104 protein-coding genes, 1 tRNA gene, 1 pseudogene and 1 riboswitch (1 of these 107 running past the window's edge) are annotated in these 112,154 nt (G+C 73.7%); of the genes and pseudogenes, 53 read left to right on the forward strand and 53 right to left on the reverse strand.

Translation table 11 applies throughout. From position 1 onward, the window contains the following. Positions 1-127: 127 nt before the first annotated feature. The 6 genes from cmk (at position 128) to ACZDWJ_RS03920 (ending at position 5,785) form a co-directional block, all read left to right on the forward strand. A complete protein-coding gene (gene cmk, locus ACZDWJ_RS03895) occupies positions 128-838 on the forward strand; it encodes a (d)CMP kinase (protein ID WP_463519608.1) in 711 nt (236 codons plus the stop codon). Next, positions 835-1,593: a lysophospholipid acyltransferase family protein gene (locus tag ACZDWJ_RS03900; protein WP_463519610.1), complete on the forward strand. Its 759-nt coding sequence runs from the start codon at positions 835-837 to the stop codon at positions 1,591-1,593. Before cmk ends, ACZDWJ_RS03900 begins: the two co-directional genes overlap by 4 nt. After that, positions 1,590-2,966, forward strand: coding sequence for a ribosome biogenesis GTPase Der (gene der / locus ACZDWJ_RS03905; protein ID WP_463519611.1), 1,377 nt, complete (start codon positions 1,590-1,592; stop codon positions 2,964-2,966). The genes ACZDWJ_RS03900 and der overlap by 4 nt, the downstream gene beginning before the upstream one ends. 267 nt (positions 2,967-3,233) lie before the next feature. After that, entirely contained in the window at positions 3,234-4,085 is an 852-nt protein-coding gene (locus ACZDWJ_RS03910; RefSeq protein ID WP_463519612.1) for a hypothetical protein, read from the forward strand. Positions 4,086-4,170: 85 nt separating this feature from the next. Further along, positions 4,171-4,244, forward strand: a tRNA-Pro gene (locus ACZDWJ_RS03915). Positions 4,245-4,477: 233 nt separating this feature from the next. Continuing rightward, on the forward strand, positions 4,478-5,785 hold the full coding sequence (locus tag ACZDWJ_RS03920) for a tyrosine-type recombinase/integrase (protein ID WP_463519613.1): 1,308 nt from the start codon (positions 4,478-4,480) through the stop codon (positions 5,783-5,785). Positions 5,786-5,949: 164 nt separating this feature from the next. Here the strand turns inward: ACZDWJ_RS03920 and ACZDWJ_RS03925 are convergent, their stop codons facing one another. After that, positions 5,950-6,699 carry a hypothetical protein gene (locus ACZDWJ_RS03925; protein WP_463519614.1) on the reverse strand — a complete coding sequence of 250 codons (750 nt, stop codon included), beginning with the start codon at positions 6,697-6,699 and terminating at the stop codon, positions 5,950-5,952. Between the two features lie 106 nt (positions 6,700-6,805). After that, positions 6,806-11,686, reverse strand: a complete 4,881-nt coding sequence (locus tag ACZDWJ_RS03930) for a DEAD/DEAH box helicase (protein ID WP_463519615.1) — start codon at positions 11,684-11,686, stop codon at positions 6,806-6,808. A gap of 143 nt (positions 11,687-11,829) precedes the next feature. Here ACZDWJ_RS03930 and ACZDWJ_RS03935 point away from each other — a divergent pair, with 143 nt between their 5' ends. Further along, on the forward strand, positions 11,830-12,246 hold the full coding sequence (locus tag ACZDWJ_RS03935; protein ID WP_463519616.1) for a hypothetical protein: 417 nt from the start codon (positions 11,830-11,832) through the stop codon (positions 12,244-12,246). 857 nt (positions 12,247-13,103) lie between these two features. Here ACZDWJ_RS03935 and ACZDWJ_RS03940 read toward each other — a convergent pair. Then, positions 13,104-13,331 carry an excisionase family DNA-binding protein gene (locus ACZDWJ_RS03940; RefSeq protein ID WP_463519617.1) on the reverse strand — a complete coding sequence of 76 codons (228 nt, stop codon included), beginning with the start codon at positions 13,329-13,331 and terminating at the stop codon, positions 13,104-13,106. A 1,278-nt stretch (positions 13,332-14,609) separates the two neighbouring features. Between ACZDWJ_RS03940 and ACZDWJ_RS03945 the strand changes: the two genes are divergently transcribed. Next, positions 14,610-14,855 carry a hypothetical protein gene (locus ACZDWJ_RS03945; protein WP_463519618.1) on the forward strand — a complete coding sequence of 82 codons (246 nt, stop codon included), beginning with the start codon at positions 14,610-14,612 and terminating at the stop codon, positions 14,853-14,855. Positions 14,856-14,923: 68 nt separating this feature from the next. Here ACZDWJ_RS03945 and ACZDWJ_RS03950 read toward each other — a convergent pair whose 3' ends face one another. The 6 genes and pseudogenes from ACZDWJ_RS03950 to ACZDWJ_RS03975 form a co-directional block, all read right to left on the reverse strand. Beyond that, the gene (locus ACZDWJ_RS03950) at positions 14,924-16,930 is read right to left on the reverse strand and encodes a copper-translocating P-type ATPase (RefSeq protein WP_463519811.1); all 2,007 of its coding nucleotides are present in this window, start codon (positions 16,928-16,930) and stop codon (positions 14,924-14,926) included. A 54-nt stretch (positions 16,931-16,984) separates the two neighbouring features. After that, a pseudogene (locus tag ACZDWJ_RS03955) lies at positions 16,985-17,110 on the reverse strand (heavy metal-binding domain-containing protein); the annotation flags it as partial. A 71-nt stretch (positions 17,111-17,181) separates the two neighbouring features. Next, the gene (locus tag ACZDWJ_RS03960) at positions 17,182-17,697 is read right to left on the reverse strand and encodes a DUF305 domain-containing protein (RefSeq protein ID WP_463519619.1); all 516 of its coding nucleotides are present in this window, start codon (positions 17,695-17,697) and stop codon (positions 17,182-17,184) included. A gap of 116 nt (positions 17,698-17,813) precedes the next feature. Next, positions 17,814-18,449, reverse strand: coding sequence for a DUF305 domain-containing protein (locus ACZDWJ_RS03965; RefSeq protein ID WP_463519620.1), 636 nt, complete (start codon positions 18,447-18,449; stop codon positions 17,814-17,816). A 124-nt stretch (positions 18,450-18,573) separates the two neighbouring features. Beyond that, on the reverse strand, positions 18,574-19,782 hold the full coding sequence (locus ACZDWJ_RS03970) for a HAMP domain-containing sensor histidine kinase (protein ID WP_463519621.1): 1,209 nt from the start codon (positions 19,780-19,782) through the stop codon (positions 18,574-18,576). Next, positions 19,779-20,486, reverse strand: coding sequence for a response regulator transcription factor (locus ACZDWJ_RS03975; protein ID WP_463519622.1), 708 nt, complete (start codon positions 20,484-20,486; stop codon positions 19,779-19,781). The genes ACZDWJ_RS03970 and ACZDWJ_RS03975 overlap by 4 nt, the downstream gene beginning before the upstream one ends. Positions 20,487-20,608: 122 nt before the next feature. Between ACZDWJ_RS03975 and ACZDWJ_RS03980 the strand changes: the two genes are divergently transcribed. The 4 genes from ACZDWJ_RS03980 (at position 20,609) to tatA (ending at position 23,811) form a co-directional block, all read left to right on the forward strand. Further along, positions 20,609-20,746: a hypothetical protein gene (locus ACZDWJ_RS03980; protein WP_463519623.1), complete on the forward strand. Its 138-nt coding sequence runs from the start codon at positions 20,609-20,611 to the stop codon at positions 20,744-20,746. Between the two features lie 20 nt (positions 20,747-20,766). Then, complete coding sequence (locus ACZDWJ_RS03985) at positions 20,767-22,272, forward strand: multicopper oxidase family protein (protein ID WP_463519812.1); 1,506 nt, start codon at positions 20,767-20,769, stop codon at positions 22,270-22,272. A 572-nt stretch (positions 22,273-22,844) separates the two neighbouring features. Continuing rightward, entirely contained in the window at positions 22,845-23,384 is a 540-nt protein-coding gene (locus ACZDWJ_RS03990) for a hypothetical protein (RefSeq protein WP_463519624.1), read from the forward strand. A gap of 181 nt (positions 23,385-23,565) precedes the next feature. Then, a complete protein-coding gene (tatA, locus tag ACZDWJ_RS03995; RefSeq protein WP_463519625.1) occupies positions 23,566-23,811 on the forward strand; it encodes a twin-arginine translocase TatA/TatE family subunit in 246 nt (81 codons plus the stop codon). 7 nt (positions 23,812-23,818) lie between these two features. Here the strand turns inward: tatA and ACZDWJ_RS04000 are convergent, their stop codons facing one another. The 6 genes from ACZDWJ_RS04000 to ACZDWJ_RS04025 all read right to left on the reverse strand — a co-directional run bounded on the left by ACZDWJ_RS04000 (position 23,819) and on the right by ACZDWJ_RS04025 (position 29,055). Beyond that, a complete protein-coding gene (locus ACZDWJ_RS04000) occupies positions 23,819-24,295 on the reverse strand; it encodes a hypothetical protein (protein WP_463519626.1) in 477 nt (158 codons plus the stop codon). 311 nt (positions 24,296-24,606) lie between these two features. Beyond that, the gene (locus tag ACZDWJ_RS04005; RefSeq protein ID WP_463519627.1) at positions 24,607-25,080 is read right to left on the reverse strand and encodes a DUF4188 domain-containing protein; all 474 of its coding nucleotides are present in this window, start codon (positions 25,078-25,080) and stop codon (positions 24,607-24,609) included. Between the two features lie 47 nt (positions 25,081-25,127). Beyond that, positions 25,128-25,670, reverse strand: a complete 543-nt coding sequence (locus tag ACZDWJ_RS04010; RefSeq protein ID WP_463519628.1) for a hypothetical protein — start codon at positions 25,668-25,670, stop codon at positions 25,128-25,130. A 114-nt stretch (positions 25,671-25,784) separates the two neighbouring features. Further along, on the reverse strand, positions 25,785-26,900 hold the full coding sequence (locus ACZDWJ_RS04015) for an SGNH hydrolase domain-containing protein (protein WP_463519629.1): 1,116 nt from the start codon (positions 26,898-26,900) through the stop codon (positions 25,785-25,787). Positions 26,901-26,968: 68 nt separating this feature from the next. After that, positions 26,969-28,378: an ATP-binding protein gene (locus ACZDWJ_RS04020; protein ID WP_463519630.1), complete on the reverse strand. Its 1,410-nt coding sequence runs from the start codon at positions 28,376-28,378 to the stop codon at positions 26,969-26,971. Further along, complete coding sequence (locus tag ACZDWJ_RS04025) at positions 28,375-29,055, reverse strand: response regulator transcription factor (RefSeq protein ID WP_463519631.1); 681 nt, start codon at positions 29,053-29,055, stop codon at positions 28,375-28,377. The genes ACZDWJ_RS04020 and ACZDWJ_RS04025 overlap by 4 nt, the downstream gene beginning before the upstream one ends. Positions 29,056-29,164: 109 nt before the next feature. Between ACZDWJ_RS04025 and ACZDWJ_RS04030 the strand changes: the two genes are divergently transcribed. Genes ACZDWJ_RS04030 through ACZDWJ_RS04040 form a run of 3 tightly spaced genes read left to right on the forward strand, consistent with a single transcriptional unit; the run spans position 29,165 to position 31,451 of the window. Beyond that, positions 29,165-29,809, forward strand: a complete 645-nt coding sequence (locus ACZDWJ_RS04030; RefSeq protein WP_463519632.1) for a DUF4956 domain-containing protein — start codon at positions 29,165-29,167, stop codon at positions 29,807-29,809. Further along, on the forward strand, positions 29,806-30,603 hold the full coding sequence (locus ACZDWJ_RS04035; protein WP_463519633.1) for a VTC domain-containing protein: 798 nt from the start codon (positions 29,806-29,808) through the stop codon (positions 30,601-30,603). The genes ACZDWJ_RS04030 and ACZDWJ_RS04035 overlap by 4 nt, the downstream gene beginning before the upstream one ends. After that, positions 30,600-31,451 carry a phosphatase PAP2 family protein gene (locus ACZDWJ_RS04040; RefSeq protein WP_463519634.1) on the forward strand — a complete coding sequence of 284 codons (852 nt, stop codon included), beginning with the start codon at positions 30,600-30,602 and terminating at the stop codon, positions 31,449-31,451. The genes ACZDWJ_RS04035 and ACZDWJ_RS04040 overlap by 4 nt, the downstream gene beginning before the upstream one ends. A 71-nt stretch (positions 31,452-31,522) precedes the next feature. Here ACZDWJ_RS04040 and ACZDWJ_RS04045 read toward each other — a convergent pair whose 3' ends face one another. Next, positions 31,523-32,803: a COG4705 family protein gene (locus tag ACZDWJ_RS04045; RefSeq protein ID WP_463519635.1), complete on the reverse strand. Its 1,281-nt coding sequence runs from the start codon at positions 32,801-32,803 to the stop codon at positions 31,523-31,525. After that, positions 32,800-33,417, reverse strand: a complete 618-nt coding sequence (locus ACZDWJ_RS04050) for a phosphatase PAP2 family protein (protein WP_463519636.1) — start codon at positions 33,415-33,417, stop codon at positions 32,800-32,802. Before ACZDWJ_RS04050 ends, ACZDWJ_RS04045 begins: the two co-directional genes overlap by 4 nt. Before the next feature lie 99 nt (positions 33,418-33,516). On the opposite strand from ACZDWJ_RS04050, the gene ACZDWJ_RS04055 reads away from it, so the two are divergent. Both ACZDWJ_RS04055 and ACZDWJ_RS04060 read left to right on the forward strand, forming a co-directional pair. Further along, on the forward strand, positions 33,517-34,191 hold the full coding sequence (locus ACZDWJ_RS04055) for a response regulator transcription factor (protein ID WP_463519637.1): 675 nt from the start codon (positions 33,517-33,519) through the stop codon (positions 34,189-34,191). Next, positions 34,188-35,546 carry a HAMP domain-containing sensor histidine kinase gene (locus tag ACZDWJ_RS04060; RefSeq protein ID WP_463519638.1) on the forward strand — a complete coding sequence of 453 codons (1,359 nt, stop codon included), beginning with the start codon at positions 34,188-34,190 and terminating at the stop codon, positions 35,544-35,546. Before ACZDWJ_RS04055 ends, ACZDWJ_RS04060 begins: the two co-directional genes overlap by 4 nt. Positions 35,547-35,567: 21 nt before the next feature. Here ACZDWJ_RS04060 and ACZDWJ_RS04065 read toward each other — a convergent pair whose 3' ends face one another. After that, on the reverse strand, positions 35,568-36,656 hold the full coding sequence (locus tag ACZDWJ_RS04065; protein ID WP_463519639.1) for a glycosyltransferase family 4 protein: 1,089 nt from the start codon (positions 36,654-36,656) through the stop codon (positions 35,568-35,570). After that, the gene (locus ACZDWJ_RS04070) at positions 36,653-37,768 is read right to left on the reverse strand and encodes a lysylphosphatidylglycerol synthase transmembrane domain-containing protein (RefSeq protein WP_463519640.1); all 1,116 of its coding nucleotides are present in this window, start codon (positions 37,766-37,768) and stop codon (positions 36,653-36,655) included. Before ACZDWJ_RS04070 ends, ACZDWJ_RS04065 begins: the two co-directional genes overlap by 4 nt. A 124-nt stretch (positions 37,769-37,892) precedes the next feature. Between ACZDWJ_RS04070 and ACZDWJ_RS04075 the strand changes: the two genes are divergently transcribed. Then, positions 37,893-38,654: a PIG-L deacetylase family protein gene (locus ACZDWJ_RS04075; protein WP_463519641.1), complete on the forward strand. Its 762-nt coding sequence runs from the start codon at positions 37,893-37,895 to the stop codon at positions 38,652-38,654. A 39-nt stretch (positions 38,655-38,693) separates the two neighbouring features. Here the strand turns inward: ACZDWJ_RS04075 and ACZDWJ_RS04080 are convergent, their stop codons facing one another. The 10 genes from ACZDWJ_RS04080 to ACZDWJ_RS04125 form a co-directional block, all read right to left on the reverse strand. Then, the gene (locus ACZDWJ_RS04080; protein ID WP_463519642.1) at positions 38,694-40,220 is read right to left on the reverse strand and encodes a hypothetical protein; all 1,527 of its coding nucleotides are present in this window, start codon (positions 40,218-40,220) and stop codon (positions 38,694-38,696) included. Beyond that, positions 40,217-41,014, reverse strand: a complete 798-nt coding sequence (locus tag ACZDWJ_RS04085; protein ID WP_463519643.1) for a polyprenol monophosphomannose synthase — start codon at positions 41,012-41,014, stop codon at positions 40,217-40,219. Before ACZDWJ_RS04085 ends, ACZDWJ_RS04080 begins: the two co-directional genes overlap by 4 nt. Positions 41,015-41,065: 51 nt before the next feature. Further along, positions 41,066-41,659 carry a 2TM domain-containing protein gene (locus tag ACZDWJ_RS04090; RefSeq protein ID WP_463519644.1) on the reverse strand — a complete coding sequence of 198 codons (594 nt, stop codon included), beginning with the start codon at positions 41,657-41,659 and terminating at the stop codon, positions 41,066-41,068. A gap of 89 nt (positions 41,660-41,748) precedes the next feature. Beyond that, the gene (locus ACZDWJ_RS04095; RefSeq protein ID WP_463519645.1) at positions 41,749-41,937 is read right to left on the reverse strand and encodes a hypothetical protein; all 189 of its coding nucleotides are present in this window, start codon (positions 41,935-41,937) and stop codon (positions 41,749-41,751) included. A gap of 22 nt (positions 41,938-41,959) precedes the next feature. Continuing rightward, positions 41,960-42,790 carry an HAD family hydrolase gene (locus ACZDWJ_RS04100; RefSeq protein ID WP_463519646.1) on the reverse strand — a complete coding sequence of 277 codons (831 nt, stop codon included), beginning with the start codon at positions 42,788-42,790 and terminating at the stop codon, positions 41,960-41,962. A 67-nt stretch (positions 42,791-42,857) separates the two neighbouring features. Continuing rightward, positions 42,858-44,528 (reverse strand): sensor histidine kinase, encoded by a 1,671-nt coding sequence (locus ACZDWJ_RS04105; RefSeq protein ID WP_463519647.1) that lies wholly within the window; start codon positions 44,526-44,528, stop codon positions 42,858-42,860. Continuing rightward, a complete protein-coding gene (locus ACZDWJ_RS04110) occupies positions 44,525-45,241 on the reverse strand; it encodes a response regulator (protein WP_463519648.1) in 717 nt (238 codons plus the stop codon). The genes ACZDWJ_RS04105 and ACZDWJ_RS04110 overlap by 4 nt, the downstream gene beginning before the upstream one ends. Before the next feature lie 74 nt (positions 45,242-45,315). Further along, positions 45,316-45,912, reverse strand: coding sequence for a NifU family protein (locus ACZDWJ_RS04115; protein ID WP_463519649.1), 597 nt, complete (start codon positions 45,910-45,912; stop codon positions 45,316-45,318). Next, positions 45,909-47,819, reverse strand: a complete 1,911-nt coding sequence (gene feoB, locus ACZDWJ_RS04120; RefSeq protein WP_463519813.1) for a ferrous iron transporter B — start codon at positions 47,817-47,819, stop codon at positions 45,909-45,911. Before feoB ends, ACZDWJ_RS04115 begins: the two co-directional genes overlap by 4 nt. Positions 47,820-47,854: 35 nt before the next feature. After that, positions 47,855-48,166, reverse strand: coding sequence for a FeoA family protein (locus ACZDWJ_RS04125; RefSeq protein WP_463519650.1), 312 nt, complete (start codon positions 48,164-48,166; stop codon positions 47,855-47,857). 193 nt (positions 48,167-48,359) lie between these two features. Here ACZDWJ_RS04125 and ACZDWJ_RS04130 point away from each other — a divergent pair, with 193 nt between their 5' ends. Continuing rightward, positions 48,360-48,875: a maltokinase N-terminal cap-like domain-containing protein gene (locus ACZDWJ_RS04130; protein WP_463519651.1), complete on the forward strand. Its 516-nt coding sequence runs from the start codon at positions 48,360-48,362 to the stop codon at positions 48,873-48,875. A gap of 34 nt (positions 48,876-48,909) precedes the next feature. On the opposite strand, the gene ACZDWJ_RS04135 is transcribed toward ACZDWJ_RS04130, so the two are convergent. Both ACZDWJ_RS04135 and ACZDWJ_RS04140 read right to left on the reverse strand, forming a co-directional pair. Next, entirely contained in the window at positions 48,910-50,640 is a 1,731-nt protein-coding gene (locus tag ACZDWJ_RS04135) for a phosphatidylglycerol lysyltransferase domain-containing protein (RefSeq protein WP_463519652.1), read from the reverse strand. A 114-nt stretch (positions 50,641-50,754) separates the two neighbouring features. Then, positions 50,755-51,141 carry a VOC family protein gene (locus ACZDWJ_RS04140; protein WP_463519653.1) on the reverse strand — a complete coding sequence of 129 codons (387 nt, stop codon included), beginning with the start codon at positions 51,139-51,141 and terminating at the stop codon, positions 50,755-50,757. Positions 51,142-51,291: 150 nt separating this feature from the next. Between ACZDWJ_RS04140 and ACZDWJ_RS04145 the strand changes: the two genes are divergently transcribed. After that, complete coding sequence (locus tag ACZDWJ_RS04145; RefSeq protein WP_463519654.1) at positions 51,292-51,912, forward strand: hypothetical protein; 621 nt, start codon at positions 51,292-51,294, stop codon at positions 51,910-51,912. Positions 51,913-51,954: 42 nt separating this feature from the next. Here ACZDWJ_RS04145 and ACZDWJ_RS04150 read toward each other — a convergent pair whose 3' ends face one another. After that, positions 51,955-52,308: an SdpI family protein gene (locus ACZDWJ_RS04150; protein ID WP_463519655.1), complete on the reverse strand. Its 354-nt coding sequence runs from the start codon at positions 52,306-52,308 to the stop codon at positions 51,955-51,957. Between the two features lie 62 nt (positions 52,309-52,370). Between ACZDWJ_RS04150 and ACZDWJ_RS04155 the strand changes: the two genes are divergently transcribed. Beyond that, positions 52,371-53,612, forward strand: a complete 1,242-nt coding sequence (locus tag ACZDWJ_RS04155; protein ID WP_463519656.1) for an NADH:flavin oxidoreductase/NADH oxidase family protein — start codon at positions 52,371-52,373, stop codon at positions 53,610-53,612. Between the two features lie 86 nt (positions 53,613-53,698). On the opposite strand, the gene ACZDWJ_RS04160 is transcribed toward ACZDWJ_RS04155, so the two are convergent. The 4 genes from ACZDWJ_RS04160 to ACZDWJ_RS04175 all read right to left on the reverse strand — a co-directional run bounded on the left by ACZDWJ_RS04160 (position 53,699) and on the right by ACZDWJ_RS04175 (position 59,522). Then, positions 53,699-55,414 (reverse strand): phospholipase C, encoded by a 1,716-nt coding sequence (locus tag ACZDWJ_RS04160; RefSeq protein ID WP_463519657.1) that lies wholly within the window; start codon positions 55,412-55,414, stop codon positions 53,699-53,701. A 113-nt stretch (positions 55,415-55,527) separates the two neighbouring features. Further along, positions 55,528-56,775 carry an iron uptake transporter deferrochelatase/peroxidase subunit gene (gene efeB, locus ACZDWJ_RS04165; protein ID WP_463519658.1) on the reverse strand — a complete coding sequence of 416 codons (1,248 nt, stop codon included), beginning with the start codon at positions 56,773-56,775 and terminating at the stop codon, positions 55,528-55,530. Next, a complete protein-coding gene (locus ACZDWJ_RS04170) occupies positions 56,772-58,055 on the reverse strand; it encodes a hypothetical protein (protein WP_463519659.1) in 1,284 nt (427 codons plus the stop codon). Before ACZDWJ_RS04170 ends, efeB begins: the two co-directional genes overlap by 4 nt. Positions 58,056-58,178: 123 nt before the next feature. After that, a complete protein-coding gene (locus ACZDWJ_RS04175) occupies positions 58,179-59,522 on the reverse strand; it encodes a sensor histidine kinase (protein ID WP_463519660.1) in 1,344 nt (447 codons plus the stop codon). A gap of 78 nt (positions 59,523-59,600) precedes the next feature. Here ACZDWJ_RS04175 and ACZDWJ_RS04180 point away from each other — a divergent pair, with 78 nt between their 5' ends. From ACZDWJ_RS04180 to ACZDWJ_RS04200, 5 genes are all read left to right on the forward strand, one after another. After that, the gene (locus tag ACZDWJ_RS04180; protein ID WP_463519661.1) at positions 59,601-60,272 is read left to right on the forward strand and encodes a response regulator transcription factor; all 672 of its coding nucleotides are present in this window, start codon (positions 59,601-59,603) and stop codon (positions 60,270-60,272) included. 62 nt (positions 60,273-60,334) lie between these two features. Then, positions 60,335-61,141, forward strand: coding sequence for a COG4705 family protein (locus ACZDWJ_RS04185; RefSeq protein ID WP_463519662.1), 807 nt, complete (start codon positions 60,335-60,337; stop codon positions 61,139-61,141). A gap of 139 nt (positions 61,142-61,280) precedes the next feature. Beyond that, positions 61,281-62,789 carry a DUF3375 domain-containing protein gene (locus tag ACZDWJ_RS04190; protein ID WP_463519663.1) on the forward strand — a complete coding sequence of 503 codons (1,509 nt, stop codon included), beginning with the start codon at positions 61,281-61,283 and terminating at the stop codon, positions 62,787-62,789. Beyond that, complete coding sequence (locus ACZDWJ_RS04195) at positions 62,779-63,615, forward strand: DUF4194 domain-containing protein (protein ID WP_463519664.1); 837 nt, start codon at positions 62,779-62,781, stop codon at positions 63,613-63,615. Before ACZDWJ_RS04190 ends, ACZDWJ_RS04195 begins: the two co-directional genes overlap by 11 nt. 1 nt (position 63,616) lies before the next feature. Next, entirely contained in the window at positions 63,617-67,105 is a 3,489-nt protein-coding gene (locus tag ACZDWJ_RS04200) for an ATP-binding protein (protein WP_463519665.1), read from the forward strand. A gap of 36 nt (positions 67,106-67,141) precedes the next feature. Here the strand turns inward: ACZDWJ_RS04200 and ACZDWJ_RS04205 are convergent, their stop codons facing one another. Beyond that, complete coding sequence (locus ACZDWJ_RS04205) at positions 67,142-67,924, reverse strand: nitroreductase family protein (RefSeq protein ID WP_463519666.1); 783 nt, start codon at positions 67,922-67,924, stop codon at positions 67,142-67,144. Positions 67,925-67,968: 44 nt separating this feature from the next. Then, a complete protein-coding gene (locus ACZDWJ_RS04210) occupies positions 67,969-68,424 on the reverse strand; it encodes a PaaI family thioesterase (protein WP_463519667.1) in 456 nt (151 codons plus the stop codon). A gap of 64 nt (positions 68,425-68,488) precedes the next feature. Between ACZDWJ_RS04210 and ACZDWJ_RS04215 the strand changes: the two genes are divergently transcribed. After that, positions 68,489-68,974, forward strand: a complete 486-nt coding sequence (locus tag ACZDWJ_RS04215) for a winged helix-turn-helix transcriptional regulator (protein WP_463519668.1) — start codon at positions 68,489-68,491, stop codon at positions 68,972-68,974. A 10-nt stretch (positions 68,975-68,984) separates the two neighbouring features. Here ACZDWJ_RS04215 and ACZDWJ_RS04220 read toward each other — a convergent pair whose 3' ends face one another. Then, positions 68,985-69,740 (reverse strand): methyltransferase domain-containing protein, encoded by a 756-nt coding sequence (locus ACZDWJ_RS04220; protein ID WP_463519669.1) that lies wholly within the window; start codon positions 69,738-69,740, stop codon positions 68,985-68,987. A gap of 104 nt (positions 69,741-69,844) precedes the next feature. On the opposite strand from ACZDWJ_RS04220, the gene ACZDWJ_RS04225 reads away from it, so the two are divergent. The 3 genes from ACZDWJ_RS04225 (at position 69,845) to ACZDWJ_RS04235 (ending at position 72,414) form a co-directional block, all read left to right on the forward strand. Further along, on the forward strand, positions 69,845-71,233 hold the full coding sequence (locus ACZDWJ_RS04225; RefSeq protein WP_463519814.1) for a T3SS (YopN, CesT) and YbjN peptide-binding chaperone 1: 1,389 nt from the start codon (positions 69,845-69,847) through the stop codon (positions 71,231-71,233). A gap of 47 nt (positions 71,234-71,280) precedes the next feature. Beyond that, positions 71,281-71,979 carry a dienelactone hydrolase family protein gene (locus ACZDWJ_RS04230; protein ID WP_463519670.1) on the forward strand — a complete coding sequence of 233 codons (699 nt, stop codon included), beginning with the start codon at positions 71,281-71,283 and terminating at the stop codon, positions 71,977-71,979. Positions 71,980-72,099: 120 nt separating this feature from the next. Beyond that, positions 72,100-72,414: a hypothetical protein gene (locus tag ACZDWJ_RS04235; protein ID WP_463519671.1), complete on the forward strand. Its 315-nt coding sequence runs from the start codon at positions 72,100-72,102 to the stop codon at positions 72,412-72,414. A 97-nt stretch (positions 72,415-72,511) separates the two neighbouring features. On the opposite strand, the gene ACZDWJ_RS04240 is transcribed toward ACZDWJ_RS04235, so the two are convergent. After that, a complete protein-coding gene (locus ACZDWJ_RS04240; protein WP_463519672.1) occupies positions 72,512-73,657 on the reverse strand; it encodes a CDP-glycerol glycerophosphotransferase family protein in 1,146 nt (381 codons plus the stop codon). A gap of 145 nt (positions 73,658-73,802) precedes the next feature. Between ACZDWJ_RS04240 and ACZDWJ_RS04245 the strand changes: the two genes are divergently transcribed. The 3 genes from ACZDWJ_RS04245 to ACZDWJ_RS04255 all read left to right on the forward strand — a co-directional run bounded on the left by ACZDWJ_RS04245 (position 73,803) and on the right by ACZDWJ_RS04255 (position 74,985). Next, on the forward strand, positions 73,803-74,474 hold the full coding sequence (locus ACZDWJ_RS04245; RefSeq protein ID WP_463519673.1) for an HAD family hydrolase: 672 nt from the start codon (positions 73,803-73,805) through the stop codon (positions 74,472-74,474). 48 nt (positions 74,475-74,522) lie between these two features. Further along, a complete protein-coding gene (locus tag ACZDWJ_RS04250; RefSeq protein WP_463519674.1) occupies positions 74,523-74,729 on the forward strand; it encodes a hypothetical protein in 207 nt (68 codons plus the stop codon). Between the two features lie 64 nt (positions 74,730-74,793). Next, positions 74,794-74,985 (forward strand): hypothetical protein, encoded by a 192-nt coding sequence (locus ACZDWJ_RS04255; RefSeq protein WP_463519675.1) that lies wholly within the window; start codon positions 74,794-74,796, stop codon positions 74,983-74,985. A gap of 29 nt (positions 74,986-75,014) precedes the next feature. Here the strand turns inward: ACZDWJ_RS04255 and ACZDWJ_RS04260 are convergent, their stop codons facing one another. Further along, the gene (locus tag ACZDWJ_RS04260) at positions 75,015-75,611 is read right to left on the reverse strand and encodes a TetR/AcrR family transcriptional regulator (protein WP_463519676.1); all 597 of its coding nucleotides are present in this window, start codon (positions 75,609-75,611) and stop codon (positions 75,015-75,017) included. Between the two features lie 75 nt (positions 75,612-75,686). On the opposite strand from ACZDWJ_RS04260, the gene ACZDWJ_RS04265 reads away from it, so the two are divergent. The 15 genes from ACZDWJ_RS04265 (at position 75,687) to gcvP (ending at position 89,864) form a co-directional block, all read left to right on the forward strand. Beyond that, a complete protein-coding gene (locus tag ACZDWJ_RS04265) occupies positions 75,687-76,712 on the forward strand; it encodes an NADP-dependent oxidoreductase (RefSeq protein ID WP_463519677.1) in 1,026 nt (341 codons plus the stop codon). Positions 76,713-76,840: 128 nt separating this feature from the next. Next, positions 76,841-77,566, forward strand: coding sequence for an enoyl-CoA hydratase (locus ACZDWJ_RS04270; RefSeq protein WP_463519678.1), 726 nt, complete (start codon positions 76,841-76,843; stop codon positions 77,564-77,566). A 123-nt stretch (positions 77,567-77,689) separates the two neighbouring features. After that, positions 77,690-78,154 carry a hypothetical protein gene (locus ACZDWJ_RS04275; RefSeq protein WP_463519679.1) on the forward strand — a complete coding sequence of 155 codons (465 nt, stop codon included), beginning with the start codon at positions 77,690-77,692 and terminating at the stop codon, positions 78,152-78,154. 257 nt (positions 78,155-78,411) lie between these two features. Then, positions 78,412-79,827, forward strand: a complete 1,416-nt coding sequence (locus ACZDWJ_RS04280) for a hemolysin family protein (protein WP_463519680.1) — start codon at positions 78,412-78,414, stop codon at positions 79,825-79,827. Then, positions 79,824-80,876: a hemolysin family protein gene (locus tag ACZDWJ_RS04285; protein WP_463519681.1), complete on the forward strand. Its 1,053-nt coding sequence runs from the start codon at positions 79,824-79,826 to the stop codon at positions 80,874-80,876. The genes ACZDWJ_RS04280 and ACZDWJ_RS04285 overlap by 4 nt, the downstream gene beginning before the upstream one ends. Then, positions 80,857-81,531 (forward strand): CDP-alcohol phosphatidyltransferase family protein, encoded by a 675-nt coding sequence (locus ACZDWJ_RS04290; RefSeq protein ID WP_463519682.1) that lies wholly within the window; start codon positions 80,857-80,859, stop codon positions 81,529-81,531. Before ACZDWJ_RS04285 ends, ACZDWJ_RS04290 begins: the two co-directional genes overlap by 20 nt. A 1-nt stretch (position 81,532) precedes the next feature. Beyond that, on the forward strand, positions 81,533-82,468 hold the full coding sequence (locus ACZDWJ_RS04295; RefSeq protein WP_463519683.1) for a DUF881 domain-containing protein: 936 nt from the start codon (positions 81,533-81,535) through the stop codon (positions 82,466-82,468). Beyond that, positions 82,465-82,797 (forward strand): small basic family protein, encoded by a 333-nt coding sequence (locus ACZDWJ_RS04300; protein WP_224127391.1) that lies wholly within the window; start codon positions 82,465-82,467, stop codon positions 82,795-82,797. The genes ACZDWJ_RS04295 and ACZDWJ_RS04300 overlap by 4 nt, the downstream gene beginning before the upstream one ends. Then, the gene (locus tag ACZDWJ_RS04305; protein ID WP_463519684.1) at positions 82,790-83,590 is read left to right on the forward strand and encodes a DUF881 domain-containing protein; all 801 of its coding nucleotides are present in this window, start codon (positions 82,790-82,792) and stop codon (positions 83,588-83,590) included. The genes ACZDWJ_RS04300 and ACZDWJ_RS04305 overlap by 8 nt, the downstream gene beginning before the upstream one ends. Positions 83,591-83,657: 67 nt before the next feature. Beyond that, positions 83,658-84,044, forward strand: a complete 387-nt coding sequence (gene gcvH / locus ACZDWJ_RS04310; protein ID WP_463519685.1) for a glycine cleavage system protein GcvH — start codon at positions 83,658-83,660, stop codon at positions 84,042-84,044. Positions 84,045-84,169: 125 nt separating this feature from the next. After that, positions 84,170-84,694, forward strand: coding sequence for an FHA domain-containing protein (locus ACZDWJ_RS04315; protein WP_463519686.1), 525 nt, complete (start codon positions 84,170-84,172; stop codon positions 84,692-84,694). Positions 84,695-84,704: 10 nt separating this feature from the next. Continuing rightward, the gene (gene ftsR, locus ACZDWJ_RS04320; RefSeq protein ID WP_463519687.1) at positions 84,705-85,451 is read left to right on the forward strand and encodes a transcriptional regulator FtsR; all 747 of its coding nucleotides are present in this window, start codon (positions 84,705-84,707) and stop codon (positions 85,449-85,451) included. 34 nt (positions 85,452-85,485) lie between these two features. After that, positions 85,486-85,965 carry a bifunctional nuclease family protein gene (locus tag ACZDWJ_RS04325; protein ID WP_463519688.1) on the forward strand — a complete coding sequence of 160 codons (480 nt, stop codon included), beginning with the start codon at positions 85,486-85,488 and terminating at the stop codon, positions 85,963-85,965. Positions 85,966-86,139: 174 nt separating this feature from the next. Next, positions 86,140-86,739 carry a MerR family transcriptional regulator gene (locus tag ACZDWJ_RS04330; RefSeq protein ID WP_463519689.1) on the forward strand — a complete coding sequence of 200 codons (600 nt, stop codon included), beginning with the start codon at positions 86,140-86,142 and terminating at the stop codon, positions 86,737-86,739. A gap of 102 nt (positions 86,740-86,841) precedes the next feature. Beyond that, positions 86,842-86,932: riboswitch (glycine riboswitch) on the forward strand. 73 nt (positions 86,933-87,005) lie between these two features. Then, positions 87,006-89,864, forward strand: coding sequence for an aminomethyl-transferring glycine dehydrogenase (gene gcvP / locus ACZDWJ_RS04335; RefSeq protein WP_463519690.1), 2,859 nt, complete (start codon positions 87,006-87,008; stop codon positions 89,862-89,864). A gap of 40 nt (positions 89,865-89,904) precedes the next feature. On the opposite strand, the gene ACZDWJ_RS04340 is transcribed toward gcvP, so the two are convergent. From ACZDWJ_RS04340 to pepN, 6 genes are all read right to left on the reverse strand, one after another. Beyond that, the gene (locus tag ACZDWJ_RS04340) at positions 89,905-91,305 is read right to left on the reverse strand and encodes a metallopeptidase TldD-related protein (RefSeq protein ID WP_463519691.1); all 1,401 of its coding nucleotides are present in this window, start codon (positions 91,303-91,305) and stop codon (positions 89,905-89,907) included. After that, complete coding sequence (locus ACZDWJ_RS04345; RefSeq protein WP_463519692.1) at positions 91,305-92,831, reverse strand: TldD/PmbA family protein; 1,527 nt, start codon at positions 92,829-92,831, stop codon at positions 91,305-91,307. Before ACZDWJ_RS04345 ends, ACZDWJ_RS04340 begins: the two co-directional genes overlap by 1 nt. A 73-nt stretch (positions 92,832-92,904) precedes the next feature. Next, positions 92,905-95,943, reverse strand: a complete 3,039-nt coding sequence (locus tag ACZDWJ_RS04350; protein ID WP_463519693.1) for an AAA family ATPase — start codon at positions 95,941-95,943, stop codon at positions 92,905-92,907. Beyond that, entirely contained in the window at positions 95,943-97,127 is a 1,185-nt protein-coding gene (locus ACZDWJ_RS04355; RefSeq protein WP_463519694.1) for an exonuclease SbcCD subunit D, read from the reverse strand. Before ACZDWJ_RS04355 ends, ACZDWJ_RS04350 begins: the two co-directional genes overlap by 1 nt. 89 nt (positions 97,128-97,216) lie before the next feature. Next, positions 97,217-98,077, reverse strand: coding sequence for a formate dehydrogenase accessory sulfurtransferase FdhD (locus ACZDWJ_RS04360; RefSeq protein WP_463519695.1), 861 nt, complete (start codon positions 98,075-98,077; stop codon positions 97,217-97,219). Next, the gene (gene pepN / locus ACZDWJ_RS04365) at positions 98,074-100,533 is read right to left on the reverse strand and encodes an aminopeptidase N (RefSeq protein ID WP_463519696.1); all 2,460 of its coding nucleotides are present in this window, start codon (positions 100,531-100,533) and stop codon (positions 98,074-98,076) included. Before pepN ends, ACZDWJ_RS04360 begins: the two co-directional genes overlap by 4 nt. Positions 100,534-100,615: 82 nt before the next feature. On the opposite strand from pepN, the gene ACZDWJ_RS04370 reads away from it, so the two are divergent. Next, positions 100,616-101,068 (forward strand): OsmC family protein, encoded by a 453-nt coding sequence (locus ACZDWJ_RS04370; RefSeq protein ID WP_463519697.1) that lies wholly within the window; start codon positions 100,616-100,618, stop codon positions 101,066-101,068. A gap of 44 nt (positions 101,069-101,112) precedes the next feature. Continuing rightward, positions 101,113-101,967 carry an SDR family NAD(P)-dependent oxidoreductase gene (locus ACZDWJ_RS04375; protein WP_463519815.1) on the forward strand — a complete coding sequence of 285 codons (855 nt, stop codon included), beginning with the start codon at positions 101,113-101,115 and terminating at the stop codon, positions 101,965-101,967. On the opposite strand, the gene ACZDWJ_RS04380 is transcribed toward ACZDWJ_RS04375, so the two are convergent. The 5 genes from ACZDWJ_RS04380 to ACZDWJ_RS04400 form a co-directional block, all read right to left on the reverse strand. Beyond that, the gene (locus ACZDWJ_RS04380; RefSeq protein WP_463519698.1) at positions 101,954-102,667 is read right to left on the reverse strand and encodes a peptidylprolyl isomerase; all 714 of its coding nucleotides are present in this window, start codon (positions 102,665-102,667) and stop codon (positions 101,954-101,956) included. The genes ACZDWJ_RS04375 and ACZDWJ_RS04380 overlap by 14 nt on opposite strands. 76 nt (positions 102,668-102,743) lie before the next feature. Then, positions 102,744-103,826, reverse strand: a complete 1,083-nt coding sequence (locus tag ACZDWJ_RS04385; RefSeq protein WP_463519699.1) for an alanine racemase — start codon at positions 103,824-103,826, stop codon at positions 102,744-102,746. A 108-nt stretch (positions 103,827-103,934) separates the two neighbouring features. Further along, complete coding sequence (locus tag ACZDWJ_RS04390) at positions 103,935-104,519, reverse strand: hypothetical protein (protein WP_463519700.1); 585 nt, start codon at positions 104,517-104,519, stop codon at positions 103,935-103,937. 111 nt (positions 104,520-104,630) lie between these two features. Next, the gene (glpK, locus tag ACZDWJ_RS04395; protein WP_463519701.1) at positions 104,631-106,142 is read right to left on the reverse strand and encodes a glycerol kinase GlpK; all 1,512 of its coding nucleotides are present in this window, start codon (positions 106,140-106,142) and stop codon (positions 104,631-104,633) included. Next, positions 106,139-106,894, reverse strand: coding sequence for an IclR family transcriptional regulator (locus ACZDWJ_RS04400; RefSeq protein ID WP_463519702.1), 756 nt, complete (start codon positions 106,892-106,894; stop codon positions 106,139-106,141). The genes glpK (ACZDWJ_RS04395) and ACZDWJ_RS04400 overlap by 4 nt, the downstream gene beginning before the upstream one ends. Before the next feature lie 124 nt (positions 106,895-107,018). On the opposite strand from ACZDWJ_RS04400, the gene ACZDWJ_RS04405 reads away from it, so the two are divergent. From ACZDWJ_RS04405 to ACZDWJ_RS04415, 3 genes are all read left to right on the forward strand, one after another. After that, complete coding sequence (locus ACZDWJ_RS04405) at positions 107,019-107,924, forward strand: MIP/aquaporin family protein (RefSeq protein ID WP_463519703.1); 906 nt, start codon at positions 107,019-107,021, stop codon at positions 107,922-107,924. A 44-nt stretch (positions 107,925-107,968) separates the two neighbouring features. Further along, the gene (glpK, locus tag ACZDWJ_RS04410; protein WP_463519704.1) at positions 107,969-109,480 is read left to right on the forward strand and encodes a glycerol kinase GlpK; all 1,512 of its coding nucleotides are present in this window, start codon (positions 107,969-107,971) and stop codon (positions 109,478-109,480) included. 150 nt (positions 109,481-109,630) lie between these two features. Further along, positions 109,631-111,364: a glycerol-3-phosphate dehydrogenase/oxidase gene (locus ACZDWJ_RS04415; protein WP_463519705.1), complete on the forward strand. Its 1,734-nt coding sequence runs from the start codon at positions 109,631-109,633 to the stop codon at positions 111,362-111,364. 64 nt (positions 111,365-111,428) lie between these two features. Here the strand turns inward: ACZDWJ_RS04415 and ACZDWJ_RS04420 are convergent, their stop codons facing one another. Further along, positions 111,429-112,154, reverse strand: the 3' portion of a protein-coding gene (locus ACZDWJ_RS04420; protein ID WP_463519706.1) for a competence/damage-inducible protein A. The gene runs 552 nt beyond the window's last position; only the last 726 of its 1,278 coding nucleotides appear in the window; its start codon lies beyond the right edge, outside the window; its stop codon occupies positions 111,429-111,431.

Consider the following 112,154-nt stretch of genomic DNA (forward strand, 5'->3'; position numbering starts at 1 on the left):
CAGGAGGGGGCTCATCGCAGGGCTCCTCAGCGCTGGTAGGTGGTCGGGAGGTCGACCAGCGCGCCGAGCACCTGCTCGGCTCTCTCGAATCCCGCGGGTGGGTCACGCACCGGTAGGCTGCCGCCCCGTGACGACCACCGGACCCCACGCCCACCGCGGCCTGCTCCTCGCCGTCGACGGCACCTCGGGCTCCGGCAAGTCCAGCACCTGCCGCGGCGTCGCCGACCGGCTCGGCCTGGCCTACCTCGACACCGGCGCGCAGTTCCGCGCGATGACCTGGTGGATGCTCGAGCAGGGCGTCGACGTGCACGACGCCGACGCCGTCGCCGCCCGCGCCGCCGAGCCCATCCTGACCTCCGGCACCGACCCCCTCGCCCCGACGATCCACGTCGACGGCGTCGACGTGGGCGTCGAGATCCGCAGCCAGCGCGTCACCGACGCCGTCTCGCCGGTCTCCACCGTGCCGGCCGTGCGCGCGCGCCTGCTGGAGCTGCAGCGCCAGATCATCGCCGAGGCCCGCGAGGGCGCCGGCATCGTCGTCGAGGGGCGTGACATCGGCAGCGTCGTCGCCCCCGAGGCGCCGGTGAAGCTCTACCTCACCGCCGATCCCGCGGCTCGGGCCGTGCGTCGCGCCGCCGAGCAGGGCGTCCAGGACGCCGCCGCCGTCGCCGCCACCCAGGCCTCCCTGCTCGACCGGGACCGCATCGACTCCGGGCGCGCCACCGCCCCGCTGACCATGGCCGAGGGGGCGGTGCACCTCGACACGACGCCGTACACCCTCGCCGAGGTCATCGACCGCGTCGTGGCGCTCGCGGAGGCGGTCGAGGCGGACGCGTGAGCGCCGGCGCGCACGCCGCGCCGCCGCGCAGCGACGTCGTCGCGCACCCCCACCGCCACCTGCTGCACCCGCTGCGACCGATCTCGCGCTGGCTGGTGCGGCGGCGCTACGACGTCACCGTGCACGGAGCCGAGCAGTGCCCGTCCACGGGTCCGGTGGTGTTCGCGGCCAACCACATCGGCCTGATCGACGGGCCGCTGCTGGCGATCTTCGCGCCGCGTCCGGTGCACGCCCTCACCAAGGTCGAGATGTTCGCCGGCCGCACCGGCACCTTCCTGCGCCACGCCGGCCAGATCCCGCTCGACCGCTGGCACTGCGATCCCGCCGCGGTGAAGGCGTGCCTGCGGGTGCTGCGCGACGGCGGCGCCGTCGGCGTCTTCCCCGAGGGGCGGCGCGGCGACGGCGAGCTGCGCCGCTTCCACCGCGGCGCGGCGTACCTGGCGATGGTCACCGGCGCGCCCGTCGTGCCCGTGGTCCTGCTCGGCACCCGCGAGCCGGGCGCCGACTCCGACTCCCTCCCGCCCCGCGGTGCCCGCCTGGACGTCGTCATCGGGCCACCGCTGCGCCTGTCGGCCCAGCCCTGGCCCCGCACCCGGGAACAGGTGGGCGAGGCGACGGCGTTGCTGCAGAGCCACCTGCGCGCGCATCTCGACGCCGCGCTCACGCAGCTGGGTCGTGAGCTTCCCGGCCCGCTGCCCCCCGGCCAGACCGAACCCGATCCCGTCCCCGGGGTCACCGAGCAAGGAGCACCATGACCGAGCACGACCACGATCTCCCCGGCGTCCACGGCGCCGACCCCGAGACGACGGGTCCGGTGCCGGTGCTGGCCGTCGTCGGCCGCCCCAACGTCGGCAAGTCGACGCTGGTCAACCGGATCATCGGACGCCGCGAGGCGGTCGTCCAGGACATCCCCGGCGTCACCCGCGACCGCGTCTCCTACGACGCCAACTGGAACGGCCGCGCGTTCACCGTCGTCGACACCGGCGGCTGGGACCCCGACGCGCGGGGGCTCGCGCACTCGATCGCCGCGCAGGCCGAGGTGGCCGTGACGCTGGCCGACGCGGTGCTGTTCGTCGTCGACGCCACGGTCGGCATCACCGACTCCGACGAGGCCGTCGTCCGGATCCTGCGCAAGTCCGGCAAGCCGGTGATCCTCGCGGCCAACAAGGTCGACGACCAGCGCACCGAGGCCGAGGCCTACGGGCTGTGGAACCTCGGCCTGGGCGAGCCGTGGCCGGTCTCGGCGCTGCACGGCCGAGGCTCGGGCGACATGCTCGACGCCATCCTCGCCGCCCTGCCCGAGCCGCCGCCCGAGCGCCTGGGCGAGGAGGTCGGCGGGCCGCGTCGCATCGCGATCGTCGGCCGTCCGAACGTCGGCAAGTCCTCGCTGCTCAACCGGCTGGCGGGGGAGGAGCGGGTCGTCGTCGACAACGTCGCCGGCACCACCGTCGACCCCGTCGACGAGCTCATCGAGATGGGCGGCCAGGTGTGGCGCTTCATCGACACCGCCGGCATCCGCAAGCGCGTCAAGACCGCCTCGGGCCACGAGTACTACGCCTCGCTGCGCACCAGCACCGCGATCGATCGGGCCGAGGTCGCCGTGCTGGTCGTCGACGGCGGCCAGTCGGTCAGCGAGCAGGACATGCGGATCATCCAGATGATCCGCGAGTCGGGCCGTGCCATGGTCATCGCCTTCAACAAGTGGGACCTCGTCGACGAGGAGCGCCGCTACTACCTCGAGCGCGAGGTCGAGCGCGACCTCGTGCAGGTGCAGTGGGCGCCGCGGATCAACATCACCGCCCGCACCGGCTGGCACATCGACCGGCTGGTCCCCGCTATCACCCGAGCGCTGGAGGGCTGGGAGACCCGCATCTCCACCGGCGCGCTCAACGCCTTCCTCGGCCGTCTGGTCGCCGAGCACCCGCACCCGGTGCGCTCGGGCAAGCAGCCGAAGATCCTCTTCGGCACCCAGGCCTCCACCGCGCCGCCCACGTTCATCCTGTTCACCTCCGGCAAGCTCGACGCCGGCTACGAGCGGTTCATCGAGCGGCGCCTGCGCGAGGAGTTCGGCTTCGTCGGCACCCCGATCGTCCTCCAGCAGCGTCCGCGGGAGAAGCGCAAGCGCTGATCGGGGCTGGTTCGGATCGGCGGGGGCTGAAAGCTTCAGCGGCCGACTGCCGAAGCTTCAGCGGCTGACCGCCGAACCTCTCGGTGGGCGTTCGAAGGTTCGCACGCCCACCGAAAGGTTCCGTCGTCCCTGGGAGGTCCCGTGCGTGGAGTGGGTGCACTGCTGGTGACGGCCGCCGTGCTGACGGGGGCCGCGCACGACTCCGCCGCGTCGGCGCCGGCCCCTGCGGCCGAGCGGAGCGTCAGCGCCTCTGTCCGAGGCTCGACGGTGGGCGGCTGCACGGTGTTCCCCTCCACCAGCTGGTGGCACGCGCGGGTCGACCGGCTGCCGGTCGAGCGCCACAGCGCGTCATGGCTGGCGGCGATGTCGCCGACTCGGCGCCTGCACCCCGACCTCGGCGGCCCCTACGGCATCCCCGTGACGGTGGTGTCCGGCAGTCATCCGCGGGTGAGCGTGCGGTTCGGCTACGCCGACGAGAGCGATCGCGTGGGCTACCCGCTGGGCTCCGACACCCGCATCGAGGGCGGCGCGGCCTCCGACGGCGACCGGCACGCGATCGTCGTCGACAGGGACCGCTGCCGGCTCTACGAGACCTGGTCGACGCGGCGCACCGCCTCCGGCTGGACGGCGGGCTCCGGCGCGGTGTGGAGCCTGACGTCGAACCGCCTGCGTCCTGACGGCTGGACCTCCGCCGATGCCGCCGGACTGCCGATCCTCCCCGGCCTGCTGCGCTGGTCGGAGGTGCGCGACGGCACCATCGACCACGCGATCCGCTTCACCACCGACGTCACGGCACGGCGCCACCTCTGGCCCGCCCGTCACGACGCCGGCTCCACCGACAGCGCGGACGCACCGCCGATGGGTGCCCGGTTCCGCCTGCGCGCCGACTACGACGCCTCCGGGCTCGGCCTCTACGCCCGCCGCGTCGTGCGAGCCCTGAAGACCTACGGGCTGGTGCTGGCCGACAACGGCTCGCCGTGGTTCTTCCAGGGTGAGCAGAGCAGCGGATGGCCCGACGCCCTCGTCGAGCAGCTGAAGACGATCCCCGCCAGCGCCTTCGAGGCCGTGGACGCCTCGCGCCTGGAGCGGTGGCCGGACTCCGCAGCCGTGCGCCCCTGAGGATCCCGGCCCCGCGCGGTGGGCCGATTCCAGCCACCGGGTCGGTCTGTTGTAGTGTTCACGCGCTGCCCCTCGGGGCGGTGTTCGGGCTGTAGCGCAGCTTGGTAGCGCACTTGACTGGGGGTCAAGGGGTCGCAGGTTCAAATCCTGTCAGCCCGACCGAACGAACCGGGTCTGACCAGCGGGTTTCCGCAGGTCAGGCCCGGTTCTGCGTTGCAGGGCAGGTGCCTGGCTCCACCCCACGATCTCGAGAGCTTGGGGTGATCGTGGGGTGCACCCTCTTGCGCGTCTTCTGAGAGTGGTCATCACCGCATCACCACCACCTCTCATTGGGAGACCACGATGAACGAACACACCTCCATTCCGGCCCTCCGTTCGGCGGGAGACCTCTGATGGCCTGGGCCGAGCAGCGCGGTGAGCGCTGGTACGGGCGCTTCAACGGCCCCGACGGGCAGAAGTGCTACGCCGGGTCGTACGACACCCCTGAGGAGGCCAGGAGGGCCGCAGAGCGCGCCGAGGAGCACGCCGGCCAGGGCGGCTGGTTCGACCTCTCGGCGGGCAAGCTGACGCTGGCCCGCTACTGGGAGCACTGGCTGTCGAGCCGGCAGATCGAGCTCAACACCCGCCTCGGCTACGAGGTGCACTGGCGGACGAGCATCGAGCCCACCTTCGGCCAGCTCGAGCTCCGGGCCATCTCGCCGACCATGGTGCAGCGCTGGGTGACCGACCAGATCGCCGCCGGCGACAGCGCCGGGACGGTGCGGGCGCGCTTCAAGGTGCTCAGCGCCGTGCTCGCCGCGCGCCGGGGCTCCTCGGCGACGCGCGACCAGCTCATCGTCGCCAACCCCTGCGCCGGCATCGAGCTGCCGCGGGCTCGGGTGCGCGACATCGACGTCTACACGCCCGAGGAGTACCGGCGCCTGCGCACCGGCTTCGACGACTACCACCGGCTCTTGGCCGACCTCGCCGTCGAGACCGGCATGCGGTGGGGCGAGCTCATGGGCCTGCTCGTCATGGACCTCGATCTCGAGCGCTCGGTGGTGACGGTGGCTCGGACCATCGTCGAGGCCTCGAGGAAGGGCAGCGGCGAGCCCACGCCCTTCACGCGCAAGGACGTGCCGAAGAGCGGCAAGGTCCGCCACCTGGCGCTCCGCGAGTCGACGACCCAGGCTCTCGCCCAGCACATCGCCGTCCAGGGGCTCCAGCGCGGTGACCGGCTCTTCTGCCGGCGCGACACCCTCGGTGCCCACATCCGTACCGTCGAGTGGCCTGAGGGGCAGCCCATCAGCCGCAACCACCACTCCCGCTACGTGTGGGTGCCGGCTCATGTGGTCTCTGGCGTGCGGCCTCGCCGCTTCCACGACCTGAGGGGCTCCAACCTCTCCTGGATGGTGGCCGGTGGCGCCGACCTGGCGGTCGTCCAGGCCCGTGCCGGCCACGCGAGCATCGAGACGACCCAGCGTTACCTCAAGGCCGTAAACGTCGACACCGAGGCTCTCGGTGCGCTCGACAGGGTCGAACGGGGCGCTGGCCTGAGCAAGTCGGATGAGTCTGGTGAGCGCGCACGTGAGGACGCGGCCGCGACCGCGGCTCTGATCATCGAGGCTCAGCGCCTGGCAAAGGAGCACCGCAAGGCTGCGAAGAAGCGGAAGGCAGCGAGGAAGCGCAGCGCTGGGCCGGAGGAGCAGGAGTCGGCCTGAGCTCCGCCAACGGGGAGCAGCCGTCGCGAGGAGGCGAGGGCTGCTCCCTCGGCGGCGTTGTGGAGACGGCGTGGCAAGACGACCAGGTGATCTGTCGGCGCAGGACTGGCGTCCTGAAGGGCTCTCTGGGGGGTCTGCCCGCTCCGGCGCCTGCGCGGTGTCGTCTACGTCCAGAGCTCGCGGTCGTGGAGAGCCCGGTGAGCCTGCTCGACTGCCGGTAGTGGCCACCAAGGGCTCCTCGCGCCAGCTATCCCGGCGCCTGACGGCCCGAGGACGCCATCTGCGTCTAGCTTCTTGAACGTCTCGATGTCGACACCCAGGAGCTCGCAGGCGACGTCCCACTCAACGACGCGAGGAAGTTGCTCGATCCGGCTAGGGACGAGCTGTGCGGCTCCGGGGAAGGGCACCGCGATCTCGGGGATGACTGCTAGCAGCTCGGCGTCGTCGAGTGGGAGGGCCCGGTCACGACCGAAACCGCCGGCGACAGCGCCCAAACGCCCAAGATCACCCGGTGAGAGCTCGAACGTCATGACGGTCGGGACCTGCTGTCGACTTTGCTCCAAGACCCATGCGTGGCCAGCTAGGTCCAAGTTCCACGAGTAGATGGGAGCGCCTTCACCTCGGGTCCGAAGGCGCCAGCACGACCACAGCAGCTCCCACTCGGACTCGGGCGCTCGCTGCGCCCAGCTCGCGGCGGCGTCCTCCCAACGTGGCGTCAACGAGACGACCTCACCGCGACCCCTCTCAGTCACGAAGGGGCGCTTGTAGAGCTTGAGATCGGCCATGATCGCTTCAACGCTCAAGCCAAAGCGCTCGCCCATCTCCGACACCGCGTCTCGAGCCCTCAGTGGCCTGAAGCCCTCGGTCTGGATCTTCTCGGCCGCGAGGGCGGTCGTCGCATGGTGAAGCAGCATTGAGGTGGGGATGCTCTCTCGTTCTTGGGAATGGGACTTGGACTGGCGCTCGGGGCGAGCAGTGCCCCCAGCGGTGGGGCCCGTCGGTGGTCGGCGCCGTCCCGTGTCACTCGATGATGTCGAGCGGAGGCAGGGCGTCGACGATGCGCATGGTCTCGAGGCTGACGGTGACGACGCGTGCGAGCAGGTCGAGGATGTAGCGGGGGTCGCCGACCTCGCGAGACCAGTCGTTGGGGTCATTCACGATGCCCGAGGCCTTGTCGGTCTTCACGTAGTAGCGGTCGATGATCCACTCGATGGCCGACCGTGAGCCCAGTTGGTAGCGGTAGGCCTCCTCCGGGACGCCGGTGAGCGTGATGCGGTCGTTGTAGTGGATGACGGTGCGGTCGGCGCGCTCGCCCGCGGCCTTCTGTTCCGCGCTCGGCTTGCCGAAGCGCATCTTCTTGTCGCCGACCGCGTAGAAGGCGTAGGAGTCGCCGACAACTGGCGTCTCTAGACCACCGAGGTTGAAGCGCTCGACTGACTCGTAGTCGAGATGCAGTTCAGCCAACCGTCGTCCCGCTTCGACATAGGGGTTAAACGACCTGGCAAACGGCAGGCGGGGCAGCGCCTTCGTCAGGTCACCTGCGTACTGCTCGCGGTAGGCCGATGAATGAAGAAGTCCATAGCTGTAGAAGAAGATGTCATCCTTCGAGATCGTCTCATCTGGATACGCATTCTCGAATGCGGTTAGCGCCTGGTCAGTGATGTTGTCGCGTCTCCTCTGACCACCGAACGACGGCTGCGCGTCGTCGAAGTCAAGGACGTCGTCGTCAGGCGCGGTCTCGTAAGTCCATCGTGGAAAGACACGACTGGGGTCCATGAAGAGACCAAGGTTTGGGATGTCTCTGACCGCGAGTACCGAGAAGGGCGTTCGTCCCTGTGCAGTTGTCACCGCAAGCGCGACGTTGTCAGAGTCCGCTAGCGGAAACAGTTGCCGGTTCCGATACTGGACCTCGTTCAGCGCAGTCTCGAAGTAGAGGTGCTGCCGCGTGAACGGTCGGTAGAGCGATGTTCTCACCGACGACGGCGACGGCGCCGCAAGGCGACGGCCGCGTTCGAACCGCGCCTTCAGTGAGCGCGACCAGCTGATGGCCCGTGGGTTGTCGACAAAGGTCTCCCCGAGACTGGAGTTGAAGGTGTCGGTCAGAAGCTCGACGTTCGCCAGCAGCCGTTCGGCCGACCAGTTGCAGACCCAGGCGTCTCGGTTGGTGACGACACCGTAAGTCGCCATTCCGAAGATGTTGCTCGTCGACGAAGTGTCCTCGCCGATGGCTATAAACCTGGTGTACTCCTCCCGCCGCTGGCCGAACCAGTCGCCGTGTTCGTTGGGAACGATCTCCACAGTTGGGATCGCGTTGACAGCAGCGAAGTCTCTAACCCGCAACAACTTCTCTGCGGCGGTGAGGTAGTCGCCGATGTCGGTGTAGTGGATGGTGGCTGGCCCCGGCTTGTCAGGGTTTCGGACCAACACGGTGACGGCGACAGTCGCCCGACTGCCAGCGCCGAACACCTTGCCGCCCTCCTTGCGAGACTGTTCGCCGGCCGTGCGCTGGTTGCCGCGAAGGTTGAGGATGTGAATGCTGGTGAACTCATCTGCAAGGGTCTTGCGAAGCCCGTCAGCGGTGTTGGAGTCGATGAAGCCGCCGTTGGTCACGTAGGCGATGACACCTCGGTCCTGGATGCGCAGCGTGGCCCACTTGATGGCACGAACGTACGAGTCGTAGAGGGAGCGCAGGGAGGAAGCCGACGAGCGAGCTGAATATGTGCGTCGGATCTCCTCGTCCAGAGCCGGGTAGCGCTCGTTGGCGTTGTCGTCGTTGGCTGAGTCCTGGCCCACTGAGTAGGGCGGGTTGCCGACGATGACGGTGATGGGCAGCTTCTTGAGCGCCTCGAGCCGTGCGTTGTTCTCGGGGAAGACGTCGAGGTCGGGGCGGTCGTCGGGCTCCCAGGACTGGAAGGTGTCGGTGAGGATGAGGCCGGGGAACGGTGCCTGTTGCCCGGTGAGATCGGTGTAGGTCTGCTCGATGTTGACGCAGGCGATGTAGTACGCGAGCAGCAGGATCTCGTTGCCGTGCAGCTCGCTGGCGTACTTCCGCGCGAGGTCGTGAGGTTCGATGAGGCCCGACTGCAGGAGGCGGACGAGGAAGGTGCCAGTACCGGTGAAGCCGTCGAGGATGTGGACGCCCTCGTCGGTGAGGCCTTGGCCGAACTCCTCGCGAAGGACGGCGTCGGCGGAGCGCAGGATGAAGTCGACGATCTCGACCGGGGTGTAGACGATGCCGAGCTTGTCGACCGTCTTCTTGAACGCGGTGGAGAAGAACTTGTCGTAGAGCTCGACGATGATGCGCTGCTTGCCCTCGGCGTTGTCGACGCCCTCCACACGGCGGCGCACGGTGTCGTAGAACGACTGCAGGGTGGCGTTCTCGGCCTCGAGGTTGTGCTCGTCGAGGGAGGCGAGCATGAGCTCCATGGTCTTGGCCACGGGGTTGGTGGCGGTGAAATCGTAGGTGCCGTCCTCGCCGGCGAACAGGGCCTCGAAGATGGGGCGGGTGACGAGGTGCTGGGAGAGCATGTCGATGGCCTCGTCGACAGTGATGTTGTCGTTGAGGTTGCCGCGAAGCCCGGCGAGGAAGACCTCGAACTCCTTGGCCGCGTTCGACTCGGGGTCGGCGAGGAGGCCCCTGATGCGGGTGGTGTGGGCCGCGCCGATGTCGGCGACGTCCTTGGCCCAGGTCTCCCAGTAGCGGCGCTCGCCGACCTTCTGCACGATCTTGGCGTACATGGCGTCGCGGAACTGGTCGGTGGGGAACTCGAGCATCGCCTGGACGGTCTCGGAGCGGCGGCGCTCCTTCTCCCGGCGATCGTCGGCGCCGGTGCGGGCGGTGTCGCCGTCCTTGCCGGGACGCTCGACCTCCTCGCCGCCGCCGGTAACCGTGAAGATCTCGAGCTTGTCGGTCGGCTTCTTCTTGTTGAGGTCGATCTTGTTGACGAGGGCGTGGAAGCGGTCGTCGTGGGAGCGCAGAGCCTGGAGCACCTGCCACACGACCTTGAAGCGGTCGTTGTCGGCCAGGGCGGCCTCCGGGGTCGAGCCGGCAGGCACGACCACCGGCAGGATGATGTAGCCGAGCTCCTTGCCCTGTGCCCTGCGCATGACGCGGCCGACGGACTGGACGACGTCGACCTGGCTGCCACGGGGCGTCAGGAAGAGGACCGCGTCGAGCGCGGGCACGTCGACTCCCTCGGAGAGGCACTTGGCGTTGGTGAGGATGCGGCACACCCCATCGCCGGCGTCGGCTTTGAGCCAGGCGAGGTGGGCGTTGCGCTCGTGGATGCCCATCGTGCCGTCGACGTGCTGTGCCTCTACCCGCAGTGGCGTGCGCCCCTCGGGCAGGTCGATGAGGGCCCGCTCGACCAACGGCTCGAAGGCCGCGGCGGCCTGCTCCGAGGCCTTGATGTTCTGTGCGAAGGCCACCGCGGTGCGCATGGGAGCCACGGGAACGGACGTTGCGGAGGTGCCGGACGCTGCGTCGATGTCATCGCCGGCCCCACCGGTGACGATCTCGGTGGTGTGGCCCTGGGGTCCGAAGTTCTTCGCCAGGCCGTTCCAGCAGCCGATGAGCTTCGCGGCGTCGTCGAGCTTGAGCTCGCCACCAGCGCGGGCCATGGCCTGCTGGAAGTTCTCGGCAACGTAGGACTCATCGACGGCCAGGACGAGCACCTTGTAGTCGGTCAGGAGCTGGGCCTCGACGGCCTCGCCGAAGCCCAGCCGGTGGAGCTCGGGCCCGTAGACGGTCTCGTCACCCATGTCGGCGAGTACGGCGTCGGCCTCGGTGGCCTTCTTGCGGACCTCATCCCCGAAGACCCTCGGCGTCGCGGTCATGTAGAGGCGCTTCGCTGCGTGCAGCACGTCGCCGTCGTGCACGCGGACGAAGGTGGACTCGTCGCCGCCAGCGAGGGTCACGCCAGTGGTGCGGTGGGCCTCATCGCAGATGACGAGGTCGAAGTCACCCAGTCCCTGCTGCTGCGCCCGGGTGATGACGTCAATGGACTGGTAGGTGGAGAAGACGACGGTCATCCGCTCCTTGGCGTACTTGCCGACCTGCATGCGCGCCACCAGCGTGGCCGCGTCGGTGGTCGGAGGCTCGGTGAGGTCGATGGAGGCCATGTCGGCGTCGTCGGTGCGAACCTGCCGGCCGACCCGGGTGTCGGAGCAGACCGCGAAGGGGCGGATGTCGACCTCGGTGTTGGCCATCCACTCGCGCAGGGTCTGGGAGAGCAGCTGGATGGAGGGCACGAGGAACAGGACGCTGCCGCCCTCGCCGACGAGGTCCTCGGCGATCTTCAGGGCTGTGAACGTCTTGCCCGTGCCGCAGGCCATGATCAGCTTGCCGCGGTCGTGCTCGCTCAGCCCGGTTCGGACGTCCTCGAGCGCGTGGCGCTGATGGGGTCGCAAGGACTTCTTGCCGGTGGGCACGACGACCTCGGGGGTCTCCCAGCGGAAGGCGGCCCAGTCGATGGCGGCGTCGTCGAGATAGGCGATGTCGATGCGCTGGGCGACGCCGCGCAGTGTGTCCTCGGCGTTGCCCGACCAGCCGGCTGAGGTGTCGAAGACGAGCCGCTGAGTGAACTGCGAACGAGCCGAGGCCGAGATGAAGGAGTCGATGTCGGCCTTCGCCACGTGTTTGCCGGCGCCGTAGAACTTGCACTGGATGGCGGTCAGGCCGTCGTCGTCACGGTGCGAGGCGACGAGATCGATGCCTGTGTCAGGGCGCCCGTCGCGGTCGGGCCACTCCGACCAGAGCCACACCTCGTCGAAGCGCTGGACCCACTCGGGGTCGTTCTTCAGGTAGGCCTGGATGAGGCGCTCGAACTTGTCACCCTTGTCGCGCTCGTCCAGCGCGGTCTCGCGCAGCTCGGTCAGCACCTCGGAGATCGACGTCGTCACGGCCGCACCCTGCCACAGGTAAAGGCGCCCGTGGGAGGCAACCCTCCATCACTGCACCAGAGGTTGCAGGACGTCGCTGCCTGCTGGGTGCGGGCCTTCCGCGTCGGTCGCGAGCCGCCCGCGCGACCGTGAGAGGGTCCGGCATGCGCATCGTCACGTGGAACCTTGAGGGCAAGTGGTCCCAGGCGCACGCGGACGTGCTCTCCGCGCTCGACGGTGATCTGCTGCTGCTCACCGAGGTGCGTGACGACGTCGACGTCGCCGGCATGGAGCTGCTCCTCGGAGATTGCGAGATGGCGCCTGGTCGCCGGCTCGTCGCCGTCGCCGGGCGGAGCGCACCTCGGTGGCTCGACGACCCCCATGCCGCCTCCCTCCGCGCCGAGGTGGACGGCCTGCGGGTCTGCTGCACGGTGCTGCCTGCGCGAGGGTGGCGGCCAACCGACATCTACGGTCCAGGGTCGCTCAACGACATGACCGCGCCCAACTGGCCCGCGGTCGAGCGCGCTCGCCCTGACGTGTGGGGTGGTGACCTCAACCAGGCGCTGGCGGGCCGCGAGTGAGTCGGGACGAACCTCGGGCGCACCCGACTCCTCGAGACCGTCGCCGCGCTCGGGCTCCAAGTGCCGACGGCGGAGCTCGCCTCAGCGACGGCGGGAGCTGGCTCCATCGACCACATCGCGGTGCCGGCGACCTGGGAGGTCACCACCGCGGCCAGGGTGCCGGTGGAGCGACGCCTCTCAGACCACAGCGCCTACGTGGTCGAGGCTCGGCCCGTCGTCGCCCACCGCTAGAACGGACGTTGACAGACTCCGGACACCGGAGGGCATCGAAGACGCGCGGAGTGACTGGTGCCGGCAGTCTCCGGCCAGTCGTGTCTCCAACGGGCGTCCCGGCCGCTTTACGGCTCCAGGCCCGGGACTTATCGCGAGAGCGGGGCCGCCGTTGTGGAGGCACCTGCTCTCAGACGCTCGGGAGGAAAGGCGGGGGGTGGTCTCGTGACTGCGGCAGCAGTCTCGGAACGTGACGCCTGCCGGTGGAGACCGGCTCCCACGAGACGCGGTGCCACTGGGCAGGCGGGTCGTCCGGTGGTCCTCCCCGTCGTCGGCGTCACGGTGAAGACGCCACACGTAGCGTGCTCCGACTGCCAACGCGTGAGGGCCTGTCCCTGGGGGTGCGGGTCCAGGGAGGACTTCAGGAGGCTTAGCCGTCTCGCGAGCGTTACGGCTGGAACCTGCGGGCTCATGTGGCGCATGTAGCGGAGCAGGGCCACTGTGACCGCACGAGCCGGCCGCCCCATGGGCCGCGGCCGTGAGGGCTCGCCTGGACGTCGGCTCCAGGGTCCCCGCCCCCTCTGCAACGGACGTTCTAGGCCGGGCGGCCGGCCACACGCAGGCAGTGTGGGCTACTGCTGGCACGGTCAGTCGAAGGCGCTGGGCCGAGCCTGGTCGGGCTCAAGGAGGCCCACGACCTCGTCGAACTCCACACGCAGCGTGCGCCTACCGGCAAGGCGGTAAGTGGTCAGCTCGCCGCGTTCGATGATGCGCTGCAGGGTGCGCACGGAGACGCCGAGCGTCTCGGCGGCTCGAGCGAGGCTGATGTAGCAAGGCCGGCAAGCAACGGTTGTCATGTCAGGGACTTCGGCCATAAAGGGCGTTGGCGCTGGTTGTCGCGCGCGCCACCTCTGGATGAGCGGGGCACACCTCGCCCTACCCGGACGGAGGCGGCCCCGCGGGTCTGGAACTCGCGGGCGGGGTCTCCCACCCCGTAACTCGACTCGATCTCTGGGTATCCCGTCCTGCGCACACTTCGCGCCGACGATGTCGGAATCCTCGACCTTGCCAAGCAGTCTCCGAGCCAGCACTCTCTGCTGGACCTAGCCCGGGCACCGTCCTCCACCTCGCGGTCCGTTCAGGACCTCGGTCGGACGAGGGGCCGGTTGTCTCTCCGGCTTCAGTTCGACTCTGTCGGCGCGGGGCTCCTGACGCCGACGGGATGGAGGCTCGGATCCCGACCGTCGGGCGAGATCCCACTCTGCCCGACCACTTCGGACAGAGCCCCGCCAACGCGCGACTTCAGGTGTGGGCGCAGCGGGGTGCGTCGTCGACTGCGTGGTGCACGAGTGGGCCAGTTCGATGCGCTGCCCGGGCGTGTCAGGCGCCACGGAGGCTCCTGGGTGACCGCCGAGAACAGTTGGAAGGTCATCGTTTCCACCGGCAAAGCCTGCCCGGTGATGCCTTCCATCGACGTGCGTCTAGCGAGGGCGGCCAGCTGAGGCCGCCAGAGAGCGGTGGCGGGTAGTCGGCGCGGGGAGTCAGGATGGCGCGCATGGACATGGAACCCTCACCCGGGCCGGCTTGGCCCCCGAAGAGCTCCAGCGCGCCGCTGGCATTGCCGCCAAGGTCGCTAACGGCTCCACCGAGCTGCCAGCCGACCCCGAGCACGCCCGCGACGTCGTCGACCGGCTGAGTGCCGCTGCCGAGGCGGCGAGGGACGAGCCGGAGTCGGCGAGCCGGACGGCGAGGGACCGCTGGAAAGCGACTACTGGCCCGGCATCCTGCCGTTGAACCGCAAGGAGCGCTTCTACACCGGCACGGTCTTCCCCGCCATCGTCACCGGTCAGCTGTCAACCGCGCCAAGAAGGTGCTGGGACCGCGCTTCGTCACGAAGTACGGCACCAAGCAAGGGATGCTCGTCCTCAGCAAGCAGGTTCCGCTCGGAGTAGGCGGCTTGCTCGGAGGCACGGGCAACCACTTCTTTGCCCGGCTGACCATCCGCTCGGCGCGCAAGATTTTCGGTGCCCCTCCGGCTGCCTGGCGCGAGCTTGGCTCGTTGCCGACGGTGCCTGCTGAGGACTGAGCAGGCGGTCACGAGAAGACGAGTAGCCTCGCGGCAACTCGCACCGTCACCGCCGGGAGACTCCGCCATGATCGACCTTCACCGAGTCCGCGCCATCCTCGAGGAGGCCGGCGACGTCGTCGCCCAGCTCGACGGCGTCGAGCTCGACGAGACCAAGGCTCTCGAGAACAGCCAGAGCAAGTCCCTCGATAGGCAGCAGCGGGCGGCCATGTCGCAGTCGCTCAACCAGCTCGCCGACCGGCTGCAGCTCGCTAGTGCGCTCGTGCGGAACGAGTACTGGGTGGCTCGCGGGGCGAGCAACCCCCTGCAGTGACGTCGAGCGAGGGCGCTGGAACGGACGTTGCCAGCGGAGTCGCCTTTCCGGGTTCGAAGGCGCGCAGCTTATGCGGACCGCAGTCTCAGCGCGTTGGTGATGACGCTGACCGAGGACAGCGCCATGGCTGCGGCTGCGAGCATGGGCGAGAGCAGCCATCCGAACGCTGGGTAGAGCAGGCCGGCGGCGATGGGGATCCCGATCGCGTTGTAGCCGAAGGCGAGCCACAGGTTGGTGCGGATGTTGCTCATGACCGCGCTCGAGAGTCGGCGCGCGGTGACGATCCCGCGGAGGTCGCCGCGGAGGAGGGTCACACCGGCTGCCTCGATGGCGACGTCGGTGCCGGTGGACATCGCGAGGCCAACGTCCGCCTGAGCGAGCGCGGGGGCGTCGTTCGTGCCGTCGCCGGCGAAGGCCACGACCCTGCCTTCGGACTGGAGGCGACGCACGACCTCGGCCTTGGCGTCGGGGAGGACCTCGGCCTCGACCCGGTCGACGCCGAGGGTCGAGGCGATGGCGGCAGCGGTGACCCTGTTGTCGCCGGTGACCATCACGATCTCGATGCCGGCTCCGCGCAGGTCGGCGAGTGCTTCCGCGGTGGACTCCTTCACGCGGTCGGCGATGCCGATGGTGGCGACGAGTCGGCCGTCGATGGCCACGAAGACGGTCGTGGCGCCCTGTTGACGCAGTCGGTCGGCCTCGGTCGAGAGCGGGCTGCTGTCGACGCCGCGAGCGTCCAGCAGGCCAGCGGACCCCACTGCGACCTCGTGGCCATCGGCGGTGCCGCTCACCCCCTTGCCGGCGACGGCGTCGAAGTCGGCGAGGGGCGGCAGCGAGCCGCCGGCGTCGCGCTGCGCTGCCAGGATGGCTGCGGCGAGCGGGTGCTCGGAGTGCTGTTCGACCGCCGCTGCGAGGCGAAGCACGGAGGCCTCGGTCCACCGCTCGCGGCTTGGGGTCGCCTCACCGTCCTCGGGGGCGAGGACGACCGCGGTGACGGCGGGCCGCCCCTCGGTGAGGGTGCCGGTCTTGTCGACGGCCAGAGCGTCGACCTTGTCCAGGCGCTCGAGCGCCGCAGCGTCCTTGACCAGCACGCCCAGGCGTGCGCTCCGCCCGACGCCGACCATGACCGACATCGGCGTGGCGAGTCCGAGGGCGCAGGGACAGGCGATGATCAGGACGCTCACCGCGGCGACCAGTGCGTGCGCGAGGCGGGGCTGCGGTCCGACGGTGAGCCAGATCAGGAAGGCGGCCCCGGCGACGACGATGACCGTGGGCACGAAGACGGCCGAGACCTTGTCGACGAGCCGCTGGATGGGCGCCTGGGATCGCTGAGCCTCAGCCACCATCGACACGATGCGGGCCAGCATGGTGTCGCCCCCGACGGCGCGCGCCTCCATCAGCAGGCTTCCACCGGAGGTGAGGGTTCCCCCGACGAGGGTGTCGCCGGCGGTCTTGGTCGCCGGCATCGACTCGCCGGTCACCATCGACTCGTCGACGCTGGCTCGTCCCTCGAGCACGATGCCGTCGACCGGCACCTGCTCGCCCGGGCGCACGCGCAGGCGGTCGCCGGTGACGACGTCCTCGAGTGGGACGTCCCGCTCTTCACCGTCCCGGGTGACACGCCGTGCCGTGGCTGGAGTCAGGTCGAGCAGGGCCTTGATCGCCCCGGACGTGCGCTCGCGCGCCCGCAGCTCGAGGACCTGGCCGACCAGGACGAGCGCGGTGATGACGGCGGCCGCCTCGAAGTAGACGGGCACGGCGCCGTCCATGGTGCGCACCGATGCCGGGAACAGTCCTGGGGCGACGGTGGCGACGACGCTGAAGACCCAGGCCACGCCGGTGCCCATGGCGATGAGGGTGAACATGTTGAGCCGGCCCGTGCGCACCGAAGTCCACCCGCGGACGAAGAAGGGCCAGCCCGCCCACCACACCGCCGGCGTCGCGAACAGCAGCTGGACCCAGGCCGAGGTGCCTGCCGGCACCGCGTGCATGACGGTTTCGGACAGTTCGGCGCCCATTCCGAGCACGATGACGGGCAGCGCCAGGGCCGAGGCGAGCCAGAGGCGCCGGGTCATGTCCCGGAGCTCATGGCTGGAGCCTTCGTCTCTGCGGATGACGACCGGTTCGAGTGCCATGCCGCAGATCGGACAGGGCCCGGGACCGGGTTGACGGACCTCTGGGTGCATGGGGCACGTGTACGCGGCATCCGGCCCCTCGGGGCCGGAGTGATCGGCGAGCGGGTGAGTGCGGGCCATGAGTGCATGGTACCCCCGGGGGGTACCCCTGTCCTCGCCCGTCGAGTGGGTCTGACGGGAGGAGTCGGTCCTTAGCCGTCGATCTCCGCGAGGACTCGCAGCTCGTCCTCCAGCGCGACGAGCAGGCGCTCGGCCACAGCGACGGCCTTCGGGTCCCGACCGCGATCGGCCTCGACCCGAGCGAGCTCCTCGGTGCCGCGCAGGAGCGAGGTGGCCAGGTCGATCCAGTCGCGCTCGAACGGCACGCCGGTGAGCGCATCCAGGACAGCGAGATCGCCGGCCGACGGCATGCCGGGCAGGTCGCGTCCGACCTCGTGGGTCTGGTCACCTCCGTCGTCGGCGTGGGCGTGGTCGCGCACGGTGCTAGGGACGTCCTCGTCCCAGGCGTTGAGCCTCTCGACCAGCTCCTGCACCTGGAGGTTGCGGACGAGCTGCATGTCCTCGGCGGTCCTCTGCAGCTCTCCGGTCACCGAGCGGCTCGTCAAAAGGTCGACCAGGGCGAGGAGCTGCGCGTGCTGCTGGATGGCAGCCACGGCGAACCGGAGGTCCTGGCCGTTGAACCTCGTGCCGTCGGCAGCAGTCCTCACCTCCGAGCGTCGATCCGTGTCGGCGTCACCGCAGGCCGTCAGGATGACCGCTCCGGAGGCGAGGACGATGCTCGCGGCCAAGGTCGCTGCTCGGCCGCGAGCACCGGTCGACCGGCTCACTGGCCGAGGATCGCCTTCATCGTGGCGATCTCGCCCTGCTGCCCGGTGACGATCGAGTCGGCCAGCTCCTTGGCGGCGGGGAACTCGCCCTCCTTCTGTTCGGTCTGCGCCATCGCCACGGCGCCCTCGTGGTGCTGGACCATCATCGTCAGCCACAGCCGCTCGAAGTCGGCTGCGGAGGCGTCCTTCAGCTGCGTCATCTGGCCGGCGGTCATCATCCCGGGCATCGAGTCCATGCCGGACATGTCGGACATGTCATGGCTGGCCATGCCCGACATCGCGCCGTCGGGGACCTTCTTGCCCCAGTCCTTCAGCCACCCGGTCATCGTGGTGATCTCGGGCGCCTGCGCGTCCTTGATGGCCTTGACGACCGCTGCGGTCTTCGCGCTCAGGGCGCGGCCCGCGGTGAGGTCGACCATCTCCAGTGCCTGCTGGTGGTGCGGAATCATGTTCTGCGCGAAGGACACGTCGGCATCGTTGAAGCTCGCCCCGGCGTCCACCGAGGACGAGTCGCTCATGCTGCTGTGGTCCATGCCGGCCATCGAGCCGCCGTCGGAGTCGCCGCAGGCGGCCAGCGAGCCGAGCGCAAGCACGGCGACAGAGGTGGTGAGAGCTGCCTTGAGAGGGAGCACGGGTGGAGATCCTTCCGGTCGTGGAGCAGCGGTCGTAGGGCACGACGGCTGCGTAGCCGACGATGCCCAAGGCCTGAGGACGAGTCGTCAGGCTTCCATGAAGGTTCGATCAAGATGCCGGGCGTCAGGCCCTGGGGCGCACGGCTGCTCCGGCCGGCAGGGTGAGCGTGAAGGTCGATCCCGCGCCGAGCCCGGCGCTGGCCGCGCTCAGCGTCCCCCCGTGAGCCTCGGCGATGGCCTTGCTGATGGTCAGTCCGATGCCCGAGCCCTGCGCTGGCTCGGAGCGGGCCTGCTCGGCGCGAAAGAAGCGCTCGAAGACCTGCGGGAGGTGCTCGGCGGCGATGCCGTCACCCTGGTCGACGACCTGGATGACGAGCTCGGTCGTCCCGGCCGGACCCGACGCCAGCACGGCGCGGACGGTGACGGCGCAGCCGGGGTGGCTGTGGCGGCGCGCGTTCTCGAGGAGATTCGCCAGCACTTGGGCGATGCGCTCGTGATCGAGGTCGAGTGCTGCTGCACCCGCCTCGGGCGAGATCTCGAGGGTCAGCCCGAGACCGGCGGCCTCGTAAGCAAGCCGCTGCCCCGCGATGCTCGGGGGCAGGTGCTCCTGCGCCCGCCAGGGCTGCCGGTCGAGCACGAGGCGACCCTCCTCGGCCCGCGAGACCTGCGCAAGGTCCTCGGCCAGGCGGGTCAGGCGGGCGATCTGCAGGCGGACGACCGAGGCGGAGTCGGCGTCCCACTCGGCGACGCCGTCCTCCAACCCCTCGACCCAGGCGCCGAGGGTCGCGATCGGCGTCCGCAGCTCGTGGGCGAGGTCGGTGAGCAGCCGGCGTCGGGTGTCCTCGGTGTGCTCGATGCGCGATGCCATGGAGTTGAAGGCCTCGCCGAGTCCGTCCAGCTCCGGGCCGGCGCCACCCGTGCTCACCCGAGCGGCGTAGTCGCCGTGCTGCACGCGGTCCGCGGCCTCTGCCAGCGAGGCGAACGGCCCGCGGAGCCGCGAGGCGAGCAGCCAGGTCGCGGTGACCGCGCAGAGCGCCGCGATCGCGACGGCCACGCCGAGGGAGAGCAGGCTGGCGATGCGGTAGGCCTCGTCGATGTGGTGCATCTCGGGCCCCGTCGGCGTCGAGCCCGCCTGGAGGAGGTGGTGGTGGAACAGCGGCGGGCCGACCACCGCCGCCACGGCCGCGGCCGTCAGGAAGCCTGCCACCAGCACGGCCGTCTGGGCCAGGAGAAGCCGGCCCGGCAGGCTGCGGATCGAAGGAACGGCCCATCGGGAGTGCCGCCCGCTGCCGGCCTCGGGTGCACGGCGGGACGCGGGGTCCTTCGGGGTCATCGGGACGCCATCCGGTAGCCGACGCCTCGTACGGTCTCGACGAAGCGCGGTGCGGCCGGGTCGTCGTCGAGCTTGCGCCGCAGGTGCGCGACGTGGACGTCGACGACATGCTCGTCACCGACCCACGCCTCGTCCCACACCTCGTCGATGATCTGCCTTCGGCTGAAGGCCATCGTCGGTCGGCGGGTCAGTGCCGCCAGAATGTCGAACTCGGTGCGGGTCAGGTCGACGGGGCGGCCGTCCACCTCGACGCGCCGGCCGGTGACGTCGACCCGCAGGGCCCCGTGGCTGCGCACCTCGGGTTGCTCCGAGGCGTCCGGCGCGACGGCTGCGGCGGAGAGACGAGGACGCCGGAGCACCGCCTGCACGCGCGCCACCAGCTCTCGGGTGGAGAAGGGCTTGGTGATGTAGTCGTCCGCGCCGACCGCGAGTCCGACGATCTTGTCGGTCTCGTCGTCGCGGGCGGTGAGCATGAGGACGTAGCAGTCGGAGAAGGTCCTGATCTGCCGGCAGACCTCGACGCCGTCGAGCCCCGGCAGTCCCAAGTCCAGCACGACGACCTCGGGGTCCCACCGTCTGGCATGGTCGATCGCGTCCGGCCCGGTGTGGCTGACGCCGACCTCGAAGCCGGCGCGGACCAGGTAGGCCTCCACCATGCGCGCGAGGTCGGCCTCGTCCTCGACGATCAGCACCCGTGAGCTCATGCCACCAGTCTGCCCACCCGGACCGCCGACGCGTCGGACGCCACCGGACCTCGACCAGACCTTGATCGCTTCTTCATCGTCCAGCGCTGCTGGCCTCCATCGAGGAGCTCGACGCTGGACGCATGTGGATGAGCATGACGACCGGCCAGGACGGCTGGATCGCGATGATCGTGATGATGGTCCTGATGTGGGGCGGCATCGCCCTGATCCTGCGGGCGGCCCTGGGCTCCTCCAGCCGCCGGGACCGAGGTCCGCGGTGAGCAGCACCGAGCCGTCGGCCATGCCCGCGGCCAGCGCGGCGCTGACCCGCCGGACGATGTTCGGCGTAGGCGGTGTCCTCGTCGCAGGCGCCGTGGCAGGGTGCCGCGCGACCGCCTCGCCGTCGGGGGTGCCGGAGAGAGCAGCAGCCACGACCACGACGCCGCCGGCGGGGCGCTCCGTCGTGACGCGGTCGCTGCGGGCTCGCGTGACGAGCATCGACCTGGGTGGGCCTGTGGTGCGGACCTGGGCGTACGGCGACGAGCTCCCCGCCGGCGAGCTGCGACTCAGCGCCGGCGACGTCCTCGAGGCCACGCTGCGCAACGACCTTCCCGACCCGACCTCGGTGCACTGGCACGGCATCGCCTCTCGCAACGCCAGCGACGGCGTCCCAGGTCTGAGCCAGACGGCGGTCGCGCCCGGCGCCTCCCACACCTACCGGTTCCAGGTGCCGGATCCCGGAACCTACTTCTTCCACCCGCACGTCGGCGTCCAGCTCGACCGCGGCCTCTACGCACCGCTGATCGTCGACGACCCGGCCGAGCCGGGCGACTACGACCACGACTGGACGGTCGTCCTCGATGACTGGGTCGACGGCACCGGCCGGACGCCCGACGACGTCCTCGCCACCCTGATGAGGTCCTCCGGGATGTCGGGGATGTCGGGGATGTCGGGGATGTCGGAGATGTCCGGAATGTCCGGGATGTCCGGGATGAGCAGCTCAGGTGGATCGGGCCCCTTCGGTGACGCGGGCGACGTCGCCTACCCCCACTACCTCGTCAACGGCAGGGTCGCGAGCGCGCCCAGGGCGCTTTCCGGGCGGCCGGGTGACCGGGTGCGGCTCCGGCTCGTCAACGCGGGCTCGGACACGATCTTCCAGGTGGCGCTCGCCGACCACGACCTCACCGTCACGCACACCGACGGCTGGCCGGTGCGGCCCACCGGCGCGCGAAGCCTCTATCTCGGGATGGGCGAGCGCTATGACGTGCTCGTGACCCTGCGCGACGGCGTCTTCCCCCTCGTCGCGCGCGCGCTCGGCAAGAGCGGGGTGGGCCGACTCCTCATCCGCACCGGCGCGGGCACCGCACCGGGCGTGGGACACCTGCCCCGCGAGCTCTCGGGTCGCGGGCTGATCGGCGCCGAGCTCCGTCCGATGCCCTCGGCGCGCCTGGCACGAGGAGTCGCCAGCGGCGAGACCCTCGACATCGCTCTCCATGGTCAGATGCAGCCCTACCGCTGGGGCATCAACGAAGGGCCCTTCGGGCGCAACCAGGCTCTGGTGGTCAGGGGCGGCACCCGCGTCCGCGCGACGGTGCGCAACGCCACGATGATGGCTCACCCCTTCCACCTCCATGGCCACACCTTCGCCCTCGCCGACTCGGGTCTGCGCAAGGACACGCTGCTCCTGCGTCCCATGGAGACGCGCGTCATCGAGTTCGACGCCGACAACCCCGGACGCTGGATGGCGCACTGCCACAACGCCTACCACGCTGAGGCGGGGATGATGATCGAGATGCGCTACGCCTGAGCGCGCGTGTCGGCACAGCATGCACCTAGCTGTCGCCTCCCTCGGCGTGGCGGGAACGGACGTTGTCAGCAGAGTCGCCTTTCCGTCCTGCCATTCCCATCGCCATTGAGCGGTGCTCGCGCGACGAGGCGGGGGTGGCCCAGACCTTGGGGCCGACCTTGGGGCGGATCGTGGGGTGACTGAGAAGTCCGCACACGGCCTGAGCGGAGCGAGTACAGTCCGGCACCTCGCAGGTCAGCGAAGGCTAGGCGTGAAGGCCCCTCAGGGGTCCTCTGGGGGTCAAGGGGTCGCAGGTTCAAATCCTGTCAGCCCGACCGGACGAGAAGCCCCTCTGATCTGTGAGACCGCAGATCAGAGGGGCTTTCTGCTTCTCCTGGACCGCGCCGCACGTGACTCCTCGAGGCTGTCGAGGCGTCGCAACCTCGCCACGGAGCTGGTGGCGCATCTGCGGAGCAGGTCGAGAGGCGACTGGCGAGACCAACCTCGGGCGACAGCAGCTCTTCGTGTGGAAAGGTGACGGCATGAGAGCTCGGAGCACTCGCGGGGCGGCCATCGCCGCCGCCGCACTCACGATGACTGCTGCTGTCTCGTCGGCTGCCCGCGCGGACGTCGTGCGCCACGCCGACGCTCCGGGCGACGTGGTGGTCCAGCGCCATGACGGCACGGCCCCGGCCGTCGAGTCCGCCGTGCGCAACGGCGACCTCACGAACCTCACGGTCCGCTACGACGACGACCTGCTGCAGATCGCCGCGTCGACCCGGGCCTACCGCAGCGTGCTCGACGACTTCTGGATCGTCCGCGTCCTGACGTCCTCGGGGGACACGCTGGTGCTGCGCTACTACGTCGCGGACGCGGGGCCCCAGGTCCGGGTCTTCCGCAACGGCAACCAGCGCACCTGCCGCGGCACCTACGTCGGTCGCACCCGCGCGGGGCTGATCGTGCGGCTGCCACAGTCGTGCCTGGGCCCCTCCTACCGCGTCCGCGTCGGGCTGCTGCTGCACGCGACGCCGGACGCGGCCGTCGACGGACCCACCAGCGATGACGACGCGTTCCGCACCGGCCGGGTGTCGGGCACCCACACGAGGCTCGGGCCCTGGGTGGGCCGGGGATGATCTGACCGTCTGACCGTCTGGCCGTCAGCTGCTCTGGTGCCAGCAGGGAGGCCCGATGACGGTGCCCTCGTCCTCGCCACCCCGCGGCGGCCCGGTGCCCCCGGGGGCCCGTGGTCAGGTTCAGGACAGGCGAACGCGCCTAGCGTGAGCACCGACGGTTCGAGGACGAGGAGGTCCTGGCATGACGCCCTTGCTGATGATGCCGGAGGGAGCCGAGTGGCTCGTCATCCTGGCGATCGTGGTGCTGGTCTTCGGGGCGGCGAAGCTGCCCGATCTGGCGCGCAGCAGCGGCCAGGCGCTGCGCATCTTCAAGGCCGAGGCGAAGGCGCTGCGCGACGACGACGCCGCGCCCCCGCTGGCCGACCGCTCGGGCCCCGGTGGCGCCGGCGACTCCCGCGTCGTCGACTCCGGCACCCCGGGAGTCTGAGGGCGCGTCAGGCGGCCGAGATCGCGTAGGTGGCGACGGCCCCGTACGGGTCCTGCTCGGCGACGGTCAGCAGCACCGTGTAGGTGCCGTTGGAGTAGTTCGCGCCGTCGGGGCTCTTGACCCCGGCCTCGTAGCCGGCGGCCTCGAGGGCCTGCGTGGCGGCGTCGAAGCCCGCCGAGACCGAGTCGACCTCGATGACCAGGGAGAGGTCGCCGTCGGCGAGGGTGCCGCGCACCAGGTCGCAGACGGGCGTGCCGTCCACGAGCGGGATCGAGGCCGCGACGACGTCCTGCGGGATGCAGTCCTCGGAGCCTTGCTCGCCTCCGTCCGCGGACGCGGAGGAGCTGGAGCCGGCCGAGGCGTCCGCACTCGCGCCGGACGTCGAGGCGTCGGCCGCTGCGTCCTCGCCGTCCGAGGAGGAGCAGGCGGCGAGCGGGAGCACGGCGAGGAGTGCGAGGGAGGCCAGAGCGGGGCGGAGGTTCACGAGATCAGCCTTCGGTTCGGAGGACGGGCAGGCCGGTTGGACACCCGACCCCGTCAGGCTCTCGGAGCGATCTTGAAGAAGTCTTTCCGCCGCCGGCGCGGTGGATGTGACGCCTGTCGCCGACCGAACCACCGCCGGACGCCCCGGGCAGCATCGCGCCGAGGGGGCGCCGGTGGCAGCGTCAGGACGTCGGCCCCACGCCTCCCCGGGGCTCGGCACTCGGGTGGCCGACCTCCCTGTCGCGGCCCGAGGCGTGGCCCTCGCCGCCCGGCGGCTCGAGGGCCACGCCGTTCCGAGGTCGAGGGGACGCCTCAGGACTCCAGGCGGGCTCGTGCCGAGGTCCGGGCCTCCGAGAGGGGGAGCGGCTCCCCGGCCTGCTGCAGGCCCATGACCGGCATGTTCGCGTAGATCGCCTCGTAGGCCCCGGCGGCCACCTGGAAGGTCTCGTGCCAGATCCCGGCGCCTCGCTGGTCGGCCTCGGCGAGCCGGTTCCAGGCCCGCCACACCGGGGCGTGCCGGGCCTGCGGGTTGCGGGCGTAGTGCTCGAGCGCCTCGAAGGAGCGCCAGTACTGCACGATGACGCCGTCGCCGGGCGGCCCGTGGACGGCGTACCCGAGCAGGCCATGGGCCGGGTCGGTCTCGAGCTCGGCGAGCATGTGCACCATCTCCAGCAGGAGGTCGGTGACCTCGCCGCCGACGCCGGGATCGTGGACGCGCGCGCCGAGGAGGAAGACGACGAAGTCGCCGTCGAGGCGGGCCGTCCACCGGCCGGGCTGGGGCTCCATGACCGCAGCCTCGCAGCGTCAGCGATCCGCGTCCACGGGTCCGGGGGTCAGCTGCCCGGCACCTTCTCCGCATCCAGGTGCCATGCGCCGCCCTCCGTGACCAGCGTGTAGGTGACGGTCCGACCACCCTGGTCGTGGGCGACGACGGCCGTGGAGCCGTCGTTCGAGGTGACGTCGTAGGCCCCCGAGACCCCGTCGACGCCGTACTTCTTCGCCAGCTCGCCGGCGTAGCGGACCGTGTCGGCGCACGTCGAGCCCGCGGGGAGACCACCGAGGCTGACGGTCTGCTCGATGCTGTAGGCGGTGTAGCGCTTCGTCTGCAGCGGGCAGGCCGTGGCGCCGTCGCCGTCCTGGAAGGCCTGCAGGATCGTGCGGAGCGCCGCCACCGGGTCCCCGGCCTCCGCCACCGGGCTCGCGTCGGCCGACGAGGGAGTGGTAGGCGCCGCGGAGGACGCCGTCGGGCTCGGGTCCGGGTCGGACGCGGAGGCGGGGGAGTCGTCTCCGCAGCCGCTCAGGCCGGCCAGGAGGAGCAGACCGGCGGTGGTCGCGAGCAGGCGGGAGGGGGTCGAGTGCGCAGTGAGTCGGATCATGTCCGGCAGCCTCGGGCCTCAGCCTTGGAGAAGTCTTTCGGCCGAGGGGAGGTGCGGAGACCCGCGGACGCCGGGGCCGCAGCTCGCCGGCGCCGAGCTCAGCACCGCGGTGGGTCAGAGACCCGCCGCGCGCAGGGCGTCGCCGATCCGCGGGGCGAGGGAGTGGATGTAGGTGCGGGTGACGTGGGAGCCGTCGCGGTAGATGCCGACGTTGCCGATGACCGCCGGGCAGGTGCTCGAGGGGCACAGCCATGGCACGGGGTCGATCCACAGGAGCGGGGCGGTGCGGGCTCCGGCGACGGTGCGTCCGCGCATGGCGGGGGTCACGTCGAGCGCCTTCGCGGCGCGGACCGCCTCGACCTGGGCGGCGCGGCCGGAGTGCTGGACGCCGACGGTGCGCTCGAAGGAGCAGGCCGACAGGCGCGTCGGGTTCTTCGCGATGCAGCTCGGCTCGCGGATCATCCGGCCGTCACGGGTGGGCTGCGGGTTGTCGGAGATCACCGCGACCCGGTTGCCGGAGGCGATCCAGGTGGACCACAGCCGCTGGAGGCCCTTCACCATCGCCGCACGGCTCTGGGTGCCGCCGCCGTCGGGGAGGGCCGTGGTGGCGCTGCTGTCGGTGAGGATCAGGTCGACGGGCCGGCGCGCCAGCTCGGCGCTGACGCGGCGCACGTACGTGCGGCAGCTGGTGTACGCGCGGCCCTCGAGGGTGACGGTGGCGTCGACCGCCGAGCAGGCCGACTTGGTGTAGACGAGGATCCGCAGCCGACGCTGGGTGGCCAGGCGCTGCAGCGCCGGGGTCCACTGCCCGACCTTGGAGTCGCCCACCACCGCGATCGTCGCGCGTGCCCGGGACGCTGCGACCCCGTAGGCGCAGCCCGTCGGCGTGGAGGAGGTCTGACTGACCTGGCAGCCGTCGGCGTACAGGTCGGGCTTGTCCTCCAGCGCCGCCGAGCGAGCCGGGACGACGGTGGTGCTGCTCGTGGTGACGGCGTCGCGGGCCTGCTCGGGGTCGCGGCCCAGGGCGGCGCCGCCCGGGTGTCCCGCGGTGGCGCGGGCGTCGGCCGACGCGCTCGCGTCGGACTCCCGCAGGCCCGCCTCGGAGCCGCTCCTCGACCCGGCGTCGGAGCCGCCGCCGAGACCGCAGCCGGCCAGCAGGGCCAGGACCAGGCCGGCCGTCAGCACAGCGGCGGCCGGACGGGAGCGACGACTCAGGCGGGAGGGACGCATGCCCCGACGGTAGCCCGATCCCAGCCGGAGGCGGGGATCGGTCGGCCCCCAGGCACCTCGGCGGCGGCTCACGCGGGTCGGGGGAGGAGCACGGTGACGACCATGGCGTCGCCGTGGTCGCAGGGCGGCACGGGGCCGCGTCGGGCCACGGCGACCTGATGGACCCCGGCGCAGCACAGCCGCAGCTCTCCGTCGAGACGGCCGACGAGCTCGGCGACGATCGCGAGCCCGAGGCCGGATCCCGGACGCGAGCGGGCCTGCGGGGCTCGGTGGAAGCGCTCGGTGGCGCTGGCGAGCAGCTCGGCGGACATGCCGGGCCCGGCGTCCTCCACCCTCAGACGCACCAGAGGCCTCGGCCGGTGGTCCCCGTGCTCGTCGAGGGCCTCGACCGAGACCTGCACCGGCTCCGCGCCGTGCAGGCGTGCGTTGAGCAGCAGGTTCGCGAGGATCCGCTCGTGCACCTCCGGGGCGCCCGCCACCAGCAGCGGCGCCTCGCCGCCCGGCTGGACCGCCCGCGGCTCGAGCGCCCTGACCACCTCCAGGAGGTCGGTGGACCCGTCGGTCTGCGCCGTCGGCGAGAGCAGGTGCTCGGCCAGCGCGGTGAGGCGGGCGACGTCGGTGGTCAGCTCCTCGAGGACGGCCTCGTGCTCGGCGACGCTGCGGGTCCGGCGCCGGGCGAGCTGGAGCCGGGAGGTCAGCAGGGTCAGGGGCGTGCGGAGCTCGTGGCTGGCGTCCTGCACGAACCGTCGCTCCCGCGCGAGGGCCTCGTCGAGCGCCTCGAGCATCGCGTTGAGGGTGTGCCCCAGGCGCACGACCTCGTCGTCGCGGCGCTCGGGCACCTCGAGGCGACGCTCGGTGGCGCCCGCCGCGATCTCCCCGGCCCGGCGCCGGTACCGCTCGACGGGCGCGAGGGCGGCGCGCGCGAGCCGGTCGCCGACGACGCAGGACACGACCAGGCAGGCCAGCCCGGCCACCAGCAGCTGGACGAGCAGCTCGCGCAGCGCCTCGTCGCGGTGGTCGCGGCGCACCGCGACGACCAGCCAGCGGTCCCCGCCGAGGTCGGTCAGGCGCAGCCGCGCGGCGGCGGCGTCGGCGGGCAGCAGCGGTCCGACGTCGACCAGGCGCGTGCCGCCGTCGGGCAGCCGGCCGGCCTCGACCAGCGGCTCGGTGGGGGCGCCGGTGCCGGCGGCGAGCACGAGCCCGGTCCGGTCGAGCACCTGCCACGGCAGACCGGTGGCGTCGGCGGCCGTCGTCTCGGAGACCCGCCCCTGCGGTCCGACGAGCGGCGCCACGGCGGAGCTGGCGCGGGCCAGGTCGGCGTCGAGTCCGCGGTCGAGGGCGTACTCGACGCGCCAGTACACGAACCCGCCGGCCAGGGAGAGGACCAGCAGCATCGCCACGGCGAACCCGGCCACCAGCCGCACCCGCAGCGGCTGACGACGCAGCCGGTCGCCGACGCGGGCGCGGACGGCGCTCACCCGGTCTCCAGGCGGTAGCCGGCGCCGCGCACGGTGGTGATCGAGCGGGTGCCGAAGGGGCGGTCGACCTTGGCCCGGATCGTGGCGAGGTGGACGTCGATGACGTTGCTGCGCAGGTCGGTCTCCCCGTCCCAGACCTCCTCGAGGATCCGGTCGCGGCTGACCACGCGGCCCGCCTCCCGCGCGAGCAGGTGGAGGATGTCGAACTCGCGGGTCGAGAGCACCAGCTCGACGCCGTCGCGGTGCACCCGGCGGGCCGCCGGGTCGACGACCAGCCCGGCGGCCTCCAGGACGCCGTCGTCGTCGGTGGGGACGGTGCGCCGGTGCAGGGCGCGCAGCCGGGCGAGCAGCTCGTCGAGGTCGAAGGGCTTGGTGAGGTAGTCGTCGGCGCCGGCGTCGAGACCGCTGATGCGGTCGCGCACCTCCCCGCGGGCGGTGAGCATGAGCACCGGCACGGAGAGCCCGCAGGCGCGCAGGCGCGCGACCAGCGCTGCGCCGTCGAGGCCGGGCAGCATGCGGTCGAGCAGCACGACGTCGACGGAGGCGGGGGCGTCGAGGAGCCGGGCGAGCGCGGCGAGACCGTCGTGCTCGACCTGCACCGGCCAGCCGACCTCGCGCAGCGTGGCGGCCAGCAGCGCGGCCAGCCGGACGTCGTCCTCGACGACCAGGACCCTCATCGTCCACCTCCCGCGCGCACGCTAGCGCCGGCAACGTGAAGGGGACATGAACGCCCGAGCCGCCCGCCGTTCATGTTCCCTTCATCCTCGGTTTCCTAGCGTGCGGAGCATGATCGACTCCGCCCTGCTCGACGTCGTCGGCCGTCTCGGCCTCGACCTGCTCGTGCTCCTCGCCCTGCTCGGCCTGCGCCACCGCGGCCGGCCGCTCGCGCCCGAGATGACGCTCGTCCTGGCCGCCCTCAACGTGGGCCTGTTCGCCGCGATCGCCGTCATCGGGGTCGGCGACTTCCCCACCGGCGTCGGGTTCGGCCTCTTCGGCCTGCTCAGCCTCGTCCGCCTGCGCAGCGCCGCCTTCTCGCTCGCCGACGTCGCCTACACCTTCGCCGCGCTGGTGCTCGCGCTCGTCAACGCCCTGCCGGGGCGCGACGTGCCGATGGTGGTCCTGCTGGACCTGGTGATCCTGGCCGGCGTGTGGGTCACCGACGACGCGCGCCGTCGTCCTCCGACGCACCGCGTCCGCGTCCTGCTCGACCGGGCCGTGGCCGACGAGGGCGCCGCGCGGGCGCTGCTGGCCGAGCGGCTCACGGCCGTGCCGATCGCCGTGGTGATCGAGGACGTCGACATCGTGCGCGACACGACGCGGGTCAGCGTGCTGCTCCCCGGCGGCGCGGCCTGGTCGACGCCGTCGATGCCGCCCGAGGCGATCGATCCGGAGCTGGACGCGACCGTCCTGGACGCCCGGGGTCCCCGATGATCGCCCGCGCGCTGCACGCCCTCGAGCCGGTCGACCTGGCGAGCGTCGACGCCGCCGCCGCGCTGCAGGAGCGGGTCGACCGCAAGTACCTGGTGCCGATGCCCGACGCCGCCGCGCTCGTGGACGCCCTCGCCGGCGACCACCGGGTGCTCGAGATCGCCGGGAGGCGCTCGACCTCCTACCGCTCCCGCTACGTCGACACGCCCGACCTGCGGCTGTGCCGCGACCACCTCCAGGGGCGCCGACGCCGGTGGAAGGCCCGGACGCGTCACTACCGCGAGGACGGCCTGGTGCGCTTCGAGGTGAAGGTGCGCGGTAGCGCGGGGGAGACCCTCAAGCACGCGCTCGTCGTCGACGCGCTCCGCTCCGGTCGGCTCGGCGCGCAGGAGCGGGAGTTCCTCGCCGCGGTGCTGGGCTGCACCCCGACCGAGCTGCCCGTCCTGGCGGCGGTGCTCGACGTCGACTACCGCCGCTCCACGCTGGTGGACCTCGACGCCGGCCGACGCGTGACGATCGACCTCGACCTGCGCTCGCAGGCCGCGGCGCCCGGCGTCGCGACGCTGCTGGACGGCGAGGTGGTGCTCGACCCAGGCACCGTGATCGTCGAGACCAAGGGCGGCCGGCGGCCGGCGACGGCCGACCTGCTGCTGCGCGAGGCCGGTCACCGGCCGGTGGCGCTGAGCAAGTACGCCACCAGCGCCGCGCTCCTGGCGCCGACGCTGCCGGACAACCTGGTCCGCCCGCTCCTGCGTCACGGACTCCGGACGGTCCCGGCCGAGCGGAGGGCGTCGTGAGGAGGATCCCGAGGCGCTACCTCGTCGTCGTGCTGATCGCGGTGCTCGCCCTGGTCGGGGGAGCGGTGGGATCGTCCGCGCTCTCCGGGCCCGCCCACCTCTCGGCGAAGGACCGGATCGCCGCCGACCCGCCGCCCCCGCTCTACTCGGCCGCCGCGATCGCCCCGACCGCGGCGCTGATCGACCCGCAGCCCGCCCGGGCCCGCGCGCTGCTGCGCGCGTGGTGGGCCGCGCACGGGACCGCTCGCGACGACGCCGCCTTCGTCACCTGGGTCGAGCGGGTCTTCCCGGCGCCGCCCTCGGACGCCGCGCGACGCCGGGAGCTGGTCGGACTGACGCGGCTGCAGGCCGAGCGCACCCCCGCGGGCGTCGCCGCGGCCACCTGGCTGGAGGCCCACGGCAAGAAGGACCTGTGGAGGCTGGCCGCGCACGACCAGGCCGAGCTGCTCGACCCGACCGCCGCGACGACGCGGAAGGCCGACGAGAAGGCGCTGCTGCGTCTGAGCAAGACGCTCGCGGACGGCCTGGGCACCTCCTTCGGGGTCTCCGCGCCCTACGTCCTGCGTCCGAGCCTGCGGCCCGACCACGTCGTGCGTCCGGGCCAGAGGTGCCCGTGCAGCTACCCCTCCCGACACGCGGCCGCCGCCGCGGCGTCCCGGACGTTCCTCGGGACGCTGGACCCCGAACGTGACGGCGAGTACCGATGGTGGCAGCAGCAGATCGACTGGTCGCGGATCTACATGGCCGGGCACGTCCCGTCGGACGTCGCGGCCGGGACGCTGCTGGGCGACCTCGTGGGCGACTACTGGCTGGTGACGCGCGCCGGGGTCGCGCCGGGGCAGGTCTGATCCCGAGACGCAGGACCGCGGTCGCCGGCTGGAGGGGCCGACGACCGCGGACTCGTGACCCGGCTGCGGGCTCAGCCCAGGGTGGCCGACAGGTGTGTGAGGGCGGCGTCCTCGGTGGTCTTCGACGGCGAGCTGGCACGCACCGAGGCGAGGACGGGGTCGATCTCCTGGTCGACGTAGGTCCAGGCCTGGCAGTCGGCCTTCGTCAGGGCGTCCTGGCGGTCGTCCCAGGCGGTCTCCAGCGCCGTGGCGGCCTTGCCCGCCCCGGCGGCGTCGCCGCCGTCGACGGCCGTGCGGACGTGGCCGGTCAGGGCGGAGAGGCGCGTGAGGTCCGCAGCCGGGAAGTGCTCGACCAGCAGCCGGTGGGCGGCGGCGTCCGAGGCCGGCGCGGTCCCGCTGCTGCAGGCGGGCGTGTTGCCCTCCTCGGCGTCGAGGGCGTTGACGTGCGGGCGGCTGTCGGTCCACACGAGCAGGCCGGCGGTCGCGACGGCCATGACGAGCAGCGCGACGAGTCCGGTGCGCTCGCGTCGCGGACCGGCGGAGACGACCGCGGGCGCGGTCTCCGCGGTCTGCGAGTCGCCGTCGATGACGTCGACCTTCGTCACCGTGAGGTAGACGACGGTGGCGAGGATGGCGCCCAGGAAGACCAGGCTGGTGCCCAGGGTCCCGAGGCCCAGGCCCTGCTGGCTGCGCGGCGAGGCCAGGAAGTCGCCGATGTTGGCACCCAGGGGTCGGGTGAGGATGTAGGCCACCCAGAAGGTGAGCACCGGGTTGGCGCCGAAGCGCCACAGGGCCGCGGTGAGCGCGATGAGGGTGGCGGGCAGGAGGATCGAGACGCCCGGCCCCCAGCCGGTGAGGGTGAGCGTCCAGTCGCCCGTGGCGGTGCCGAGGGCGAAGGTGACCAGGACGGCCAGCCAGTAGAACGCCTCGCGGGGCAACGTGACGATGGAGTGGATGCTGAGCGTGCGCTCGCGGGCGTACCAGATGCCGAACACCACGGCGAGCAGCACGGAGAAGACGGTGCTGCTGATCCACAGCGGCACGGCGAGCTGGTCGGTGAGGATGTCGGTGTAGAGCGTTCCGGTGACGCTCACGACGACGACGGTCAGCCAGTAGATCCCCGGCACGTAGCGCGACGAGCGCAGCTGAGCGGTGAGCACGGCGACGAAGACCACCGTGAACAGGATCGTGGTGTTGGTGAGGCCGAAGCCGAGGGTCTCGTTGACGTAGTCGGCGAACGACTCGCCGACCGTGGTGCAGAGGATCTTGATGATCCAGAACCACAGGGTGACCTCGGGGACCTTGTTCAGCAGGCGGTGCGCGTCGGAGCGGCGCAGGGTCGTGGTGCTCATGACGGGGAGTGTTCGCGCTCGTCCTGACAGGACGCTGACACCGCGAGAGGCGCCAGACGGGCCGACGCCAGCGTCCAGCCCAGGCCGATCAGCAGACCCCCGACGACGTCACTGGTCCAGTGGTAGCCGAGGTAGAGCCGGGAGGCGCCGACGGCCAGGGCCAGCAGGGCGCAGACCAGCACGAGGGCGACGCGGCGGGCGCCGGCCAGGGTCGGCCCGAACACCAGGACCACGAGGGTCATCAGGACGGTGGTGGTGAGCGTGTGGCCCGAGGGGAAGGACCAGGCGTGGTCCACCGCGCCGCCGGGGATGCGCAGAGCGGCGCCGGGGCGAGGCCGGTGCACCGCGAGCTTGAGTCCGAACGTCTGCACGGCGGCGCCGCCCATGGCGAGCGCGACGAGGACGGCGTCCTGCCGGCGTCTGCGGACCCAGCTCCAGGCGAGCAGGAGGAGGGCGAGCGCGCCGACCGAGACCTCGCTGCCGACGGTGGTCAGCGCCCAGGCCAGCGGCGTGAGCGCGGAGGATCGGTGGTCGACGATCCAGTCGGCGATCCCCTGGTCGAGGGAGTGGGCGGGGACGTGGACCGGACTGGACGCGAGTGGGAGGGTCGGCACCACGACACCCTGGGCGGCGGTGCTGTCAGGAACCTGACAGGCGGCGCGCGATGTGATGGGGCCGCGGGCGGATCAGCCGCGGCGAGGAGGGGAGCGCAGGTGCGGGTGCTGGTGGTCGAGGACGAGACGCGCCTGGCGGCCGCCCTGCGCGCCGGACTCGAGGGCGAGGGCCACGCCGTCGATGTCGCCGCCGACGGCGCCGAGGCGCTGTGGTTCGCCGAGGAGCACGCCTACGACGTCATCGTGCTCGACGTGATGCTGCCGGTGCACGACGGGCTGGAGGTCTGCCGCCGGCTCCGAGCCCGCGAGGACTGGACCCCGGTGCTCATGCTCACCGCCCGTGACGCCGCCGCCGACATGATCGACGGCCTCGACGTCGGCGCGGACGACTACGTCACCAAGCCCTTCGCCTTCGACGTGCTGCTGGCCCGGCTGCGCTCCCTCGCGCGGCGTCGGGTCACCGAGCGTCCGGCGGTGCTGAGCGTCGGCGACCTCGAGCTCGATCCGGCGGCCCGGGAGGTACGACGCGGCGGCGTGCCGGTGGAGGTGACCGCGCGGGAGTTCGCGCTGCTCGAGCTGCTGCTGCGCAACCAGGGCCTGGTGCTCTCCAAGGCCCAGGTGCTCGGCGCGGTCTGGGGCTTCGACTTCGACGGCGACCCGAACGTCGTCGAGGTCTACGTCGGCCGGCTGCGGCGCAAGGTCGACCGGCCGTTCGGCACGGAGACGATCGAGACCGTGCGTGGTGCCGGCTACCGGCTGGGAGCTGCCCGGTGAGCCGACGTCCGGGTGGGCTCGCACGTCGGCTCTCCCGCCGGCTGCGGGTGCAGGTGACCGCCGCGGCCGCCGGCGTCACGCTGTTGGCGGCGCTGGCCGGCGCCGTGGTGTTCCTCGGCGCTCTGAACGAGAGCCTCGAGTCCTCGCTGCAGGAGGGCGCCGCCCAGCAGGCGTCGTCGGTCGCGGCGCGCCTGTCCGGCGGCGCCGACCCGGCGGCGGCGGTCGCCTCCGGCAAGGACGACGTCGTCGTGCAGGTCGTCGACGCGCGCGGCCGGATCCTCGCCACCGACCATCCCGAGGTGCGCCGGGCGCTGGCGCGCGGCGTCGGCGACCTCACGGGTGTGGACGTGCCCGCGCTCGGCGACAGCTTCTCGGTGGTCACCGTCGACGCCGGTCAGGGTCGGCTCGCCGTCGTCGGCGTCGCGGAGGAGGGCCTGCGCAGCGCGATGCGCACCGCGCTCGGCCTGCTGGTGCTCGGCGTGCCCCTGGCCGTCCTGCTGGTGTGCGGCGTGGTGTGGGTCGCCGTGGGCAGGGCGTTGCGGCCCGTCGAGCAGATGCGCTGCGAGGCCGCCGAGATCACCGCGGCCCACCTGCACCGGCGGCTGCCCGAGCCGGCCGGCGACGACGAGATCCCGCGGTTGGCGGCCACGCTCAACGCGATGCTCGAGCGCATCGACGAGGGGCAGCGTCGCCAGCGGCAGTTCGTCTCCGACGCCTCCCACGAGCTGCGCTCGCCGCTGGCCACCCTGCGCCAGGTCGCCGAGGTGGCTCGGCGCCACCCCGACGCCATCACCGTCGACGCGCTCGCCGAGGACGTCGGGGAGGTCGAGGCCCGCATGGAGGCGCTCGTCGCCGCCCTGCTCACACTGGCGCGCCTCGACGACGGGGGCCCGGCGCGCGCGCGTCCGGTCGATCTCGACGACGTCGTGCACCGCGAGGTCGACCGGCTGCGGGCGACCCCGACGGCGGTGCGGATCGACCGGTCCGCCGTCGGCGCCGGTCAGGTCGACGGCGACGAGGTGCTGCTCGGCCAGGTCGTCGCGAACCTGATGGCGAACGGCGCCCGCCACGCGCGGAGCCGGATCGTCGTCGCGTTGCAGGAGCGCGACGACGCGGTCGTGCTCACCGTCGACGACGACGGTCCCGGCATCCCCGTGGCGGACCGCAGCCGGATCCTCGACCGCTTCGTGCGGCTCGACGACGCCCGCGCCCGCGACGCAGGCGGCTCGGGCCTCGGGCTGGCGATCGTCGCCGACGTCGTCCGCGTGCACGGCGGGCAGGTGCGGGTGGACTCCTCGCCCGCGCTCGGCGGCGCACGGATGGTCGTCGAGCTGCCGGTCAGCGGCTCTCGCTGATCCGGCCGATCCGCAGCGACCTCAGCGCGCGGCGGCGGTGCGCCGCAGCAGGCGGGAGTAGAGGGCGTCGTGGTCGGCGAGGACGGTGGACCACTCCATGCCGGTCGGCGTCCGGGTGCTGCGCTCGCGGAGCCGGGCGGCCAGGGCGGGGTCGAGGGCGAGGCGGGCCAGGGCGGCGGTGATGCCCTCGACGTCGTCGACGAGCAGGCCCTGCTCTCCGTGGGCGAGGAACTCGCCGACCCCGCTGGCGGCCATGGCGACGATCGGGACGCCCGCGCACCGGGCCTCGAGCGCGGCGATGCCGAAGGACTCCAGGGTCGCTGCGGCCAGGAAGACGTCCGCGCGGCCCAGCAGCGCGGCGATCTCCGGACGCGGCAGCGGACCGAGCAGGCGCACCTGCTCCTCGAGACGACGCTGACGCACCGCGGCCAGCACCTGCGCCCGCTGCGGTCCGTCGCCGACGAAGGTGGCGCGCCACGGCAGGTCGGGGAGCCGGTCGCGCAGGGCGGCGAGGGCGTCGACGACCTCGAGCGGCCTCTTGCGCGCGGCGAGCCGGCCCACGACGAGGATCTCGAAGCGGGGCTGGGGATCGTGCGCGACCTGCCAGCGCTCGGGGTCGATGCCGTTGTGCAGCACCCCGACCGCAGCACCGCCGAGGCCGGCCGCCAGCCGGTCCGCCGCGACGCGGCTCACGGCCGTCCAGGCGATCTCGTCGACGGGCAGGTGGGCCACGCGTGCCCCGGCCGCGATCACGCCGCCGTGGGCGGGCAGCAGCGAGTGCAGCGTCGCGACCCTCGGGACGTCGGCGCGACGCAGCACGCTCCAGGCGTAGGGCGAGGCGACGCTCAGGTGCGCGTGGACGACGTCGGGTCGGACCTCGGCGAGCACCGCCGCGAGTCTGCGCGGCGCGAGGGCGCTGGTGCGGCCGAGGCGGCCCGCGACGCGGACGACGTCCGGTCCGTCGGGTGCGGGCAGCCCGCCCGACGGCTCGCCGGTGAGGACCGTGACCTCGTGGCCGGCGCCGTGCTGGCGGGCGGCGAGGTCGGCGACGTGCAGCTCGATGCCGCCCAGGCGGGGCAGGTAGGAGTCGGTGACGTGGAGGATCCTCATGCCGCGCTCACCGCCGGCTCGATCGCGGGAAGCGCCTCGGGCAGGTCGGCGACGACGGCACGGCGTCGGTCGGTGCGCCACCAGTGCAGGAGGACGACGCCACCGACCGGGATCTCGGCGGCGTAGATCAGCGATCGGTAGAGCAGGACGCCCGCGGCGGCGGCCGCCGGATCGACGCCCATCAGGTGCAGCGCGCCGACGGCTCCGAGCTCGGCGACGCCGGCCGAGCCCGGGGTCACGGGGACCAGCGTGATCAGCCGCTCCAGGCCGAAGGCCACGGCGACCGCCCCGAGCGGGGCCTGGGCGTGGACGGTGGCCAGACAGGCGACGAGCAGCAGCCACTGCAGTCCGAGGTAGCCGAGCACGTAGCCGCTCATCCGGAGCCAGCCGGCGCGGATGGCGAGGAGGAGACCGCGGCGAGCGGAGACGATCCACGGGTCTCCGACGACGGAGACCGGGAGCAGCGTCGGGCCTGGACGGCCGAGCAGCGCGCGTCCCCGGTGCCAGGCGGAGGCGAGGCGGGTGGCGAGCCGCTCCGCCGAGCGCTCCGAGCGCAGCGCGATCGCGCCGCCGGCGGCGAGGGCGCCCAGGAGCACCAGCGCGCTCAGGGCGGTCGACCGCGCCCCGTGGGGCAGCACGACGCCGAGGCGTCCGGCCACCGCGACCACGCCGACGCCGACGACGAGCCGGCCGAGCATGTTCCAGGCGTTGCTGATGAGCGTGAAGGAGGCGAACTCCTCGGAGCCGAAGCCCCAGGTGCGCGCCATCGCGAACCCGAGCCCGGCGCCCGCCGCGCCGCCGGCCGGGAGCACGTTGGAGACCGCGGACCCGGCCAGGTTCAGCCGCAGCGCCCGCGAGGAGGACAGACCGGGCAGCGCCGCACGCAGCACCGGGACGTGCACCAGGAGGCCCGCGAGCCAGATCGCGACCAGGCCGATCAGGGCCGAGGGCGACGCCTGGCCGAGCACGTGGACGATGCCCGCCCAGGTGGTGCCGAGCGCGCGGGGCAGGGTCGCGAGGAGGACCAGCGTCGCCGCGGCGATGGTCGTCGCGACTCCCCGTCGGAGCAGGGCTCGTGAGGTGCGTGGCGAGTGGGTGATGAGCGGGTCCATCTCGGGCTCCGGACGTCGTCGTCGTGGCGTGATGGGACGACCGTCGCGCGCCGCACCTGCCGCCCACCTGACGACGTCGTCCTCCGCCCTGCTGCAGGGGCGTCCGGCACGGCATGCTGGGGCGGTGCCGCGCGTCCTGGTGTCCTTCCACGCCCATCCCGACGACGAGGCGCTGCTCACCGGCGGCACCCTGGCCCGCGCGGCGGCGGAGGGGATGCGGGTGGTGCTGGTCACCGCCACCGACGGCGCCGCCGGCCTGGCCGACCAGGAGCCCGGGCAGGACCTCGGGCGTCGCCGGCTGCGGGAGCTGGAGCAGGCCGCCGCCTGCCTCGGCGTCGCACGGGTGGTGCCGCTCGGGCACCCCGACGGAGGCCTGTCGCACGTCGGGCTGGAGCGCCCGACGGCCGACCTCGTGCGGGTGCTGGAGGAGGAGTCGGCCGACCTGCTCACCGGCTACGACCCCAGCGGCGGGTACGGGCATCCCGACCACGTCCACGTCCACCGGGTGGCGCGGGAGGCGCACCGGCGCACCGGCGTCCGGCTGGCCGAGGCGAGCATCGACCGCGCCCTGCTGCTGCGGATCGCACGCGTCGTCGACCTCGTGCCCGGAGCCCCCGCCATCGACCTCGAGCGCCTCGCGGCCGGCTACCTGCCGCGCGGCGAGCTCACGCATCGACTCGACGTCCACGACCACGTGGGTGCGAAGGTGGCCGCCCTGGCGGCCCACGGCTCGCAGCAGGGCGGTGGACGGGGCGTGCGGACGGTGACGCTGCTGCGTCGCCTGCCGGGGCCGCTGGCGCGGGCGGTCCTGGGCCGCGAGTGGTTCCGCGAGGTCGGCGTCGTGCCCGACGGCGTCCTGCGCGACGACCTGCTCGCAGCGCGCTGACGCGCGACGACGGCCCCGACGACGGCCCTGGGCGCCGCGTCAGGCGGGCCGGTGCCAGATGGCGTAGCCGTCGATCAGGGCGGCCCGGTGGTAGCGGCGGGCCAGCACGGCGTCCGCGCGGGCGGCGTCGACGGGATCGATGCCCCACGTGGCCACGCCGCCGCTGCCGGTGACGACCCAGGTCGGTGCGTGGGAGCCCTCGAGCACGTCGAGGAGGTCGTCGAGGTGGGGATCGCGCACCCGCACGGGCAGGCTCCACAGCTCGTCGTAGGGGCTGCGCAGGCCGGCGTCGCGGAGCAGGTCGGGGTGGCCGAACGCGACCGTCCCGGTGTCCCCGGGCCGCGCGTGCGCGGTGAGGTAGGCGACGACGTCCCGCTCCCGGCGGTGTCCTGACCCGTGCAGGACGCCGGGGACCGTCGCGGCGAGCGCGAGGGCGGTGACCACGAGCGGCACCACCACCGCGACGAGTGGCGTCGCGAGGCGTCGCGCGCGCGGCAGCGCGACGGCGGCCAGCACGACGGCTCCCGGCACGAGGTTCAGCAGGTAGTGGCGCCACCAGCTCCCGCCGCCGAGCACCGCCACGGTCTCCCAGGCCAGCATCGCGAGGGCCACCCAGGTCAGGGCGCGCGCGGTCGACCCGGCGACGGCCCGCGCGCCGCGCACCCGCAGGACGCCGAGGACCAGGAGGGTCAGGGGCAGGCCGCTCCCGAGGAGTGATCCGAGCATCCGCTCCGCGCGCACGAGGTTGCCAGCGGGCGCGGCGGTCGCGATCACGGCGCCGGCCCGGAGCCGGAAGGTGACCACCGCGTCCCACAGCCCGAGGGGGGAGGTGCCGAGCAGGGCAGCGCCGAGCAGCGCGGCGAGGAGCACGGCGGCGGCGCCGGCGGCGGCGATCGCGAGCAGTCGGACCCGTCGCCGTCGTCCGCCGGCCACCGGACCGAGGAGGAGCAGGGCGGCCACCGCGACGAGGCCGTCGAGGGCGTTCTGCTTCAGCAGCGGCGCGAGCATCGCCACCGCGCCCGCGACGGCGACCCAGCCGACGGATCGACGCGTGCCGACGCCGTCGCGGGTGGCGCGCAGCGCCGCCAGCACCGCCGCCAGCACCACCGGGGTCGTCAGCAGCTCCCCGCAGGTGGCGCCGGCGCCGAGGGCGGGGGAGACGATCAGCGCCGCGGCCAGCACGGCCGTCAGGAGCGAGGTCCGCCGGGCGACCGTCGCAGCCGCCTCCCGTGAGGCCTCCGCGGCGACCGCACCGGCGAGCAGCACGGTCGCCACGACGCAGAGGAGCCCGATCACGCGCAACGCCGGGAGACCGCCCAGGAGCGCCGCCACCCCGTGGACGGCGATCAGCAGCGGGGGCCGGTCGACCCAGTAGTCGCCGTAGAGGCTCGTGCCGCGATGCCACTGGGCGCCGACCATGAGGAAGCCGGCCTCGTCCGCCGTCGCGGGCCGCAGCAGGTTCGGGAGCCAGGCCAGGGCGGCGAGCGCCGCGATCAGCCAGGTGCCGCGGTCGGGCAGCGCCAGGCGGACCGGGGCGCTGGCGCGCTCCTCGCGGAGGAGCGTCATCGGGTGACGACGTCCTGACGCCGCTCGAGCGCCGCTCGGGGCTCGCTGCCGTCGGCGCGACGCCAGCGCCACACCATGCGCAGCGCCTCGACGACGATCCGCGTCGACATCTTCGAGGCGCCGGCCCGCCGGTCGGTGAAGACGATCGGCACCTCGACCAGCGACAGTCCGCGCCGATCGGCCCGCCACGAGCTCTCGATCTGGAAGCCGTACCCGTCGGCCTGGGACGTCGCGACGTCGATGGTCCGCAGCGCGTCGGCGGTGAAGGCCTTGAAGCCGGCGGTGGCGTCCCGGACCGGCAGGTCGAGCATCAGCCGCACGTAGGCGTTGCCGACGCGGGAGATGAGCCGTCGCGACGGGCTCCAGGCGTCGATCGCGCCGCCGTCGACGTACCGGGATCCGACGGCGACGTCGTGGTGCTCCAGGGCTGCGAGGAGGTCCGGGAGCCGGGCAGGCGGATGCGACAGGTCGGCGTCCATCTGGGCGATGCGCTCGTAGCCGGCGTCGAGCGCCCAGCCGAGGCCGGCTCGATACGCGGCCCCGAGGCCCTCCTTGTCCGTGCGCACCAGCAGGTGGACGCGGGTGCCGTGCGCGGGATGGGCGCGGACGACGTCGGCGGTGAGGTCGGGGCTGCTGTCGTCGACGACCAGCACGTCCACCGCGGCCGCGGCCAGCACCTGGTCGAGGACCGTCGTGATGTTCTCCCGCTCGTCGTAGGTGGGGATGACGACGACGGCTCGGCCGTGCGGACGGTGCGAGGGAGGGCGGGACGCGGGGGCGGAGGAGCGGGGCACGTCCCCACCCTTCCCGTCCGACCTGTCGTGAACCTGACGGCGTGCATCGCCTCAGGACGAGCCTCGCGCCCCCGTCTCGGGACGCCGCCGGAGCAGCGCGGCGTAGATCGGTCCCGCGGCCAGCCAGATCGCGACGATCGCCGTGAGCCGGACCGTCCATGACCACAGCCCGTCGGTGGCGAGGCCCTCGAGGGTGTCCGGAACCGACCATCCCGCAACCAGCTCCATCACCAGCAGCAGCGGGACGGCCACCGCCCATGCGGCGACCACGCGCAGCCACAGCCGCCACTCGTAGGCGACCTTCCCCGGACCGCTGCGCGGGGGCTTGGCCGGAGGCGGTCCATCGGCGAAGCGGTGCGCGAACCGGACGTCGGCAGCCTCGACGAGCGAGCGTCCGAAGCCGACGCTGAAGCCGAGGTAGACCGCGGCGAGGCCGTGCGTGCTGGACGGCTCCGCGCCCCGGGCCAGGTCGATCGCCACCAGCAGCATCAGGACCAGGTCGACGCACGGCACCGCGATGAGCAGCGCCGTGCTGGTGCGTCGCATCCGCAGCAGGTAGCGCGCCGCCAGTCCCAGCAGGAGCAGCGCCCAGAACGCCACCTCCGCCCCGACGATGGCGGCGATGACCCAACCCGAGGAGTCCATGGGCCCATGCTGCCCGGGCGGTCGACCCTGCATGCGTCCGCGGCCATCTGCTCCTGAGGGGTCGCATCAGGCCAGGGAGAACTGCCCCGTCAGCGGCGCTGGACGGCGGTGATGCCGAGGGCGACGCCGAGACCGGCGAGCAGGGAGCCGGCGAAGGTCCAGCCGCGGCTGGTGTCGCCCGACTCGCCGAGGTGGCCCATGCCGGCCAGCGCCAGGAAGCCGCCGGCGACGACCATGAGCACGGCGACGACGAGGCCGATCAGCTGTCCGCGCGTCATGCCGGAACCCTAGCGGCGCGGCTCAGCGGACCACGAGCCCGGCGTCGAGCAGCTCGCGCAGCGTCTGCAGGACGCCGTCGTCGCCGTGCGCGGGCGCGGTGTGGCGGGCGATCGCCGCGACCTCGGGCTGGGCGTCGGCCACCGCGTAGGAGTGCCCGGCCACGCGGAGCATCTCGAGGTCGTTGAGGTGGTCGCCGAAGGCGGCGGTCTCCTCGACGCCGACGCCGAGCTCGCGCTGCAGCCAGGTCAGGGCCGACCCCTTGCTGACGCCGCGCGGCATGACGTCGGCCCACACCGCGCCGGAGCGGACGACGTCGACGCGGGCGGCGTGCGGGAGGAGGACGTCCTCGACGACGTCGGCGATGCCCTCGAGGTCGGCGACGGCGACCTTGATCAGCCGGTCGTCGACGTCGAGGAGGTCCTCGACCCGCGTGAGGGCGGTGTAGTAGCCGAGGACCTGGTCCATCAGCGGGCCGTCGGGCGCCTCGACGTAGGCCATGTCGGGGGCGCAGAGCACGGTGACCGACGGCCGGGTGCGGGCGCGCAGGGTGCTCACGATCCGCTCGACGACCTCGCCGGGAAGCGTCTGCGGCGCGTGCCGCTCGCCGCGATGGACGATGCAGGCGCCGTTGTCGGCGATGAGCGTGGGCCCGGCGCCGTCGTCGGGCAGCACGCCGACGAACAGCGTCGCCACGGAGTGGGCGGAGCGGCCGCTGGCCGGCACGAACAGAGCCCCGGCGGCGTGGAGCGCGCCCAGCACCTCCGCGGTGCCCTCGGGGAGGATCCCGCCGGGCTGGAGCAGGGTGCCGTCGAGATCGCAGGCCACCAGGCGCAGGGCGGGGGAGTCGCTCACGGCACCAGCATGGCCGACGACGTGCCGACCCCCGGCCCCGGGTGCGGGTCGCGGGCCCGTCGGCGCCTCAGGACGCGGGGACGGCCGGCAGGTGGAGGGCCATCACGGTGCCGTCGGGTCCGGTGGACTCGACGCGGAGGTCGCCGTCGAGCGCGGCGGCCAGCCCGTGGGCGACGGCGAGGCCGAGCCCGACGCCGTCGCGTCGTTCGCCCTCTGCGCAGGCCCCGGAGCGCCGCTCGCCGGTGGCGAAGGGCGTGAACAGGCGCGGCAGCAGGCTCTCGGGGACGCCGTCGCCGGCGTCGTGGACGCGGACGACGACCTCGTCGTCGCGCTGCTCGGCCTCGACGAGCACGCCGCACCCGCCGTGCCGCACGGCGTTGTCGACGAGGTTGATCAGCACCTGGCGCAGCCGTCGGCGGTCGGCCAGGACCACCTCCGGGCCGATCCGTCGCTCGATGCCGTGCGGTCGCCCGGGCTCCTGGGCCGCGACGAGCGCCACGGCCTCCTCGACGACCGCGGCGACCGGCACCGGCTCCAGCTCGAGCGGCAGGGCCCCGGCCTCGATCCGGCTGAGGTCGAGCACGTCGGTGAGCAGCTCCATGACGTGCTGTGCGGCGGCGGTGATGTGACCCAGCGCCTCCCGCCGACGCTCGGCGTCGAGGTCGAGGGTGCCGAGCACCTCCGCGAACCCCACGATGGCCTGCATCGGCGTGCGGGCGTCGTGCCCGACGGCAGCGAGCAGGGCGGACTTCGCCGAGGTCATCTGCTCGGCGGTGCGCCGGGCGACCTCGGCCTCCCGCCGGGCGCGCCGCTCGCGCTCGGCGGCGCGGCGCTCGGTGAGGTCGACGACGTTGACGACGTACCGGCTGCCGTCGCCCGGATGGCCGCCGAGCAGCGAGACGCTGAGCTCGACCCACCGCTCCCCGAGGCGGCCCTTGAGGACGACCGGCGACTTGCGGGCGTGGTCGAGGTCGTCGAGGTGGTGGTCCAGGGCGCGGCCCCGCGTGCGGACGAGCTCGTCCAGCGGCACGCCGAGCAGCGGGCCGGCGCGTCCGGCGAGCCGCAGCAGCGCCGGGTTGCAGCGGGCGATCCGGCGCTGCGCGTCGAGGATCGCCATCCCGAGGGCGTTGTCCTCGAAGGAGCGCCGGAACCGCTCCTCGCTGTCGCGGACCTCGCGCAGCAGGCCGGCGCTGTCGATGGCGACGGCCGCGAGGTGGGTCAGGCGGGCGACGAGCGCCTCCTCCCGCGTCGTCGGGGAGTGCGGCCGGCGACGGTAGACCGCGAAGGTGCCCACCGTGCGGCCGTCGCGGCCGGGGATGGGCGTCGACCAGCAGCTGCGCAGGCCGGCCCGGTCGGCGGCGCGTCGGAAGTCGGTCCAGCGCGGATCGGTGCGGACGTCGACGGCGACGACGGTCCGCCCGGTCGCGGCGGCGGTGCCGCAGGAGCCGGCCCCGTCGCGCGCCACGTGGCCGTCGACCGCGTCGACGTAGTCGGCCGGCAGGCCCACGGCGGCGCCGTGGCTGAGCACGCCGGTGTCCCGGTCGAGCAGCAGCACCGAGGACGACGCGTCCTCGCCGAGGAGTCCGAGGGGCTCGAGGACCGCCTCGAGGACGATCCGCAGCGGCGCACCGCGCGCGATCAGCTCGAGCACCCGGGTCTGGGCATCGAGGAGCACCGCGACGTCGTGCCGGGGCAGGGTCGCGTCGGCGGAGGGGGCCGAGGCCGGTGCCGTGGTCACGAGGCGTCCGAGAACCGGTAGCCGACGCCGCGGACGGTGCACAGCAGGCGGGGGTGGGACGGGTCGGCCTCGAGCTTGAGCCGCAGCCGGTGGACGTGCTCGGTGACGGTGGCCTCGCCGCGGGCGTCGGAGGTGGTGCTCCACACCTGCTCCAGCAGCTGCCCGCGGGTGAAGGCGTGCTGCGGGTGGGTGGCCAGGAACATGAGGAGGTCGAACTCGCGCGGGGTCAGCTCGACGGCGACCTCCGCGACGCTGACCGCGCGGGTGCGGGGCTCGATGCGCACCGGCCCCGCGGTGATCACCTCGGTCGCGACCGCGCCGGCCGTGCGGCGCAGGACCGAGCGCACCCGGGCGGCCAGCTCACCGGGGGAGAAGGGCTTGACGAGGTAGTCGTCGGCGCCGAGGTCGAGCCCGGTGATCCGGTCGCTCTCGGCGCTGCGGCCCGAGAGCACGATCACCGGCAGGTCGGTGCGGCCCAGCCGTCCCCCGCGGACGCCGCGGAGCACCTCGAGCCCGCCCAGGCCGGGCATCGAGAGGTCGAGCACCACCAGCGCCGGGGGCTCCTCGACGATGCGGGTGACCGCTGCCGACCCGTCGGCCGCCTCGACGACCGCGAACCCGGCGTCCTCGAGCTGCCAGCGCACGACGGTGCGGATGGCGACGTCGTCGTCGACGACGAGCACCAGCGGCCGGCACGCGTCGACGGGGCTCATGTGTGATGCGCACCACAGCGAGGCCATGCGGTCAGGCGGTTCGGGCAGATCGGCGCGGGCGGATCGGCGCGGGTTCAGCCCCGGCGGAACAGCACCGGCAGCAGGCGGCGCCCACCCGGTCCGGCAGCGGGCTCGCGGTGGTCGGTGACCGAGCGGACCTCGCGGACGCCGGGGTCGAGGGCCCGGACGCCGGCCAGCACGCGGTCCTCCAGCGTCCTGCCGGCGGCGGGGCAGCCGTCGCAGGTGCCGTGCAGGGCGATGTCGACGACGCCGTCGTGCACCGCCACCAGCTCCAGGCTGCCGCCGTGGCTGCGGGCGTAGTCGCCGACCTCGCCGTCGAGCACGCTGCGCACGGCCGCGGCCAGCGCGGTCTCCGGCGAGGCGTCCTCGGGCGCCTGCCAGGCGTCGGGGTCTGCCAGCGCCTGCTGCAGCGCGACGCGGACCGTCTCGCCCTCGGTGGCCCAGGAGCGGCCCGGACCGAGGTCGATGACGATGGCGCCGGGCTGCACCTCGAGCGACGCGAGGGCGCCGACGTCGAGGAGCCGCGCGAGCGCTGGCGGTACGGCGACCGGGATGCCCACGAACGACAGGACGCCCACCGGCACGACCCAGCGGGCGCGGCCCGGCTGACCGGGGACGGCCTCGGCGTGCACCGGCACGGGCCGGGTCATGTCACCGCCGCGACGACGGTGCGCGCGAGCAGGGCCATCACCCATGCGAGCCCGAAGAGGTAGGTGAACGCGATGGCCGGCCAGCGCCAGGAGCCGGTCTCGCGGCGCAGCACGGCGATGGTCGACATGCACTGCAGCGCGTAGAGGAAGAAGACCAGCAGCGAGGCGATCACCGGCGCGGTGAACAGCGGCTCCCCGGTGCGGGGACCCTCCTGGACGCGCATCTGCTCCAGCGCGGCGGCGGGGTCGTCGGGGTTCGTGGCGGCGGCGACCTGGCCGATGGTGGCGACGAAGACCTCGCGAGCCGAGAGCGAGGCGAGCACGCCGACGTTGATCCGCCAGTCGAAGCCCAGCGGCTCGAAGACCGGCTCGACGAAGTGGCCGACGTCGGCGGCCAGGCTGTGGTCGATCGTGTAGGTGGCCACGGCCGTGGTGTCGGCGGGGTCGATGCCCTCCGCGCGCAGCGTCGCGTCGCTGGGGGCGGGCAGGTTGAGCAGCAGCCACAGCACGATCGTGGTGCCGAGGATGATCCGGGTGACCTTGGAGAGGAAGCTGCGGCAGGCGTCCCACACGGCCAGCAGCACCGAGCGCAGCGACGGGATCCGGTAGGGCGGCATCTCCATGTAGAACGGCAGCGCCGGCCCGTTCGAGCGGCCGAGGCGGCTGAAGAGCCAGGCGGTGAGCATCGCCGAGACGGCGCCGCCCAGGTAGAGGCCGAACATGATGACGCCCTGCGCGCCGAAGGGGCCCACGCGGGTGCCGGGGTCGACGAGCAGCCCGATGAGGAGCACGTAGACCGGCAGCCGCGCCGAGCACGTCATCAGCGGCGCGCCCATCATCGTGGCGATGCGGTCGCGCGTGGACGGCAGCGTCCGGGTGGCCATGATCCCGGGGATCGCGCAGGCGAAGGAGGAGAGCAGCGCGACGAACGCGCGGCCCTCCAGGCCCGCTCGCGCCATGACGCGGTCCATCAGGAAGGCCGCTCGCGCGAGGTAGCCGACGCCCTCGAGCACCGAGATGAGGACGAAGAGCAGGGCGATCTGCGGCAGGAAGACCACCACGCCGCCGACGCCGCCGATCAGGCCGTCGGCCAGCAGGCCCGCGAGCCAGTCGATGCCGACCACCGAGCGGACCTGGTCGCCGAGCCAGGCGAAAACCGACTCGACGCCGGCCTGCACGGGCGCGGCCAGGGTGAAGATCGCCTGGAAGAAGGCGAACATCGTCGCGAAGAACACCAGGCTGCCCCACAGCGGGTGCAGCAGGACGGAGTCGAGCCGACGGGTGCGCTCGTCGAGCGCCGGCGCGGCATGGCCGGAGGAGGCCAGCACGGAGTCCACCCAGGCGGTGACGTCGTCGGGCTCGGCCGGCGGCGGCACCAGCGGGCGGCTCCAGGCGTCGGGATCGGCCATGAGCGCGCGCAGCTCGCCGAGCTGCTGGCGTCGTCCGCCGACGACGGCGACCACCGGGACGCCGAGCGCACGCTGCAGCGCGGGGAGGTCGAGGCGGCCCTGGCGGCGGGTCAGCTCGTCGGTGAAGGTGACGACGACGCACACCGGGACGCCCTGCCGCAGCACCTGGGCGACCAGCCGCAGCGAGCGGCGCAGCGTGGTGGCGTCGAGGGTGACCAGCAGGCCCTCGGGCGTGGGGGAGTCGAGGTCGGCGGGGTCGAGGACGCTGGCGACGATCTGCTCGTCGGGGCTGATCGCGGTGAGGCTGTAGGTGCCCGGGAGGTCCTCGAGGAGCACCGGCTCGGCGTCGGTGTCGGCGAGGCCCTCGTAGCGGGTGACCGTGACGCCGGGGTAGTTGCCGGTCTTGGCGCGCAGGCCGGTGAGCGCGTTGAAGAGCGTGGTCTTGCCCGAGTTGGGGCTGCCGACCAGGGCGAGGCGGCGATGACCCGCCTCGAGCACCGCACCCGGCACGCCGCCGGGTCCGCAGTGGTCGCTCACGCCAGTGCGTCGATGCGGATGCACTCCGCCTGGGCGCGGCGCAGGGCGATCTCGTAGCCGGCGACGCGGTAGACCACCGGGTCGCGCAGCGGGGCCCGTCGCACCATCTCGACCGGGGTGCCGGGCACGAAGCCGAGGTCGAGCAGGCGGCGGGTGGTGGCGGGGTCGTCGGTGCGGACGTCGACGACGACCGCGGGCACGCCCGCGGCGAGGTCGTGGAGGGTGGCGGCGGGGCTCGTCGGGCTCGTCGTGGACGCCTCGAAGCGCCTGGCGACGAGCGGACGGCGTCGCAGCGACACCACCGACATGACCGACACCTCGCACCCTGCCTTCCGTCTCGGGGAGCCCGCCTCGTGCGGACGTCTCCGACGATAGCAAAGGCTTACCTCACCTTGGGGAGATCACTGTAGCGCTGGTCCAGCGCGGGGGACAGGGACGTCCGTCACGCCGGCGAAGGTCCTTCGCTTGGGAGCCGGGACGACGCGGGGCACGATCAGTGCCATGGCGATCCTCCACCGCGCGACCCTCACGCCCTCGAAGCCCGAGCTGCTCGCGTCGTTCCTCGGCGGCCCGGTGACGATCCTCGGGGCCTACCGCTACGACGACCCCGCCGGCCAGGTGGGCGTCGAGGGCTTCGTCGTCGAGACCGAGGGCGGCGACCTGCGTCATGCCGTGCTCGCCTACCGAGCCGACGAGCTCGCCGAGGCCGCGGAGCACCTCGTCGGCACCACCGAGCACAGTGCGCTGGGCACCCGATGGGTCTACGACGGCCGCCACGATCCGGTCGTGCGGCAGTGCCTCGAGGCGGCCCTGGCCGGGCGCGTCGAGCAGGCGCTGGAGGAGGTCTTCGACGGCGATCGGTCGCTGGGCGTGCGCGAGCCGTCCGCGCGGATCCGTCGGGTCGAGGGCGCCGCGGCCGACGGGCCGGTGGTCCTCGACGCCCCGGAGCCCGCGCAGGGACGACTCGCCCTCGTGCTGGCCTGGGAGGGCGGCGAGGGCGCGGTCGTCGTGGGCTGAGCCCGGGCCGCGACGCGCTCGTCCGGTCGTGGCCTCAGCGCCACCAGGGCAGCGTGAGGAACCCCTCGGCGCGCAGGGTCGCGGTGAGGATGCGGGGCAGGTCGCTGGCACGCCGGAAGCACAGGAAGCGCGGGGTCCACACCGGGTGGTACTTCGCGTTCGAGCGGTAGAGCGACTCCAGCTGCCAGTAGCGCGAGAGCCGCCGCAGCACGGCGCACCACAGCCGCAGCACCGGTCCGGCGCCGACGCGGTCGCCCCGCGCGAAGACGCCGCGGAACACGGCGAAGTTCAACGAGATCCGGCGCACGCCCAGGCCTGCGGCCTGCTCGCACAGGCCGGCGACGAGCAGCTCGACGATGCCGTTGGCGCTGTCGTGACGACGCCGCATGACGTCGAGGCTCAGGCCGTCCGCACCCCACGGCACGAGGCCGAGGACGCCGTGCAGCGCGCCGTCGGCGTCCCGCGCGGTGACCACGACGGCCCGCGGGTCGGCGGGATCGGCGAGCCGGCCCAGCGCCATGGAGTAGCCGCGGTCGGGGCCGACGCGCCAGGCGTCGGCGTGGCGGCGCAGCTCCTCGCGCTCGGCGTCGTCGAGGGTCTCGACCCGGCGGGCGGCGACGACGAGCCCGGCGCGGCGGCAGCGGGTGACGGCCTGGCGCACGCCCCGCATCGCGCGACCCTCCAGGGTGAACGTGGTGGCGTCGAGGACGGCCTCGTCGCCGATCTCCAGCGCGTCCAGGCCGCCACGGCGGTAGGCCTCGGCGGCCGCCTCGGTGGCGCCGAGCACGGCCGGGGTCCAGCCGAGGTCCTCGCACTCGTCCAGCCAGGCGGCGATCGCCTCGGGCCAGGCGTCGGGGTCGCCGGTGGGGTCGCCGGCGGCCAGGGACACGGTGCCGAGGACGCGGTAGGTGATGCCGGCGCGGCCGTGGGGCGCCAGCAGCACCGAGCGGTCGCCGCGCGTCGCGAAGTAGGAGAGGGAGTCGTGGCGGCCGTGGCGCTCCAGGAGGCCCCGCACGGCGGCGTCCTCGCACGGCGTCAGCCGGTGCGGCCCGTCGGCCGGCATCATCAGCGCCAGGAGCAGGGTCACCAGCACGGCGGAGCCGAGGACGGCCAGCGCGACCGCGGCGGCGTCGGCGGAGCGCTCCGAGGTCCACTCGATCGGCCCGGGGACGCCGACGATGCCGAGCGCCGCCTCGAGGAGCCGGTCCACGAGCGTGGTGCCCCGGGCCTGGCCGCCGTGGTCGACCCACAGCCAGGCCGTGCCGAGCAGGGTGGCGACGACGGGGCCGCCGACGAGCACCGTGGCCACGCGTCCCAGCGAGCGCGGGTCGGGCCTGGCGGTGAAGTGCCGCCGACCCTGGACGAGCAGCACGAGCAGCACGCCGCCGAGCGCGGCCTCCTCGACGTCGAGGCCCTTGAGCAGGTCGAGGACGATCGAGAGCGTGGCCAGCGCCACGCACAGCACCCAGGCGCGGCGCTTCGCGCGGCGGACCGCGCGGGAGGCGACCACCAGCAGCACGCCCACCGCGAGGTCGCCCGTGGTGGCGGCCGCGGGGAAGACGTGGGGCACCCACTCGGTGAGCAGCTCGGTGCGGGCGTGCATGCCCGGTGAGAGCGCGCTGCCGATGTTGACCAGTCCGAGCAGGAGCACGATCCGCGACAGCGCGATCGGCGTCGTCGTCCAGCGCCGCCAGCCGCTCGGCGGGGGGCAGGCGGGCGCCTCCCGGGGGAGCGCGGTGCGGGGTGCGTCGACCAGCTGGGTCATCGTCGACCTCGGGCCAGGGTGTGGATGGGAGGCTCCCTCGAGATTCGGGCCGACGGTGGTCGGCCTCACCCCATGGTAGGAGGCGAACCTGCCACGAACCTCACCACCGAGGTGTCAGCGAGTCGACCGCCAGGCGAGCTCCTGGAGCTCCCACCCGTTGCCGTCGGGGTCGGCCAGCCCGGCCCCGCGCACGCCCCCGCCGAGGTCGTGGATCGGGCCGACGTCGACGCCTCGGGCGATCAGCTCCTCGCGCACTGCGTCCAGGTCGTCGACCACCAGGTGCAGCCCCCGCAGCGATCCGGGCGGACCGCCGTAGACCGCGAGGCCGGTGCCGAGCCCGATCGAGCACGCCGAGCCGGGCGGGGTCAGCTGCACCACGCGGACGCCCTCGGCGGGCCGGACGTCGTGGTCGAGGGTGAAGCCGAGCCCGTCGCGGTAGAAGGCGACGGCGCGGTCGACGTCGGTGACCGGCAGCGGCACGAGCTCGAGCAGCAGACGCACAGGACCTCCTGGAGGATCGCGACCTCGTGATCGCCGGCCCAGCCTGGCAGGCGCGGAGCGACGACGCGCCGCCAGCGGTCCCTCCTGCGCGACGCGCCTCGTCGCCCGCGAAGCACCGGCGGCTCCGTCCAGGTGTGGCAGGTTGGGCGCATGACCTCTCGGAAGAACCGTCCCCTCCGTCTGATCGCCTCGGGCCTGGCCGGCGCCGCCGTCGTGGCCGCGAGCGCGACCGCCGCCCAGGCCGACACGCTGCGGCATCGCGATGCGACCGGTGACGTCGTCGTCACCGCCGCCTCCTCCTCGGGTGCCACGAGCACGCGCGTCGACTCCGCTCAGCGCAACCCCGACTTCACCTCGCTCACGGTCGGCTACGACGCGGATCGGCTCTCGATCAGCGCCGGCATGCGCGACTTCGGCGGCATCGACGACAGCTGGTCGGCCGTCGTGATCACCAGCAAGGGCGACCGCTTCGACTTCAGACGCTCCACCAGCACCGGCTCCGAGACGGGCCTGCCGGAGGTGTCGGTCAAGCGCAACGGCTACCGCCTCTCCTGCGAGGGCATCGTCGTCAGCCGCACCTCGGCCGGCGTCATCGTCCGGGCGCCCTCGAGCTGCCTGGGCGACCCCTACCGCGTGCGCGTCGGCGCGAAGGCGGAGGTCTTCTACCGCGAGGACGGTCCGGGCGACCAGACCGGCGCCGACGACGCCTTCCGCGTCAAGGGCGGCGACGACTCCCGCCCGGTCACCCTCGGCAGCTGGGTCGTGCGCTGAGGCCTCGCCCTCGGTGAGCCTGCTCCGGTGCCCGGGGCGTCGTCAGTCGGCGTCCCGGGCCGCCCGGCCCGCCTGGGTCGTCGCGACGGCCAGGCCCAGCAGCGCCACGGCGGCCGCGATGCTCGAGACGATCGCCGAGGCCGACCACCCGGGGAGCCGCACGACCAGGGCGAGCGCCACCAGGACGAGCGCGGCCAGGCCGCTGGCGCGCAGGGTCGGCGCCGCGGCACGGTGGCCGGCGTCCCAGGCGGCGTCGCTGCGCCTCGTGCTCGGGATGCGGATGCCGACGAGGCCGTTGCGGGGCAGCTGGCCGGCCGCGATCAGCCCGGCGAGGCCCACGTCGACCACCCCGACGATGGCGGCCATCACGGCGGTGGACATCAGGAGCGGATCCATGCGGCCAGTCTGCGTCGGACACGCCGGACCCCACAGTCCGATCGGACGGTAACCTGCCGGACGTGGCCGACCTCTCCTCCCCGCTGACCCTCCCGAGCGGCCTCGTGCTGCCGCATCGGATCGCCAAGGCGCCGATGACCGAGAACCTCGCCGACGCCGACAACCAGCCCACCGTCGCCCACGAGCGGCTCTACCGCCGCTGGGCCGCGGGCGCGGCCGGCGGGCTGCTGATCACCGGCAACCTGATGGTCGACCGCCGCCAGCTCGAGCGCAGCCGCAACATCGTCGCCGACCACCACCTCGACGTCGCAGCCCTGCGCCGCGTGCGCGAGGCCGCGGCCGACAGCCCGGTGATCGCCCAGCTCAACCACCCTGGTCGCCAGACCAACCGGTTCCTCTCCCTGCGTCCCGTCGCCCCGAGCGCCGAGGCCGGCGCGGTGCCGATGATGGGCCTCTTCGGACACCCCCGGGCCCTGAGCGCCGCCGAGATCGAGGCGATCGTCGCCGGGTTCGGCCGCGCGGCGGCGCTGTGCCAGCAGGCCGGGCTGGACGGCGTCCAGGTGCACGCCGCCCACGGCTACCTGCTCGCCCAGTTCCTCAGCCCGCACGTGAACCGGCGCACTGACGCCTGGGGCGGCGACGTCGCCGGGCGGGCCCGCGCGCTGCTGGAGTCGGTGCGCGCGGTGCGCGCCGCCACCGCGCCGGGCTTCACGGTCGCGGTGAAGCTCAACTCCTCGGACTTCCACCACGGCGGCTTCACCGAGGACGACGCCGAGGAGGTCGTCGGGATGCTCGTGGAGGAGGGCGTCGACCTCATCGAGATCTCCGGCGGCACCTACGAGGATCCCGCGCTGTTCGGGGAGGTCGACGCGCTGCGCGCCGGTGCCAGCGCCAAGGAGGCCTACTTCGCCGCCTTCGCCCGTCGCGTGCGCAGCCGCGCCCAGGGCGTCCCGCTCATGCTCACCGGCGGCATCCGCACCCGCGCGGTCATGGAGTCGCTGCTGGCAGACGGCGGCGTCGACGTGATCGGCCTCGGTCGTCCGCTGGCGATCGACCCCGACCTCACCGCCCGGCTGCTCGAGGGCGCCGACGGCGTCGAGCTCCCGCGCTACACGCTGCCGACGGTGGCGGGCCTGGCCGGCGAGTCGGAGTGGTACGAGACCCAGATCCGGCGTCTCGGCGCCGGACGCGAGCCGGCCCCCGGCCTGCGGGCCACCAGCGCGGCCGCGCGGTTCGTCGGTGGCGAGCTGGTCCGCGGCCTGACGGGGGCGCGTCGCCGCGCCCGCCTGGCCGCCGACGTCTGACCCCGGCCCAGGCCTTCGGACGCGTCTCGGCGGACGGACGCAGGGCGTCCGCCCGCCGAGGGCTGTCGAGCCGGTGGTGCTGAGCGTCAGCGCTGGTGCCGGGCGACCGAGCCGTTCGAGCGCAGGATCAGGCGACCGTTGCTCGGGTGGCGCAGGTCGAGCAGGCCGTTCAGCGTGCCCGCGTGCTCGTCGAAGGAGCCGCCGCCGATGCGGCCCAGACCCCAGTTGTCCTCGATGAACCGGACCACGGAGGCCTGGGTGATGAGGTGGGAGTCGACCGCGTCCTTCTTGGCGTAGGGCGAGATGACGAGGAACGGGATGCGCTGGCCGGGGCCGCAGCGGTCCTGGAAGCCGGCCAGGATCGGGACGCCCGCGGCCGCCGGCGTGGTGCAGGTGTTGACGTCGTCGGCGGTCGAGGAGGCGTGGGTGATGGTCGGCGCGACGTGGTCGTACCAGCCGTCGGTGTCGTCGTAGGTGACGACGATCGCGGTGTCCTTCCAGTACTTCGAGCGCTGGATGGCGTTGATGGTGCGCACCAGGAAGTGCTGCTCGTCGATCGGGTCGGAGTAGGCCGCGTGGCCGTCCTCGACGTTGCGGGCCTTGAGGTAGGAGACCGCGGGGAGCGTCGCGCCGCCCTTGCCCGCGAGGGCATCGGAGAACAGCGAGAGGTCGTACTGGTGGTTGGCCTGCCCGTCGTGCCCGACCTCCTTCAGCGACGCCGGCGCGAGGTGGTGCGGGTTCGCGGTCGAGGCGTAGTACTGGAAGGGCTCGTGGTGCGGGTTGTAGTCGACGTCGGGCGTGCCGTCGACGTTCTTCGAGGTGTGCGTGCACTGGGCGTAGGTGCCGGGGCCGGCGTAGGGCACGTCCGGGGCGAAGCCGCCCTGGAACCAGCCCCAGGTGACCTGCTTGGCGTCGAGGAGGTCGCCGATGTTCTTGTCGTCGGTCATGCCCGCCAGCGGGCTGGTCTTGGTGTGGTTGGCGTCCGCGCAGTCGTCGTAGACCGGGTCGGGGTCGCCGATGACCGTGCCGACGCCGTTCGCGTCGGGGGCGTGCACGCCGTAGGCGTCCGGCGTGGCGGTCTGGGTGGGGTGCTCGGTGCCCGACGCGGGGTCGTAGCTGCGGACGCCGTGGGTCTGGCCGGAGACGATCTCGAGGGCGCCGGGGGTGGAGGGGCCGAAGGTGTCGCTCCAGGCGTTGTCGCTCATGGCGTAGTGCTGGGCGTAGTTCCACAGGCCGGTGACGGTGTTGCCGTCGTAGTAGCCCATGGTCTGGCCGACGCGGTTGAGCAGCCCGCAGGTGTCGCCGGAGACGCTCTCGACGAACTTGTCCATCTTGCCGCCGTCGACGGCCTTCTCCTCGGGGGTGTAGTTGTGCCCCTGGTCGCAGGTGACGGCCTCGTCGGGGGAGTAGCGGAACGGTGGCATCGCGTTGGGGTTGCCGTTCGGGTTGCGTGCCGACCTGGCCTTCAGCAGCGCCGGGTGCGCGAGGTAGTTCTCGACCTTCGGCGTGTGCCGGCTGGCGGTGAAGCGCACGCCGTCGCGGTTGGTCGCCTTCGGGTAGGTGCCGAAGTAGTGGTCGAAGGAGACGTTCTCGTCGAAGAGCACCACGAGGTGCTTGATGGGCGTCGTGGTGCCGCCGCGCAGGACGGTGGTGCCGGCGCGGGAGGCGGTCCCGTGGCCGGCGGCCTCGGGCGCGGGTGCGGCGGAGGCGACGGTGCTGCCGGCCACCGCGGCGCCGATCAGGCCGGCGGCCGCGAGTCCCGCGCCGACGGTCTGCCGGCGCGAGAGCTTCTGCTTCCTCATGTGCTTCCTTTCGAAGGGGCGACCCTCGGGGCGGGGAGGCTCCGGGGGTGCCTCGGGGGAGTTCCCGCGCGTGGCGGGCGGGCTGACGCGCCGGGCCGAGGCCCTCCGCGCCCTCACTCGACCGCCGCGAGGAGGCCGCGGCCGAGCCAGTCGTGGTCGTCCTGCGCTCCGGGCAGGACGAAGAAGTAGCCGCCCCCGACGGGGACGACGTAGTCGGCCAGCGGCTCGCCGGCCAGACGGCGCTGCACGGCGGCGAACTGGTGCTCGAGGTCGGCGCAGAAGCAGCAGAACAGCAGCCCCATCTCGAGGTCGCCGTTCGCGTCGAGCCCGGCGTCGTAGTTGTAGCCGCGCCGCAGCAGTCGCTGGCGCGTCGCCGAGCCGCTGTCGGAGGCGCGGCGGATGTGGGCGTCGAGCCGGATCGCGCCGCCGCCGTTCTGTCCGGAGTAGTCCGGCGGATCGCTCTCCCGCGAGCCGCTCAGCGGCGCGCCGGTGGCCTTGTCGCGGCCGATGATCGCGTTCTGCTCCCGCACCGAGACGCGGTCCCAGAACTCCACCAGCATGCGGATCTCGCGCACCACCTGGTAGGTGCCGCCGGCCACCCAGGCCGGCTCCTCGGCGCCGGCCGGCGTCCAGACGATCGCGTCCATCGCGGCGTCGTCGGTGACGTCGGGGTTGGCCGTGCCGTCCTTGAAGCCGAGCAGGTTGCGCGGGCTGCCGGACGGCCGCGGGGCGGAGACGAAGCCGTCGCGACGCCATCGCACCTGCAGGCTGCCGCGGGTGGCGCGCAGCAGGGTGCGCACCGCGTGGAGGACGACGTCGGTGGCGTCGGCGCAGACCTGGATCATCAGGTCGCCGCCGCAGCGCGCGGGCTGGAGCCGGTCGTCGGGGAAGGCCGGCATCGCGGTGAGGCGTGCGGGGCGCTGGCCGGCGAGGCCGTAGCGGTGGTCGAAGAGCGAGGCGCCCACCGCGACCGTGACGCTGAGGCCGCCGGCCGGTGCATCCGGACCCAGCACCCCGTCGTCGGCGGCGGTGGCGACCGGTCCCCGGTCGGCCGCGACGCCACCGGCCGTCAGCTGCCGAATCTGGGTCGTCAGGGTGCGCAGGAGCGACTCCAGACCGGCGCGGCTCACGGCGGTGACGTCGCAGGCCAGGAAGGCCGCGTGCTGCTGGGGCGGGGTGAGCACGCCCTGCTGGTGGACGCCGGCGAACGCCAGGCTCCGGTCCTCGCCCGTGCTGGCCAAGGTGCCGCCGACGGTGCTCGCCGAGGCGGGCTCGCCCGTGGTGAGGCGCGTCGCGGCGACGCCGAGGGCCAGGCCGCCGCCGGCGGCGCCGAGCACGGTGCGACGGGAGGGTCCGGTCATGCGCCACCTCCGGGGGCGTCGGGGAGCGCGCTCACCGGATCGGTGAGCACGGCGACGTCGGAGAGCAGCTCCAGGGCCTCCTGGAGGGCGGCGTCCAGCGCCTCGCGGTCGCGGCGGGGCAGCGTCGTGAGTCGGTCCCAGCGTGCGTCGGCGCCGCGGCCGTGACCGTGGTCGTCGAGCACGCGCTGGAGATGGTCGAGCGCTCGGTGCAGCGAGGTCAGGCGCGGGTCGCGGCCGCGGAGCACCGGCTCCAGCGGACGCAGCGCGGCACGGGTGCCGACGAGGCCGGCGTCGAGATCGGCGAGCTCGGAGCGGCTGGGGCGCTCGACGGTGCTCGCCTCGTCCTGGGCGAGGTCCTCGAGGATCTCGTGGGCGCGCAGCCCGAGGTCGAGGGGCGCGAGCGCGAGGTCGGTGCCGAAGTGGCGGCGCAGCGCGCCGACGGTGGCGGCGAGCCGACGGGCCGTGAGGGCCGCGGCGCGCAGGCGGGAGGGGGACGGGGTGGACCACAGCACCGCCTCGAGGGCGGGGAGTCCGTGCGCGGTGGCGCCGCCCGGCGGCGGGATGCCGCTGAAGGGGCGCCCGTCGATGGCGGCGTCGAAGCGCCCGAAGGCGCCGTACGCGCCGCCGAGCGTGCCGTAGAGGTGTGAGGCGGCCAGCCACTGCGCGCGCAGGTCGCCGAGGTCTGCGCTGCCGTGGGCGAGGTCGTCGGCCAGGGCGGCGACGCGGTGCTGCAGCGTCGACAGGCCGCGGGAGACCCACGACTGGTAGGCCTGCACCGGGCGGATCAGCTCGGAGGCGGTGATCGGCCGCACGCCGGGCGCGGTGGGGCCCCCGGCGTCACCGGTGAGCGTGACGACCGTGCCCGCCGTGGCGGTGCCGTCGGCGCCCAGGCACGCGAGGTGGTAGCTCCCGGCGGCCAGCCGCACCTCGGCCGGGCGGGTGGCGGCGGAGCCGATCGCATCGACCTCGAGGTGGGCGCGGCCGGCATCGTCGAGCAGGAGGACGTCGACCGGTCCGGCGGAGCCGTCGTGCAGGCGCAGCTCCTGGACGCCGGCGGGTCCGTCGTCCCAGCCCTGGCCGCAGCGGGCGGGGTCGACGTCGACGTCCGCGCCCGCGCCGGTCGCGCGGGCGCGGGCCGAGCGGGCGTGGGGGCGGGCCGGGGCGTGGCCGCGCACGTGCCGCACGATGCCGGCGCCGGGGGCCAGGAGCAGGAGCACGACCAGCGCGGGGACCGCGAGGAGAAGGGGCCGCGACGACCGGGTCGGGTCGTGCTGCGTCACCGTCGTTCCTCCGCGAGATCAGGGCCGTGGACGCGCCGTGGAGGGCGCGAGGTCAGGTGTGCCGGACCCGTCGGAACCGCCAGGGATCACCGGGTGGACGCCAGGTGAACGACCGGGGACGGATCAGGCGCGGGGGAGGCGGACGGCGAAGGACGAGGTGTCGGGGTCGAGCAGCGTCACCGACCCGCCGACCGCGGAGGCCACGCGGTCGGCCACGGCGAGGCCCAGCCCGGTGCCGCCGGAGCCGCTGACGCCCGCCTCGAACAGCCGCGGGACGAGGTCGGTCGGCACGCCCTCGCCGTCGTCCGAGACGACGAACCGGACGGCGTCGCCGTCGTCGGCCACGGTGATCTCCACGCGATCGCGGGCGTGGCGCAACGCGTTCTCCAGCACCGGGCTCAGGCAGCGCACGGCCAGCGCGGCCGGCACGGCCACCTGCACCGACGGATCCTCGACGACGGTGCGCACCAGAGGGGTCGGGGCGTCGAGGGCCCGCAGGATCTCCTCGACGCTCGCGCTGGCCTCGGCGTCGGCGAGGCCGTGCTGCGCTCGTGCGTGCCGGCGCGCGACGTCGAGGAGGGTCGTGATGGTCTCGCTCATGGTGCGCGCCGACGCGGCGATGGCCGCGTAGTCGCGGACCGCGCGGGGATCCTCGCTGCCGCGCACCTCGCCGAGCTCGGCGATCCCGAGCACCGCGGTGAGCGGCGTCCGCAGCTCGTGGGCGAGCTCGGAGGTGAGCCGCTGCTCGGCGCGCAGGGCGTCGGCCACCCGATCGAGGAGGCCGTCGAGGCTCGCGCCCAGGCGCGTGAGCTCGTCGGTGCTGCCGGGACCGTCGGCGAGGTCGAAGCGACGGCTCAGGTCGTGCTCGCTCCAGTCGGTGGCCAGCGTCGCCATCCGGGTGACCGGGCGCAGCGCCTGCTCGGTGGAGCGCCGCGCCACCAGCACCGACGCCGCGACGAGCGCCACGCCCGCCACCACGGTGGCGATCAGCGCGTAGCGCTCCGAGCGCTCGTAGGGGCCGGTCGCCTGGCTGACCACGGCGATGCCGCGCCAGCCGCTGGGGGAGCCGACGACCTCGGCCAGGAGCCGCAGGTCGTGGGCACGTCCCGTGGCGGTGGTGCCGACGCGGTCGGCCGAGGACAGCCGCTCCGCGAGGTCGTCGGCGGAGTCCTGGGCATCGGTCTCGATCGAGCCGGAGAGCAGGAGGCCGTTGCCGTCGTAGAGGCGGGCCCCGGGGTCGAGGTACTGCCCGACGTCGCGTCCGGGCGCTCCGGAGCCGGCACGCGCGTCGACGACGGCCTGCACCGCGGCCATCCGCTCGATGAGGACGTTCTCGAGATCGCGCTCGGCGGTGCGCGCGAGCACGATCTGGACGCCGAGGATCATGGCGGCGGCGAAGATCGAGGTGAGCAGGAGCGTGGAGACGAGGATCTGCCCGCGGAAGGTGCGCGAGCGTCTCCGGGCCATGGCCGACTCCTGAGGTGGTGCGGCGCGGACGCCGCGGGTCGCACGGGCCGACCCCGTGCGCTCGGCCATGATGGTGCCATGGCGAGCATCGGCGTGTGCGAGGACGACCCGGCGATCCGCGGCGTGCTGGGGGAGGCGCTGGAGAGCGCGGGGCACACCGTCACGATGGCGCACTCGGCGCGGGAGGCCCTCGTGCTCTTCGGCGCCGACACCCCGCTCGACGCGCTCATCCTCGACATCGGCCTGCCCGACGCCGACGGACGCGACCTGTGCCAGGCGCTGCGCGGCAACGGCCAGCCCGCGCCGGTGCTCTTCCTCACCGCGCTCGACGCGCTGCACGACCGGCTCGCGGGCTTCAGCGCCGGTGCGGACGACTACCTCGTCAAGCCGTTCGCGCTCAAGGAGCTGCTCGCGCGGCTCGAGGTGCTGGTGCGCCGCCCGCGCCCGTCGGCGACCTCCTCGACGCTGGTGCTCGACCCGGCGAGCCACGCCGTGCGCTGCGGGGAGAGCCAGGCGACGCTGAGCCCCACCGAGTTCCGGCTGCTCGCGGCCCTCACCTCCCGCGAGGGCGAGGTCGTGCGGCGTGCGGCGCTGGTGGCGGCGGCCTGGCCCGACGGCGCGATCGTCACCGACAACACCCTCGACTCCTTCGTGCGTCGCGTGCGGGTCAAGGTCGCCGAGGTCGGCTCCACCGCCGTCGTCCGCACCGTGCGCGGCGTGGGCTACCGGCTCGACCCCGACCCGGACTGACAGCGCGCCCGGCGCGGGCAGGGCGGGCAGGGCGGATGGGGCGACGCGCAGGCTGCCAGGTGATGCCGACTCACCTCGATGGCGTGATCTCCTGGGTCATCAAGATCGCCGCCACCACGCTCGGAGAGACCGGCGGCGACATGTTCAGCCAGACGCTGAAGATCGGCTACTTCCTCTCGACGATCGCCCTGTTCGCGATCTTCGTGGTCAGCCTGGTCGCCCAGCTGCGCTCGCGGTCCTACCACCCGGCCCTCTACTGGGCCGTCATCCTGACGACGTCGATGGCCGGCACGACCATCAGCGACTTCATGAACCGCGACGCCTCCAGCACGTACCTCTCCAACGGCGCGACGTCGCTCGGCTGGGGCCCGCAGGGTCTCGGCATCGGCTACCCGGTGGGTGCCGCCATCCTCTCGAGCCTCCTGCTGATCACCTTCGCGATCTGGCGCGCCACCGGCCACCCGTTCTCCATCGCGCGGATCAGCTCCTTCCGCGCCGAGGCGCTCTTCTGGAGCGCGATCCTCATCTCGAACACCCTCGGCACCTCGCTGGGCGACTTCCTCTCCGACTCCTCCGGGCTGGGGTACGCCGGCGGTGCCGCGCTGATCGCCACGCTCATCGCCGTCATCGCCGCGCTCTACTTCGTCAAGGGCGTGCCGAACACCCTGCTGTTCTGGGCGGCCTTCGTGCTGACGCGCCCGCTCGGCGCCACGGTCGGCGACTACTTCACCAAGCCCACCGTCAAGGGCGGCCTCGGCCTCGGGACCTACGGCGCCTCGGCCGTGCTCGCGCTGATCATGGTGCTCGGCGTCGCCTGGGTGACCCGCCAGCACCGCGCCTCGCGCACCGCCGCGCTCCAGCCCGCCTGACCTCGACCCAGCGGCGCCTTCGGGCCCGGGACGGTCCACGCCGCCCCGGGCCCGACGTCGTCGGCGCCCTCTGGAATGCTTGCGCGCCGAGCAGGCCGTCACCGGGGCGGCCCGGGGCACGAGGGCGGAGGCGGGGCCGATGAGCGAGATCGTCGCCGAGCTCGCCCGCGTCAGCGGCGCCTTCGACCAGCCCACCCTCACCCTGCTGCACCAGCGGCAGGCGCCGGTGGTCATCACGCTGTTCCGGGCGGCGTTCGGCCGCAGCAACAAGCCGATCCCCACCGCACGACTGCACACCCAGGTCGAGGAGCACCTCGCCGAGATGCGCCAGTCCGGCCACGGCGACGTCCCCCAGGGCTCGGGCCGCGACCTGTGTCAGCGGTGGATGCGCGGCCAGTGGCTCGTCCGCTCGCTCGACGACGCCGGTCACGAGGTCTACGCGCTCACCTCCCACGCTCAGCAGGCGCTGGAGCTGGTCAAGAACCTCGCCCGCGACCGCGCCACGCTCAGCGAGCACCGCATCGCCACGATCCTCGGCACCGTGCGCCGGTTCAACGCCGAGGCGAACCCCGACCGCACCACCCGCGTCGAGATCCTCGGCGCCGAGATCGCCCGCCTGCAGGCCGAGCGCGACCGGCTCGTCGACGGCGCCGAGATGGTCGGTGCGACCGAGGACTACATGATCGAGGGGTTCACCGAGCTGCTCTCGCTCATCTCCGCCCTGCCCAGCGACTTCGCGCGCGTCGAGGAGCGGTTCGCCGCCATCCGCGCGCAGATCCTCGCAGCGTTCCGGGCCGAGTCGCGCCCGGCCGGCGAGGTCATCGACGACTACCTCGCGCGCGCCGACGCGCTCATGACCGCCACCCACGAGGGCCGCGCCTTCGAGGGGGCCTTCGCCCTGCTGCGCGACGACGCGCTCGTGGGTCAGCTGCGCGAGGACCTCACCGCGCTGCTCGACCACCCGCTCTCCGACGGCCTGCTCTCCGACGCCGACCGCGCCGAGCTGCGCGGCACCGTGCGGCTGGTGCGCGACGGCCTCGATCGGGTGCTCGCCCAGCGCTCGCGCGTCACCGCCACGCTCAAGGAGTACATCGTCTCCCACGACGCCGTGCGGGACCGCGAGCTCGAGCAGACCCTGCGCGCGGTGGAGTCGGAGCTGATGACCTGGATGGCCACCACCGGACCCCGCGCCACTCACGACGTCGCGCTGCTGCCCGCGCGGGTCGGCGTCGAGCACCTGCGCGAGCGGTTCCACGACCCCGCCGACGACGTCCCGCCCGACCGGCTCACCGCCGCCGATCCCGCCGACGCGCCCGCGGTCTCGCTCGCCGACCTGATGGCGCAGGGCGGTCCGCAGCTGGGCGTGCTCCGCGACCGGCTCGACGCCGCCCTGGAGTCGCTGCTGCCCGCCGGCACGCTCGGCGAGGTGTTCGGCCGCCTCGAGCCGTCGCTGCGCCGCCCGGTCGAGATCCTCGGGCTGCTGCACCTCGCCGCCGACCACGACTGGCAGCGGCGCGCCGACCCCGAGCGGGTCGAGTCGTTCGCCGCCGTCCGCCCCGACGGCTCCACGCGCACCTTCGCGCTGCCCCTCACCCCGCTGCCCGACCCCGACCGACCCGCCGCACCGGAGCGACCCGATGAGCACTGACCTCGACGCCGTCACCGAGCCGGAGCTCGCCGACCCCGACGCGGAGCTCGAGGCCGGCCTCGACGACCTGGACGACGACCCGGACGACGACCTGGCGCCCGACGAGCTCGCCGCGCGCTCGGTCTCGCTCTTCGAGGGCGACGAGGGCGGCCTCGAGCACGGTCAGCGGCACGCCCTCATCACCCTGCTCAAGCAGCGCTTCATCAGCGCGCGCACCCACCCCCGCGACTGGCAGGTGCTCGTCGCGCACGAGCGGCTGCTGCGCTCGCGGCTCAACGACCTCTTCCTCGACCTGCAGGTCGACCGGGCCCGCGAGGTCGCGTGGAAGCGCCAGGCCGTCCCCGAGACCGGCCCGCGGTTCCCGACGCTGCTCCACGACACCGCCTGGACCCGCGAGGAGACCCTCGTCCTGGTGCACCTGCGCGACCGGCTCCGCGCAGGGCTCGCCGGCGGCGACACCCGCGTCTACGTCGACCGCGACGACCTCCTCGACCACGTCGCCTCCTTCCGGCCCGTGCACGCCACCGACGAGTCGGGCGATGAGAAGCGGGCCCGCAACGCCGTCGCCGCGGTGCAGAAGGCCGGTCTGCTCATCCCGACGGCCTCCGAGGAGCGCTACGAGGTCAGCGAGGCCGTCGAGTCCCTGCTGCCGCTGGAGCTGCTCACCGAGCTGCTGGCCGCGCTGCGCGAGGCCAACGGCCGCGAGCCGGCGGAGCCGACGTCCGAGGCCGACCTCTTCGAGGAGCCGGCCGACGACGCAGCCGAGGCGACCGAGGCGACCGACGCGACCGACGCGGCCGGTCCGACCCACGACGAGGAGCGCTGAGATGACCCTCGACCACGCCGAGCTCCTCGACGACGACACCGCCGGTCTCTTCGACCGCGCGTCGGTCGCCCAGCCCGCCGACGACACCGTCCAGTGGCGCGCCGCCCTGCTGCAGCTGGTCAACTGGGGCGGCTTCACCGGCCACACCGTGGTGCCGCTGCGCGGCGAGGCCACGATGATCTCCGGCGCCTCGGGCGTCGGGAAGTCCACGATCCTCGACGCCTACACGGCGCTCATGATGCCCTCGGACACCAAGTTCAACGGCGCCTCCAACGACGCCGTCGCGGGCCGGGCCCGCGGAGTCGGCCAGCGCAACCTGCTCTCCTACCTGCGCGGCGCGGTCGACGTCGTCGACGACCCCCGCACGGGGCGTCCGGTCGAGCGGCTGCTGCGCGGCCAGGGCACCGACACCTGGGGCGCGGTCGCGATGACCTTCGTCAACGACCAGGGCGGACGCTTCACCGCGCTGCGCACCTACTACGTGCCGCGCCGGGCCAGCCGTCCGGCCGACGTGTCGATGCAGCTGGCCACCCACGAGGGGGCGCTGGCGCTCGACGCGCTCGAGGTCGCGGTGCCCGAGCGCTTCCACGCCACCACCTTGAAGAAGCTCTTCCCGGGCCTGCGCGTCCACCGCACCTACCAGGAGTTCGCGGTCGTCCTGCACGCCCGGCTCGGCATCGGCGCGAACGGCGACGGCGCGAAGGCCCTGCGGCTGCTCGCGCGCATCCAGGCCGGCAACCAGGTGCGCAGCGTCGACGAGCTCTACAAGGACATGGTCCTCGAGCGGCCGGCCACCTACGCCGCGGCCGACCGCGCCATCGAGCACTTCGACGACCTCGACCTCGCCCACGCCGCGATGCGCACCGAGGAGCAGCGCCTCGAGCTGCTCTCGCCGATCACCGGCCTCCACGAGCGTCGGATCACCGCCCGCCGTCGGCTCGCCGATCTCGACGCCTACGGCGTCACGCTCACCGGCGACACCCCGCTGCGACTGTGGCTGCTGCGCACCCACGGGCGGCTGCTGGAGGCGGCCGTGGAGTCCAACCGCGTGGCCCGCGCGGCCACGGCGGCCGAGCTGACCTCCAGCCTCGCGTCGGTCGCCTCGATCGCCGCCGACCTCGACGCCGCCAAGGAGGCCCACCGCGCCGCGGGCGGCGCCACCCTGCAGGCCCTCGCGCTGTCGCTGGAGCAGGAGGCCGTCGTCCGCGAGGACCGCCTCGCCCGGCGCACCGCGCTCCAGGAGCGGCTCGCGCCGCTGGTCGACCTCCTCACGACGTCCGAGGAGCCCGCCGGTCACGCACCCGACCCGCTCACCGCCCTCGACGACGCCGACGCCTTCGGTCTGCTGCGCGAGCGGTCGGTCGCCTGGCTCGCCGAGCACGCCCGCCAGCAGCAGGCCCTGCGCGCCGCCCGCGACGCCGTGCTCGAGCGTCGCTACCCCGAGCAGTCCCGCCAGGCCGAGCTGCGTCGCGAGCGCGCGTCGCTGGAGGGCCGCACGGGCCGGATGCCGGCCCGCATGCACGAGCTGCGCGCGGAGGTCGCCGCGGCCAGCGGTCTCGACGTCTCCGAGCTGCCCTACGTCGCCGAGCTCATCGACGTCGCGCCCGAGGAGGCGCGCTGGCGCACCGCGGTCGAGACCGTCCTCGGCGGCACCGCCCGCGTGATGCTGGTGCCGCTCGACCGGCTCGAGCAGTTCTCCTCGGCCATCGACGGCCTGCGCCTGCGCGGGCGCCTGACCTTCGAGGGCGTCCCGCTCCACCAGCCCGACCCCGGCCCGGCCGACCCCGAGCGGGTGGCCGGCAAGCTCGTCCACCAGGACTCCCCGTTCACCGGATGGCTGCGCGCCCACCTCGCCGAGCCGGGCCGCAACGCGCTGTGCGTCGAGACCGCCGAGGGGCTGGCCGGAGGCGGCCTTCGGGTCACCCTCGCCGGCCAGACCCGCACCGGCCGCCGTGGCAGCCACGGCCGGGGCGAGGCCCGCGACGTCATCGGGTTCTCCAACGCCGACGCCCTCGCCGAGCTCGACGCCGAGCTCATCGCCCTCGAGCAGCGCCTCGTCGCCCTCGACGACGAGGTGCGCGAGCTCGACCGTCGCCACGCCGTGCTCGAGCGCTCCCGCGGGGCGCACGAGGCCGTCGTCGCGGCCCGGTTCGACGACCTCGACGTGGTCGGCTCCGAGCGCCGCATCGCCGAGCTCGAGGCCCGCCGCGCCGAGATCCTCGCCGCCGACGACGACCTCGCCGTGCTCCAGCGTCAGATCGAGGGGCTCGAGACCCGGCTCGAGGCCGAGCAGCGGCGTCGCTTCGGCCTCGAGCAGCAGCAGCGGGCCCTCGACGCCCGCCACGGCGAGCTCGTCGACGACGAGGACGCCGTCCACGACCGCCTCGCACAGGTCGAGGCGGCCGACGCCGTCCACCTCACCGACGAGCAGGACGCCGCGCTGCGGGCGGAGTTCGCGGCGGCGGCCGAGCCGGCCGATCCCGCCGATCTCGAGCGCTTCCACGAGACCTCGCACCGGCTGGCAGAGCGCCTGCGCGGGGCGGTCGCCGAGGCGCAGGCCGAGATCACCCGGGTCGAGGACGACCTCGCGGCGATCTTCCGGCTCTACGTGTTCCAGTGGGAGTCGCCGAACCTCGGCGTCACCGCCGACTCCTACCCCGACTACGCGGCGATCCTCGAGGAGATCCGCGGCACCGGCCTGGCGCAGCGGCGCTCGGAGTGGCGCCGGCGCCTCACCGAGTGGAGCGGCCAGGACCTCGTCCCGCTGCTCGGTGCGATGGCGGCCTCGGTCGAGGAGATCGAGGACCGTCTCGAGCCGATCAACGCCATCCTGCGACGCCTGGAGTTCGGCGGGCCGGGCGGTCGCCTGCGCATCCGGCTGCGGCGTCTCTCACCTGCCCACGTCCAGGCGTTCATGAAGGACCTGCGCGTGCTCTCGGCCGGCAGCACCGGCGAGCTGGGCGAGGCCGATCTCGAGCGCCGCTTCGTCGAGCTGAGCCGCTTCATGAACCAGCTGCGTCCCCCGTCCCAGGTGGGCCCCGGCGTCGAGGGCGCCTCCGAGCGCGACCGCCTGCTCGACGTGCGTCGCCACGTCGAGATCAGCGCCGAGCGCTACGACCACCGCACCGGCGAGCTGCAGGCCACCTACCGCACGCTGGGGGAGAAGAGCGGCGGCGAGAGCCAGGAGCTCGTGGCCTTCATCGTCGGCTCGGCGCTGCGCTTCCGGCTCGGCGACGAGCTGCGCTCGCGGCCGCGCTTCGCGCCGGTCTTCCTCGACGAGGGCTTCGTCAAGGCCGACTCCGAGTTCGCCGGCCGTGCCGTCCAGGCCTGGAAGGGGCTGGGCTTCCAGCTGATCATCGGCGTCCCGCTCGACAAGGTCACCGGCCTGGAGCCGCACATGGACGAGCTGCTGGCGATCACCAAGAACAGCGCCACGCACCAGGCCTGGATCACGCCGATCACGGACGCCGACCAAGGCGCCGGGGAGTAGCCCGCGCCCCGTCCGGGTCCTGCTCGGCTCCCGGCCTCAGACCTCGTGGACGAACTGGTCGCGGTCGAAGCGCACCTGCGGCCAGAAGACGCCGTCGGGGGCACGCTCGCCGGCGCCGATCACCATGATCGGCAGGGCGGCGTCGTCGAGGTCGAGGATGCGGCGCACCCGGGCCTCGTCGAAGCCCTCCATCATGCAGCTGTCGAAGCCGTGCGCGCGCAGCGCGAGCACGAGGTTCTCGCACGCCAGCGCGGTCGACTTCGCGGCCCACAGACGCAGCTCCGAGGCGGTGTAGGGACCGCGCGGCACCGCGCGCAGCAGCCCGGCCGCGGCCGAGACGGCCCGCTTGGCCGGTGCGGCCAGGGAGAGCGGGCCGGGGCCGTAGAGCAGGTGGATGAACCGGTAGTAGCGCTGGACCGCAGGGGGCGGGGTCGGCGTCGGCCACTCGCGCAGCATCTGCTGGGCGTGCTCCTTGACGCGGTCGGTGCGCGCCACGCACACGATCAGCTCCGCGGCGGTGCGGGCGGCGAGCTGGCCCATGCAGGCCTCGACGAGCTCGCTGCGCGCGGGCTCGCTGCGCACCAGGTAGAACTCCCACTGCTGCAGGCCCGAGGAGTTGGGCGCGAGCATCGCGAGGTCGAGGCACTCGTCGAGGACGTCCTGCGGGATCGGCCGGTCGGTGAAGACGCGCACCGAGCGTCGTGAGCGCACCACCGTCGCGAACGCCTCGGCGTCGGTGGCGACGGCGGGCTCGTGGTAGCGCTGCTTGCCGCGGACCTCGACGGTGGGAAGGTCGGCGGCTGGGGAGTCGGTGCTCACGGTGGGCTCCTGGGCTGGGGGTGTCGGGCGTGCGGGGCGGGTGCTCAGCTGAAGATCATGCAGCTCGACGTCGCGTGGGCGATCAACCGCCCCTGCGCGTCGGTCACCTGGGCCTCGGCGAGCGCGGTGCGGCGGCCCCGCTGGATGACGCGTCCGGTGGCGCGCAGCCGACCGGACTCGATCGTGGCCGGACGCAGGAACTTCACCGTGAGGTCGAGCGAGGTGTAGGCCTGTCCGACCTCGAGCGTGGTGTGCACCGAGCAGGCGGCGGCGGTGTCGAGCAGCGTCGAGAGGACCCCGCCGTGCACGGTGCCGAGCGGGTTGTAGTGGCGGTGCTCGGGCTCGAGCTCCACCCACACCGAGCCGGCCTCGGCCCCGAAGCCGATCATCCCGAGGGTCTCCGCGATGGGCGCGGGCGGCAGGTCGCCGCGGCTGACGGCCTGCATCAGCTCGAGGCCGGTAAGGGAGGTGGGATCGAGAGCGGGCTGGGTCTGCGTCATGGATCCAGCCTCGCGGTCGACGGTTGAGTCTGTCAACGAGACTCAGGTCGGGTACGGTGTGGGCATGACCACAGCACCCCCGGCGCTCGGCTTCTCCACGGCCAACTGCCAGGTCGCCGCGGCGATGGAGCTGCTCGGCGAGCGCGGCACCGTCGTCGTCCTGCGCGAGGTCTTCAACGGCGTGCGGCGCTTCGACGACATGCAGCGCCACAGCGGGCTGGCCCGCCAGGTGCTCAGCAACCGCCTCGCGCTCCTCGTGGAGCACGACGTCCTCCATCGAGTGCCCTACCGCCCCGAGGGCGGGGGCCGCGAGCGTCACGAGTACCGCCTCACCGCGAAGGGGTTCGACCTCTACCCGGTGCTCGCCGCCGTCGCCGACTTCGGCGCCCGCTACTACGCCGGGCCCGACGGCCCGCCCGTCGAGCTGGCCCACCGCGACTGCGGCGCGGCCGTGCACGTCGCCCTGGTCTGCGAGCAGGGCCACGCCGTCGACGACCTGCGCGAGGTCGCTCCGCGTCCGGGCCCGGGCGCCCGCCCGCTCGAGGGCTGAGGCCGGTCGGTCAGCGCTCGAGCACCAGCTGCCAGGCGAACCCGACGCGGTTGAACGGCTCGCGGTCGCACAGCTCCCGCTCGAGCGCGAGGAGCTGCTCGAAGAAGGCGGGGTCGTGCTTCGCGGCGTCGTCGACGAGGAGGTCGTTCGCGATCCGGTTGCCGAAGACGCCGACGGGCCGGAGCCCGGCGACGGCCGCCTGCGCGGCGGTGGTGTCCAGATCGACCTTGCGGGCGTCGGTGCGGAAGGTCACCACGCTCGCGCGCTCGGCGGCGAGCTCCTCCAGCGCCGCGGCCGGACCGGCGTTCAGGAGCTCGCGCAGGACCCGCCCGGCGGGGTTGACGTCCATGAGGGAGAGACGGCCGCCGGGACGCACGCGGCGGGCCAGGGAGCCGACGTCGTCGGTCGAGCCGTCGCGGTAGCGCAGCACGAAGTGGCACAGGACGAGGTCCCACTCGCCCTCGGGCAGGTCGTCGAGCCCGGCGTGCACGGTCGTGACCGCGGTGCCGGCCGCCGCGGCGCGCCGGCGGGCCTCCTCGAGCCAGGCGGCGGACGGGTCGAGGATCGTGACGTCGTGTCCGGCGACGGCGAGCGGCAGGGAGTCCATGCCGTCGCCGCCTCCGACGTCGAGGATCCGCACCCGGCCGCCGAGGTGCTCGACCTGGCGTCGGAGCACCTCTCCGACCACCGCGTAGCGGATCCGCGCCCACGGGGTCTCGGTGTGCTCACGCCATGCCGCCAGCCTGTCGCTGAACACGTCCGTCACACCGCTCAGTCTGCTCCTCGCCCGGTCCGGCGGTTCTGTCGGTGGTCGGGCCTAGCGTCGTCCGCGACGGCACCACCGGGGCGCCGCGGAGGAGAGCAGGCGTGATGGACGAGACCGATCCGGCCTGGCGAGCGCTCGCCGAGCGGCTGATCGACGAGGTGCTCCTGCCCGCCCACGAGCCCGCGCCCCGAGCCGTCGTCGAGCTCGTCGGCGACGACACCCTCCGCGCACCGCTGGTGCGCCTCGAGCGCGAGGGCGTCGGCGAGCACGCTCGCCTCCGCGCCGAGCTGCTGTGGGCGCCCGAGCCGCTCCCGGTCGAGGAGCTCCTCGCGCTGGGCTGGCATCCGCCGGAGCGCGAGCCGGAGGAGGAGGCGCCCGGCTCCCATCGCCACGTGCTGAGGCCGGCGGGCGTCACCGTGGAGGACGTCGCCTGGTTCGTCGGGGCGGTCGTCCGCACGCTGCGGGGCGTCCACGGCGTGCTGCACCCGGCCTTCCTCACCGCCACCGGCGTCTCCCTCGCCGGGCTGCGTCGCGCCGATCCGCCGAGCCGCAGGGTCGGGCCGCGTCCGGTCGAGGGCGACGACGTCGTCGCCGCGCGGGTGCCGCGCGATCCCGAGCACCTGCGCTCGCTGGTCCACGAGGCCCTCACCGAGCACCTCGGCCGACCCCCGGTCTGGGACGTCGACGGCGATGCGGAGGTGCCCGTGGGCGGCTCCCTGGTGTGGGTCCGGGTGCTCGAGCACCGGCCGTGGATCGAGCTCTTCGCCCATCTCATCGTCGATCTCCGACCGGGCGATCCCGCGATCGCCGAGGCCGTCGAGGAGCTCTCCGAGGCCCTGCCCTGGCTGCGGTTCGAGGCCGACGGCGAGCAGATCGTCGCCGTCCACACCGTCTGCGCCCTCCCCTTCTGCGACCTGCAGATGCAGCACCACCTGGCGGCGTTCGCCGGCGCCGACGCCCTGGCCGGCGAGATCGCGGAGCGGCTCGGCGGGCAGCGGTTCCTCGCCTGGTGGGCCGGACGCGACGACTCCGCGCCGCCGCCCCGCCCGGCGGCTCCGGCCGCCGTCGCCGGCACCCGCCCCGACGGCGCCGTCCGTGCCTCCGACCCTGACCTGGAGCCGCTCGAGCCGACGGACGCGCTGAGCGTCCTCCCGCAGGGGGCGCCGGCCTTCCAGGCCCGCCTGGCCGCGCTCGTGCTGCTGCTCGAGGCCGGTCCGGTCGACGCGGAGCTCGTGGCGAGCATGTTCGGCTCCCGTCGCGCCGACCTGGTCGCGGCCATGGGAACGGTCCGCACCAGTCCGCTGGTGCCCGCCCACCGCGTCGAGACCGTGGTCGGGCTGCTGCGCGCGGCGCTGTGGGGTGGGCCGCGGGGCGTCGTGGTGGCCGACGCCTCGGCCGTCATGCCTCCGCCGGCGCGCGCCCCGCGGAGCCGTCAGCTCTCACTGCTGGGCGAGGACGACGGCGACCTCCTCTGGGACGACGACCTCGGGTGACCCTTCGGGGTGGTCGAGGTCGTCGCGGTCACTCCTACGCTGGCGGCATGGCTGAGCAGAATCCCCGTCAGAACGTCACCTTCCCCAGCAACGGTCACGAGGCGCACGGCTACCTCGCGGTCCCCGAGAGCGGCAGCGGCCCCGGCGTCGTCGTCATCCAGGAGTGGTGGGGCCTCGACGACCACCTCGCCGACGTCTGCGATCGGCTGGCCGGCGAGGGCTTCGTCGCCCTCGCCCCGGACCTCTACGGCGGTCGCCTCGCGCACGACGCCGACACCGCGGGCGAGTACATGACCAAGCTCCCGGTCGAGCAGGCCGCGAAGGACCTCTCCGGCGCCGTCGACCACCTCCTCGGGCTGGACTCCGTCACCTCCTCCACCGTCGGCACGGTGGGCTTCTGCATGGGCGGTGGCTTCGTGCTGCTGCTGGCCGTCGAGGCCGGCGACAAGGTCTCGGCCGCCGTCCCGTTCTACGGCGTCGGCCCGGCCGTGCCGGACGCCTACCGCGGTCTCACCGCGGCCGTCCAGGGCCACTACGCCGAGAACGACGACTTCTACCCGGTCGAACAGGCGCGCGCCCAGGAGGCGCAGATCCGCGAGGAGTCCGGCGCGGAGGTCGAGTTCTTCTACTACCCGGCCGCCCACGCCTTCCACAACGACCGCGACAAGATGGGCACCTACGACGCCGAGTCCGCTCGCTCGGCCTGGACCCGCACCGTCGACTTCCTGCGTGCGAAGGTCCGCTGACCGGATCCTGACGCTCGACGCCCCTTTCCTGACGGCCCGCCCCCTCCCTGCAAGGGGGCGGGCCGCCTAGCGTCGAGGACGTGCGGCAGCCGCCGTGCGATCCCGAGCAGAGAGCGCGCCATGTCCCCGTCCGCGTCGGACGCCCCCCGACCCTGGCATCCGGTCGTCCCCGACCATCCCGAGCACTGCATGCTCACCGTCCCGGTCGTCGGGACCCCCGAGACCTGGCACCTGCAGGTGCACCGGCTGCGCGACGGGCGCCGTCTCGTCGTCGCCTTCACGACCCAGGTGCAGGCCCGAGCCGTCCTGGGCGAGCACCAGCTGCTCGTCGACCTCTCGCTCGGCTCGCTCGTGGCGATGACCGAGGCGCTCGGCTGGGAGGTGCGCATCGATCCGACCCGGGTCCTCGCGGGCCCCGGGGTCAGGGTCGCCTGACCCCGCTCCTCCTGCCTGGCGCCGCACGACGCCGTGGTCCGTGGACGCGTCCCTCACGCAGCGTGACGCGTCCCGGACCCGGCGGTGCTGCCGATGCTCAGGCCGTGATCGCGGCGCCCGAGCCGGCGTCGCCGCGCCCGGTGAGCCGGGCGTGGCGGGCGAGGAGCTCGTCGACGACCGCGACGAAGCGCGTGGTGCTCTCGCCCACCGCGACGTCGTCGAAGTAGTGGTGCCGCATCGCGACCCGCGCCAGGTGGTGCTCGTCGTGCTCGAGCCGGGCGGCGATCAGCGCGCCCAGGCGGTCGCGGTCGTCGGTGTCGACGACGTCGGCACAGCGGCTGACCGGGACCTCCTCGCGCAGGCGCTCGGCGTCATGGTGACGGTCGGTGAGGATGATCGGCGCCTCGGTGCGCAGGTAGAGCCAGTCCAGGCCGACCGAGGAGACGTCGGTGATGATCGCGTCGCAGCGCGGCATGACCCGCAGGATGTCGCCGACCGGGATCGCGCGATGCCCGGCGGCCGGGTCGCGGCGGGCGGCGTCCTCGACGAGGTCGCTGATCGCGCGGTGGCTGGCGGCGATGACGGGGTCGGGGCTGGTGGTCACCTTCGGGTGCGGCTTGTAGACCAGCCGCACGTCGGGCAGGTCGAGCACCGCCTGCACGATCTCGCGTCCGAGGGTGTCGACCGAGGTGTAGTTGTTGTAGTCGGCGTCGCCCTCCCACGTGGGGGCGTAGAGCACCGTGCGGCGCGGGCTCTCAGGCAGCAGCGGCTCCTCGCGCAGGTCGAGCTGGGGCCGGCCGATGCGCACCAGGCGGGAGTCGTCGAACTCCAGCAGACCGGAGACGTAGCGCTGGACGGCCGCCTCGCCGGCGACGAGCACGCGGTCGTAGGCCTTGGCGTTGTTGCTGGCCATCGAGCCCTTGTCGCTCTCGCCGTGGTTGATGTGCACGTGCAGCATCCCGGCGTCGAGGAGCGACTGGAAGTTGAGCATCGAGTTGTTGCAATAGAGCACCACCCGCGCCTGCAGGCGGGCGTAGAGCGCGGTGAGCTCGGGGAAGGACGGCGCGAGCAGCACCGGGAGGCGGGTCCGAGCGCGCAGCGCCTCCGCCGTGCCGGGGTCGCGGACGACCAGGCCGACCGGATGGCTCTCGTCGAGTACCTCGAGCACGGGCACCCACTGCAGCAGCTGGTAGAGCCGGGTGGGATCGTCGGCGTAGTAGGCCAGGACCGAGACATCGTGCACGGGCGAATCGTAGGTCCGCGGGGCCGGTTCCCACGCATCACGGCGGCGATCGACGTGAGACGTGCGGCACGTCGGCAACCACGGCAGGATCGGCGTGCGTCGCACCGATGTGATCGCACCGTCCCGTCCCGCGGAGGAGCCCCTGATGACGTCGTCGTCCCAGCAGCCGACTCCGACCTCGCCGACGCGTGGAGGGGGGAGCGACCGGGCCATCGACGCGGTGGTGCTCGACATCGGCGGCGTCCTGGAGATCCAGGACGACGACGTCTTCCCCGGACCCTGGTGCCGACGCACCGGCATCGACCCGCAGCGCCTGCAGGAGGCGTTCGACTCGCTGAGCGGCGACCCGATGACCGGCGGCATCCAGGAGGAGGCGATGTGGACGCACGTGGCGCAGGTGCTCGGGCTCGACGACGCCGCCCGCGCCTCCCTCGTCGACGACTTCTGGCTCTGGTACGTCGGCACGCTCGACGAGACACTCGCCGCCTGGGTGCGCTCGCTGGGGGAGCGGGGCGTGCACACGGCGCTGCTCTCCAACTCCGCGCCCGGGGCGCGGGAGCACGACGCCTGCTGGGGGCTCACCGAGATGGTCGAGCTGGCCGTCTACTCCCACGAGGTCGGCCTGGCCAAGCCCGACCCCCGCATCCTGCGCCTCACCACCGACCTCCTCGGGGTGGCGCCGGAGCGCACGCTCCTGATCGACGACGCGGCGGCCAACGTCGAGGCCGCGCGGGCAGCCGGCTGGGCGGCGGTCCAGCACCGCGACGCCGTGTCCACGATCGCCGAGGCCGAGGCGCTCCTCGGGGCGCGTCCGTAGGATCGGGACGTCCCGAGCGCCCGCCACGCGTCGCGAGGAGAAGGTCCGATGTCCCAGAGCGAGTCCGCGCCGGCCGTCGAGGTGCCGTCGTCCCGGGTGGGGGAGGACGCCCCCGGCGACCTCGAGCGCTTCGTCGAGGAGGCCCAGGCCACGCTGGCCGCCGACCCCGAGCTGGCCGCGAGCCTGCACGACGTGCTGCGACACCTGCGCAGCACGCCGCTCGACCTCACCGGCGGCGAGGCCGCCGAGGGCTGAAGGTCCCGGGTGCCGCGGGCCCGCGACCCTGCACCCGCGGCGCGCGGACGGCGAGGCTGGCGGCATGACCCCACTCGCGACGACCGTCCTCACCCACGGTGGCGACCTGCACGGCGTCTGGTTCTGGATCGCCTTCCTCGGCACCGTCGTCGGCCTGCTCATCGCCGCCATGGCCTGGTGCCTGGTACGCGCGGTGCGCGTCTATGACGCACCCGCGCGTCCGACGGCGCGCCCCCACCGCAGCAGCCCCTTCTGAGCCCGCCCGCGCAGGCGGACGGACAGGACTCAGGCGGCGAGCTCGCGTGCGGTGCCGAGCAGGCGCTGCGCCTCGGCGCGGTCGACCCGCGCGAGGGTGAGCGCCGCCAGCACCAGCGAGGTCACGACGTCGGTGCGGCGCTCGAGGTCCGCGCCGGCCTCCACACCGGCCTCCACGCCCGTGGGCACGGCACGCACGGCCACCAGCCCTCGGCGCACGGCGTCGCGCAGCGTGCGGCGGTACTCGGCGATGGTCGCGCGCACCGCCTCGTCGGCGCCGATGGGCGTGCTGGCCGCGGTGAGCAGCAGGCACCCGGTGGCGGTGGCCTCAGCGGGGGAGCGCACGGCCTCGAGCAGACCGGCGAGATAGCCGTCGAGGGCCTCGGGGGCCACCTCGCCGGTCGAGAGCGGCGCCAATCGCGGGGCGATGACCTCGTCGAGGTAGCTCGCCACGGCGGCGTCGAAGAGCCCGCGCTTGCTCTCGAAGGCGTGGTAGAGGCTCGAGCGCCCCAGGCCGGTGACGCGTTCGAGGTCGGCGATGCCGACGGCGTCGAAGCCGCGCTCCCAGAACAGCGCTCGGGCGGCGCGGACCACGTCGTCGCGGTCGAAGCCTGCTGTGCGTCCCATCACCTCTCCGTGGCTTGCGTGCTCAGGGCTCCAGTCTATTGTGGAACGGTCAGTACACAAACAGGAGAGGCCGTGATGTCCACCCAGACCAGCACCCAGATCCAGCTCGTCCGCCGCCCCACCGGCTGGCCCACGCCGGAGGACTTCCGCACCGTGCAGGTCGAGTACGGCGACCTCGGGCCCGGCCAGGTCCGCGTCGTCAACGAGTTCCTCTCCGTCGACCCCTACATGCGCGGTCGCATGAACGACGTCCGCTCCTACGTGCCGCCCTTCGCGCTCGGCGAGACGATGACCGGCGGTGCCGTCGGCCGCGTCGTGGAGTCGACCGTCGAGGACGTCCCGGTGGGCGCCCTGGTGCTGCACCAGCACGGCTGGCGCGACGTCGTCCAGGAGGACGCCGGCGACTTCCGGGTCGTCCCCGAGATCCCCGGCGCTCCCAGCTCGCTGCACCTGGGCCTCTTCGGCCTCACCGGCCTGACCGCGTACGTCGGGCTCACCGCCATCGCCGACCTCCGCGAGGGCGACACCGTCTTCGTCTCCGGCGCCGCGGGCGCCGTCGGCACCGTCGCCGGTCAGCTCGCCCGGCTCCTCGGTGCCTCCCGCGTCATCGGCTCGGCCGGCTCGGCGGAGAAGGTCGCGCTCCTCACCGAGAAGTACGGCTACGACGCCGCCTTCAACTACAAGGACGGCCCCGTCCGCGAGCAGCTGGCCGCCGCCGCGCCCGACGGCATCGACGTCTACTTCGACAACGTCGGGGGCGAGCACCTCGAGGCCGCCCTCTCCGCGTTCAACGACGGCGGCCGGGCCGCCCTGTGCGGCGCCATCTCCGCCTACAACAGCGAGGGCGAGCCGGCACCCGGCCCGCGCAACCTCGCCAACGCCATCACCCGGGGCCTGACGCTGAAGGGCTTCACCCTCGGCGACTACCGCCACCTCGCCCCGGAGTTCCGCGAGCGCCTCACCCCGTGGTTCGCCGAGGGCCGCCTGGCCTGGGACGAGACGGTCGTCGACGGCGTCGAGAACACCGTCGACGCGTTCCTGGAGATGATGCGCGGCGCGAACATCGGCAAGATGGTCGTCCGGGTCGCCCCGCCGGCCTAATCCGGGCTCACCCCGACGGAACTCCTCGACGGTCCCTTCCACGGTCCTCGGGTCGCCCTTCGACGGCCCCGGTCCAGCAGCGCGGACGCGCGCGGACCGGGGCCGTCGGCGCCGCTAGATTGCGGGCCATGCTGGCCACCACGCGTGACGGAGCCGTGTCCCTCCTCGAGCTGCAGCGTCCGGAGCGACGCAACGCCCTCGACCTCGCCCAGTGCCGGGCGATCGACGCGGCGGCCGCCGCCGAGGTCGAGGCCGGCGCGCGCGTGCTCGTCGTCACCGGCCAGGGCTCGTCCTTCTGCTCCGGCGCCGACCTCACCGGCGTCTACGGCGATGAGTTCCTCCAGGCCCTCTACGGCATGCTGCACGGCCTCACCCGCCTGCCCGTGCCCATCATCGCCGCCGTCAACGGCCCCGCGATCGGCGCCGGCACCCAGCTGGCGCTGGCCTGCGACCTGCGCGTCGCCGACGAGTCCGCCCGCTTCGCGGTGCCCACCGCGCGCAACGGCATGGCCGTCGACGCCTGGACGATGCGTGCGCTCGCCCACGTCGCCGGCGGCGGGGTGGCGCGCCGGGTGATGCTCGCCGCCGAGACCCTCGACCGCGACGAGGCCCTGCAGCACGGCCTCGCCGACCGCGCCGGCGACCTCGACGCCGCGCTCGCCTGGGCCCAGGAGATCGCGACCCTCGCCCCGCTGACGCTGGCGCACAACAAGCTCGTGCTCAGCCGCCTCGTCGACACCGCGCACGACGCCGAGATCGACGCCTCCTTCGCGGCCTGCTGGGCCAGCGAGGACGTCCGCGAGGCGGCGACGGCCCGCACCGAGCGACGTGCGCCGGTCTTCCGCGGCCGCTGACCGGCCCTGACGAGCACCGGTCGGCGGCTGACCGCCCGCTGGGCCCGGTGATGACGCCGGCGGCCCGGCAGGCGATAGTGGCAGCACGCTCCTCGACGTCGAGGACCAACCCTGGAGGAACACGTGAAGCGCATCCTGGCCGCCCTGGCGGTGACCACCACCCTCGCGACCGGTCTCGTCGCCTGCGGCGGTGACGACTCCACGAGCTCGTCGTCGGACTACTGCGGCCAGCTGAAGAAGGCCAAGTCGGTCTTCGACGCCCTCGACGACCAGGACGTCAGCAAGTTCGACGACGCCCTCAAGACCGTCTCCGACTTCGCCGACTCCGCGCCCGACCGCGTCCGCGACGACTGGAAGACCCTCGACGACGCCCTCGGCGAGCTGGAGAAGGCCCTGGCCGGCGCCGGCGTCAAGCTCAGCGACCTCGCCACCATCCAGCAGGGCAAGCTGCCCGCCGGCGTCGACGCCTCCAAGCTCGCCGACCTCGGCTCGAAGATCCAGAAGATCGGCAGCGACGAGACCCAGAAGGCCAGCGACGCGATCCAGAAGGACGCCAAGGACACCTGCAAGGTCGATCTCAGCTCCTGATCCAGCCGTCCCCGCGGTCGGCCGGCGCCCCCACCCTCCGTGCGGAGGGAGGACGGCGTGCCCGGCCGACCGCTAGGCTCTGCCGCGACCCGGCGTCGCCGGGTCGGAGCCCCTCCGGCTCCGCGCCGAACCCCTGAAGGACCCTGACGCACGACGATGGACGGCCCTCGAAGTCGCCCGCTCCCTCCGCCCGCCCGACAGCCGGCGCACTCCCACGTGCGACCTGAGCCGGGCCGCTCGCATCGGAGGGAGCTCCGATGACGCCGTGGCTGCTGCTCGCGGCCTCGCTCCTGCTGGTGCTCGCCTGCGGCGTCTTCGTCGCCGCCGAGTTCTCCCTCGTCACGGTCGACCGCACGCGCGTCGACCAGGCCGCGGCCGACGGCGACGCCGGGGCGATCGGCGTGCAGAAGGCGCTGCGCTCCCTCTCGACGCAGCTCTCCGGCGCCCAGGTGGGCATCACGGTCACGAACCTCGCGATCGGATTCCTGGCTGAGCCGGCGGTCGCCGAGCTCGTGCGCGCTCCGCTGCGCTCCCTCGGCCTGCCCGACGGCGGCGTCGGCCCGGTCGCGCTCGCGCTCAGCCTGACCCTGAGCACCGTGCTGACGATGCTCTTCGGCGAGCTGGTGCCCAAGAACCTCGCGATCGCGCGTCCCCTCGAGACCGCGCGCGCCACCCAGCGTCCGATGCGGGCCTTCACCCGTGCGACGGCGCTGCCGATCAAGGCGCTCAACGGCTCGGCCAACGCGCTCGTCCGGCGCCTCGGCGTCGAGCCGCAGGAGGAGCTGCGCTCCGCGCGCAGCTCCACCGAGCTGGCCTCGCTGATCCAGCGCTCGGCCGACGAGGGCACCCTCGACGCCGACACCGCCGAGCTCATGGAGCGCTCGGTGGAGTTCGGCACCCGCACCGCCGGCGAGATCATGACCCCGCGCGTGCGCACCTCCAGCCTCGAGGCCAACGACCGCGCCATCACCGTCATCGAGATGGCGCGCTCCACCGGGCACAGCCGCTTCCCGGTGCTCGACGCCGAGGACGTCGTCGTCGGCACGGTGCACGTCAAGCACGCCGTGGCCCTGCCCGTGCACGAGCGGGCCACCGTGAAGGTCAAGCACCTGATGGTCCGGCCGATCGTCGTCCCCGACTCGATGCGCCTGGACCCGCTGCTGGCCCTGCTGCGCGAGGACGGCTTCCAGATGGCCATCGTCCTCGACGAGTACGGCGGCCAGGCCGGCATCGTCACCCTCGAGGACGTCATCGAGGAGATCGTCGGCGACATCGCCGACGAGCACGACCGGCTCGCCTCACGCGGCCGCCAGCGCCGCGACGGCAGCTGGCTGCTCTCCGGGCTCCTGCGACCCGACGAGGTCGAGGACCTCACCGACATCGCCCTGCCCGAGGGCGAGGACTACGACACCGTCGCCGGGCTGGTGCTGCGGCTGCTCGGCCGCATCCCGACCGCCGGCGACCGCGCCGAGGTCCCCGTCCCCGATCCCGCCGCCGACGACGACGAGCCGCGCCAGCGCCTCGCGGTGCTCACCGTCGAGCACATGGACGGCCTGCGCATCGATCGGCTCTCCCTGCGGGTCCTCGAGCCGACCGGACCGGACGTCGACCAGGACGAGCACCCCGAGCACCACGAGCATCCCGAGCACCGCGAGCAGGGGGACCCGCGATGAGCGACACCGCCGCCATCGGGCTGGCCGTCCTGCTGCTGGCCCTCAACGCCTTCTTCGTGGGCGCGGAGTTCGCGCTGATCTCCGCGCGCCGCAGCCAGATCGAGCCCAAGGCCCAGGCCGGGTCGCGGATGGCCCGCTCGACCCTCCAGGCGATGGAGAGCGTCTCGCTCATGATGGCCGGCGCCCAGCTCGGCATCACGATCTGCTCCCTCGGCCTCGGTGCCGTCGGCGAGCCGGCCGTCGCCCACGTGCTCGAGCCGGTCCTGCACGACCTCGGCCTGCCCGACGGCCTGCTGCACCCGATCGCCTTCTCCATCGCGCTGCTGATCGTGGTCTTCCTCCACGTGGTGCTCGGCGAGATGGTGCCCAAGAACATCGCGATCGCCGGACCCGATCGCGCCGCCCTGGTGCTCGGCCCGCTCCTGCTCGGCATCGTCACCGTGCTGCGCCCGCTCATCGCGACGCTCAACGCGTTGGCCAACGCCTCGCTGCGTCTGCTGCGCGTCGAGCCGAAGGACGAGGTGTCCTCGACGTTCACCCGCGAGGAGGTCGCGGCCATGGTCGAGGAGTCGCGCGGCGAGGGGCTGCTCCAGGACGACGAGTACGACCGGCTCGCCGGCGCGCTCGGCTTCACCGAGAAGACCGTCGCGAGCGTCCTGATGCCGCCCGCCGGACTGGCGACGGTGCCCCGCGGCGCCACCGCGGCCGACGTCGAGGCGCTGTGCGCCGGCACCGGCTTCAGCCGCTTCCCGGTGCAGGGCGCCGACGGCGACCTCGTCGGATACCTCCACATCAAGGACGTCCTCGAGACCGACGAGGCCCGTCGCCTGCGCGCGGTCGAGGACAAGTGGGTGCGGCCCTTCGCCCCCGTGCGGCCCGACGACCGGCTCCACGAGGTGCTCGAGCAGCTCCAGCGCCGCGGTGCCCACATGGCCCGCGTGGTCGACACCGAGGGCACCACGCTCGGCGTCGCGACCCTCGAGGACGTCATCGAGGAGCTCATCGGCGAGATCCGCGACGCCGCCCACCATGACGAGCCGGTCGGATGAGCGGCACGCCGAGCGCGGGGTGGCTGTGACGACGGCCGCCGACGGCGCGGATAGGGTGCTGCCCGTGGCAGGGACGACGACGGCGAGCACCGCTGTCTGGACCGTGCCCAACGTGCTGAGCGGCCTGCGCCTGCTCGGGGTGCCGCTGTTCCTCTGGCTGGTGCTCGGGCCGGAGGCCGACGGCTGGGCGCTGCTGGTCCTCGTGGTCTCCGGGGCGACCGACTTCCTCGACGGCTGGCTGGCCCGACGCTGGAACCAGACCACCGTCGTCGGCCAGGTGCTCGACCCCGTCGCCGACCGGCTCTACATCCTCGCCGTCGTGGTGGGCCTGGGCCTGCGCGACGTCATCCCGTGGTGGATGGCGATCTCCATCCCGCTGCGCGACGCGCTCATGTGGGGTCTCGTGCCGCTGCTGCGCACGCGGGGCCTGAGCTCCCTGCCGGTGCACTTCCTCGGCAAGTCGGCCACCTTCAACCTGCTCTACGCCTTCCCGCTGCTGCTCCTCGGCGACGGCGAGGGCGTCGGTGCCGAGCTCGCCCGCGTGTTCGGCTGGTCCTTCGCGCTGTGGGGCATCGGCCTGTACTGGTGGGCCGGGGTGCTCTACGCCGTCCAGGTCCGGCGCCTGCTCGCGACGACGGAGCGGATCAGGTCCTGACGTGGGCCGCCCGACCACGCCCGAGGCCCCGCCCGCGCCGCTGCCGGCGCGGGTCACGACGCCGCTGCTCACCCTCATCACCCAGCAGTCGCTCGACGAGGACTACCTCCACGCGGCCGAGCGTCGCGCCGCCCGCGATCGGGAGGAGGGGCGTGCGGAGGTCGCCGCGGCCGACGACGACGAGTCCGCCGGCCGCCTGCAGCGCTCGCACGTCATCGCCGGCGCCGTCCTGGCGCTCTTCGGGCTGCTGGTGATGACCGCGGTCATCCAGACCGCCCGCAACGCCGACTCCACCGAGGCCGGCCGGGCCACGCTGATCCAGCGCATCGACGACCAGCGCCGGCTCGTCGCGGGGGAGCAGGAGCGGATCCAGCGGGACCAGAGCGCCAACGACGACGCCGCCTCCTCCCTCGCCCAGCTGCGCAGCGTCGTCGGCACCACGCAGGCCCGGCTGCGACGCCTGCAGATCGCCACCGGCTATCTCGCCGTCACCGGCCCCGGCGTCAGGATCACGGTCAAGGACGCCGCCGACGCGGGCGACGGCGGCGAGCTGGTGCGCGACACCGACCTGCGTCGGCTCGTCGACGGCCTGTGGCAGGCCGGCGCCGAGGCGATCTCGATCAACGGCCAGCGCCTGAGCCCGCTGACCGCGATCCGCAACTCCGCCTCGGTCGTGAACGTCAACTACGCGCCGCTGCGCGCGCCGTACGTGGTGAGCGCCATCGGCGACCCCAAGCGCCTCCAGGCCGATCTGCTCGACACCGAGAGCGGCGCGGAGTTCATCGGCCTGGCCGACCAGTACGGCTTCGGCCTCACCATGCAGAATGTCGACGACGACACCGGACTGACCCTGCCGGCGGCACCGCGCCGCGGCCTGCGCTGGGCCAAGGACGTCAGCGAGACCCGTCGTCCCGACCTGAAGGAGACCAATCCGTGATCGCCCTCCTCGGACTCCTGGTCGGGGTCGTCGTGGGCCTGGTCGTCCAGCCCGACGTCCCGCTGTCGCTGGAGCCCTATCTCCCGATCGCGGTCGTCGCCGCCCTCGACGCGGTCTTCGGCGGGTTCCGCGCGTTCCTCGACGGCATCTTCGACGACAAGGTCTTCGTCGTCTCCTTCGTCAGCAACGTCGTCATCGCCGCCGCCATCGTGTGGGTGGGCGACCAGCTCGGCGTCGGCGGCCAGCTCTCCACCGGCGTCATCGTCGTGCTGGGCATCCGGATCTTCTCCAACGTCGCCGCGATCCGACGGCATCTCTTCCATGCCTGAGCACGACCCGGCTCCCGCCGAGCCTGCCGAGCCCCGCGAGCCCGGCACGCAGAGCGCGGGGGAGCAGGCGCCCCAGACCGGGCGCGGGCGCCTCGTCGCCGCGCTGCGCCGGCCGAGCCGGGCCCAGGCCGTGGTGGCCGTCCTGCTGGCCGCCATGGGGTTCGGCGCGGTCACCCAGGTCCAGCAGAACCAGTCCAGCGACTCCTACGCCGGCTACCGCGAGCAGGACCTCATCGACGTCCTCTCGGGCCTGGCCGGCACGACCCGGCGCGCCCAGGACGAGGTCGACCGGCTCGAGGCCGCCAAGCGCCAGCTCGAGACCGACACCACCGCCCAGCGCACGGCGCTGCAGCAGGCCCGCCAGGAGAACGAGACCCTCAGCGTGCTCGCCGGCCTGGTCCCGGTGTCCGGGCCAGGCATCCGCGTCACGATCACCGAGGTCTCCGGCAAGGTGAAGGCCTCGACCTTCTACGACATGATCCAGGAGCTGCGCAACGCCGGCGCGGAGTCGATGCAGGTCAACGGCTCGGTGCGGGTGATCGCCTCGACGTCGGTCACCGACACCACCGGCGGTCTCATCATCGACGGCAAGCGGCTCACCGCCCCGTTCGTCGTCGACGTCATCGGCGATCCCAGCGCGCTCAACGGAGCCATCTACTTCCGCGAGGGACCCAGCGAGGACCTCGCCGCCGACGGCGCCCGGGTGAAGGTCGACGAGCAGACCTCGCTCGACATCGACACCGTCCGCACGGTCACCGATCCCGACTTCGCCGCCCCGGCCGACGCCCAGTAGCCTGCCCGGGCAGGGCCTGGGCCCTGCTCCGCACCACCCCGCACCGCCCACGCTTCCAGGAGGCCACGTGTACCCCGAGGACCTGTCCTACACCAGCGAGCACGAGTGGGTGCGCACGCCCGGCGAGCACGAGGGCTCGGTGCGCATCGGCATCACCCAGTACGCCCAGGACGCCCTCGGCGACATCGTCTACGTCTCCCTGCCCAGCGTGGGGGAGGCCCTGGAGGCCGGCTCGACCTGCGGCGAGCTGGAGTCGACCAAGTCGGTCAGCGACGTCTACGCCCCCGTCTCGGGCGAGGTCGTGGCCGTCAACGACGCCCTCGACGCCACCCCCGAGCTGGTCAACACCGACCCGTACGGCGCCGGCTGGCTCTTCGAGGTCGTCCCCGCCGACCCCTCCGCGCTGGACGGCCTCCTCGACGCCGCCGCCTACCAGGCGGGCCTCGAGGGCTGAGACCCCGTCCCGCCCCGCGCACCGCGCGTGGCTGGTAGGTTCGAGGCCAACCATCACCCTGCACCTGCAGGTGAGGGTTCCCGGGGTTCTCCGGGAGCGACGACCGACGCCGGAGGAGTAGCCCGATGCCGTTCTGCACCGCGTGTGGCAGGCAGAATCCCGATGACGCCCGCTTCTGCGCCCAGTGCGGCAACCGCCTGGTCACCGACCTCCCGGCCACGCCGCCCGTGGCCGACGCCGGCGTCGAGAGCACCGCGACGATCCAGCTCGGCCTCGACGCCCGCGACACCAGCGACCGCGCGCTCGACCCCGTCGACGCCGAGGCCGTCGACGCCCTGCCCGCGGGTCACGCGCTGCTGATCGTCCAGCGCGGTCCGGGCTCGGGCAGCCGCTTCCTGCTCGACGCCGACGACATCAGCGCCGGCCGCCACCCCGACAGCGACATCTTCCTCGACGACGTCACCGTCTCCCGGCAGCACGCGGACTTCCACCGCACGGCCTCCGGAGGCTTCACCGTCACCGACGCCGGCAGCCTCAACGGCACCTACGTCAACCGCGACCGCATCGACACCGTCACGCTCAGCGACGGCGACGAGGTGCAGATCGGCAAGTTCCGCCTCGTCTACTTCGCGGGCCACCCGGCCGGCTGAGGTCCCGCCCATGAGCCCCACCAGCGTGCCCACGCCGGGTGCCGGCGGCTCGCCCGATCGGATGAACATCGGCGAGGTGCTCGACCGACTGCGCCCGGACTTCCCCGGCATCACGATCCCGAAGATCCGCTTCCTCGAGGACAAGGGCCTGATCAAGCCCGAGCGCACGCCGGCGGGCTACCGGAAGTTCTCCGTCGCCGACGTCGAGCGCCTGCGCTACGTCCTGCGCATGCAGCGCGACCACTACCTGCCGCTGCGGGTCATCGGGGAGCACCTCGACGCGATCGACCGTGGCCTCGAGCCGCCGCCGATCGAGTCGGTCGTCCCGACGGTGCCCACGGTCGCCCTGGCCGCCGACGGCCTGCCGAGCCCGGAGTCGTTCCGCCGGCGCGACGGCCTGCGGCTCTCGCGCAAGGAGCTGCTCAAGGTCGCCGAGGTCTCCGAGGAGCTGCTGGCCGAGCTCGAGCGCTTCGGGCTGATCACCGCTCGCCACGGCACCGGGCACTACGACACCGACGACCTCGTCATCGCCCAGACCGCCCGCGAGCTCGCCGACTTCGGCATCGAGCCGCGTCATCTGCGGGCCTTCAAGACCGCCGCCGACCGCGAGGTCGGCCTGGTGCAGCAGGTCACCGCGCCCCTGGCCCGGTCGCGCGACGCCGCTGCGGCCGCACGCGCCGAGGACGCCGCCTCGCAGGTCGCGGCGCTGTCGGTGCGCCTGCACGCCACGCTGGTGAAGGCCGGCCTCGGCCACTGACGCGCGTGCTGGGTCGCGGCGCTAGGGTGAGGGCGTGCGCGAAGTCGATGTGATGGGCGTCCGGGTCGAGATGCCGACCAACCAGCCGATCGTGCTCCTGCGCGAGGTCAGCGGCGACCGCTACCTGCCGATCTGGATCGGGGCCGTGGAGGCCACGGCGATCGCCTTCGCCCAGCAGGGCGTGGTCCCGCCCCGCCCCCTGACCCACGACCTGCTCAAGGACGTCCTCGAGGTCACCGGCAACGACCTCACCGAGGTGCGCATCACCGACGTCAAGGACGGCATCTTCTTCGCCACCCTCGTGCTGTCCTCGGGCGCCGAGGTCAGCGCGCGTCCCTCCGACTCCATCGCCCTCGCGCTGCGCACCGGCAGCCGGATCGTCTGCGCCGAGGAGGTGCTCGACGAGGCCGGCCTCGCCGTGCCCGCCGAGCAGGAGGACGAGGTCGAGGCGTTCCGCGAGTTCCTCGACCACGTCAGCCCCGAGGACTTCGAGTCCGGCCCGAACGCCGGCTGATCTCACCCTCATCTTGAGATTGAGGGTTCGACACGCCGTCGACGTCTTTGACCCCCTCCGGAGCCCGGCCGTACGGTGAACCGTCTCTGTTGTAACTCCACCGCTGTGATCTGACCGGTCCCCGCACCTTCCCCTTCGGAGTTACGCTCAACGGAGTAGCCATCGGAGGACCGCGTGAACGAGCACGAGCAGCAAGTCGGTGACGTCGACGCCGCGCGCGCCGAGGAGGTCGCGGAGGAGCAGGGTCTGCTCTTCACCGACGACGTCTCGCCGCTGCCCAGCGATCTCGGCTACCGCGGCCCCACGGCCTGCAACGCCGCCGGCATCACCTACCGCCAGCTCGACTACTGGGCCCGCACCGGCCTGGTCGAGCCCACCGTGCGCGGGGCCAGCGGCTCGGGCTCGCAGCGGCTCTACTCCTTCCGCGACATCTTGATCCTCAAGGTCATCAAGCGGCTCCTGGACGCCGGCATCTCGCTGCAGAACATCCGCACCGCGGTCGAGTTCCTGCGCGAGCGCGGCACCGACGACCTCACCCGCGTCACCCTCATGTCCGATGGCGCCTCGGTCTATGAGTGCACCAGCAACGACGAGGTCATCGACCTCCTCCAGGGCGGTCAGGGCGTCTTCGGCATCGCGATCGGCGGCGTCTGGCGCGAGATCGAGGGCACCCTCGCCGAGCTGCCCAGCGAGCGCGCCGCCGACTCCGACGGCGCCGCCCCGGTCGCCGGCGACGAGCTCGCCGCCCGCCGCGCGGCCCGCACCGCCGGCTGACCCGAGCGCACCGCACCACCGCACGTCCTCCACGAACCGCCCGGCACGCGCCGGGCGGTTCGTCGCGTCCGGGGCCCGACCCGGTAGCCTGGGCCCCGCTGACCATCCCGCACGGGAGAGCTCCGGTCCGACCGGAGCGCCGAAGGGGCAACTCCTCCCCGGAACTCTCAGGCGCCAGGACCGTGCGGAGGAGGCGACTCTGGAGCGGCGACGACGCTGCGACTGAGGGGGAGGGAGCCCGTGACCTCCCGACCTCGAGGAGCCCCATGTCCTTCGCCGATCGTCACATCGGTCCCCGTGACGCCGACGTCGCCACCATGCTCGCCGCCCTGGGCCATGACTCGCTCGACGCGCTCATGGACGCCGCGGTGCCCGCCAGCATCCGCACCCGCGAGCCGCTCGACCTGCCCGAGGCCGCCTCGGAGTCCGAGGTCGCCGCGGCGATGCGGGCGCTGGCCGGCGCCAACCGCACCGCGGAGTCGATGATCGGCCTGGGCTACCACGCCACGGTCACCCCGCCGGTGATCCGCCGCAACCTCCTCGAGGACCCCTCCTGGTACACCGCCTACACGCCGTACCAGCCCGAGATCTCCCAGGGACGCCTCGAGGCCCTGCTGAACTTCCAGACCGTCGTCTCCGACCTCGCCGGCCTGCCCACCGCCAACGCCTCGCTGCTCGACGAGGGCACCGCCGCAGCCGAGGCGATGACGCTGGTGCGCCGCGCCAACCGCAAGGCCGCCGGCCCCTTCGTCGTCGACGCCGACGCCCTGCCGCAGACCATCGAGGTCGTGCGCACCCGCGCCGAGGCGATGGGCATCGAGGTCGTCGTCGTCGACCTCGCGGGCGACGCCGCCGCACTCGACGCCGCCGTGCCCGAGGGCCCGGTGTGCGGCGTGCTCGTGCAGTACCCCGGCGCGTCGGGTCGCGTCCTCGACCCCCGCCCGGCCATCGAGCTCGCCCACGCCCGCGGTGGCCTGGCCGTCGTGGCGGCCGACCTCCTCGCGCTCACGCTCCTCGAGGCGCCCGGCGAGCTCGGGGCCGACGTCGTGGTCGGCTCCTCGCAGCGCTTCGGCGTCCCGCTCTTCTACGGCGGCCCGCACGCAGGCTTCATGGCCGTCTCCGCCGGCCTCGAGCGTCATCTGCCCGGCCGCCTCGTCGGCGTCTCGGTCGACGCCGAGGGCCGCCCGGCCTACCGCCTCGCGCTGCAGACCCGCGAGCAGCACATCCGCCGCGACAAGGCGACCTCCAACATCTGCACCGCCCAGGTGCTGCTGGCCAACGTCGCCTCGATGTACGCCGTCTACCACGGTCCCGAGGGGCTCCGGGCGATCGCCGAGCGGATCGCCGAGCACGCCGCCACGACCGGCGCGCTGCTCGAGCACGCCGGCATCGAGCTGGTGCACCGGGCGTACTTCGACACCCTCCAGGCCCGCGTGCCCGGTCGGGCGGCGGACGTCGTCGCGGCCGCCCGCGAGCGCGGGATCCACCTGCGCCTGGTCGACGCCGACACCGTCGGCATCAGCGTCGGCGAGACCTGCGACGGCCGCGTCGTCGCCCAGGTGCTGCGCTCATTCGACGCCTATCCCGAGGGCGAGCACGTCGCCTACGGCGGCGGACCCGGGCTGCTGAACGTCGTGCCCCGGCGCACCACGTCCTACCTGACCCACCCCGTCTTCCACGAGCACCGCTCCGAGACCCAGATGCTGCGCTACCTGCGCCGTCTCTCGGGTCGCGACTACGCGCTCGATCGCGGCATGATCCCGCTCGGCTCGTGCACGATGAAGCTCAACGCCACCACCGAGATGGAGCCGGTCTCGCTGCCGGGCTTCGCCGACCTGCACCCCTTCGTCCCGGCCCAGGACGCCGAGGGCTACCGGCAGATGGTCGACCAGCTCGAGGGCTGGCTGGCGGAGGTCACCGGCTACGACCGCGTCTCGATCCAGCCCAACGCCGGCTCCCAGGGCGAGCTGGCCGGTCTCCTGGCCATCCGCGGCTACCACCGCAGCCGCGGCGACGTCGGCCGCGACGTCTGCCTGATCCCGAGCTCGGCCCACGGCACCAACGCCGCGTCGGCGGTCATGGCCGGCATGCGCGTCGTGGTCGTGAAGTCGGCCGACGACGGCACCGTCGACCTCTCCGACCTGCACCAGCAGTGCGAGAGGCACGCCGACTCGCTGGCCGCGATCATGGTCACCTACCCGTCCACCCACGGCGTGTACGAGGGCTCCATCACCGAGCTCTGCGACCTCGTGCACCGCTACGGCGGCCAGGTCTACGTCGACGGCGCCAACTTCAACGCCCTGCTCGGCTACGCCAAGCCCGGCCTGTTCGGCGGCGACGTCTCGCACCTGAACCTGCACAAGACCTTCTGCATCCCGCACGGCGGCGGTGGCCCCGGCGTCGGTCCGGTGGCGGTGCGGGCGCACCTCGCGCCGTTCCTGCCCACCCACGCCCAGCACCCCGAGGCCGACAAGCGCGAGGGCATCGGCCCGATCTCGGCCGCGCCCTACGGCTCGGCGGGCATCCTGCCGATCTCGTGGGCCTACGTGCGGCTCATGGGCGGCGAGGGCCTGACCCGCGCCACCGCAGTGGCGGTGCTCGCGGCCAACTACGTCGCGGCCCGTCTCGACGGCCACTTCCCGGTGCTGCACCGCGGCGAGAACGGGCTGGTCGCCCACGAGTGCATCCTCGACGTCCGCGGCATCACCAAGGACACCGGCGTCACCGTCGACGACGTCGCCAAGCGGCTGGTCGACTACGGCTTCCATGCTCCGACGATGTCGTTCCCGGTGGCGGGCACGCTGATGGTCGAGCCCACCGAGTCCGAGGACCTCGCCGAGATCGACCGGTTCTGCGAGGCGATGATCGCCATCAAGGGCGAGATCGATCGCGTCGCCGCGGGGGAGTGGACCCCCGAGGACTCCCCGCTGCGCCACGCGCCGCACACCGCCCGCTCGCTCGTGGGCGAGTGGGACCGCGCGTACTCCCGCGAGGTCGGCGTGTTCCCCGCGGGCATCGACCCCGACAAGTACTGGCCGACCGTCTCGCGCATCGACCAGGCCTACGGCGACCGGAACCTGCAGTGCTCCTGCCCTTCGCCGGAGGTCTTCGCCGAGGAGTCCTGAGGGACGGGGCTCTCGGGGGCTCTCGGGGGCTCTCGGGACCTCAGAGGGCCTGGGAGACGCTCGACATGTGGAAGTCGGGCACCCGCAGGGCCGGGGTGGCGGTGCGGGAGAACCAGTCGTCACCCCACTCGCGGCTGAAGCTGCGCTCGGTGGCCGAGGCGTGGCTGAAGCGGCGCAGGAGGTCCAGCGGGCTCTCGTTGAACCGGAAGTTGTTGGCGACGCCGACGATCTCGCCGTCCTCGACGACGTAGACGCCGTCGCGGGTCAGGCCGGTGAGCAGGAGCGACTGGGCGTCGACCTCGCGGATGTACCAGAGGCTGGTGACCAGCAGGCCGCGCTCGGTGCCGGCGACGAGGTCCTCCAGGGTGCCGGAGGCGCCGTCGACCTCGAGCACGAGGTTGTCGACCGCCGGGGTGGTGGGCTGGCCGGTGAGGCCCGCGGAGTGCCGGGTCTGCAGGAGCGCGGTGACGACGCCGTCGCGCAGCCAGTCGGTGGGCCCCAACGGCAGGCCGTTGTCGAAGACCGAGGTCTGGTTGCTCGACGACGAGGCCACGGTGAACGGGGCGCACTCCAGGCCGGGGAAGGCGGGGTCGGAGCGCAGGTGGACGCCGGGGCGCACCAGCTGCTCGCCGATGCGGGTGCCTCCGCCGGGACGCGAGAACGCCGACTGGCCCTCGTGCGCGACGCGGGCGCCGGCGTTCCAGTAGGCGTCGATCACCAGGTCGGCCACCGAGCCGGGCGGCAGGATCGTGTCGTAGCGGCCGGCCGGAAGGTCGATGCGTCGGCGCCCCCAGGCCAGGCGCCGGGCGATCTGGTCGTCGAGGGCGAGCGCGTCGACGGAGCCGACGTCCGTGGCGGCGCCCCCGACCCAGGCCGACTGCGAGAGGTCGGTGGGCTTGCCCGTGCAGGCGTAGTGGCCGAACGGCTGCTCGTGGCGCAGCCGCAGCCCGGTGGTGGAGCCGAGGTAGGTGGTGGCGACGTGCTGGTCGACGAAGCCGTACAGGATCCGGTCGGCCGCGCTCGCGCGGGAGAACGCCTCGCCGAGCGCCGGGGCGAAGCGGCCGTAGACGCCGATGTCGGTGGCGCCGGGGGCGGCGTCCCAGTCGTCGGAGGCCCGCCCTGCCACCAGCTCGGCGGCGTCCTCGGCCGGCGGCGCCTGGCCCGCGGCGACGTCGGCTGCCTCGACCAGCGCGAGGAGCGCGGCGAGGTCGCCGGCGCTGCCGGACACCGAGCCCACGCCCACGCCGTCGGCCGAGCGCGCGAAGGCGACGACGGTGGCGCTGCGCGAGCGCATCACGCCGTTGGTGGTGAGCGTGTTGTTGGCCCAGCGCAGGTTGGCGCTGGAGGACTCCTGCACGATGACGATGCAGTCGTCGGAGCGGCTGGCCCCCAGGCCGCGCTCGACGAGCTCCTGGGCGGTGACGGGTGCGTCGGTGGTCATCAGCGGCCACCCTCCTCGGTGGTGTTGAGCACGCGGACGTCGCGGAACAGCGCCGACGGCGCCCCGTGGCTGACGGCGGCGACCTGGCCCGGCTGCGCCTTGCCGCAGTTGAAGGCGCCATGGAGCACCCAGGTCTGCGGTCCGCCGACGGCCTCCATCGAGCCCCAGAAGTCGGTCGTGGTGGCCTGGTAGGCGACGTCGCGCACCTGGCCCTTGAGCTCGCCGTCCTCGATGCGGTGGAACTGCTGACCGGTGAACTGGAAGTTGAACCGCTGCATGTCGATCGACCACGAGCGGTCGCCGACGATGAGCAGCCCGCGCTCCACCCGGGAGACCAGCTCCTCGGTGGAGGGCCCGTCGGGATCGGGCTGGAGGCTGACGTTGGCCATCCGCTGGATGGGGATGTGCCCGGGGGAGTCGGCATAGGCGCAGCCGTTCGACCGTCCGCCGCTCACCTCGGGCAGCAGCGCCGCGGTGGGCCGGTCGAGCTGGTAGCCCACCAGCACGCCGTCGCGCACGAGGTCCCACGACTGCGCCTCGACGCCCTCGTGGTCGTAGCCGACCGTGGCGAGGCCGTGCTCGACGGTGCGGTCGCCGGTGACGTGCATGATCGGCGAGCCGTACTGCAGGCTGCCGAGGCGGTCGGGCGTGGCGAAGCTGGTGCCGGCGTAGTTGGCCTCGTAGCCCAGCGCGCGATCGAGCTCGGTGGCGTGGCCGATCGACTCGTGGATCGTCAGCCACAGGTTCGTGGGGTCGATGACGAGGTCGTAGCGCCCGGCCTCGACGCTCGGCGCGCGGAGCTTCTCGGCGAGCAGCTCGGGCGTGCGGGCGATCTCGGCGTCGAAGTCGTGCCCACCCGGGATCGTGGCGTCGGTGAGGTACTCCCAGCCGCGTCCGACGGGGGCGGCGAGGGAGGTGAGGGAGTCGAAGAGATCGCCGTGGCTGCCCATCGCCTCGAAGGACGGCTCGAGCCGGATGCGCTGCTGGGTGGCGCGAGTGCCGGCGAGGTCGGCGTAGTAGGTGCACTCCTGCACCTGCTGCACGCTCGCGGAGGCGTGCTCGACGGCGTCGTGGCGCCGCAGCCGGGCCGTCCAGTCGACGAGCAGACCCCTCTTCTCGGCCACCGGCACCGCGAACGGGTCGGTGCGGTAGGAGGAGACCCAGGTGACCTCGCCGTGGCTCGGCTCGGGTGCCAGCTCGACCGGACGCGTGGTCATCGCCGCCGCGACCTCGGCGACCGCGATCGCCTGCTCGGCCAGGCGCACGGCCGACTCGGGGGTGAGGACGACGTCGGCCGCGAACCCCCAGGCGCCGCGGTGCACGACGCGCACGCTGATGCCGAGGTCCTCCGCGTCACGCACCGCCTGCACGACCTCGTCGCGCACCGCGATGTGCTGGTGGCGGATGCGCTCGATCCGCACGTCGGCGTGGCTGGCTCCCAGCGCCCGGGCCCGCGCGAGCGCGGCCTCCGCGAGCGCCTGCCGGGGCAGGTCGAGGAACGAGGCGTCGATCGCGGCTGCGCTCATGACTCGAACCTAGGCGATGCCCCCCCAGGGCTGGCTTCCAGGGCTGGGGGCAGGGCGGGGGCAGGGCCGGGTGTCAGGCCTGCTCGGTGGTGCCGATCCGCACCCTCAGCGTCGATCCGGCGCGCGACTTCCCGACGATCAGCTGGGTCGGGATGCGGTCGCGCATCTCCGCGACATGGCTGACGACGCCGACCACGCGTCCGCCGTCGCGCAGCGCGTCGAGGGTGTCGAGGACGTCGTCGAGGGTGTCGGCGTCGAGGGAGCCGAACCCCTCGTCGACGAAGAGCGTGTCGAGGCTCGCCCCGCCGACCTCGCCGGTGATGACGTCGGCCAGGCCGAGGGCCAGCGCGAGGGAGACGACGAAGGTCTCGCCGCCGGACAGCGTCGCGGGGTCGCGGGCCTCGCCGGACCAGTCGTCGCGCACCAGCAGGCCCAGGCCGCCGCGGGTCTCGCGCTGCCCCCGCTCCGCGGTGTGCTCGAGCCGGTAGCGCTGGTCGGTCATCCGACCGAGCCGGACGTTGGCGGCCTCGACGACCTGCGCCAGGCGGTAGGCCAGGACGTAGGCGGAGAGCCGCATCTGGAGCCGGTTGTCGGCCGACTTGCCCTCGACGAACGCCGAGAGCCTGGCCGTGCGCTCGTGCTCGCGGGCGAGGGGTGCCCAGGAGGCGAGGAGGGACTCGAGCTCGCCCAGCAGCGAGGCCAGGCGCCCCGCGCGCTCGGTGGCGCGGGCCAGCGCCGTGCGGGCCTCGGCGAGCGCCGCACCGGCCGCCTCGTGCTGCGCGGCGAGCACGGCAAGGTCGGGCGCGACCGGCGCGGGGTCGAGGAGGAGGGTCGGGTGGGAGGCCTCCAGGGCAGCGCGGGTGCGCGCCGCGACGGCGCGACGGGCGCCCTGCGCCTCGACCTGCTCGGTGAGCGCCGTGAGCGTGCGGTCGTCGAGCATCGCGGCGAGCGCGGCGTCGCGGTCGGGCAGGGCCGCCTCCGCCAGCGCCGCGGCGAGGTCGCCCTCGGCCTCGCGGTGGGCCTCCTGGGCCGTCTGCTCGGCGGCGAGGGCCGCCGCGGCCTGCTCGAGACGTCGTCGAACTCCCTCGGCCGCGGTGAGCGCATCGGCGAGGGTGGCGGACTCGTGTGCGCCGAGGAGCGCGGTGAGCGCGTGGGAGAGCTCGTCCTGCTCGGTGGCGAGGGCGATCTCGCGCTCGGCGAGGACGGCCGCCTCGGTGCGCAGGGCGGTGGCGCGGGCGGCGAGGTCGTCGGCCTCCGCCTCCAGGGCGGCCAGGTGCTCGCGAGCGGGGGCGTGGTCGAGGGCGGCGCTCCGGGTGGCCGAGAGCTCCTCGGCCAGCGCGGTCGACTCCGCCTCGAGGACCTCGAGGGTGCTCCCGCCGGCACGCTCCTCGAGGCGGGTGAGGGTCACCTCGAGGTCGCGGACCGCCTCGGCCCGGGAGTGCTCCAGGGCCTGGGCGTCGTCGAGGGCGTGCTGCGCGGTCCGCTCGACGTCGGCGTCGACCACGCCCTGGGAGGTGGCCTTGTGCGGGTGGTCGGCGGAGCCGCAGACGGGGCAGCACGCGCCGACGGCCAGCCCGGTGGCGAGCTCGGCGGCCATGCCGGCGATGCGCGCCTCGCGCAGCTCGAGCAGGTGCTCGCGGGCGCTGAGCGCCGCGCTCCGCGCCTCGACGTGGGCCTGGCGCGCGGGCAGCAGCTGAGCGGAGAGCCGAGCGTGCTCGACGTGCGCGGTGCGTCGGCGCTCGAGCTCGGCGGCCCGGGCCTCCAGCGCCTCGACGCGCTGCTCGGCCGCGAGCGCGGTGTCGCGGCGGCTCACGGCCTCCTCGAGCAGCCGCGGCAGGAGCGCGGCCCGCTCGTCGAGGGCGCGGGCGTCGAGGGCGAGCGCCCCGTGGCGCGCAGCGACCTCGGGGCGGCGCCGCCGGACCTCCTGCAGGCGCCGCTCCTGCGGCAGGGCGGCGCGCAGGGCGGCCACGCGCTCTGCGGCCTCGGCGGCGCGGTGGGACAGCGTGTCGAGGTCGGGCTCGCCCGTGGCGAGGTCGTGCGGGGCCAGCGCGGCGAGCGCCGTCGCGCGGTCGCGGACCGCCTCGGCACTGCGCCGAGCGGCCCGGGTGCTGAGCTCGAGGTAGGGACGCACCGTGGCGGCCCGGCGGGCGGCGGCGAGTCGCTCTTCCGCGGCGGCGGCCTCGTCGGCCGCGGCGGCGAGGTCGTGCTCCTCGCGTCGCAGCGCGACGATGCGGGTGACGGCCTCGGCGAGCGCCTCGGCCGCGCGGAGGCGCTCGGCGGACTCCGCCTCGGCGTCGGCGGTGGCGGCGACGACGTCGGTGGCGCGGGTGAGCGCCTCGGTGGTCGTGGTGCGCAGGGACTGCGCCCAGGCCAGCAGCGTGCCGTCCTGGGCGGGCTCGGCGAGGTGCTCGGCCTCGACGCCCTCGACGCCGTCGGGCAGCGCGGCGTCGCCGGCCTCGAGGACCCGCCCGGTGAGCACCGCGATCTCGCCGAGCAGCGCGTCGCGGCGGCGGCGCTGGTCGAGCCGTCGTTCGCGCAGCCAGCGCTCGACGTCCTCGAAGCGGCCGGTGCGGAAGAGGCGCTGGAGCAGCTGGTGACGCTCGTCGGCGCGGGCGCGCAGGAAGGCCTGGAACCGGCCCTGGGGGAGCAGGGCCACCTGCGTGAACTGGGTGAGGCTCATGCCGAGCAGCGAGCCGAGGAGGTCGCCGGCCTCGTCGAGACGGCTCGTCAGCGGGCTCCAGGCACCCCCGCGCAGCTCGCTGACGGTGACGCTGGCGTGCTCGGAGGTCAGGCCGGTGCCGCGCTTCTTGGGCCGCTCCCAGGCCGGGGTGCGCGAGATCAGCAGCCGGCGGCCGCCGAGGGTGGCCTCGAGGCGCACCCGCGGCTGCACGCCCGGGGCGGCCTGGTCGCAGCGCAGCCGCTTGGCGACGGCGCGATCGCCGGGCACGTCGCCGAAGAGCGCGAAGCAGACGGCGTCGAGGACGCTGGTCTTGCCGGCGCCGGTGGGCCCTGAGAGCAGGAAGAGGCCCGCCGCCGAGAGCGTGTCGAGGTCGACCTCGACGGTGTCGGCGAACGGCCCGAAGGCGGTGATCTCGAGGTGGTGCAGGCGCATCAGCCCACCAGGTCCTCGAGGGAGAAGAGGGTGTCGGCCTGGTCGTCGTCGCAGCAGGCGTCGACGGCGCGGCGCAGCAGGGCGGCCTCGTCCTTCTCGGGTGCGCGGCCGCGCATCGCGACGAGGAACTCCTGCGCGATGTCGTGGTCGGTGCGCCCCTGGCTGCGGGTGGCGGGCAGCGAGCCCAGCGTCGGTGCGAGGGAGTCGAACCCGAGCACCAGCGCGTGCGGGAAGCGGCGACGCAGCCGCTCCATGGCCTGCAGCGGACGCTCGACGTCGGTGAGGGTGACCTGGACCCAGCTCTGCTCGTGCGCCTCGAGCGCGGGGTCGGCGAGCAGCGTCTCGAGCTCGCCGCGGAGCCGGGCCAGCGGGCGCGGCACGGGGGCCTCGACGAAGGTGGCCGACTCGACGCCCGCGGCGCCGAGGTCGATGAGCCAGGAGCCCTTGGCGTGGTCGGTCTCGGAGAAGGAGTAGGCCAGCGGCGAGCCGCTGTAGCGCAGCGCGTCGTCGAGGACGTGGCGCCCGTGCAGGTGCCCCAGCGCGGTGTAGGAGATGCCGTCGAAGAGCGCTCCCGGCACCATCGAGACCCCGCCGACGCTGATGTCGCGCTCGGAGTCGGACTCGCGGGGCGTCACCGAGCCGCCGCCGACGAAGGCGTGGGCCATCACGAGGGACCGCACGCCCGGCCGCCCGGCGAGGTCGGCGCGGATGCGGCGCATCGCCTCGCCCAGCGCGGCCTCGTGGGAGCGGCGCTCGAGCGCCCAGGGGCCGGCGACGGCCTCGGGGTCGAGGTAGGGGATGCCGTGGACGGCGACCGGGCCGTGCGCGTCCTCGAGGAGGAGGGGCGTGCCGACCGCCGAGACGTCGGTGCGCAGGTGCACGCCGGCGGCGTCGATCAGGCGCGAGGAGAAGCCCAGACGCTGGGCGGAGTCGTGATTGCCGCTGGTGAGCACCACCCGGGCGCGCGAGGCCGCGAGCCGGACGAGGGCCTCGTCGGCCAGGCGCACGGCGTCGACCGGCGGGAGCGCGCGGTCGTAGACGTCGCCCGCGACCAGCACGAGGTCGACGGCCTCGGACTCGACGACCTCGAGCAGGTGGTCGACGAACACCGCCTGGTGGGTGAGCATGCCCTCGCGGTGGAACGACCGGCCCAGGTGCCAGTCGGAGGTGTGGAGGATGCGCACAGGACGAACCTAGGAGGCGCCGCCGACAATCCCGGTGAGCCCACGCCGTGCCCGGCCTGTGAGCCGCGTCGGGTGCGGGCGCGGAGCGCTCAGCAGTACCGGACGACCCGCTCGGCCCGGGCGAAGCCGTAGAGCGCGAGCCCGGACTCCACGGCCAGCCGCGCGCTGAGGCTGGTGGGCGCCCCGACCGCGACGAGCGCCCCGATGCCGGCGGTGACGGCCTTCTGGACCAGCTCGAACCCGGCCCGTCCGCTCACCACGAGCACGTCGCCGCCGGGCGCCTGGCCCCCGAGCACCCGCGCGCCGGTGACCTTGTCGACGGCGTTGTGCCGTCCGACGTCCTCGCGGACGACCAGCATCGTCCCGTCGGCGGTGGCCAGGCCCGCGGCGTGGACCCCGCCGGTGCGTGCGAAGACGGCCTGGTGGGGGCGCAGCGCGTCGGGCAGCGAGCGCACGACTTCGGGGTCGAGGTCGACGGGCGTGCTCGCCGCGCCGCCGCGCACGGAGAGCGCGTCGGCGATGCTGTCGGCGCCGCACACCCCGCAGGCCGACGAGCCGCTCGAGGCGGCCTCGTGCCGGGGGCCGGGCACGTGGTCGGGCACGGCGTCGAGGGTCACGGTGACGACGTTGAGCTCCTGCTCGGGCGCCAGGGTGCGGTCGGTGCAGTAGGCGACGCCGCCGATCGGCGCGGTGACGCCCTCGTGCACCAGCCAGCCGGCGGCGAGCTCGAAGTCGTGCCCCGGGGTGCGCATGGTGACCCACACGCGGTGCGCGTCGACGCCGGGCCAGGCCAGGCGGATCTCCAGCGGCTCCTCGGTGGCCAGGCGGTCCTCGTGACGCGACTCGCGCTCGGCGAGCAGCTCGACGACCCGCGTGCGGACCGTCGGGCCGGGCCGCCGGGCGCGGGAGAGCCCCACGCCCGGCGGCCGCGGCGCTCCGACCTCGCTCATGCGCGCGGGAACGCGGTGACGACGGCCAGCCGCGCCTCGAGCTCGTCGGCGGCGTCGGAGAGGCGACGACGCACCGCCGGCGGCAGCGACTCGTCCTCGGCCGCCACGCGGGCGGCGGCCAGCGTCGCGGGATCGAGGGACACGCTCGGGAAGAAGATCTCCGCGCTCGTGGCCAGCACCCATCCCGACCGCGTGCCGGCGGTGGCGGGCAGGTCGGCGAAGTAGCGCTCGACGTAGGGCCCGGTGACGGACTCCTGACCGCCGCGCCACAGGCCGACGCCCACGGCCTCGAGCTCGTAGTTGGGCACCTCGACCTCGCCGGTGAAGCGCTGCCACGCCCACGCCTTCGCCTCGGCGGTCGGACGGGAGGCCAGCGCCTTCGCGTGCTCGAGGACGGCGGCGTCGGTGTGCTCGGCGGCCAGGGCGGCGTCGAGCTCGGGCTGCTCGGCGTCGCCGAGGATCGCCAGGCGCACCCACACCCGCCAGCGCAGGTCGAGGTCGAGCGTGACGCCGTCGGGCGGCGTCTCGAGCCAGCCGCGCAGCAGCGCGGGGTCGCTGGAGGTCGAGATCGCGACCTTGAACGCGGTGGCCTGGGTCTCCGAGCCGGCCTCGGCGCCGTCGAGCACGCCGCGGACGGCGTCGTGCACCCGTGCCAGGGATCCTTCGGGCGCCAGGGGGAGCAGCCACCCGAGGATCCACGGGATCGTGCGTCGGCCCGTCAGGCCGGTGTCCTCCACCGGGAACGCGGCGACCGCCAGGTCGACGGCGCGCGCGGGGGAGAGGCTGGCCAGGCGCACGGAGGTGCGGACGTTGCTCCACACCGTGGCGCGCATGAGCGGGTCGTCGAGGCGCGGCAGCAGGTCGACGAGACCGGCCGCGGAGACGTCGTCGAGCAGCGTGGCGGCCCAGGTGCGCAGGTGCGGGTCGACGACCACGGTCTCGTCGGCGCCGAGGGGCGGCGTCAGCGTCGCGGGCTCGGCGCCGACCTCGACCTCGTCATGACGCCAGGCGGTGCCGTCGTGGCGGGCCACGGTGATGCGGTGACGACGATCGGCCGGCTCGTGGGCCGGCACGGTGCGGCTGATCGTGGAGGTCGCGCGGTCGAGCTCGAGCACGTCGGGGCCGCTGGTGCGCAGCCACTGGCCGACCTGCTCGCCGAGGTCGGTGCCCGACGCCTGCTCCCAGGCCCGCACGACGTCGGCGAGCTCGATGGTGCCGAAGCGGCGCTCCTCGAAGAGGGTGCGCACGCCGCCGAAGAAGGCGTCGTCGCCGAGGGTCGCGGCGATCTGGGCGAGGATCGAGGAGCCCTTGGCGTAGGAGATGCCGTCGAAGTCCTGCAGGGCCGACTGGTTGTCCTGCGCGCCGTTGCCCGCGACGGGGTGGGTGCTGCGGCGCAGATCGGCGGTGAGCCCCCACTGGCGGCGGCTGAAGGCGACCTCGGTCCAGGCGTCGTCGTACTCGGTGGCCTCGGCGGCGACGCGGTTGCCGAGGTACTCCGCGAAGGACTCGTTGAGCCACAGGTCGTCCCACCAGCGCGGGGTGACGAGGTCGCCGAACCACTGGTGGGCCATCTCGTGGGCGATCAGCGCGGCGCGCCACACGTGATCGGCGCGGGGCACCGGGCCGGGGAAGATCAGCTGGTCGCGGATCGTGATGCAGCCGGGGTTCTCCATCGCGCCGGCGTTGAACTCCGGCACGAACGCCTGGTGGTAGTCGCCGAAGGCGTAGCGCACGCCGAAGAGCCGGTGCAGCTCGTCGAGGCTCTGGCGGGTGATCGTGAAGAGCTCCCCGGCCTGCTCCTCGAGGCGCTCGCCGAGGCTGGCGCGCGCGGAGAGGCCCAGGCGGATGCCGTCGTGCTCGGACTCCACGACCCGGTAGGGCCCGGCGACGAGCGTCACGAAGTAGGTGGCCAGCGGCGGCGTCGTGGCCAGCTGCCACACCCCCGGCTCGACCTGCTCGGCGTGGCCGTTGCCGCGCACGATCCAGGCCTCCGGCACCTTCGCACGCACGGTGTAGGGGGCCTTGAGGTCGGGCTGGTCGAAGCAGGCGAAGACGCTCGGCGCGGCGTCCATGAAGCTCATGCCGTAGACGTAGGCCAGGCCGTCGGCGGGGTCGACGAACCGGTGCAGGCCCTCGCCGTCGGTGCGGTAGCCCATGACCGCCTCGACGACGATCTCGTGCTCGCCGGCCTCCAGCGTCAGCGGCAGCCGACCCTCGGCGAGCGTGCCGAGGTCGAGCGCGACGCCGTCGAGCGTCGCCGAGCGCGCCTCGACCGGCTTGAGGTCGAGGAACGTCGAGCCGGCGCCCGAGGTCAGCCGGATGACGGTGCGGGAGGAGAAGTGCTCCTCGCCGCCGTCGAGGTCGAGGTCGAGGTCGTAGGAGCGCACCTGCAGCAGGGCCGATCGGGCCTCGGCCTCGGTGCGCAGGAGCGGTCGGCTCGCAGCGTGGGTCGTCACGATCACCGACCCTATGCCGCGCCCGTCGAGCGGCTCGCGGCCCACCCTCCCGGTGCGGCTCGCGCGACCCTAGGCTCGGCCCATGAGCGATCCCACGCTGCGCGCCGTCGACCTCGTCCAGATCGGCCCGGAGCGGTACAAGGCCACCAACGGGCGCGGGGGAGTCCTGCCGATCGGCTCGGGCGAGGACCCCGACTTCACCCCCGTCGAGCTGCTGCTGGCCGCGCTCGCCGGGTGTGGCGCGGTCGACCTCAGCCTCATCACCGGACGGCGGTCGCAGCCGGAGTCCTTCGCCGCCCGTGCGGAGGGCCACAAGGTCAGCGACGAGCAGGGCAACCACCTCACCGGGCTGCGGGTCACCTTCGACGTCGTGTTCCCCGAGGGCGAGGCCGGCGACGCCGCCCGCTCCGTCGTCGCCCGCACCCTGCGTCAGATCGAGGAGCGGCTGTGCACCGTCGGCCGCACCGTCGCGATCGGCGAGCCCGTGCGCTATCTCGACGCGCACGCCCCCGACGCCGCCGGGGAGCAGGGCTGAGCGCGCACCGCCTGCCGCCGATCCCGCGGCAGGACGGACGTCGCATCGTCGTCACCGGCGCGTCCGCCGGTCTCGGGCTGGTGCTCTCCGAGCTGCTGGCGCACCGCGGCGCGGAGGTCGTGCTCGCGGTGCGCGACGTCGCCAAGGGCAGCGCGGCCGCGGCTGCGATCGCCGCGCGCCGTCCCGGCACGGGGCCCCGGCTGGACGTCCGGCGGCTCGACGTCGCCGACCCCGCCTCGGTGCGCGCCTTCGTCGCCGAGCTTCCCGGCGAGGTCGACGCCCTCGTCGCGAACGCGGGCGTCATGGCCACGCCGTTCCGCCTCACCGAGCTCGGCGCCGACCTGCAGATGACCACCAACCACCTCGGCCACCATCTGCTGACCTGCCTGCTGCTCCCGCGGCTGCGCGACCGCGTGGTCGTGGTGTCCTCCCAGGCGCACCGCCGGGCCGAGCCGGACTTCGACGATCTCGCCTGGAGTCGGCGCCGCTACCGCCCGATGGCGGCCTACGCCTGCTCGAAGCTGGCGAACCTGCTGTTCCTCGCCGAGCTGCAGCGTCGCCTCACCGCGGGGGGCTCGACGCTGCGGGTGCTCGGAGCCCATCCGGGCACCACGCGCACCGACATCACCCAGGGCGGCGGCGAGGGCACGCTGCGCCACCTCGGCCGCATCGGCCATCCGCTCGCCGGCATGCCGGTGTGGCGTGGCGCCCTGCCGCTGGCGGTCGCCACCACCCACGACCTGCCGGGCAACTCCTACCTGGGTCCGGACGGTCCGGGGGAGATGCTCGGCTGGCCGGTGCTGGTGGGCCGCTCGGCACTGGCGGGCGACACCGTGCTCGCGCGCCGCTGCTGGGATGTCAGCGAGGAGCTGACCGGGGCGGGTCTCAGCCGATCGTGACCTTGGAGATGTCGACGGGCGTCGCGGGCGCGCCGTCGTAGGGGCTCGAGCCGCCCTTGGTGCCGGCCTTGGCGAGCTTCGTGATCTCCTTGACCGTGGCGTCGCTGACGCTGCCGAAGACGGTGTAGTTCGGCGAGCTGTCGAGGGCGGTGCTGTCGCCGTAGACGATGAAGAACTGCGAGCCGCCGGAGTCGGGGAACTGGGTCTTGGCCATCGCCAGGACGCCGGTGGTGTACGACTCGTCGCCCTTGAGCTCGTCGGGGATGGTGTAGCCCGGGCCGCCCGTGCCGGTGCCCGTCGGGTCACCGCACTGCAGGACGAGGATGTCGCGGGTGGTGAGGCGGTGGCACGGCGTCTTGTCGAAGTAGCCCTGCGTGGCCAGCGACACGAAGCTGTTGACCGTGCACGGCGCGCGACCGGCGTCGAGCGTGAGGTCGAAGTCGCCGATGCTCGTGGTCATCGTGGCCTTGACCGTGCCCGAGACGTCGGGCGTGGCCGGCGGGGCCTTGACCTCCTTGGCCGCCGCGCCCGCGCTCGGGTAGGCGCAGGTCTGGCCCGATCCGCTGGAGCCCGACGCCGACGGCGAGGCGGCGTCGCCGGCCGTGGAGTCGTCGTCGCCACCGCAGGCGGCGAGGCCGCCGAGGACGACGAGCGTCGAGGCGACGGCGAGCGGGCGGGTCAGCGAGGCCAGGCGGATCATGACGCCGATGCTAGGCGAGGCGTCCGAGGGCTCCCCGGGCGGGAGGCGCGTTCTCAGTGGCTTCTCAGGGGCGCCTCTAGCCGTTGGCGCCGCGGGCGCTCACGGCCCAGCCTCGCAGCCCGCCGGCCTCCTGCACCCAGAGCTGGTCGGCGAGGTTGACCGCCGAGCACGCGTGGTTCGGGACGACGTCCACCGCCGTCCCGAGCGCGGGCGGCGTGCCGCACCAGTCGACGACCGCGTGGTGCTCGCTGAGCATCGAGACGCGGGCCTCCGGGTGGTCGAGCAGGCGCCCGAACCCGGTGGACCACGCGGCGCGGTCGGCGCCGAGCACCTTGCTGCCCGCGTCGAGCACCACCTGATCGCCGCGGCGGCTGACGACGGTGGCGCGGCAGGTCAGGGAGATGTCGGACGGCTCGACGACGCCGAGCTCCCACTGCTGGGCGTCGCCGAAGACGTACACGCCCGGACGCAGCTCGCGCGCGGGCGCCCCGGGCTCGCCGGCGATGCTGTCGGGATCGTCGAGACTCGCCGAGAGCGTGGGCGTCGAGCCGCCGGAGAGCAGCCGCACCTCCAGCCCCGTGGCCCGGACGCTGCCCGCCGCGGCCCGCAGGGCGACGCGCTCGGCCATCGCCGCGGCTCCGGCGCGGCCCGGCGCGTAGCCGTGGCCGGGGAAGGTGAAGACCCCCCGCACCGGGAGGCCCGCTCGCGTCGCCGCGAGGGCGACGTCGCCCGCGGCCTCGGGGGCGACGCCGGTGCGGTGGTGTCCGGAGTCGACCTCGACCATCACCTCGATGCCGGTGCCGCCGAGCAGACGTCCGGCGTTGGCCGCGGCCTCCACCGAGTCGACGCCGAAGGCGATCGTGCCGAGGTCGGCGAGATCGCGCAGCCGGCCCGCTCGCTCCGCGTCGAGCCACAGCGGATAGGCGATGAGGACGTCGGTGCAGCCGTTGCGCATGAAGACCTCCGCCTCGGCGACGGTCGCGACCGTCAGGCCGACGGCGCCGGAGGCCAGCTGCAGGCGGGCGATCTCCAGCGACTTGTGGGTCTTCGCATGGGGCCGCAGCGCCACCCGCGCCGCGACCGCGTCCTCGGCCGCCTTGCGGACGTTGCGCCGCAGCCGCTCGAGGTCGACGCGCAGGTGCGGGGTGGGGACGGGCACCTGCCCACGGTAGGGCCGGTGCTGACCGGCCGCGTCGGGACCCACCCTCGGGTGAACATGCCGAGGCGGGTGACGACCGCAGTCGCCACCCGCCATGGGGAGGGCAGGTCAGGAGGACACGACCGCGCAGGTCAGGCGCACGTTCAGGGTGTCCTGGGCCGGGATGCCCGGCGTGTAGACGGTGGCGCCGGTGCTGGTCATGAACACCTGGACCGCCTGGTCGGAGAGGTTCCAGTGGCCCGCGGCACCGAGCACCTTCTTGCCGGCCGGGCAGGAGAGGTTGAGGCTGCTGACCGTGTTGGCGGGCACGACCTGGCTCTTGGTGACCAGCTCGTAGGCGGAGATCCCGCTCGCGCCCTGCGCGCCGGCAGCGCCCTGAGGTCCCGCCGGACCCACGGGCCCAGCCGGACCGGTGGCGCCGGTCGCGCCCTTGAGCCCGGACCTGGCGCCGGCGCTGAGCTCGCCGATGCCGAGGCTGCCGTTCTTGACGTCCTTGCCGGTGAGGCTCTCGTCCTTGACGTTCGCGCCGGTGATGACGGTGGCGGCGAACGCGCCGGTGGCGCCGGAGAGCAGGAGGCCGGCGGCGAAGAGGCCCACGGCGGCGGGAGCGGAGAGTCGGCGGGAGCGGGGACCGGACGGCGCGGGGGCCGGCGCGGACGTGGCGAGGGAGGAGGTGGTCTGCGTGTCGGTCATGGGCCAGACCCTGCTCGGCGCCCCTTTCACAACTCTTGAAGCGCCCTTGCCGGCGACCGCGCTGGTCTGGACCGGTGGGCACCGGCACCGGCACCGGCACCGGCACCGGCCTCACCGTCCGTGCCAGTCCAGGGCCCGGCTGACGGCGTCGGCCCAGAGGGCGGCGTCGTGATCGCGCACGGCGGGGTCGATCGCGGGCTCCCACGCCCCGGCCCGGTGCCAGTTGCGGCGCAGCCCCTCGAGATCGGCCCAGTAGCCGACGCCGAGACCCGCGATGTAGGCCGCGCCCAGCGAGACGGTCTCGGAGACCAGCGGCCGCTCGACGGCCACGTCGAGCACGTCCGCGACGAACTGCATCAGCAGGTGGTTGCTCGTCATGCCGCCGTCGACCTTGAGGCGCGTGAGCGCGATGCCGGAGTCGGCCCGCATCGCCTCGACGACGTCGCGCGTCTGCCAGCCGGTGGCCTCCAGCACGGCCCGGGCGACGTGTCCGCGTCGCACGTAGCTGGTGAGCCCGACGATCACCCCGCGGGCGTCGGTGCGCCAGTGCGGCGCATAGAGGCCGGAGAAGGCCGGGACGATGTAGCAGCCGCCGTTGTCCTCCACCGTGCGGGCGAGGGTCTCGATCTGCGGGGCGGTCGGGATCATCTCCAGGGCGTCGCGCAGCCACTGCACCAGCGAGCCGGTCATCGCGATCGAGCCCTCGACGGCGTACACCGGCGCGTGCCCGGCGAGGTGGTAGCCGACCGTCGGGATCAGGCCGTGCTGGGAGTCGACGACCTGCTCGCCGGTGTTGGCCAGCAGGAACGCGCCGGTGCCGTAGGTGCACTTGGCCTCGCCGGGCGCGAAGCACGTCTGGCCGACGAGCGCGGCCTGCTGGTCGCCGATGGCGCCGCCGATGTGCACGCCGGGCAGCACCGTCCGGCAGGTCCCGAAGGGCCCGGTGTTCGGCACGATCTCCGGCAGCACGGCGCGGGGGACGTCGAGGAGGCCCAGCAGCACGGGGTCCCAGTCGTGCCGGCGCAGGTCCATGAGCATCGTGCGGCTGGCGTTGGTGACGTCGGTGACGTGACGCCCGCCGTCCGGTCCGCCGGTGAGGCGCCAGATCAACCAGGACTCCATCGTCCCGGCGAGCACCTCGCCCCGCTCGGCGCGCGTCCGCAGGCCCGGCACGTGGTCGAGCAGCCAGCGCAGGCGCGGGCCGGCGAAGTAGGCGGCGGGCACCAGGCCGCTGCGGCGGCGGAACTCCTCGCCGTGCCCGGCGTCCACCAGCGTCGCGACGTCGTCCTCGGTGCGGGTGTCCTGCCAGGTGATGGCGGGCGCCACCGGTCGGCCGGTGGCGCGGTCCCAGACGACGACCGTCTCGCGCTGGTTGGCGATGCCGATCGTGGCGACCTGATCTGGCGTGAGCCCTGCCTGGCGCACGGCCGCGGGCACGATGCGCTCCACGATGCGCCAGATCTCCTCGGCGTCGTGCTCGGCCCAGCCCGGCCGGGGGAAGCGCTGGCGGTGCTCGCGCTGGGTGAGGGAGACCATCTGGCCGTCGTGGTCGAAGAGCAGGCAGCGCGTCGACGTCGTCCCCTGGTCGATGGCCGCCACGACGCGGCGGGTGCGCGGGCTCACGCGGCGTCCAGGGCGCGGCCGACGGCGGCGGCGGTCTCGAGCACGGCGGCGGCGACCTCCGGCAGCACGCTGCCGTCGGTGCGCGCCAGGCGCGTGGTGGGGCCCGTGACGGCGACGACGCCCACCGCGAGGCCGCCGGCGCCGCGCACCGCCACGGCCACGTCGCCCACCTCCGGGTGGTGCTCGCCGAGCGCCGCCGCCCAGCCGCGGGCGCGCACCTCCTCGACGTCGGCGGCCAGGCGCGCCGCGGTGGCGGCCGTGCGCCGCGTGTAGCGCTCCAGCCCCGCGGGCGCGGCCCGATGGCCGCGGGCCGAGGCCGCCAGGAGCGCCTTGCCGACACCGGTGGCGTGCAGCGGCCAGACCTCGCCGACGCGCAGCCGCTGCGGCGAGTCGTCGGGGCGGAAGACGTGGTGCACCAGCTCCGCGGCGCCGTCCACGGGCACCGCGACGACGACCTCCAGGCGCAGCCGGGCGGCCAGCGAGTCGCACCAGCTCGTCGCGAGCGAGCGCAGGTCGTGGCGGTCGACGCCGGGCTGCTGGAGGTCGCGCAGGGCCGGGCCGAGCGCGTACCGGCGCGTGTCGGGGTCCTGGGCCGCGTACCCGACGTGCACGAGCGTGGCGAGCAGGCCGTGGACGGTGGGGCGCGGCAGGCCGAGCGCCCCGGCGATCTCGGCCAGCGCGAGGTCGGGCGCGGCGCCGAGGAGCGAGAGCACGGCGGCGCTGCGCTCCACCGACTGGATGCGACCGGGCATGAGAGCAGCCTAATGCGCGTTCGACCATGTCGAACGCCTCGCGTTGACCCCCGTCACACACGTGCCTACGGTTCCCGCGACCGCTGCACACCGGGGTGCCGCGGTGCCTACCGTGAGGCTGACCATGAGCCCTGCTGATCCTGCTGCACCGAAGGCCCCTGAGGGCCGACCCGCCGCGTCCGCGGCCCAGGTCGACCGGGAGCCCACGCTCCTGGCCGAGCTGAGCGCCGAGTTCGCCGGCACCGCGATCCTCATCCTGTTCGGATGCGGCGTCGTGGCCTCCGTCGTGGCGGCCGGCCGCGGCGACGTCGACTCGATCTCCTGGGCCTGGGGCCTGGGCGTCGTGCTCGGCATCTACACCGCCGGACGCATCACCGGCGCCCACCTGAACCCCGCCGTGACCATCGCCCTGGCGACCTTCCGCGGCTTCGCCTGGTCGAAGGTCGGGCCCTACGCCCTGGCCCAGCTGGCCGGCGCCTTCGTCGCCGCGCTGATCGTGCGCTTCACCTACGGCGACTTCATCTCCGCCTTCGACCCCGACCTCGGCAAGAAGTCGATGGGCATCTTCTTCACCTCGCCCGGCGTCGACGTCAACGGCTCGCCGGTCGGCCTGACCACCGCCTTCGCCGATCAGGTCGTCGGCACGGCCATCCTGGTGTTCCTCGTCTTCGCCCTCACCACGGCCGTCAACAACCCGCCGCTGGCCAACCTCACGCCGTGGTTCGTCGGCATGGTCGTGGTCGGCATCGGCATGGCCTGGGGCGCGAACGCCGGCTACGCGATCAACCCCGCCCGCGACCTCGGCCCGCGGCTGGCGGCCTGGGTGAGCGGCTACGGCAACACCGTCTGGGAGTCCGCGTCGAGCGGGTCCGTGTACTTCTGGGTGCCCCTGGTGGCGCCCGTGATCGGCGCCCTCATCGGCGGCGCGCTGTTCATCCAGCTCGTCGAGCGGCACCTGCCGCCCGAGGAGTCCGTCCCCGAGAGCCCGAGCGGGGAGCGGGGCGTCCAGCAGGACGCCGCCGCCCGCTGAGGGCCGACCGACCGACACAGACCTCACAGAGAGAAGGACCACCCATGGCCACCTACGTCGGCGCCATCGACCAGGGCACCACGAGCACCCGCTTCATGATCTTCGACCACGGCGGCAACGAGATCGCCCGCCACCAGCTCGAGCACGAGCAGATCCTGCCGCGCGCCGGCTGGGTCGAGCACAACCCCGTGGAGATCTGGGAGCGCACGAGCGCGGTCATCCAGACCACGCTCAACAAGGCGCGTCTGCAGCACTCCGACCTCGCCGCGATCGGCATCACCAACCAGCGCGAGACCACCGTCGTCTGGGACCGCCGCACGGGCCGGCCGTACTACAACGCGATCGTGTGGCAGGACACCCGCACCGACCGCATCGCCTCCGCGCTCGACCGCGACGGCCGCGGCGACGTCATCCGCGCCAAGGCCGGCCTGCCGCCGGCCACCTACTTCGCCGGCGGCAAGATCCAGTGGATCCTCGAGAACGTCGACGGCGTCCGCGAGGCCGCCGAGCGAGGTGATGCCCTCTTCGGCACCACCGACACCTGGGTCACCTGGAACCTCACCGGCGGCACCGAGGGCGGCGTCCACGTCACCGACGTCACCAACGCCAGCCGCACCATGCTGATGGACCTCGAGACCCTGCAGTGGGACGACGAGCTGCTCGGCTTCTTCGACATCCCGCGGCAGATGCTCCCGGAGATCAGGTCCTCCTCCGAGCACTACGGCACCACCACGGTCCACGGCCCCGCCGGGGGAGAGGTGCCGATCACCGGCATCCTCGGCGACCAGCAGGCCGCCACCGTCGGCCAGGTGTGCTTCGAGCCCGGCGAGGCCAAGAACACCTACGGCACCGGCAACTTCATGCTGCTCAACACCGGCACCGAGATCGTCCGGTCCAAGGCCGGCCTGCTCACCACGCCGGCCTACAAGCTCGGCGACGCCCCGTGCGTCTACGCGCTCGAGGGCTCGATCGCCGTCACCGGCTCGGCGGTGCAGTGGCTGCGCGACCAGCTCGGCATCATCTCCGGCGCCTCGCAGTCCGAGGCCCTGGCCCGCCAGGTCGAGGACAACGGCGGTGTGTACTTCGTCCCGGCGTTCTCCGGCCTGTTCGCGCCCTACTGGCGCTCCGACGCCCGCGGCGCCATCGTCGGACTCTCGCGCTACAACACCAACGCCCACCTGGCCCGCGCCACCCTCGAGGCGATCTGCTACCAGTCGCGCGACGTCGCCGAGGCCATGGAGCAGGACTCCGGCGTCAAGCTCGAGGTGCTCAAGGTCGACGGCGGCGTCACCGCCAACGAGCTGTGCATGCAGATCCAGGCCGACGTCCTCGGCGTCCCGGTGAGCCGTCCGGTGGTCGCCGAGACCACCGCTCTGGGTGCTGCCTACGCCGCCGGCCTCGCCGTAGGCTTCTGGTCGAGCACCGACGAGCTGCGGGCCAACTGGAACGAGGCCAAGCGCTGGATGCCCGAGTGGAGCGGCGAGCAGCGCGACCAGGCCTTCGGCCAGTGGAAGAAGGCCGTCGAGCGCACCCTCGACTGGGTCGACGTCGACTGACGCACCGCCCGCAGTGCCCGCCACGCCCGCCACGCCGCGTGACCTGTGAACCCCCGTGACCCCGTGTGACCCCGTGCCGGGTCGAGCGCGATCCGCTCGGCCCGGCCGACACGACCTCTCCGAGGCGACTCGGAGGACGAAGGAGAACCCATGATCCCCGTGGCCCTCTCACCCGAGGCCCGCAGCACGGCGCTGGAGCGGCTCGAGCAGGACCGCCTCGACGTCCTCGTCATCGGCGGAGGCGTGGTCGGCGCAGGCGCCGCCCTCGACGCCGCCACCCGCGGCCTGAGCGTCGGCCTGGTCGAGGCACGCGACTTCGCGTCGGGCACCTCGAGCCGGTCCTCCAAGCTCGTGCACGGCGGCCTGCGCTACCTGGAGATGCTCGACTTCCGCCTGGTGGCCGAGGCGCTCAAGGAGCGCGGACTGCTCATGCAGCGGCTCGCCCCGCACCTGGTGCGGCCGGTCCCGTTCATCTACCCGCTCCAGCACCGTGGCTGGGAGCGCTTCTACGCCGGCTCCGGCGTCGCGCTCTACGACGCGCTGTCGAAGGCCAGCGGCTACGGCGCCGACATGCCCCTGCACCGTCACCTCACGCGGCGCGGCGCGCGCCGGATCATGCCGTCGCTGCGCAAGGACGCCCTCGTCGGCGCCCTGCAGTACTACGACGCCCAGGTCGACGACGCCCGCCACACGATGTTCATCGCCCGCACCGCAGCCGCGTACGGCGCGCACGTGGCCTCGCGTACGCGCGTGACGAACCTGCTGCGCGAGGGCGAGCGGGTCACGGGTGCCGAGGTCGTCGACCTCGAGACCGGCCGCACGTTCAAGATCCGCGCCGCCCAGGTCGTCAACGCCACCGGCGTGTGGACCGACGAGACCCAGGGCCTGGCCCACGAGCGCGGCCAGTTCAAGGTGCGCGCCAGCAAGGGCATCCACCTCGTGGTGCCGCGCGACCGCATCCGCGGCGACTCCGGCCTGATCCTGCGCACCGAGAAGTCCGTGCTGTTCGTGATCCCGTGGAAGCGTCACTGGATCATCGGCACCACCGACACCGACTGGTCGCTGTCGAAGGACCACCCGGCCGCCAGCGCCAGCGACATCGACTACCTGCTCGACCACGTCAACTCGGTGCTCGAGGTGCCGCTCACCCACGCCGACGTCGAAGGCGTCTACGCCGGCCTCCGACCGCTGCTGGCGGGCGAGAGCGACGCCACCTCGCAGCTCTCCCGCGAGCACGCCGTGGCCCACACCGTGCCCGGCCTGGTCGTCGTCGCGGGCGGCAAGTACACGACCTACCGCGTCATGGCCCAGGACGCTGTCGACGAGGCCGTGCACGGCCTCGAGGGCACGCTGGGCCGTCGGGTCGGTCCCTGCGTCACCGACGAGGTGCCGCTGCTGGGCGCCGAGGGCTATCAGGCGCTGTGGAACCAGCGTCGCCAGCTCGCCACCCGCGCCGGCCTGCACGTCGGCCGCGTCGAGCACCTGCTCGAGCGGTACGGCACCCTCGCTGCCGAGGTGCTCGCGCTGGGCGAGCAGGACGCCTCGCTCCTCGAGCCGCTGGCCGGTGCCGACGACTACCTGCGCGCCGAGGTCGTCTACGCCGTCACCCACGAGGGCGCGCGGCACCTCGACGACGTGCTGACCCGCCGCACCCGCATCAGCATCGAGACCTTCGACCGCGGCACCATCGCCGCGCCGCACGTCGCCGAGCTGATGGCGGCCGCGCTGGGCTGGGACGACGCCCAGCAGGCCAAGGAGGTCGAGCACTACGTCAAGCGCGTCGAGGCCGAGCGCGAGAGCCAGCAGATGCCCGACGACGAGACCGCCGACGCCGCCCGCATGGGCGCGCCCGACGTCGTCCCGGTCACCACCGCGGCCGACTGAGCAGTCGGCCGACGAGCACGAGGGCCCGACCGCGCGGCGGTCGGGCCCTCGTCGCACGTCCGGACTAGGCGAGCGCCTCGCGCAGCAGGTGCAGGCAGGCGACGACGGTGCGGCAGCGGATCACCGCGCGACTGCCACCGAGCCGCAGCTCGCGGTGCACGACGCCGTCGGGCCCGGCGAGGGCGACGTGGACCAGGCCGACGGGCTTCTCCGCGCTGCCGCCGCCCGGCCCCGCGACGCCGGTGATGCCGACCCCGTAGGTGGTGCCGAGCCGCTCACGGGCGCCGGTGGCCATCGCCTCGGCCACCTCGCGGCTCACGGCGCCGAGGCGATCGATCAGCTCCGCGGGCACGCCGACCTCGGCGGTCTTGGCCTCGTTGGCGTAGGTGACGAAGCCGCCGGTCAGGTAGGCCGAGGAGCCGGGACGATCGGCCAGGCGGGCGGCCAGCATGCCGGCCGTGCAGGACTCCGCGGTGGCCACGGTGGCGCCGGCTGCGAGCAGGGCGTCGGCCACGACGTCGTCGAGCGAGCGGCCGTCGTCGGCGTAGAGCTGCGCGCCGAAGGCCTCGTGCAGGCTCGCGCGCAGCGCCTCGTAGGCGTCCTGGGCGGCCGGGCCGAACCGGGTGACGACCTCGAGCTCGCCGTCGCGCACGCAGGTGGTGACCTCCAGGCCGCTGCCGGGCAGCGAGCCGTGGGCCCGCTCGTGCTCGCGCAGCACGCCCGCGAGCTCGGCCTCCGGCGGTCCCCAGATGCGGATCTGCTCCTGGCGCAGCTCCTCGGCGCGCTCGAG

This window comes from Nocardioides sp. B129/18 (assembly GCF_055282735.1).

Bases quoted from the DNA above. Each gene is read 5' to 3' on its own strand.
- ACZDWJ_RS04130 (WP_463519651.1), top strand. From the start codon at position 48,360: ATGGCGATCCTCCACCGCGCGACCCTCACGCCCTCGAAGCCCGAGCTG.
- ACZDWJ_RS04090 (WP_463519644.1), bottom strand. From the start codon at position 41,659: ATGGACTCCTCGGGTTGGGTCATCGCCGCCATCGTCGGGGCGGAGGTG.
- ACZDWJ_RS04360 (WP_463519695.1), bottom strand. From the start codon at position 98,077: ATGAGCGAGGTCGGAGCGCCGCGGCCGCCGGGCGTGGGGCTCTCCCGC.
- ACZDWJ_RS04230 (WP_463519670.1), top strand. From the start codon at position 71,281: ATGGCTGAGCAGAATCCCCGTCAGAACGTCACCTTCCCCAGCAACGGT.
- ACZDWJ_RS04160 (WP_463519657.1), bottom strand. From the start codon at position 55,414: ATGAGGAAGCAGAAGCTCTCGCGCCGGCAGACCGTCGGCGCGGGACTC.
- ACZDWJ_RS04195 (WP_463519664.1), top strand. From the start codon at position 62,779: ATGAGCACTGACCTCGACGCCGTCACCGAGCCGGAGCTCGCCGACCCC.
- ACZDWJ_RS04190 (WP_463519663.1), top strand. From the start codon at position 61,281: ATGAGCGAGATCGTCGCCGAGCTCGCCCGCGTCAGCGGCGCCTTCGAC.
- ACZDWJ_RS04115 (WP_463519649.1), bottom strand. From the start codon at position 45,912: ATGACCCGGCCCGTGCCGGTGCACGCCGAGGCCGTCCCCGGTCAGCCG.
- ACZDWJ_RS04250 (WP_463519674.1), top strand. From the start codon at position 74,523: ATGTCCCAGAGCGAGTCCGCGCCGGCCGTCGAGGTGCCGTCGTCCCGG.
- ACZDWJ_RS04070 (WP_463519640.1), bottom strand. From the start codon at position 37,768: ATGGACCCGCTCATCACCCACTCGCCACGCACCTCACGAGCCCTGCTC.
- ACZDWJ_RS04245 (WP_463519673.1), top strand. From the start codon at position 73,803: ATGACGTCGTCGTCCCAGCAGCCGACTCCGACCTCGCCGACGCGTGGA.
- ACZDWJ_RS04305 (WP_463519684.1), top strand. From the start codon at position 82,790: ATGCCTGAGCACGACCCGGCTCCCGCCGAGCCTGCCGAGCCCCGCGAG.
- ACZDWJ_RS04225 (WP_463519814.1), top strand. From the start codon at position 69,845: ATGGACGAGACCGATCCGGCCTGGCGAGCGCTCGCCGAGCGGCTGATC.
- ACZDWJ_RS04400 (WP_463519702.1), bottom strand. From the start codon at position 106,894: ATGCCCGGTCGCATCCAGTCGGTGGAGCGCAGCGCCGCCGTGCTCTCG.
- ACZDWJ_RS04370 (WP_463519697.1), top strand. From the start codon at position 100,616: ATGAGCGATCCCACGCTGCGCGCCGTCGACCTCGTCCAGATCGGCCCG.
- ACZDWJ_RS04235 (WP_463519671.1), top strand. From the start codon at position 72,100: ATGTCCCCGTCCGCGTCGGACGCCCCCCGACCCTGGCATCCGGTCGTC.
- ACZDWJ_RS04150 (WP_463519655.1), bottom strand. From the start codon at position 52,308: ATGGATCCGCTCCTGATGTCCACCGCCGTGATGGCCGCCATCGTCGGG.
- ACZDWJ_RS03970 (WP_463519621.1), bottom strand. From the start codon at position 19,782: ATGACCCCGAAGGACCCCGCGTCCCGCCGTGCACCCGAGGCCGGCAGC.
- ACZDWJ_RS04350 (WP_463519693.1), bottom strand. From the start codon at position 95,943: ATGCGCCTGCACCACCTCGAGATCACCGCCTTCGGGCCGTTCGCCGAC.
- ACZDWJ_RS04185 (WP_463519662.1), top strand. From the start codon at position 60,335: ATGCCGACTCACCTCGATGGCGTGATCTCCTGGGTCATCAAGATCGCC.
- ACZDWJ_RS04015 (WP_463519629.1), bottom strand. From the start codon at position 26,900: ATGCGTCCCTCCCGCCTGAGTCGTCGCTCCCGTCCGGCCGCCGCTGTG.
- ACZDWJ_RS04095 (WP_463519645.1), bottom strand. From the start codon at position 41,937: ATGACGCGCGGACAGCTGATCGGCCTCGTCGTCGCCGTGCTCATGGTC.
- ACZDWJ_RS04010 (WP_463519628.1), bottom strand. From the start codon at position 25,670: ATGATCCGACTCACTGCGCACTCGACCCCCTCCCGCCTGCTCGCGACC.
- ACZDWJ_RS04045 (WP_463519635.1), bottom strand. From the start codon at position 32,803: ATGAGCACCACGACCCTGCGCCGCTCCGACGCGCACCGCCTGCTGAAC.
- ACZDWJ_RS04255 (WP_463519675.1), top strand. From the start codon at position 74,794: ATGACCCCACTCGCGACGACCGTCCTCACCCACGGTGGCGACCTGCAC.
- ACZDWJ_RS04285 (WP_463519681.1), top strand. From the start codon at position 79,824: ATGAGCGACACCGCCGCCATCGGGCTGGCCGTCCTGCTGCTGGCCCTC.
- ACZDWJ_RS03985 (WP_463519812.1), top strand. From the start codon at position 20,767: ATGCCCGCGGCCAGCGCGGCGCTGACCCGCCGGACGATGTTCGGCGTA.
- ftsR (WP_463519687.1), top strand. From the start codon at position 84,705: ATGAGCCCCACCAGCGTGCCCACGCCGGGTGCCGGCGGCTCGCCCGAT.
- der (WP_463519611.1), top strand. From the start codon at position 1,590: ATGACCGAGCACGACCACGATCTCCCCGGCGTCCACGGCGCCGACCCC.
- ACZDWJ_RS04290 (WP_463519682.1), top strand. From the start codon at position 80,857: ATGACGAGCCGGTCGGATGAGCGGCACGCCGAGCGCGGGGTGGCTGTG.
- ACZDWJ_RS04215 (WP_463519668.1), top strand. From the start codon at position 68,489: ATGACCACAGCACCCCCGGCGCTCGGCTTCTCCACGGCCAACTGCCAG.
- ACZDWJ_RS03950 (WP_463519811.1), bottom strand. From the start codon at position 16,930: ATGACCCGGCGCCTCTGGCTCGCCTCGGCCCTGGCGCTGCCCGTCATC.
- ACZDWJ_RS04210 (WP_463519667.1), bottom strand. From the start codon at position 68,424: ATGACGCAGACCCAGCCCGCTCTCGATCCCACCTCCCTTACCGGCCTC.
- ACZDWJ_RS04380 (WP_463519698.1), bottom strand. From the start codon at position 102,667: ATGATCCGCCTGGCCTCGCTGACCCGCCCGCTCGCCGTCGCCTCGACG.
- ACZDWJ_RS04030 (WP_463519632.1), top strand. From the start codon at position 29,165: ATGATCGACTCCGCCCTGCTCGACGTCGTCGGCCGTCTCGGCCTCGAC.
- ACZDWJ_RS04125 (WP_463519650.1), bottom strand. From the start codon at position 48,166: ATGTCGGTGGTGTCGCTGCGACGCCGTCCGCTCGTCGCCAGGCGCTTC.
- ACZDWJ_RS04280 (WP_463519680.1), top strand. From the start codon at position 78,412: ATGACGCCGTGGCTGCTGCTCGCGGCCTCGCTCCTGCTGGTGCTCGCC.
- ACZDWJ_RS04200 (WP_463519665.1), top strand. From the start codon at position 63,617: ATGACCCTCGACCACGCCGAGCTCCTCGACGACGACACCGCCGGTCTC.
- ACZDWJ_RS03990 (WP_463519624.1), top strand. From the start codon at position 22,845: ATGACTGCTGCTGTCTCGTCGGCTGCCCGCGCGGACGTCGTGCGCCAC.
- ACZDWJ_RS04415 (WP_463519705.1), top strand. From the start codon at position 109,631: ATGATCCCCGTGGCCCTCTCACCCGAGGCCCGCAGCACGGCGCTGGAG.
- ACZDWJ_RS04315 (WP_463519686.1), top strand. From the start codon at position 84,170: ATGCCGTTCTGCACCGCGTGTGGCAGGCAGAATCCCGATGACGCCCGC.
- ACZDWJ_RS04135 (WP_463519652.1), bottom strand. From the start codon at position 50,640: ATGACCCAGCTGGTCGACGCACCCCGCACCGCGCTCCCCCGGGAGGCG.
- ACZDWJ_RS04270 (WP_463519678.1), top strand. From the start codon at position 76,841: ATGCTGGCCACCACGCGTGACGGAGCCGTGTCCCTCCTCGAGCTGCAG.
- ACZDWJ_RS04260 (WP_463519676.1), bottom strand. From the start codon at position 75,611: ATGGGACGCACAGCAGGCTTCGACCGCGACGACGTGGTCCGCGCCGCC.
- glpK (WP_463519704.1), top strand. From the start codon at position 107,969: ATGGCCACCTACGTCGGCGCCATCGACCAGGGCACCACGAGCACCCGC.
- ACZDWJ_RS03920 (WP_463519613.1), top strand. From the start codon at position 4,478: ATGGCCTGGGCCGAGCAGCGCGGTGAGCGCTGGTACGGGCGCTTCAAC.
- ACZDWJ_RS03945 (WP_463519618.1), top strand. From the start codon at position 14,610: ATGATCGACCTTCACCGAGTCCGCGCCATCCTCGAGGAGGCCGGCGAC.
- ACZDWJ_RS04035 (WP_463519633.1), top strand. From the start codon at position 29,806: ATGATCGCCCGCGCGCTGCACGCCCTCGAGCCGGTCGACCTGGCGAGC.
- ACZDWJ_RS04110 (WP_463519648.1), bottom strand. From the start codon at position 45,241: ATGAGCCCCGTCGACGCGTGCCGGCCGCTGGTGCTCGTCGTCGACGAC.
- ACZDWJ_RS04345 (WP_463519692.1), bottom strand. From the start codon at position 92,831: ATGAGCGCAGCCGCGATCGACGCCTCGTTCCTCGACCTGCCCCGGCAG.
- ACZDWJ_RS04405 (WP_463519703.1), top strand. From the start codon at position 107,019: ATGAGCCCTGCTGATCCTGCTGCACCGAAGGCCCCTGAGGGCCGACCC.
- ACZDWJ_RS03975 (WP_463519622.1), bottom strand. From the start codon at position 20,486: ATGAGCTCACGGGTGCTGATCGTCGAGGACGAGGCCGACCTCGCGCGC.
- ACZDWJ_RS04175 (WP_463519660.1), bottom strand. From the start codon at position 59,522: ATGGCCCGGAGACGCTCGCGCACCTTCCGCGGGCAGATCCTCGTCTCC.
- ACZDWJ_RS03940 (WP_463519617.1), bottom strand. From the start codon at position 13,331: ATGGCCGAAGTCCCTGACATGACAACCGTTGCTTGCCGGCCTTGCTAC.
- ACZDWJ_RS04025 (WP_463519631.1), bottom strand. From the start codon at position 29,055: ATGAGGGTCCTGGTCGTCGAGGACGACGTCCGGCTGGCCGCGCTGCTG.
- ACZDWJ_RS04180 (WP_463519661.1), top strand. From the start codon at position 59,601: ATGGCGAGCATCGGCGTGTGCGAGGACGACCCGGCGATCCGCGGCGTG.
- gcvP (WP_463519690.1), top strand. From the start codon at position 87,006: ATGTCCTTCGCCGATCGTCACATCGGTCCCCGTGACGCCGACGTCGCC.
- ACZDWJ_RS04065 (WP_463519639.1), bottom strand. From the start codon at position 36,656: ATGAGGATCCTCCACGTCACCGACTCCTACCTGCCCCGCCTGGGCGGC.
- ACZDWJ_RS03935 (WP_463519616.1), top strand. From the start codon at position 11,830: ATGCGCATCGTCACGTGGAACCTTGAGGGCAAGTGGTCCCAGGCGCAC.
- ACZDWJ_RS03980 (WP_463519623.1), top strand. From the start codon at position 20,609: ATGTGGATGAGCATGACGACCGGCCAGGACGGCTGGATCGCGATGATC.
- ACZDWJ_RS04390 (WP_463519700.1), bottom strand. From the start codon at position 104,519: ATGACCGACACGCAGACCACCTCCTCCCTCGCCACGTCCGCGCCGGCC.
- ACZDWJ_RS04005 (WP_463519627.1), bottom strand. From the start codon at position 25,080: ATGGAGCCCCAGCCCGGCCGGTGGACGGCCCGCCTCGACGGCGACTTC.
- ACZDWJ_RS04145 (WP_463519654.1), top strand. From the start codon at position 51,292: ATGACCTCTCGGAAGAACCGTCCCCTCCGTCTGATCGCCTCGGGCCTG.
- ACZDWJ_RS04340 (WP_463519691.1), bottom strand. From the start codon at position 91,305: ATGACCACCGACGCACCCGTCACCGCCCAGGAGCTCGTCGAGCGCGGC.
- efeB (WP_463519658.1), bottom strand. From the start codon at position 56,775: ATGACCGGACCCTCCCGTCGCACCGTGCTCGGCGCCGCCGGCGGCGGC.
- ACZDWJ_RS03925 (WP_463519614.1), bottom strand. From the start codon at position 6,699: ATGCTGCTTCACCATGCGACGACCGCCCTCGCGGCCGAGAAGATCCAG.
- ACZDWJ_RS04265 (WP_463519677.1), top strand. From the start codon at position 75,687: ATGTCCACCCAGACCAGCACCCAGATCCAGCTCGTCCGCCGCCCCACC.
- tatA (WP_463519625.1), top strand. From the start codon at position 23,566: ATGACGCCCTTGCTGATGATGCCGGAGGGAGCCGAGTGGCTCGTCATC.
- ACZDWJ_RS04080 (WP_463519642.1), bottom strand. From the start codon at position 40,220: ATGACGCTCCTCCGCGAGGAGCGCGCCAGCGCCCCGGTCCGCCTGGCG.